Below are 114,322 nucleotides of genomic sequence, written 5' to 3' on the forward strand. Positions count from 1 at the left end.
ATGGCGTTGGCGCCGAGGCTTTCCTTGTTCTCGGTACCGTCGAGCTCGAGCATGGCGTTGTCCAGCGCACGTTGATCCAGCGCGTCGAGCCCCATCAATCGCTCACGGATAGCGCCGTTGACGGCCTCGACGGCCTTCAGTACGCCCTTGCCCAGATAGCGGGCCTTGTCGCCGTCGCGCAGTTCCAGTGCCTCGCGTGAACCGGTAGAGGCACCGCTCGGCGCGCAGGCCACGCCCTTGGCACCGTTTTCCAGCACCACCTCGGCCTGCACGGTGGGATTACCGCGGGAGTCCAGCACCTCGAGGGCGCGAATATCGACAATCTTGGTCATGATGTCTCGTCCTTATTATCGCTAAGCGTTGATCCAGTCGGCGTGCCTGGAGGGAGTCACGGCTCCGCTCGAAAACGGTCTATCGACCACCGTCTTGTCAAAAACAGACGTCTATCGGGAACTGCATGCAAGAACTGAGGGGCTGACCTCCAGGCCGCCCCGACCACCCTCGAGTGGCTTAGGCAATCGTCAGTGCCGGAAAGCCCTTGACCAGATCGTCCAGCGACTTGAGCTGGCGAAGGAACGGCTCCAACTGATCCAGCGGCAGGGCACAGGGACCGTCGCACTTGGCATTGTCCGGGTCAGGATGCGCCTCGAGAAAGAGCCCGGCCAGCCCCACCGCAACACCCGCGCGGGCCAGCTCAGCGACCTGGGCACGGCGGCCATCGGCGCTGTCAGCGCGACCGCCGGGGCGCTGCAGGGCATGGGTGACGTCGAAGAACAGCGGGTAGCCAGTGGCCTTCATATCACCGAAGCCGAGCATGTCGACCACCAGGTTGTTGTAGCCGAAGCTCGAGCCGCGCTCGCAGAGGATCAGGCGGTCGTTACCGGCTTCCTCGCACTTGCGCACAATGTGGCGCATCTCGTGAGGAGCGACAAACTGCGGCTTCTTGATATTGATCACCGCGCCGGTCTCGGCCATGGCCACCACCAGATCGGTCTGGCGCGCCAGGAAGGCCGGCAGCTGAATGATATCGGCGACCTCGGCCACGGGCTTGGCCTGCCAGGGCTCGTGGACATCGGTGATGACCGGCACATTGAAGCGCTCTTTGACCTCGGCGAGGATCTCGAGGCCTTTCTCAAGGCCGGGACCGCGATAGGAGTGGATCGAACTGCGATTGGCCTTGTCGAAGCTGGCCTTGAAGACGTAGGGGATGCCGAGCTTGCCGGTCACCTCGACGTAGCGCTCGGCGACTTCGAGGGCCATCTCGCGGGACTCGAGCACGTTCATGCCGCCGAAAAGGGCAAGCGGCAGGGCATTGCCGGCCTTGAGGCCGGCAAACTCGATAATCTTCTGGGACTCGCTCATCTGCTTTCCTTAGCCTTGCGGCTGAGCCTGGGCCTGCTGCCGTGCGCGCACCTGCTTCTGCTCGAGAGCCGCCTGGATAAAGCCACTGAACAGCGGGTGGCCGTCGCGGGGCGTGGAGGTGAACTCAGGGTGGAACTGGCAGGCCACGAACCAGGGATGGTCCGGCAGCTCGACCATCTCCACCAGCGACTCGTCGACGCTCTTGCCGGAGATCACCAGGCCGGCCTTCTCGAGCTCGCCAATGAACTGGTTATTAACCTCGAAGCGGTGACGGTGACGCTCGACGATCTCGTCGCTGCCATAGGCTTCGCGGGCCTTGGAGCCCGGCTTCAGGTGGCAGACCTGGCCACCCAGACGCATGGTGCCGCCGAGATCGGAGGCCGCATCGCGCAGCTCGATCTTGCCCTCGGCATTCAGCCACTCGGTGATCAGACCGACCACCGGGTGCTGGGTGTCGTGGGTGAACTCGGTGGAGTTGGCATCCGCCCAGCCGGCGACGTGGCGGGCGAACTCGATCACCGCGACCTGCATACCGAGACAGATACCCAGGTAGGGAATATTCTGCTCGCGGGCGAAGCGGGCGGTGGCAATCTTGCCTTCCACGCCGCGCTCACCGAAGCCGCCGGGCACCAGAATGGCGTCCTTGCCGGCCAGCCGCTCGGGGCCGTGACGTTCGATGTCTTCGGAATCGATGTAGTCGATGTTGACCTTGATGCGGTTCTGGATGCCGGCGTGGATCAGCGCCTCATTCAGCGACTTGTAGGCATCCAGAAGCTCCATGTACTTGCCGACCATGGCGATATTGACCGACTTCAGCGGGTTGAGCTTGGCGTCGAGCACCCGCACCCACTCGTCCAGTTCGGCTTCATCGGCTTCCAGGCGCAGCTTGTCGCAGACGATCTCGTCGAGGCCATGCTCGTGCAGCATCAGCGGAATGCGATAGATAGTATCGGCATCCTGCAGCGGCACCACCGCACGTTCTTCAACGTTGGTGAACAGGGCAATCTTGCGACGCTCGGTCTCCTCGAGCTCGACTTCGCTGCGACAGATCAGGATATCCGGCTGGATACCGATCGAGCGCAGCTCCTTGACGCTGTGCTGGGTCGGCTTGGTCTTGGTCTCGCCGGCGGTCTGGATGTAGGGCACCAGGGTCAGGTGCATGAAGATGGCGCGGTTGGCACCGAGCTCGCTTCTGATCTGACGGATCGACTCGAGGAACGGCAGCGACTCGATGTCGCCAACGGTGCCGCCGATCTCAACCAGTGCCACATCGAAGCCTTCACCGCCTTCATAGACGCGGCGCTTGATCTCATCGGTGATGTGCGGAATCACCTGCACGGTACCGCCCAGGTAGTCGCCGCGGCGCTCCTTGCGCAGCACGTGCTCGTAGACACGGCCGGTGGTGAAGTTGTTGCTCTGGGTCATCTTGGTACGAATGAAGCGCTCGTAGTGGCCCAGGTCCAGGTCGGTCTCAGCGCCATCCTCGGTGACGAATACTTCGCCATGCTGGAAGGGGCTCATGGTGCCCGGATCGACGTTGATGTACGGATCCAGCTTGAGCATGGTGACCTTGAGGCCACGCGCCTCGAGAATCGCCGCCAGCGAAGCGGACGCGATGCCCTTGCCAAGAGAGGACACAACGCCGCCGGTCACGAAGATATATCGTGTCATGGAGAACCTGTCGAAACGTGATCAGAAGGCGCGGCAGGAAACCGCACCAGGATGGGACGACAGAATAGCAGAGTCGCCTTTACGGCTCAATTTGCCATCCGCCCCTCCTTGGCTCGCCGCCTGACCGAGGCCCTGGCGGCGAGCCTGTCGCTCAGACCTCCAGGTAGTCGAGGATGCCCTCGCCGGCCTGGCGGCCTTCGTAGACGGCAGTGACCACCAGGTCGGAGCCGCGCACCATATCGCCGCCGGCAAAGACCTTGGCGTTGCTGGTCTGGAAGGGGTAACGGCCGTGCTCCGGCGCGGTGATGCGGCCGCGCTCGTCGGTGCCGATGTTGTTCGGTTCGAGCCAATCGATATCGGTGGGCTGGAAGCCGAAGGCGATGACCACCGCATCCGCCGGCAGCACCTCTTCGGAGCCCGGCACCACCTCGGGACGCCGACGGCCGTTCTCGTCGGCCTCGCCCATGCGGGTACGCACCACCTTGATGCCCTCGACCTTGTCTTCGCCGATCACCGCCACCGGCTGACGATTGAACAGGAAGTCCACGCCCTCCTCACGGGCATTGGCCACCTCACGCTTGGAGCCCGGCATATTCTCTTCATCGCGACGGTAGGCGCAGGACACGCTGGCCGCACCCTGGCGGATCGAGGTGCGATTGCAGTCCATGGCCGTGTCGCCGCCGCCCAGCACGACGACCCGCTGCCCCTCGAAGGACACGTAGTCGGCGGGATCCTTCTCGAAGCCCAGGCAGTGATTGACGTTGGCGATCAGGAAGTCCAGCGCCTTGTGCACACCCGGCAGGTCCTCGCCCGGGAAGCCGCCCTGCATGTACTTGTAGGTACCCATGCCGAGGAAGACAGCATCGTAGTCCTCCATCAGGTCATCGATGGTGACGTCACGGCCGATCTCGGTATTGAGGCGGAATTCCACGCCCATTTCCTCGAAGACCGCACGACGACGCTCCATCACGCTCTTCTCGAGCTTGAACTCCGGGATACCGAAGGTCAGCAGGCCACCGATCTCGGGGTACTTGTCGAACACCACCGGGGTGACGCCGTTGCGCACCAGAATATCGGCACAGCCAAGGCCCGCCGGGCCGGCACCGACGATCGCCACCCGCTTGTCGGTCCGGGTGACCTGAGACATGTCCGGGCGCCAGCCCATGGCGAAGGCGGTATCGGTGATGTACTTCTCTACCGAGCCAATGGTCACCGCCCCGAAGCCGTCATTGAGGGTGCAGTCGCCCTCGCAGAGACGATCCTGCGGGCACACCCGCCCGCACACCTCGGGCAGCGAGTTGGTCTCGTGGGAAAGCTCGGCGGCCTTGAGGATGTTGCCCTCGGCCACCAGCTTCAGCCAGTTGGGAATATAGTTGTGGACCGGGCACTTCCACTCGCAATAAGGATTGCCACAGCCCAGGCAGCGATCGGCCTGACTGGCGGCCTCACTTGGCTGGTAGGGCTCGTAGATCTCGGCAAACTCCCGCGAACGGGTGCGCGCCGCCTTCTTCTGCGGGTCCTGGCGACCCACGTCGATGAACTGAAAATCGTTGTGCTGAAGACGCTCTGCCATGATCGTCTCTCCTCGAAAACTGGAAGGTCAGGGCGGGGCCGATGGTGCAGCCCCGCCGGAACTCGGCTTATTCCGGTCGCCGCCGGGACTCGGCTTACTCGGGTCGCCGCCGGGACTCGGCGAGCAAACTGCCAAGACTCGCGGCCTTGGGCTTCACCAGCCAGAAGTGGCGGATGAAGTGGCCGAAGTCCTCGAGAATCGCCGCACCCCGCGCCGAGCCGGTGGTGGCGACATAGTCCTCGATGACCTCCCTCAGGTGGCGCCGGTACGCCTCCATGGCTTCGGTATTGATCCGGTGGATCTCCACCAGTTCATGGTTGTACTTGTCGACGAAGGTACGATCCTCGTCGATCACGTAGGCGAAACCGCCGGTCATGCCCGCGCCGAAGTTGACGCCGGTCTCGCCGAGCACCGTGACCAGGCCGCCTGTCATGTACTCGCAGCAGTGATCACCGGCGCCTTCGATGACGGCAGTGGCGCCTGAGTTGCGCACCCCGAAGCGCTCGCCGGCGGTACCGGCGGCGTACAGGGTGCCGCCGGTGGCGCCATACAGGCAGGTATTGCCGATGATCGCCGTCTGATGGCTCTCGAAGTGACTGCCCTGTGGCGGGACGATGGTGATCGCCCCCCCGTTCATGCCCTTGCCGACGTAGTCGTTGGCATCGCCCTCGAGATACAGATTGAGGCCGCGAGCGTTCCACACTCCGAAGCTCTGGCCGGCCACGCCCTTGAAGCGCGCGGTGATAGGCGCGTCCTCGAGGCCGGCCTCGCCATAGCGCTTGGCAATGGCCCCGGAGGTCATGGCCGCCACGCTGCGATCGCAGTTAGTGATGGTGAAGTCGAACTCTCCGCCGGACTTGTCGTCGATCGCCGAACGCAGCGCCTCGAGCACCTCGAGGTTCTTGGCACCCGGATCATGGGGCACGTTGCGACTCACACGGCAGAACTGCGGCGCATCGGCCGGCACGTGGTCGTTCTCAAGCAGCGGCGTCAGGTCGAGCTTGCGCTGAGCGCTGGTCTGCCCCTCGAGCACCTCGAGCAGGTCGGTACGCCCGATCAGGTCGGTGAGCTTGCGCACCCCGAGCAGCGCCATCAGCTCGCGCACTTCTTCGGCAATGAAGCGGAAATAGTGCTTGACCATGTCCACGGTGCCGCGGAAATGCTCGTCGCGCAGGAACTGATCCTGGGTAGCCACACCGGTCGCGCAGTTGTTGAGGTGGCAGATACGCAGGTACTTGCAGCCCAGCGCGACCATCGGCGCGGTGCCGAAGCCGAAGCTCTCGGCGCCGAGAATCGCCGCCTTGACCACGTCGAGGCCGGTCTTCAGACCACCGTCGGTCTGCAGGCGGATCTTGTCGCGCAGACCATTGATGCGCAGCGCCTGATGGACCTCAGGCAGGCCGAGCTCCCAGGGGCTCCCGGCATGCTTGATCGAGGTCAGCGGGCTCGCCGCGGTACCGCCGTCGTATCCGGACACCGTGATCAGGTCGGCATAGGCCTTGGCCACGCCCGTGGCGATGGTGCCGATGCCGGGCTCGGAGACCAGCTTCACCGAGACCTGGGCATCCGGGTTGACCTGCTTGAGATCGAAGATCAGTTGGGCCAGATCCTCGATCGAATAGATGTCGTGGTGCGGCGGTGGCGAGATCAGGGTCACACCGGGCACCGCATAGCGCAGCCGAGCGATCAGCTCGTTGACCTTGCCACCGGGCAGCTGGCCGCCCTCACCGGGCTTGGCGCCCTGGGCCACCTTGATCTGCAGCACTTCGGCATTGACCAGGTAGGCCGGAGTGACGCCGAAGCGTCCTGAGGCGATCTGCTTGATCTTCGATGAGCGGATGGTGCCGTAGCGCGCCGGATCCTCACCGCCCTCGCCGGAGTTGGAGCGCCCGCCGGCCTCGTTCATGGCCTGGGCCAGAGCCTCGTGGGCCTCCGGCGACAGGGCACCCAGCGACATCCCGGCGCTGTCGAAGCGCGGGATCAAATCCTCGATGGCCTCGACCTCCTCGAGCGGTACCGGCTCGGCGGCGGGCTTCAAGGTCAGCAGGTCGCGGATGGTGGCCACCGGGCGCTCGTTGACCAGTGCGGCAAACTTCTTCCACTTCTGGAAATCACCCTGCTGCACCGCCTGCTGCAGGGTGGTCACCACGTCGGGATTATAGGCGTGGTATTCCTTGCCGTGGACATACTTGACCAGACCGCCCTGGCCGATCCCCTTGCGTGGGGTCCAGGCCCGGCGTGCCAGCAGCTCCTGCTGCATCTGCAGCTCGCTGAAGCCGGCGCCCTGAATGCGTGACGCCATGTGGGTGAAGCACAGGTCCATGACCTCGCTGCCAAGGCCCACCGCCTCGAACAGCTGGGCACCGCGGTAGGACGCTAGGGTCGAGATCCCCATCTTGGAGAGAATCTTGTAAAGCCCCTTCTGCAGGCCCTTGCGATAATTCTCGCGGGCGTCCGCCGGGTTGCCGGTCAGCTCGCCGGTGCGATGCATGTCGGCCATCACCTGGTAGGCGAGATATGGATAAACCGCCGTGGCACCGACGCCGAACAGCACCGCCATCTGATGGGCGTCGCGGGCATAGCCGGTCTCGACGACCAGGTTGACCCGCGGGCGCAGCGCCTCGCGACCCAGGTGGTGATGCACGGCGCCCACGGCGAGCGCCGCCTGAATCGGTAGCTGGCCCCTCTCGAGGCCGGCGTCACTCAGTACCAGGATCACCTTGCCGCTGCGGGCGGCGTCCTCGGCCTGGCGGCAGAGCAACTGAATGGCCTGCTTGAGCCCGGTGGTCTCGGGGTCGTAGGCCAGGGACAGATGCTGGCTCGCGAAAGCCGGATCATCCTGGCTGACCAGCGCGGTGAACTTGCGCGGCGACAGCACCGGAGTCGTCAGGATCAGGCGATGTGCGTGCTCGGGCGTGGCCTCGAAGACGTTGAGCTCGGCGCCGCAGATGGTCTCCAGCGACATCACGATCGCTTCGCGCAGCGGATCGATGGGCGGGTTGGTGACCTGGGCGAACTTTTGGCGGAAGTGATCGGTGAGCAGGCGCTCATGGCGCGACAGCACCGCCATGGGGGTGTCATCGCCCATCGAGCCCACCGCCTCCTGGCCACTCTCGGCCAGGGGGCGCAGCAGTTGATCGCGCTCTTCGAAGGTGATCTGGAAGAGCTTCTGGTGAACGTTGAGCTCGTCGGTGTCCATGGGCTGGAAGCGGGCCAGCTCGGTCAGCGCCGATTCCAGATAGCTGGCCTCGTCCTTGAGCCAGCGACGATAGGGATAGGCCGACTTAAGGCGGTTGTCGATATCTTCGGTGTGCAGGATCTCACCGGTCTGGGTGTCGATACCGAGCACCTGACCGGGGCCGACACGGCCCTTGGCCACCACGTCTTCGGGCCGATAGTTGTAGGTGCCGATCTCGGAAGCCAGGGTGATATAACCGTTCTTGGTAATCACCCAGCGGGCCGGGCGCAGGCCGTTGCGATCCAGCATGCAAACGGCGTGACGACCGTCGGTCATCACCATGCCTGCGGGCCCATCCCAGGGCTCCATGTGCATGGAGTTGTACTCATAGAAGGCGCGCAGGTCGCCGTCCATGGTTTCCACGTTCTGCCAGGCCGGCGGCACCATCATGCGCACGGCGTTGTAGATGTCCATGCCCCCAGCCATCAACACCTCTAGCATGTTGTCCATGCTGGAGGAGTCAGAACCTGAGGTATTGACGATCTCGTCGAGTTCAGCGATTTCGGCGAGCCGGTCGTTGACGAAGTTTTCCTTGCGCGAGTTCGCCCAGCCACGGTTGGCCTCGATGGTGTTGATCTCACCGTTGTGTGCCAGCAGACGGAACGGCTGGGCCAGCGGCCAGCGCGGTGCGGTATTGGTCGAGAAACGCTGGTGAAAGACACAAATGGCGGTCTCGAGGCGTTCGTCCCCCAGGTCCTGATAGAAGGTGGGCAGATCCACCGGCATCATCAGGCCCTTGTAGGACACCACCTGGGAGGAAAGCGAGCAGACATAGAACTCTGGCTCGCCGGCGAGCTTCTCCTCGGCGCGGCGCCGCGCCATAAACAGGTCAACGCCCAGCTCAGCCTCGAGGCGATCGTCACCGGCAGTGATGAAGACCTGACGGATGCGCGGCAGGCAGTCCAGCGCCATGGGGCCACAGACGCTTGCGTCGGTAGGCACGTCGCGCCAGCCATGAACGGTCAGGCCACGGGTCTCGAGCTCGCCGCTGAGCACCTCACGGGCGGCCTGCTCGCGAGCGTCGTCATCCGGCAGAAAGATGCTGCCGACGGCAAAGCCCTCACCGAGTTCGACGCCCAGTGACTCCCGGGCGACAGCCCGCATGAAGTCGGTGGGCATTTTCAGCAGGAGGCCGCAGCCATCGCCGGTCTTGCCGTCGGCGGCGATGCCGCCACGGTGGGTCATGCAGGTCAGCGACTCGATGGCCGTCTTCAGCAGGTCATGGCTGGCCTGCCCTTCCATATGCGCAATCAGGCCGAAGCCGCAGTTGTCGCGAAATTCACCGGGCTGGTGGAGACCTTGTCTCATGGGCGCGCCTCATCAATATTCAGTAGTCTTGTGTCCAGACGGCATTAACGTTATGTTTATTGGTTTTTCGTTATTTCCATATCGTTGCCAAGTGCCGTTTTCTGGCGCCGAAAAAGGCTAACCAGCATAGCCAGCCCCCTCTTCCGGCGCAATTCCCCACCCGCCTCGACGTCTGAAAAACCGCCGAAAAACGGCACCTTAGCGTATCTTCTGGGCAAAAAACCCTGACAGGTCAACCACTTGGCCCGTGTCCGCACGACTAGCTCATCAACATAGACTTTGGTCGCAAAAAGCCGCACAAGGGCATGCCAATCATGCATAAGGCATGCGAGTTACTTTCTGCTTGTCGACAGCCTTTCATCGTTGGAGCGGTGCTCTAGGCCGCTCACTACCCAAGACTTGCCGATCATTTTTGTCGCCGATACAGCACAGGTCCAGCTACGAGCCCAGCCACAAAAAAGGCGCCCGTGAAACACGGACGCCTGATCATCAGCGTGGCGATAGACGCCCGCAGCCCCTGGCAGCGGCCCCCTAGCGACGGGGGAAGTCCGCCAGCAGCCTCTCGAGCATCTCGGCCGGGGTCGCATCGTGCAGGCAGGCATCACCGAGGCTTCGCAACAGCACCAGACGAAGCCGGGCGTCGATATTCTTCTTGTCCAGTCGCATCACGGTCAGGAAGTCCTCAACGCCCATGTCCTCGGGCGCCGCCAGCGGCAGGCCGGCAGCGGCAATGACCGCTGCCGCCCTCTCCACTTCGTCCTGGGTTAACCAGCCCAGACGCTGCGAGAGCTCGGCGGCCATCAACATGCCGGTACCCACCGCCTCGCCGTGCAGCCAGGCGCCATAGCCCTGGTGCGCCTCGATAGCATGGCCGAAGGTGTGCCCCAAATTGAGCAGCGCTCGGGCGCCCTGCTCGGTCTCATCGGCGGCCACCACCTCGGCCTTGATGGCGCAGCTTCTATAGATCGCCTCGCGCAGCGCGCCGCCGTCAAGGCCGCGCAGCACATCCATCCGCGCCTCGAGCCAGGCCAGGAACTCGAGATCGCGAATCAGGCCGTACTTGATCACCTCGGCGAGCCCCGCCGAGAGTTCCCGGGATGGCAGAGTAGCGAGAGTATCAGTATCGATCAGCACCGCCTTGGGCTGCCAGAAGGCGCCGATCATGTTCTTGCCTCGAGGGTGGTTCACCCCGGTCTTGCCCCCGACCGAGGAATCGACCTGAGAGAGCAGCGTCGTCGGGACCTGAATGAAGGCGACGCCGCGCTGATAGCAGGCCGCGGCATAGCCCGTCATGTCACCGATCACGCCGCCCCCCAGGGCAATCAGGGTGCAGCGACGGTTGAAGCCGGCGGCCAGCAGGGCATCCCAGATGCGGGCCACCGACTCCAGGGTCTTGGTGTGTTCACCGTCCGGTAGTATCACCTCATCGACCTCGAGATCCTCGGGCAGCCCCCGCTTAAAGGCCTCGAGATAGAGCGGAGCGACCGTCTCGTTGGTGACGATCATCACCTGGCGACCGGCGAGATAAGGGGTGAGGGCATCGGGGCGACCCAGCAGGCCGGGGCCGATATGGATTGGGTAACTGCGCTCGTCGAGCGCCACGCTGAGGGTGCGAATAGCGGCGGATTGGGGCATGGAAAAACTCGTTCAGAAGGGCTCGGTTAGGAGGTGCAGCAAGGGCCCCGTCAGGCCTTGCAGGACATCAGCGGGTCGAGCTGGCGACTCACGCGGCGCACGATTTCGCCAACCACCGCCTTGGGGCCGCGGCGATCGGTGCGCACCACCAGATCAGCGGTCGCCCGATACAGCGGGTCGCGGCGGGTGAACAGGGTGCGCAGCACCTCTTCGCGATCGTCTCGCTGCAACAGCGGCCGATTGCGGTCACGCGCGGTGCGCCTCAGCTGCTGCTCGACGGTCGTGTAGAGATAGATCACCGTGCCGCGCTCGCGCAGCGCGCGGCGATTGGCTTCCCGCATCACGGCGCCGCCTCCGGTGGCCATGACCACGCCGGGGTACTGTGTCAGCTCGCCGATCACCTGCTGCTCGCGCTCGCGAAAGCCGGCTTCACCTTCCACATCGAAGATCCAGGGGATATCGGCACCGCAGCGTGCCTGAATCTCGTGGTCGCTATCGAAGAACTCACGGCGCAGCTCGGCCGCCAGCAGGCGGCCGATGGTGCTTTTACCGGCCCCCATGGGGCCGATCAGAAAAAAGTTGGGGAGATCGTCCTGCATCAGCGAAGGGCCAGCCTGTCCTCGAGAATCCTGGGAGTAATGAATACCAGCAACTCTACCTTCTCGTTCTGCTCTTGGGTATAGCGGAACAGCTGGCCGAGCACCGGCAGATCACCCAGGAAAGGAGTCTTGGCCAGACTGCGCAGCTCTTCGGTGGTGAGGATGCCGCCCAGCACCACCGTTTCGCCGTTATCGACCAGCACCTGAGTCTCGATCTGGTTGGTGTCGATAGCCGGCGCACCGTCATAGCTCTGATCGGAGACGGTATCGTTGTTGATGGCGAGATCCATGATCACCCGATTATCCGGCGTGATCTGCGGCGTAACCTCAAGTGACAGCACTGCCTCCTTGAACTCGGTGTTGGTGGCCCCGCTGGAGGTCGCCTCCTGGTAGGGGATCTCCTGACCCTGCTTGATGATCGCGGTGCGCTGATTGGCGGTGATCACCCGTGGCTGGGAGATGGTCTGGCTCTTGTTCTCGGTTTCCAGCGCATTGAGCTCTAGATCGAGCAGCACGTCACCGGACAGGTAGCCAAAGGAGAAGCTGGTCGAGGCGGTATTGGTGCTGCCCATATCGACCGCCAGGCCACCGTTGCTGGCGACGCCGGTAGAGGCCCCGCTCAGGTTGGCTCTGCTGCCATTGCCCAACACGCCATTGATGCTATCGGTCGACGACATTCCCCAGTTGACGCCCAACTCCTGGGTGACGCCATCCCTCGCAATGACGATTCGCGCTTCGATCTGGACCTGGCGCACGGCGACGTCCAGCTTCTCGACGGTGCGCAGGATCTCGCGGATCTGTTCGGCGGTGTCTTGGATCAGCAGGGTATTGGTGCGCGCATCGACGCTGACGCGGCCACGCTCGGTGAGCAGGCCGAAGCCTTCGCCGCCACGTAGCAACTTGGCCAGATCGGCGGCCTTGGCGTACTTAACCTCCACGTATTCCGTGGTCAGCGGGGCGAGCACCTGCATCTGCTTTCGGGCCTCGATCTCCTGGCGCTCGATGTTGGCAAGCTCACTGGCGGGTGCCACCACGATCACATTGCCTTCGCGACGACTGGCGAGACCATGGCTCTTGAGCACCAGCTCAAGAGCCTGGTCCCAGGGCACGTCATCGAGATTGAGGGTGACTCGGCCACTGACGCTGTCGCTTGCCACCAGATTGAGACCGCTGACATCGGAGATGATGGCCAGCACGGCGCGCACTTCGATGTCCTGGAAGTTGAGGCTGATACGCTCGCCCTGATAGCTGGTACGCGCCTCCTCGCGATCCGCCTGTTCTTCTCGCGTGACGGGACGCGCTTCGACGATCAGCTGGTGGCCCTGGAGGGTCGAGAACATCGCATAGCTGCCCTGCGTGTCGATCGACAGGCGCACGCCATTGGCGACCCGGCTCGGCACGACACGCCTCATCGGCGTGCCGAAATCGGTGACGTCGAGCACCTGATCCTGAGCCTCAGGCAGCTCGACACCGGGAAGCTCGGCGATAATGCTATTACCCGACTCACGAACCCTAGAGGCAACCCCGGCGCGGTCGAAGTTGACCACCAGCCTTCCGGCACCTTCGACGCCGCGTTGGAAGTCGAAGCTGGAGATTTGCGGCTCACCACCGACGTCGTCAGTCGCAGAGGCCGATGAGGCTTGTTCATTCGCCGCGGCGGCCGCTCGCGAGACATCACCGCCGATCACCAACTCGAGACGATTCCCGACCTGTCGGGTGCGATAGGCCAGCGGCGCGTCGAGATCGAACACCAGCCGCGTACGCGAACCTGCCTCCAGCGTGATCAGCCGATCGACCCCGGCCAGGCCAATCTCACGACGGCGCTCGGCGAGGCCGTTGGCGGTCTCGACCAGATCAATGCTCAACCGGGGAGGCGAATCGAGCCGATAGCCGCGCACCTGGGGCACCTCGCCGTCGAAGCGCATGTCGACTTCCAGCTCACCGGCACTGCCCTGGCGAACCTCGAGCCCGGTCAGTGTCGACGCGGCCAGGGCCGTGGCCGGAAGCCCCCAGGCCAGCATGAATGCCAGCAATACGCGCATCATGATTTGCATCGTCGTGTCCCTTGTTTCCTGCGTGGCACGGCCGTGTCTTCAGCCGACCTATTTCGTTGTAGGGTCATCCAGCGTTAACTGACGCGTACGCTCGGTCCAGCCGCCGCGCCCATTGTTGACTACCTCGACAAGCTGCACGGAGCGCTCGGTGATACTGACGATGCGGCCATAATCGGCGCCCATGTGATCGCCGCTGGTCAGTCGATGCACTTCGCCACCGGGGGCCCGCACCAGCGCCGAGGGCCGATTACCCACACTCAAGGTACCCACCAGCATCAGCTTGTCGAGCGGATAGGCCTCCAGTGGATCCAATGGACGATCCGAATCAGGAGCCAGTTCGCTGGAACCTTCGGGTGCCGCCTCGGGCGCTGCTTGACGGGCGCGAAAAGGGCTACGACGACTCGACTGATCGTAGTCTACGGCGGCGTAATGAGGCAGCTCGGGCACCGGCGGCAGCTCGACGCCACTGGGGTCGTCTCGCAGGCCGCCCAGTTTATTATCCAGCGCGGCGAGGTCGGGTTCGCTACAGCCCGTCAACGACAAGCCAAGAGCCAGCGACAGCGCGAAAGCCCGGGGCGCGAAAGCCTGAAGAAAGCACTCCCGCGACACCAGGCTTGCCCTCGAACGCTCCTGCCACCGCTGCGATCGTTTCAGCACCGCCCACCCCTTTCGAAGGGAGGAACGGTGACAGAGGACGCGTAAGAAGGAGGCGGCATCCATATCCATCCGCTGATTCATGGTGCCGCCTCCTTGTCACTCGCGTTAGCGCTAGGTGCATAGCTGTAGGTACGGGCCAGCATCGATAGCTCCAGTTGCTCGCTATCGTCGACCGGCGACAGGCTTAAGTCATGCAGCGTGACGATACGCGGCAGTGCCGCCACCCCGGCCAGGAAAGCGCCGATGCGGTGATACTCCCCTCGCACGCGAATGTCGAAGGGTCGCTCGATGTAGTGCTCCTTGGGCACCGGCTCACGCAGGCGAATCGCCTCGATGGAGAGCTGGTTGTCCAGGGCGGTCTTGCTGATATCGTCGATCAGCGCAGGAATCTCGGCACCGCTGGGCAGCATTTCCAGCAGGCTATCGAGACGGGCATTGAGGGTGGCCACCTGCTCTTCCATGGCCGGTAGCCTCGCCGCCTGCGCGGCCTCTCGACCATAGGCAGTCAGCAGCTGCGTCTCTTCACGACGCGCTTGCTCAAGAGCCTCCACCTTGGGAGCCGCCAAGTACCAATCCATGGCAAAGCAGGTCAGCCCCAGCACCAGCAGGCAGCAGGCCAGCTGCAGTGACCAGGGCCAGCCACCCGCTTCCTTTATATCCAGCTCGCGCCAATCCAGCTCACGCAGGCGACGCCATTCGGCCGACAGGTTCATGGCGTCTCCTCGACCGCCGCGGGCAAGCGCTGATCCACGCTCAGCGAAAAGCGCCTGCTTCCCTGCTCATCGCCCTCGACCTGCGACAGCACCGGCACGCCCAGCACCGACGCGGCCTCCAGGGCGCGCAGCTGATCAGAAACCTGGTAGTTATCCTCGGCCACGCCATCTAGGCTAAGCCGCTGCCCGGCACGGGATAGTGTTGTGTAGTAGACACCTTCCTGGAGACTGGCGCTGAGAGCATTGAAGACACGCACGGTCTGCCCGCGTCCCTGTTGGAGCTGGCTGAAGACACCGATCTTGTCCCGTATGATGTCACGGCTCTCCTCGTCATTGTGCATATCCTGAATATCCTGCTTGAGCAGTACAGACTCGGAGCGGATATGCTCATTGCGCTGCTGCTGCACGGCCAGCTGATGATCGTAGTAGAACGTCATCACATAGCCGCCGCCCAGCCCAAGGGCCGCCATCAGCCCCAATGCCAGATTGAAACGCTTGCCGCGGCGTTCACGCTGCGCCTGGCGCCAGGGCAGCAGGTTGATTTCGATCCCCATCAGCGCCCCCTCATGGCAAGTCCACAGGCGGTCAGCATGGCCGGCGCATCATTGGCCAGCGTCTGGGCATTGATGCGTGGGTTGACCTGCATGCGCCGAATCGGGTTGGCATTCAGCACCTCCATGCCGGTTTCCTCGACTAGACGCTCCTTGAGTCCGGGAATCACGCTGGACCCACCGGCCAGCATCAAGCGATGCACTTTTTCCTTGCGCCCCGCGGTATAATAAAGCTGCAGAGAGCGCCCGACCTGCTGGACCAGCGTCTCGATGAAGGGCATCAAGACGCTCCCGGCGTAATCCTCGGGCAATCCGCCGCGCTTCTTGGCAAGCCCCGCTTCTTCTAGGGTAAGCTCGTAGCGGCTGGCAATCTCATCGGTCAGACGCCGGCCGCCGAAGACGGTGTCACGGCTATAGACGATGCGCCCGCCCTTGAGCACATGGAAGGCGTTCATGTTGGCCCCGATATCGACCAGCGCCACGCACTCCTCGTCGCTGCTCGCCACCATTTGCTGCTGGAGCTCGCTAAAGGCGCGCTCCATGGCGAAGGTCTCGACATCGACCGCTGCGGGGGTCAGGCCGGCTTGAAGCAGCGCCTCGGTCAACTGGTTGACGTCTCGGTTGCGACAGGCCACCAGCAGCACGTCCTGCTGATCGGTATAGCGCTCATTGATACCCAGGCGCTGAAAGTCGAAGGAGACCTCGCTGAACGGAAAGGGGATATGCTTGTCAGACTCGAGTTCGATGCGGGCCTCGATTTCCTCATCATTGAGGGAGGCAGGCAGGATCAGTGTCTTGGTGATGGCGGCGCTGGCAGGCACGGCGACGCAGGCGTCACGCGTGCCAGGCTGAGCCTGGACGACGGCGCGCTGCAGCGCTTCGGCGACGGCACCCATGTCACGAATGCGCCGTTCGACCACGGTGCCCTCACGCAACGGCCGCACCGCATAACTTTCCACCCGGCGCTGACCGCGGACGTGCTTGAGCTCAATCAGCTTTACGGTCGCCGAGGAAATATCCACCCCGATCAAACCTTTTCCGGACTTTTTGAGCCTTTTCAAGGCTTCACCCCCAACTTAAGCCTACGTTGTCATCGTACCCATGCATTAGTTGACTGCGCTGCACTTAGGTTAAAAAGCTCATACAGGCCAGCCTACATGATTCTGCGAATGCTAACACTTTAGGCGTCGTTCCAGGCCTTCAACGCTGGTGACCTGACGCCCGGGTTCCTATAATACTGCCCTCCATGGAAGTCTCGCTCTCAGCACCATCGCCCAGCCACCGTTCATCATGAGTACTACGTTTTCATGAAGCTATTCAAAACGCTTGCCGCATCGGCGATATGGATCACGCTATCCCTGAGCGTATCCGGCGTCCTGGCCTTGGTCGGCGCCGCCCTGTATTTCGCCCCTGGCCTTCCCGACGTGCGCCAATTGCAGGACTTCGAACTGCAGACCCCTCTGCGTATTTACACTCGCGACGACAAGCTGATCGGCGAATTCGGCGAGGAACGTCGTCTGCCAGTGAGCTATGACGAAATCCCCAAGGACATGATCGATGCCCTGCTCTCCGCAGAAGATGCCGGGTTCTTCGAGCATCCCGGCGTCGATCCCAAGGGGCTGCTGCGCGCCGCCACCGAGCTGGTCGCCAGCGGCGGCGACATTCAGTCCGGCGGTAGCACCATCACCATGCAGGTGGCCCGCAACTATCTGCTGACCCTTGATCGGACCTTTACCCGCAAGATTCGCGAGATCCTGCTGGCTCTGCAGATGGAACAGGTGCTGAGCAAGGAAGAGATTCTCACCCTCTACGTCAACAAGATCTTCCTCGGCCACCGCTCCTACGGCATCGGTGCCGCCGCCGAGACGTACTATGGCAAGCCGCTCTCCGAGCTGAGCCTGGCCCAGACCGCGATGATTGCCGGCCTGCCCAAGGCGCCCTCGAACTTCAACCCGTTGGCCAACCCCGAGCGCTCGCTGATCCGCCGCAACTGGATCCTCTATCGCATGCGCGAGCTTGGCCACATCGATGCCGAGCGCTACGAGACCGCCGTAAAGGCTCCGATCACCGCGCGTCGCTTCGCCACTCAGCTCGATGTCGACGCCGACTACGTGGCCGAAATGGCCCGCCAGTTCGTCGTCGATCACTATGACGACGCCTATACCGGCGGCTACAAGGTAACCACGACCCTCGACAGCCAACTGCAGCCGCTGGCCCGTCAGGCGCTGACCCAGGGACTGATCGAATACGATACCCGCCACGGCTGGCGAGGTGCCGAGGAAACCGACATCCCGGCAAGCCTGGTCGAAGCCCAGAATCGCACCCAGCGCAGCGGCCTCGAGGAAGAGCTATCTGAATCCGAGGTGCGCGAGACGGCTCGCCAAGCCGCCGAGCGCAGTCAGACTCAGGTCAGCGGTATCGACGGCGACGTCAGCAACTGGCTGCGAGTTCTCGAGCGCACGCCGGCCTATGGGCCTTTGGAACCGGCCATCGTGGTCAAGAGTGAGGACCGCGAGATGCGCGTGCTCAGCCGCGACGGCAAGGCCATCACCCTGCCCTGGAGTGGCCTCGAGTGGGCAGACCCCTACCTCAGCCCCTACAGCCGCGGGCGGCCGCCGAGCTCAGCAGGCGATATTGCCGATCGCGGCTCACTGGTCCGCATCCTCGAGCAGGACGATGGCAGCTGGCGTCTTTCTCAGCTTCCCGCCGCCGAGGGATCGATCATCGTTCAGGACCCTGACAGCGGTGCAGTACTAGCCCTGCAAGGCGGCTTCAGCTTTGCCTCCAGCAAGTTCAACCGAGCTACTCAGGCCAAGCGCCAGCCTGGCTCAACCTTCAAGCCGTTTATCTACCTGGCTGCCCTGCAGCAAGGCGGCATGACGCCGGCCACGGTGATCAACGACGCCCCGGTGGTCATGGAGTCCAATGACGGCCTGTGGCGGCCGGCCAACTCCGGCGGCGAGTTCCGCGGCCCCACCCGGCTACGCGAAGCGCTGGCGCAGTCACGCAACCTGGTGACCATCCGCATTCTGCGCACCATGGGGCTCGATAGCACCATCGATTTTCTGACCGGTTTCGGCTTCGCCAAGGACCAGTTGCCCAACGGGCTGTCACTAGCGCTGGGCAGCGCCAGCCTGACCCCCTTGACCATGACCAACGCCTATTCGACGCTAGCCAATGGTGGTTTTCAGGTCTCGCCCTGGTTCATCAAGGAAGTCACCCGCGATGGCAAGGTCATCGAGAAAGCCGAACCGGCGGTTGCATGCCGCGACTGTTCGCCAGACGCCGAGCACGTCGAGCGCGACGGCGAGAGCTATCCGCTGGCGCAGCGCGTCGCCGAGGAAAGCTCTGTCTATCTGCTGCGCAGCATGTTGCGTGACGTCATCGAGCACGGCACCGGCCGCCGCGCCCTGTCCCTCAACCGCGGCGATATCGTCGGCAAAACCGGCACCACCAACGACCGCCGCGATGCCTGGTTCGCCGGTTTCAATGAAGAGCTGGTGACCACCGTCTGGGTCGGCAAGGACAACTACGACACCATCGCCGAGTATGGCGGCCAGGCCGCCCTGCCCATCTGGATGGATTTCATGGGCCAGGCCCTGGATGGCCACGCCGAGAAGCAGCCCGAACGCCCGGATAACATCGTGACCGCGCGCATCGACCCGGCCACCGGCCAGCGACTGCGCGACGACCAGTCCGGCGGCATTCAGGAGATGTTCGTGGCCGGCAAGTTGCCGACGCTTGCGCCACGCAGCATCGACCAGGAGCTCGAATCACAGAGCGGCTCTCAGGGCACCGGCTCCTTTGACGCCATTTTCTGACCTCCAGCGACCCGGGGCGCCCCGCCCCGGGCATCGAGCATCATGATTCCGCACCTCCCCCACAGCGACCGACACTGCCCGGACGATCAAGCCCCGCGCCGCACAGGTCAGCCAGCGGGCGCAATACAGGAGCAGGCTGCGTCGCGGCCGTCCCGCCTACTGCAGCTCGTCCTGCTGACTGGCACCCTGGGAGCCGCTATCGCCAGCAGTCCTGTCATGGCTTATCCCTTTTACGCGCCGCCGAAAGCCAAGCCGGATGCACCGCCCCTCAGCGGCGATGCTGAACTGGGCTATACGCGCCTGAGCGGCAACACCAACAGCCAAACGCTGATCGCCAAGACACGGCTGGCCTGGCTCACCGGCGACTGGTTGCACACCCTTCGCCTGGAGGCCCGCACCGTCAGCGAAGACGAGGAAACCGAAGATGAGCACTACCTGGCCTCGTGGCGCGAACGCTACGACCTTAGCGGACCGCACTACCTGTTCGGCTTCACCCGCTGGGAGCGAGAGCGCGACAGCGGCTATGACCGTCAGCTGACCGCCATCGGCGGCTACGGGCGCCAGCTGCTCGATGACCCCGTTCATCAGCTGTCCCTGGAAGCCGGCCCCGGCTATCGCGATGACCGCGTCGAGGATCAGGCAAGCCAGCAGCTGCCGGTAGCCTATGGCGCCATGGACTATCGCTTCACCCTGTCCGACACCGGCTACTTTGAGCAGCAGATGTCGGTGGAAACCACCAGCGAGAACACCACCGTGCGCTCGCTGAGCGCCATCACCAGCAAGCTCACTTCACGTCTGGCACTGCGCCTGTCCCACGAGATCAAGCACAACTCTCAGCCTCCGGATAGCGCAGAAACACGCACCGACACCACCACCAGCGCCTCGCTGCAGCTGAGCTGGTAGTCGCTTTTTCCACGACCTCATCCCCCCAAACGCAACACGCCGGCCCAAGGGCCGGCGTGTGGTGAGCAGGGCGCGTCCTGTCAATCAGTCGCCGTAGACGCCTTCCACGCTGGTCAGCGGATAGTGCGCCGGGTAGGGCTTACGCGCCACGCCGGTATCCACCGCCGCCTGAGCGACCGCCGAAGACACCCGGTCCAGCAGACGAGAATCCATCGGCGTGGGGATGATGTAGCCGCGACCGAACTCAAGGTGATCGATGTCGTAAGCCTTGAGCACCTCCTCGGTGACCGGCTCCCGGGCCAGGTCCTTGAGAGCGTGAACCGCCGCGACCTTCATTTCCTCGTTGATCCCGGTGGCACGCACGTCGAGGGCGCCGCGGAAAATGAACGGGAAGCCCAGCACGTTGTTGACCTGGTTCGGGAAATCCGAGCGACCGGTGGCAATGATCACATCGTCGCGGGCGGCCTTGGCGTCTGCAGGGTGAATTTCCGGATCCGGGTTGGAACAGGCGAAGACCACCGGGTTCGGGGCCATGGTCTTGAGCAGTTCAGGCGACAGCAGGTTGGGGCCGGACAGGCCCACGAAGACATCGGCACCATCGATGGCATCACCCAGGGTGCGACGCTCGGTCTCGGTGGCGAACATCGCCTTGTACTGATTGAGGTCCTCGCGGCCGCTGTGAATTACGCCCTTGCGGTCGAGCATGAAGATGTTCTCGGCCCGCGCGCCGCAGGCGACCAACAGCTTCATGCAGGCGATAGCCGCCGCACCGGCGCCCAGGCAGACGATGCGGGCGCTGTCCAGTGACTTGCCGGCGATATCCAGCGCGTTGAGCATGCCCGCAGCCGTGACAATGGCCGTGCCGTGCTGATCGTCATGGAACACCGGGATGCTGCAGCGCTCGACCAACGCCCGCTCAATCTCAAAGCACTCCGGGGCCTTGATGTCCTCGAGGTTGATGCCCCCCCAGGTATTGGCGATACGCGCAACGGTATCGATAAAGGCCTGCGGACTTTCGGCATCGACCTCGATATCCACCGAATTGATGCCGGCGAACTTCTTGAACAGTACGCCCTTGCCTTCCATCACCGGCTTGCTGGCCAGCGGCCCCAGGTTACCCAGGCCGAGAATCGCCGAGCCATCGGAGACCACAGCTACCAGGTTGCCCTTACCGGTATAGAGATAGGCGTTTTCCGGGTCCTTGGCGATTTCACGACAGGGCTCCGCCACGCCCGGGCTGTAGGCCAGCGCCAAATGCTTCGCCGAGGTCGTCGGCTTGGTCAGCTCAACGGACAGCTTGCCGGGAATCGGATGGGAGTGGTAATCCAGTGCCGCTTGCTTCGGATCAGTCATGTCGCGTCCAGTGATGTCATATGAAGTGGCGCAAGAATATAGAAAAACGCCCGCCCCCACAACGCAAACCAAGTTGGCCTATTTTTCCAACTTTTATTGCGCGTTTGGTGCCAATCCCATCCATTTGCTGCAGTTTATACCTGACCTCTCACCCATAATGCACAGCTTATCTTTGACGACCCGCCATAAAAAAGCCCGCCGCGGGACATCCCGGGCGGGCTCTGGTCCGGTCGGCGACCCAAGGGTCGCCGGCCTGGCGGCGTAAGCGCTTAGCCGCGCTTGACAGCAGCACCGAAACGCTTGTTGAAGCGCTCGACGCGGCCACCGGTGGTCGCCTGCTTCTGCTTGCCGGTGTAGAACGGGTGGCACTGCGAGCAAACGTCCAGATAGAACTCATGGTTCGCGGTGGAACCTACTTCAAAGGTCGCGCCGCAGCTGCAAGTGGCGGAGACCTTCTTGTAATCGGGATGGATACCTTGTTTCATCTTGAAGCCTCATTGAGCGGTATGCCGCCACCTGATCCACTGCCAGGCACCGCATACGGGTTATGATCGCCCGCGGCCGAGTGGCCACGTCAACGAACCGGAATCCGCCGACTCTCTCACACGTTCTGGACCAACCCTCAACGGGTGACCGGGAAACGAGAGCGAGGCCGCGGAGGGCGGTGATTCTAGCAGACCCAATCTCGGAGGCCAATTGTCCGCCAGTGCTTCGTCGCTTCCCGACGCTCCCCGCGTGCTGGGGGTTGCCGTACCCACCCCGCTGCGCCGCCTGTTCGACTACCTGCCCGGCCCCGAGACGCCGACCGGCGGCTGGCGACCCGGCCTGCGCGTCCAGGTCGCCCTGGGGCGACGCTCGGTCGTCGGCATCGTCATCGAATGTCGCGCCACCAGCGAGGTGGCGCTTGACCGCCTCAAGCCCATAGAGGCCTGTCTGGATGAAAGCCCGCTGCCCGCTGACTGGCTGTGGCTGACGCGCTTCACCGCCCGCTACTATCAGCATCCGCTCGGCGATACCCTGCAGCAGGCGCTGCCGGTGCTGCTGCGCCAGGGGCGTCCGCTCGAGGCTCGCACCCTGGAGCGCTGGCGGCTAAGTGCACAGGGCCAGGCGACCCAGGCCGCCGACCTTGGCCGGGCGCGACGCCAGGCCGAGCTGCTGGAGCTCTTGCGCCAGCACCCCCGAGGCCTGCCCACCGCCGCCATCACCGCCCAGCAATTCAGCCGCGCCCAGCTCACGGCGCTGCGCGACAAGGGGCTTATCGACTGCCTCGAGGAGCCACGCCTGGCCAGCGAGCCGCCGCGCCCGACGACCCTGCTCGCCGAACCGGCGCTCAACCTCAACCGCGAGCAGGCGGCAGCCCTCTCGACCCTGCACGAGGGCCTCGACCGCTATCACCCCTGCCTGCTGCATGGCGTCACCGGCAGCGGTAAGACCGAGGTCTATCTACAGCTGATCGAGGCGGTCATCCAACGTGGCCGCCAGGCCCTGATCCTGGTACCCGAGATTGGCCTTACCCCCCAGACCCTCGAGCGCTTTCGTCGCCGCTTTCGGGTGCCGGTGGTGGCGCTGCATTCCGGCCTCACCGATCACGAACGCCTGGATGCCTGGCTGGCCGCCATGAGCGGCCGCGCGCCGATCGTCATCGGCACCCGCTCGGCGATCTTCACGCCCCTGGCGAGCCCCGGGGTGATCATCGTCGACGAGGAACACGACGGGTCGCTCAAGCAGCAGGAGGGGCTTCGCTACCACGCCCGGGACCTGGCCGTGGCCCGCGCCCACCACCACGGCATCCCGGTGGTGCTGGGCAGCGCCACCCCGGCGCTGGAGAGCCTGGCCCAGGCGCGAAGCGGGCGCTATGCCCACCTGCGCCTGACCCAGCGCGCCAGCCGCCACCCGCCGGCGAGGCTCGAGCTGATCGACCTGCGCGGCCGCCCCCGCCAGGGCGGGCTGATCCCCGCGACGATCGACGCCATCCGCCAGACCCTCGCCGCCGGCCACCAGGTGCTGGTGTTCATCAATCGACGCGGCTTCGCGCCGACGCTGGCCTGCCATGCCTGCGGCTGGCTCGCCGAATGTGACCACTGCGACGCCCGCATGACGCTGCATCGTCAGCCACCGCTGCTGGCTTGCCACCACTGCGAGCGCCAGCAGCCGCTACCGCCGGCCTGCCCGACGTGCAAAAGCGGCGACCTGCGCCCGCTGGGGGCCGGCACCGAGCGCGCCGAGGAAAGCTTGGCCGCGCTCTTCCCGGAGGTGCCGGTGCACCGCATCGACCGCGACAGCACGCGACGCAAGAATGCCTTCGGCGAGGTGCTCACCGAAATCAAGCGCGGCGAGCCGAGCCTCTTGGTCGGCACCCAGATGCTCGCCAAGGGTCATCACCTGCCCCACGTCACCCTGGTGGTGGTAGTCAACGCCGATGCCGGCCTCTATGCCAGCGACTTCCGGGCCCTCGAGCACTCGGCGCAACTACTAACTCAGGTGGCCGGTCGCGCCGGCCGCGCCGCCCACCCGGGCCGCGTGCTGGTGCAGACCCTGCACAGCGACGACCCGCACCTGCGCCTGCTCGCCGAGCGCGGCTACGATGCCCTAGCCGATGCCCTGCTCGAAGAGCGCCGCGGCGCGGCCCTGCCGCCCTTCCGCTTCCTGGCTCTGACGCGTTTCGAGAGCGCCCGGGAAGCCGAGGCCATGGGGCTCGCCAAGGAGGCAGGGGAGGCGTTACGCGAGTGGCTGGCGACGCGGGGCAACGCCGTGACCTGCCTGGGCCCCGTGCCGGCGCCCATGGAGCGTCGCCAGAACCGCTATCATGTACAGCTGCTGCTCTCCGGCGCACAGCGCAGTCAGCTGCACGAAGCCAGCGCCTGGCTCGTGGCCTGGCTGGAGGCCTGCCGCGACGCCCGGCGGGTGCGCTGGTCGCTGGACATCGATCCCCAGACCCTGGCCTAGGCATAGGCTCGGACTTGGTGCTGGGCCAGGGGCGCTGCGGGATTGCGCACCGTAGCGCAGCGCTTAATCTGTGAATTCAGGTTTAAAGCGCGGCGGCAATTGCCGATAATGCGCCATCACGCTGAGTTGAGCGACGCTAACTCGCCGGCCGGCGGCAAGCTCCTCGCCGTCATTCACGCCTGCCGGGCCAGGCAACAGGACATCAGGTTTTTCATGAAAGACACCATCATTGCACTGCTCGAAGAGGCCCTGAGCGCCCTTCAGCAGCAGGGCGAACTGCCCCAGGACATCGCCCCGACCATCAAGGTCGACCCCACTAAGGACAAGGCCCACGGTGACTTCGCCACCAACCTGGCACTGATGCTGGCCAAGCCGGCGGGCAAGAAGCCCCGTGAGCTGGCCGAGGCGCTGGTCGCGGCTCTGCCGGCCTCTCCCGCAGTGAGCAAGACCGAGATCGCCGGCCCGGGCTTCATCAACTTCTTCGCCGCCACCGACGCTCTCGCCCAGGTGGTGTCGACCATCCTCGATACCGGCGACGCCTATGGCCGCTGCCTCGACGGCAAGGGCGAAAAGGTGCAGGTCGAGTTCGTCTCCGCCAACCCGACAGGCCCGCTGCACGTCGGCCACGGCCGTGGCGCGGCGATCGGCGACAGCCTGTGCCGCCTGCTCGAAGCGACCGGCTACGACGTGACCCGCGAGTTCTACTACAACGATGCCGGCGCCCAGATCAGCAACCTGGCGCGCTCCGTACAGTCCCGCGCCAAGGGGCTGACCCCGGACGACCCGAGCTGGCCGGCCGACGGCTACCGCGGCGATTACATCCGCGATGTGGCAGAGAGCTACCTGGCCGGCGAGACCGTGCACGCCGATGACCGCCACGTCACCGGCGCCGCCGACCCCGACGATCTGGACGCCATCCGCGACTTCGCGGTGGCCTATCTGCGTCGCGAGCAGGACCTGGACCTCAAGGCCTTCGGCGTCGCCTTCGACGTCTACTTCCTCGAGTCCTCGCTCTACGAAGAGGCCAAGGTCGAATCCACCGTCAATACGCTGATCGAGGGCGGCCATACTTACGAGCAGGACGGCGCCCTTTGGCTGCGCACCACCGACTTCGGTGACGACAAGGACCGAGTGATGCGCAAGCAGGACGGCGGCTACACCTACTTCCTGCCCGACGTCGCCTACCACCTCGACAAGTGGCAGCGCGGCTTCACCCAGGTGATCAACGAGCAGGGCGCCGACCACCACTCCACGGTGACCCGGGTACGCGCCGGCCTGCAGGCCCTCGAAGCGGGCATCCCCAAGGGCTGGCCGGACTACGTGCTGCACCAGATGGTGCTGGTCACCCGCTCGGGCGTCGAGGTCAAACTCTCCAAGCGCGCCGGCAGCTACGTGACCCTGCGCGACCTGATTGACGAAGTCGGCCGTGACGCCACCCGCTACTTCCTGGCCGCGCGGCGTGCCGACTCTCAGTTGACCTTCGATATCGACCTGGCCCGCTCGCAGTCCAACGACAACCCGGTCTATTACATCCAGTATGCCCACGCCCGGGTATGCAGCGTGCTGCGCAAGGCCGCCGCCGAAGACCGCGACTTCCAGCACGACCTGGCGCTTGCGAACCTTTCCCTGCTCGAGACCGATCAGGAGAAGGCGCTGATGAACCGCCTGGCCCGCTACCCGGAGGTGGTGCGCATCGCCGCCGGCAATCGCGAGCCGCAGCAGGTTGCCCAATACCTGCAGGACCTGGCCGCCGATTTCCACACCTGCTACAACGCGGTGAAGGTGATGGTCGACGACGATGCCCAGCGCAACGCGCGCCTGGCACTGGGTATTGCGACCCGTCAGGTGATCCGCAACGGCCTCGACCTGCTGGGCGTCAGCGCCCCCGAGGAGATGTAAGCCATGGCCGCACGCCAAGCCGCCAAACCCGCCAGCCGCAAGGGGGCGACGACCCGCAAGCGCGCCACACAGGCCAAGCGCCAAGCGCCCCGCGTGCCCGGCTGGCTGTGGGGGCTGGGTGGTCTGGTGGCCGGCTTCTTCCTCTCCCAGTACCTGCAGGATTCAGCGCCGGCACCACTGGCCAAGGTATTCAGCCGTCCCGCGGCCGAGCAGGCCGCACCGTCGGCCGACTCGGCGAAGGGCGAAACGGGAGGACAGGCGACCGGGGCCAGCGAGCCGCGCATGCCGACCTTCGAGTTCTATACCCTGCTGCCGGAATCCGAGGTCATCGCCCCGGGCGGCGAGTCCCAGGGCAACGCCTCGGCGGCGGCCAAAGACCCCATCGCCGAGCAGATCTCGCGCCAGCAGGCGCAGAGTGCCGAGAACCGCCGGCCCACCGAGATTGCCGACGACGAGCGCTACATGCTGCAGGCCGCGTCGTTTCGTGACGCCTCGGATGCCCAGCGCCTGGCGGGAAAACTTAGCGACTTCGGGCTGATGGCCAGCATCAGCAAGGTCCAAACCGGGGACGGCGCCACCTGGCACCGAGTTCAGGTCGGCCCCTACGGCGACGCCCGCGAGCTCAACCGCGCCCAGGATCTGATGATCACCCAGGGCATTGAGCCGCTGACCATCCGCCTGCAGAACTGAGCCGATCCGCGCAGCCGCAACGCCGCGCGTGGCCGCGGCGGCAGGCATCCACCTGCCGCCGCCTGGCCAAGGTTGAATTCCCCCTCCCCCGCCCACACCTTTCCTTCACGTTACCAACGATAGCTTTCATGGCGTCCGTCCGACCGCTCACCGCATCCCGGACGCCCAAGTCACCGGGAGTGTCATCGCTCCCACTACGGAGTCCTTCTCCATGACCACGATCGTATCCGTACGCCGCGGCGACCAGGTCGCCCTGGCCGGTGATGGCCAGGTCTCACTGGGCAACACCGTCATGAAAGGCAACGCCAGCAAGGTGCGTCGCCTCTATCGCGGCCAGGTGCTGGCCGGTTTCGCCGGCGGCACTGCCGACGCCTTCACCCTGTTCGAGCGCTTCGAAGCACAGCTCGAGAAATACCAGGGCCACCTCACCAAGGCCGCTGTCGAACTCGCCAAGGAATGGCGCACCGACCGCGCCCTGCGCCGTCTCGAGGCGCTGCTGGCGGTGGCCGACAAGAACGCTTCGCTGATCATCACCGGCAACGGCGATGTCGTGGAACCCGAGCGCGGCATCATTGCCATCGGCTCGGGCGGCAACTATGCACTGTCCTCGGCCCGCGCCCTGCTCGAGAACACCGAGCTGTCGGCCCGTGACATTACCGAGAAGTCCCTGGAGATCGCCGGCGACATCTGCGTCTTCACCAACCACCACATCACGCTGGAAGAGCTCTGAGCCATGACCCAGATGACCCCCCGCGAGATCGTTCACGCCCTCGACCAGTTCATCATCGGCCAGCAGGACGCCAAGCGCGCCGTGGCCGTGGCGCTGCGCAACCGCTGGCGCCGCATGCAGCTCGATGAAGAGCTGCGCCAGGAAGTCACACCCAAGAATATCCTGATGATCGGGCCGACCGGCGTGGGCAAGACCGAAATCGCCCGTCGCCTGGCCAAACTGGCCCGTGCGCCCTTCCTCAAGGTCGAGGCCACCAAGTTCACCGAAGTGGGCTATGTGGGTCGTGACGTCGAGTCGATCATCCGTGATCTGACCGAGGCGGCGATCAAGATGGTTCGCGAGCAGGCCAAGGAAGAGGTCGGTCACAAGGCCGACGATGCCGCCGAGGAGCGCATCCTCGACGCCCTGCTGCCGCGGCCGAGGGGCAGCGAGTACGACAGTGCCCGGGACGACACCTCGACCCGCCAGGTCTTCCGCAAGAAGCTGCGCGAGGGTCAGCTCGATGACAAGGAAATCGACATCGAGATCACCCCGCAGAGCGGTGGCATGGACTTCAATACCCCGCCGGGCATGGAGGAGATGGCAAGCCAGCTGCAGAGCATGTTCTCCAACATGAACAAGCAGAAGACCGAGACCCAGCGGGTCGCGGTCAAGGATGCCTGGAAGCTCCTGCGCGACGAGGAAGCCGCCAAGCTGGTCAACGAGGACGACATCAAGCATCGCGCCATCGAGGCGGTGGAGCAGCACGGCATCGTCTTCCTCGACGAGATCGACAAGGTCGCCAAGGGCCAGCAGGGCAGCGGCGGCGAGGTATCCCGCGAGGGCGTGCAGCGCGACCTGCTGCCGCTGATCGAGGGCTCGACGGTCTCCACCAAGCACGGCATGGTCAAGACCGACCACATCCTGTTCATCGCCTCCGGCGCCTTCCATCTGGCCAAGCCTTCGGATCTGATTCCGGAGCTCCAGGGCCGGCTGCCGATCCGGGTCGAACTCAACGCCCTGTCGCCGGAGGACTTCCAGCGCATCCTCACCGAGCCGTCCGCCGCCCTGACCAAGCAGTACCAGGCGCTGATGGCCACCGAGGGCCTCGAGATCGCCTTTACCGACGATGGCATCAAGCGCATCGCCGAGATCGCCTGGCGGGTCAACGAAGGCACCGAGAACATCGGCGCCCGTCGCCTGCATACCGTCATGGAGCGCCTGCTCGAAGACGCGTCCTTCAAGGGTGGCGACATGGAAGGCCCGCTGACCATCGACGCCGCCTATGTCGACTCCCAGCTCGGCGAACTGGCCATGGACGAGGACCTGTCGCGCTACATCCTCTGACCTGGCACGCTGGCCGTGGCCACGCCCTCGCGGCGGGCCGCGGCCAGCCCGCTTTGTGGATTCCTACAGGAGGCCGCCATGAGCGTCCCGATTCCCTCACGCGTTCACTACCACAAGTCCGCCCGCGAGCTGGAGCTTGGCTACCCGAACGGCGACACCTACCGGTTGTCGATCGAGTATCTGCGCGTCTTCTCGCCCTCCGCCGAGGTGCGCGGCCACGGCCCCGACACCGCCGTGCTGCAGGTCGGCAAGAAGGATGTGGGCCTTGCCAACATTACCCCGGCCGGGCGCTATGCCCTGAAACTCTCCTTCGATGACGGCCACGACAGCGGCCTCTTCAGCTGGGACTACCTGTATGCTCTCGCCACCAACGCCGAGATCAACTGGGCGGACTACCTCAAGCGACTCGAGGCGGCCGGCGAGTCCCGCGAGCCGAAGAGCATCCAGTTCAAGGAGCTGTGAGGCAACCGCCGACCCGCAGCGCCGGTCGGCAGAACACCGTCGCCTATCGGGCGCCGCTCGAGTCCGTGACGGCAAAGACAAGGCCATAGCGGTGACGCTACAATGGCGTCACCGCCGGCCTCTTGCCGGCTCTCTTATTATTGTGCGTGCCGCACCACGGGCACGGACTGATGTACTGACTGATAGGGATGCCCATGGACAAGCGCACCACTCACTTCGGCTATCAGGAAGTCCCGGTCGACGAAAAAGCCTCGCGGGTCGCCGACGTCTTCCACTCGGTGGCGGCGCGCTATGACGTGATGAACGACCTGATGTCCTTCGGCATCCACCGGGTCTGGAAGCGCCTGACCCTGGAACGTGCCGGCGTGCGTCCCGGCCACCGGGTGCTCGACATCGCCGGCGGCACCGGTGATCTGACCCTGAAGTTCTCGCGCCAGGTCGGCCCTCGCGGCCAGGTGATCCTCGCCGACATCAACGCCTCCATGCTGCGGGTCGGCCGCGACAAGCTGCTCGACCATGGCGTCGGCGGCAACGTCGAGTACGTGCAGGCCAACGCCGAGTGCCTACCCTTTCCTGACAACAGCTTCGACTGCATCACCATCGCCTTCGGCCTGCGCAACGTCACCGACAAGGATGCCGCCCTGCGCTCGATGGCAAGGGTACTCAAGCCCGGCGGTCGCCTTTTGGTGCTGGAGTTCTCCAAGCCCGATAACCCGCTGCTGTCGAAGGCCTACGACGACTACTCCTTCCATCTGCTGCCGAAGATGGGCCAGTGGGTGGCCGGTGACGCCGACAGCTACCGCTACCTGGCCGAGTCAATTCGCATGCACCCGGACCAGGAGACCCTCAAGGGCATGATGGAAGCGGCCGGGCTCGAGCGCGTCGAGTACACCAACCTGACCGGCGGCATCGTCGCCCTGCACCGAGGCATCAAGCTCTGATGATGGTCCTCGCCGGTTTCGAACGCACCCTGAACGCCCTGCTCGCCCGGGACCCTGCAGCGGCCACGCGGTTGGCCTCGCTCGCCGGCTCGCGCCTGCTGGTGCGCCTGGAGCGCCCGGCCTATGCGCTGCTGGTGAGCTTCGAGGCACATGGCCTGTCGCTCTCCCGAGGCGAGGGTCTGAGCGATGAAGACGCCGATGTGATCGTCGAGGCCGACAGCGAGGCCCTGGGTGAGCTGATCGGCGGCGAATCCGCCGAGCGTCTGATGTTCCGAGGACGCCTGGCGGTGCGCGGACGCGCCCAGGTACTCGAACAGGCCCGGGACCTGCTGCTCGACCTGGACTTCGACTGGGAGGGCGAGCTCGCCCACTGGCTTGGCGATAGGCCGGCCCACAGCCTGGCCGAGGGCATGCGCCGCCTGGCCCGCTGGGGCCTGCGCACCCGCCAGGAGCTGACCGCCGACATCGGCGAGTACGTCTTCGAAGAGGCCAAGCTGCTGCCCGGCCGCCATCAGCTCGAGGTGATGCGCGACCAGCTTACCGCGCTCGAGATCGCAAGCGATCGCCTCGAGGCCCGGCTCGAGCGCCTCAGGCGACGCCTGGAAGCGCGCGGCCTGCCTGACGACAGGCGCGACGGATCGGCTGAGGAGCCCTGCCCATGAGCCTGCGCCTGGCAAGGATTGGCTGGGTCATCACCCGATATCGCCTCGACACCCTGATCCCACGGGAGCGACTGCCCTGGCCGCTGCGGGCGCTGCTCGCCCTCTCGCCGCTGCGGCTCTTCCCGGTGCGCGGCGAGCGCGCCGAGCGGCTGCGCCTGGCCCTCGAGGCGCTGGGCCCGATATTCGTCAAGTTCGGCCAGATGCTCTCGACCCGCCGCGATCTGCTACCCCCGGATATCGCCGACGAGCTGAGGCGCCTTCAGGATCAGGTGCCGCCCTTCCCCGGCGATCAGGCCGCGGCCCTGGTCGAGGAGGAGCTCGAGTGCCCGCTCGACGAGGCCTTCGCCCACTTCGATAAAACGCCGCTGGCGTCGGCCTCGATCGCTCAGGTACATGCCGCCCGGCTGCCCGATGGTCAGGAGGTAGTGGTCAAGATCATCCGCCCCGGCATCGAACGGGTCATGCGCCAGGACATGTCATTGCTCTACGCCGCGGCGCGCCTGCTGGCGAAGGTCCCTGAGGCCCGTCGCCTGCGGCCCCGCGAAGTGGTGGCCGACTACGAAGCCACCCTCTTCGACGAACTGAACCTGCATCGGGAAGCCGCCAACACCTCGCAGCTCAAGCGCAACTTCAAGGACTCGCCGCTTCTCTACGTGCCGGCAATCCACTGGCCGCTGACCCGGCGCCGGGTGATGGTCCAGGAGCGCATCCACGGCATTCCGGTGGCCGACATGGCCGCCCTCGAGGCCCAGGGCACCGATCTCAAGAAGCTCGCCGAACGCGGGGTGGAAATCTTCTTCACCCAGGTATTTCGCGACAACTTCTTCCATGCCGACATGCACCCGGGCAACATCTTCGTCGCCCACGGCAAGCCCCACGATCCTCAGTACATCGCCATCGACTGCGGCATCGTCGGCAGCCTGACCCGCGAGGACCAGGACTACCTGGCACGCAACCTGCTGGCCTTCTTCCATCAGGACTACTACGAGGTCGCGGCGCTGCATATCGAATCCGGCTGGGTCGGCGAGGGCACCCGCGCCAACGAGTTCGCCTCGGCGATCCGCTCGGTCTGCGAGCCCATTCTCGAGAAGCCGCTCAAGGACATCTCCTTCGGCCAGGTGCTGCTGGGGCTCTTCCAGACTGCGCGGCGCTTCAACATGGAGGTCCAGCCGCAGTTGGTGCTGCTGCAGAAGACCCTGCTCAACATCGAGGGCCTTGGGCGCCAGCTCTATCCGGACCTGGACCTGTGGCATACCGCCAAGCCGTATCTGGAGCGCTGGATGAAAGAGCGCGCCGGCCCCCGCGGGCTCTGGGAGTCGCTGCAGCGCCAGGCGCCGGAGCTGTCGCGCCAGCTGCCAGAACTGCCGGTGCTCGCCCACCAGGCACTTTCCCGGGTCGAGGCCGAACACAAGCAGCGCCACCGCCAGAGCGAGTCGCTCTCAGGCCTGCGCCGCCATGTGGCCGCCTCTGCCCGCGGCGCCCGGCGGCTGCGCCTAGGCGCGCTGCTGGTGGGCCTGGCCGTTGCCTGGCAGCCGCTGCTCGACTGGGCCGGCGAACAGCCCTGGCCGGTGCTGGTGGCGGCCGGCCTTGGCGTCCTGCTGCTCGCCTGGCAATAAGCCCCGCCGCGGACCAAAAGAGCATCACAGGCCACTGAATAATAAGATTTTTCGATCCACTGACCCAGGAATGTCATCGATGAGCGATATTCTCAACCAGCTCGCCGAGGTGCTCGACCAGCGCCGCCAGGCGGACCCCGGCACCAGCTATGTGGCCTCACTGCATCACAAGGGGCTCAACAAGATACTCGAGAAAGTTGGCGAGGAAGCCACCGAGACCCTGCTGGCAGCCAAGGATGCGGCTAATGGCTCAGAGAAGAACCGCGAGGCAGTAGTCGCTGAAACGGCCGACCTGTGGTTTCATAGCCTAGTGATGCTGTCGCATCTCGGGATTGACCATCAGGACGTGCTTGATGAACTGGCACGTCGCTTCGGAATATCAGGGCTGGACGAGAAAGCCGCCCGCCCGACGGACGCTTAGGCCCAAGGGCCCATTGAAGGGAGAGACTCCATGTTAGGTGGCATCAGTATCTGGCAACTCTTGATCGTGCTGGGCATCATCATCCTGGTCTTCGGCACCAAGAAGCTGCGCAACGTCGGCGGGGATCTTGGCGGCGCCGTGAAGGGCTTCAAGAAAGCCATGAACGACGGCGAGAAGGGCGAAGACGAGAAAAAGGAACAGGAAGACGCCACTCAACAGCGCGTCGCCCATGACGAGACCGGCAAGACCTATGACGTCGAAGCCGAGACCAAGACGCAGGAACCGGACGAGCGCAAGTAACCGCCCATGTTCGATATCGGTTTCCTCGAACTGCTGATCATCGGCGTAGTCGGTCTGCTGGTCCTCGGCCCCGAGCGTTTGCCCAGGGCAGCGCGCACCGCGGGCCTGTGGATCGGCAAGATCAAGCGCACGGTCTCTGGCATGCAGCGAGATATCTCCGCCCAGCTAGAGGCCGAGGAGCTGCGCCAGAAGCTCGACGACCAGCAGAAAAAGCTCGACGCCAGCCTCAACAAGGTCAAGCAGGATGTCGAGCGTTACGCCGAGCCTGACAGGGTCGACGCTGGCCGCGCCAGTCCTGACAATGCCACGAACAATGCCACGGACGACGCCACAGACAAGCCCAAAGGCCAGCAGACCGACGACCGGGCTCGCCTGGACGCCGCCCCGGCTCAACGCCGTGACGAGGCCACAGCGACCTCAGAGGCCCCCCGTGAGGCGTCCGCGGACAGCGACAAGGACCAAAGCACCCGATGAGCGCCACTCCCGACCCGCAGGACAGTCAGCCTCATGACAGCCAGAAGAGCGGCCAGGAAGCTAACCAGGCGCCCCTGATCGAGCATCTGATCGAGCTGCGTTCGCGATTGATGCACGCGGTGCTGGCGATCCTGGTGATTTTCCTGGCCCTGTACGCCTTTTCCAACGATATCTATACCTTCGTCGCCAAGCCGCTGATGGCGCTGCTGCCGGAAGGCTCGCAGATGATTGCCACCGAGGTCGCCTCGCCCTTCCTGGCGCCCTTCAAGCTGACGCTGGTCGTATCGGTGTTCATCGCCGTGCCCTTCGTGCTGCACCAGGCCTGGGCCTTCATCGCGCCCGGCCTCTACGACAACGAGAAGCGCCTCGCCGTGCCGTTGCTGGCCTCGAGCGTTGCGCTCTTCTACGGCGGTGCGGCCTTCGCCTATTACGTCGTCTTCCCACTGCTGTTCGAGTTCTTCACCCAGACCGGCCCGGCTGGGGTCACGGTGATGACCGACATCAACCAGTACCTGAACTTCGTACTCAAGCTGTTCTTCGCCTTCGGCGTTGCCTTCGAGATTCCGATCGCCACGTTCCTGCTGATCTTCTCCGGCGCCACCACGGTAGAGAGCCTGTCGAAGAAGCGTCCCTATGTCGTACTGGGCTGCTTCGTGGTCGGCATGCTGATGACGCCGCCGGACGTGATCTCCCAGAGCCTGCTCGCTGTGCCGATGTATCTGCTCTATGAGGTGGGCATTCTGTTCGGACGCCTGGTCAAGCGCCAGCCACGCCCCACGGACGACGGCGACGGCGACGTCTGAGACGTCCTTCCCGCCTACCGCTCTGATCAACCCCGCTGAGGCGGGGTTTTTCATGGGCGACGGCAAGCCACCACGCGCATCAATGCCGGTCAGGCCGGGTGCGACAAGTCAACGCTTCCGGCACTCGTGCACACTGAATATACTCGAAGGACATGCATGGGCACTCGCCCGAGCTGTAACCGGTTGTCATCTTGTCGTCATCATCGCCTGCCATTATCTGCGCCAAGGTAACCAGGCACCGATGGCGAGTCCTGATTGGAGACAGAGATTGAGTTTCACCATCCCTCGCCAGTATCCCGGTACCCGCATGCGTCGCATGCGCAAAGACGACTTCTCGCGTCGCCTGATGGCCGAAAACACCCTGACAGCAGCCGACCTGATCTGGCCGGTGTTTGTGCTTGAGGGCAGCAATCGCCGCGAAGCCGTGCCCTCGATGCCCGGCGTCGAGCGCCTGTCGATCGATCTATTGATCGAAGAAGCCCGCGAAGCACAGGCGCTGGGCATTCCAGCGCTGGCACTGTTTCCGGTGATCGACTCAGAGCTCAAGAACGAGCTGGCCGAAGAGGCCTATAACGCCAGCGGCCTGGTGCAACGCTGCGTGCGTGAGCTCAAGGCGGCGTGCCCGGCACTTGGCATCATCACCGATGTGGCGCTAGACCCTTACACCAGCCACGGCCAGGACGGCATTTTGGATGAGGCGGGTTACGTTCAAAATGACCGCACCGTCGAGGTCCTGATCAAGCAGGCGCTGTCACATGCCGAGGCCGGCGCCGACGTAGTGGCTCCCTCGGACATGATGGACGGGCGTATCGGCGAGATTCGCCAGATGCTTGAACAGGAACAGCTGCATAACACACGTATCATGGCCTACAGCGCCAAGTATGCCTCGCGCTATTACGGCCCCTTCCGCGATGCGGTGGGCTCGGCAGGCAACCTTGGCAAGGCGGACAAGAGCACCTACCAGATGGACCCGGCCAACAGCGACGAGGCCCTCCAGGAGGTGGCGATGGATCTTGCCGAAGGCGCCGATATGGTCATGATCAAACCCGGCATGCCTTATCTGGACGTGGTTCGGCGGGTCAAGGACGAGCTGCGTGTCCCGACCTACGCCTACCAGGTCAGCGGTGAGTATGCCATGCACATGGCGGCCTTCGAACGTGGTTGGCTCGAGGATGATAGGGTCATTCTAGAATCGCTGATGTGTTTCAAGCGCGCAGGTGCCGACGCCGTTCTGACCTACTTCGCCAAACGCGCGGCGCGACTGCTAGCAAAATAACAGGAAGGGCGAGAGTGCCCTTCCTTGGCTTCCCGGAGGCAAGATGGAAGACTCTCGCACCCCTGATACCGGCAGCACACTGCCCGAGGCGCCTTTCGACGAGAACAGCTCCGCCGAAGCGCCACCGCTGCGGGTCAACCGGACCCGCACCGGCATTCAGGCCAAGGTGGTGCCCGATCCCGAGGCCGACCTCAGCGATCCGCGTCTGTACTTCAACCGCGAGCTGTCGCATCTGCAGTTCAACATCCGAGTGCTCGAACAGGCCCTCGACCCTTCGCACCCGCTGCTCAACCGGGTGATGTTCCTGCTGATCTTCTCGTCCAATATGGACGAGTTCTTCGAGATTCGCGTCGCGGGCCTCAAGCATCAGCTGATGCTGGGCAACGACGATACCGGCGCTGACAGCCGCCTGCCCCGCTCGATCCTCGACGAGATTTCTCAGGTCGCCCATGCCCAGGTTGAGCGCCAGTACCAGATACTCAACGAACAGCTGATCCCGGCGCTGGAAGAAAAAGGCCTGCGTTTCCGTCGCCGAGGCGACTGGAGCGAAGCACAGGCCAACTGGGTCAAGGACTACTTCGAGGAAGAAATCGTGCCGGTGATCAGTCCGATTGGGCTGGACCCCTCTCACCCCTTCCCGCGACTGGTCAACAAGAGCCTCAACTTCATCGTCGAGCTGGAGGGCAAGGATGCCTTCGGTCGCGAGGGAGGGCTCGCCATCCTGCCGGCCCCGCGCTCGCTGCCCCGGGTGATCGCCCTGCCCGACGGGCTCTGTGCGGAAGGTTTTAACGAGTATGTATTCCTGTCCTCGATGATCCACGCCCATGCTCAGGAGGTTTTCCCGGGCATGCAGGTGCGGGGCTGCTATCAATTCCGCCTGACCCGCAACGCCGACCTGGCGGTCGATCCGGAGGAGGTCTCCGACCTGGCCACGGCGCTGCGCGGCGAGCTGCTGGCCCGTCGCTACGGCAGCGGCGTGCGCCTGGAGGTCGCCGACAACTGCCCTGATGACCTGGCCGGCTTCCTGCTCAAGCAATTCGAGCTGGAGGAAGCCGACCTGTACCGGGTCAACGGCCCGGTCAACCTGACCCGCATGATGGCGGTGCTGAGTGATATCGACCGCCCTGAGCTTGGCTATCGCCCCTTCACACCCGGCGTGCCCAAGCCCCTCAACAAGAGCGGTAGCCTGTTCGACGCCATTCGCGATCAGGACATCCTGCTCCACCACCCCTTCCAGTCCTTCAAGCCGATCGAAGACCTGCTCGCCGAGGCCGCCCGAGACCCGGCGGTACTGGCCATCAAGCAGACCCTGTACCGCACCGGCGCCGACTCACCGGTGGTCAGCGCTCTAGTCGAGGCGGCGCGCAACGGCAAAGAGGTCACGGTGGTCATCGAGCTGCGGGCCCGTTTCGACGAGGCCGATAACCTGACCCTGGCCTCAAGGCTGCAGGAGGCCGGCGCCATCGTCATCTACGGCGTGATGGCCTACAAGACCCACGCCAAGATGATTCACATCGTGCGCCGCGAGAAGGGCGATCTTCGCTACTACGCGCACCTGGGGACCGGCAACTATCACTCCAAGACCGCCAAGCTCTACACCGACTACAGCCTGCTGACCGCCAACCCGACGCTCTGCGAGGACGTGCACAAGGTCTTCCAGCAGCTCTCCGGCATGGGGCAAGCTCGAAAGATCGAGACGCTACTGCACGCGCCCTTCACCCTGCATCCCAAAATGGTGGAGATGATCGACCGGGAAGCCAAGAACGCCGAGAAAGGCAAGCGCGGCCACCTGATCATCAAGTGCAACTCGCTGACCGAGCCGCAGCTGATCCGCGCGCTCTACCGCGCCTCGCAAGCAGGCGTCGAGTGCGACCTGATCATCCGCGGCATGTGCTGCCTGCGCCCCGGCATTCCGGGTATTTCCGACAACATCCGGGTGCGCTCGGTGATCGGACGCTTCCTCGAGCACACCCGAGTGTTCTACTTCCACAACGGTGGTAAGCCAGAGGTATGGGGCTCGAGCGCAGACTTCATGGCCCGCAACATGTTCCACCGTGTCGAGACCTGCTTCCCCTTCCTCGACAAGAAGATTGCCGCCCGAGTGCGCAAGGATCTGGAGACCTACCTGGTCGACAACTGCCAGAGCTGGCTGTTGCAGTCAGACGGCAGCTACATCAAGCAGGAAGTCGGCGATAGCGCTCCGATCAGCGTCCAGGAGACCCTGCTCTACGCCTACGCGACCAAGGCCTGACGAGACGAGATCAAGGCACACGCTCCCCAGACACAACGACGCCGGGCCCTGGCCCGGCGTCGTGGTATCTGCCATCCTCTCACCGTGTTACGTCAACACGGTGAGGCGAACCAGGCGTCCCGCAGTCGCTCGGCGGCGGTCGCCAGCAGGTGTTCGGTGGTGTCCCAGCCCAGGCAGGCATCGGTGACCGAGACGCCATAGCGCAGCGCGCCAGGCTTCAACGGCTGCTTGCCCTCGTAAAGGTGGCTCTCGAGCATCACCCCGACCAGACCGGCATCCCCGGCCAGGCGCTGGCCCAGCACATCGAGCAGCACCTCGCCCTGACGCCGGTGATCCTTGCGCGAATTGGCATGACTGCAGTCGACCATGATCCGTGGCGCCAGCCCCGCCTCCTGAAGCGCCCGGCGACAGGCCGCCACTTCCGGCGCCCGGAAGTTGGGCTCGCCATGACCGCCGCGCAAAACCACGTGGGTGTGGGGGTTACCCGGCGTGCGGCGCATCACCGGCCGGCCGTCGGCGGCGATGGCCGGATGATGATGAGGGTGGGCACTGGCGCGTATGGCATCGATGGCCACCTGAACGCCGCCATCGGTGCCGTTCTTGAAGCCGACCACGGCGCCCAGGCCGCTGGCCAGTTCACGGTGGATCTGGGATTCGGTGGTGCGCGCGCCGATCGCTGTCCAGGCCAGCAGATCATCGAGGTAAGGCGCGACCATCGGCTGCAGTAGCTCAGTCGCGACCGGCAGGCCCAGTTCCACGATCTCGCGCATCAACGAGCGGGACAGGGTCAGGCCGGTGGCCATGTCATCGGCACCCTCGAGGCCAGGATCGTAGGCGAGCCCCTTCCAGCCCACCGTCGTGCGAGGCTTCTCGACATAGACCCGCATCACCAACAGCAGCCGGTCTTCGACCTGATGGGCCAACGCCGCGAGGCGCTCGGCGTAGTCACGGGCGGCCTTGGGATCATGGATCGAACAGGGGCCCACCACGACCAGCAGACGATCGTCGCGGCCATCGAGGATGGCGCGAATGGCCTCGCGCTGCCCCTCGACCCGCTCGGCCAAGGCCTGCGACAGCGGCAGCTCACGACGCAGCTCGTCGGGGGTCGGCAGGGCGCTCTCTTCGAGCGTCAGGGCCGTGGCGGTATCGCCTTGGGTAGCAGTGTCCTGGGCACTGTCAGAAGCACCCTCAGCGACACTTTGGCAACTAGCTTCAGCACGACGTTCGGCAACAGGGTCAAGGGCAGAAAGACTGGCATTCATGGGGTAAGGCTCCGGCTAGGCGATTGGCGTCGAGTCGTATGGCCACCAAGAGCATGCCGGCCGGAGGTGGCGAATTGTGCCGACCGGGCGTCGCTAAATCGCCAATAGCCATACGCGCTCGCGTAGCGGGGCGATAGGGTCATGGCAAAAGCTGCGTGGCGGTCGAACATCGCGTGTCTTCCTTGTGGGCCTGAGGCCCGATGTATGAGTGACAAAGCGTCCAGAAACGAAAACCCCCGGTCGGGTTGCCGACCGGGGGTTTCAAGACATCGGAGGCAACCCTGAGTGGGGCGTACCTCGCGGCGCGGGTCAGTAAGACCAGGCCGCCGGCACGCCGGCGCTAAACCAATAGCTCCAGAACCGTTGCCAACCGGCTGTTTCAATGCTTCCCTCGGTCTTGCACGCCAAGCACCGCACATCGCCTGAGAAGGCGAAGCGGGCAATGTTGGAAGCAAGCGAGAGATGGGTCATGGTTATTCGGCTGTCTGTTGAGAGTTCTGATCAACGTTTCTAATGACTGAGTTTCTAATGACTGAGCTTCAATGACTTGCTTCATCCTACACACCCTGACGGGCTTGGCAAGCCCGTCAGGGCGGGATACAGGCCTTGGACACTCGCCTTAGTTATTTGCCTTAGCCATTACGCTGTGCCGCTGGCCTGAGCCACTCGGCTAGCCAGCTGAGCCTGAATACCTGGCGTCAGTGCTTAGTCAAAATAGTGCTTAGCCAAGATAGTGCTTAGCCAGAATAGTACGTAGCTAAAATAGCGCTTAGCCAAAATACTGAACCCAGCCAATGGTCGCCGGCAGGCCGGCCATGCCGACCAGCACAACGACTCCGAGGAACAGGGTCAGAAACCCCGACTCGTCTTTGAAGTTAGGATCATGCTCAGCCATGAGTGACCTCACGGGATAGGGCGTCAGCCGATAGACAGAGTCTAGCGCAGGTGTCGCCCGCCATCGACCGGCAGGGTCACACCGGTCACAAAGCGGTTGTCGAGCAGGTAGCGCAGGCTCTCGTAGATCACCCCCGGCCCGGGGATCATCTGCATCGCCGACTTGGCTCGGGCCTTCTCGGCGTAGGCCTCATCGTCGCCCTCGTTGAGCATGATCATCGCCGGCGCGATACCGTTGACTTGGATGCGCGGCGCGTACATGGCGGCGAATGACAGCGTCAGGTTGTCGAGCCCGGCCTTGGTCGCCGCATAGGCGGCGTGCTTCTTCGAGCCCTTGACCGCCACATAGTCGGTCATGTGCACGATATCGGCGAGCGGCTCGTCGCCGGCCTCAAGCAGGGCCTGAGCATGCAGGTTGAGCAGGTAAGGCGCCTGCATGTGCACCCGGAACAGGCGCTCGAAGTTGGCACCGGCATCGTCGCCGCGGCTGTCCGGCGCCCAGTCGCTGGCGTTGTGGACGATCGCCCGCAGCGCAGGCGTCGTTGCCTTGAGCCGTGAGATGAAGTCGAGGATACCGGCTTCGCTCGAAAAGTCTGCCGCCAGTGTGACGATGCCCTTCTCGCGCAGGGCCTCGAGCTCGGGGCGCTCACGCCGATAGCTGATGATGACGGGGTGACCGTCATCGATCAGTCGCTCGGCACAGTGGCGCCCCAGCCGCTGGGCGCCACCGGTGATCAGGATCGGGGCCGCACTCATGTCTCGCCAGCCCTCACCAGGCTGCCCACGGTGGGCACCAGAGGATCACGCGGCGCATAGGCGAAGACATCAGAGAACACCCGCGAGGGCTCGAGCCCCAGCGAGGCCAGCACATCGACGCAGGCATAAACCATGCCCGGCGAGCCGGACAGGTAAACGTCGTGGCCTGAGACGTCGACATCGTCCAGCGCCTCACCCAGTGCGGCGTCGATGCGACCGACATGTCCCTGGATACGCGGGGCCGCAAAGTCGTCGCTCATGCCCTGCTCGCTGACCCCGTGGAAGGTCACGTTAGGGTGCCGGGTGACCCACTCCCGGGCCTGACTCTCAAGATAGAACTCGCGGCGCTCCTTGGCCGCCCACCACAGGTCGATCTCGCGCCCGGGATCGGCGTGCAGCGCCGCCTCGACGATTGCCTTCATCTGAGCGAAGCCGGTGCCGGCGGCAACCAGCAGCAAAGGACGGCTGCTGTCGGGATCAAGCACACAGTCACCACCCGGCAGGCGCAGAGTCAGTTGGGCGGCGTGCTGCATGAGCTCACGCAGGCGCGCCGAATTGGAGCGCTCGGGCCAGTGTTGGATATGCAGCTCGAGGGAGCCGTCATCGACATGGGCATTGGCGATCGAGAACGGCACCCAGGTGTCGTCGTCCAGCTCAAGCTCCAGGTACTGGCCCGGGGCATGTGCCATGGCCTCGGGGCGCCCTTCCAGGCGTACCCGGAAGACATCGGGATTGAGATCCTCCACCGCCGTTACTTGGCAGGTCAGGGTCCTTGCGGTCATAAGCGCCTCTCGTGGTCAGGAGCGTAAGTCAGGAGCTTGGAATAAGTCAGGAGCGTGGAGCGGGGCCCGCCGGCAGGGTGATCCCGAGCTCGGCCCAGCGATCATCGACCCGCGACTTGACGGCCTCGTCCATGACAATCGGCTCACCCCACTCGCGGTCGGTCTCGCCCGGCCACTTGTTGGTGGCATCCATGCCCATCTTGGAGCCAAGCCCGGCGGTGGGCGAGGCAAAGTCCAGGTAGTCGATGGGCGTGTTCTCGACCAGTACCGTATCACGGGCCGGGTCCATGCGAGTGGTGATGGCCCAGATCACGTCTTCCCAGTTGCGGGCATCGATGTCGTCATCGAGCACCACCACAAACTTGGTGTACATGAACTGGCGCAGGAAGCTCCACACGCCCATCATCACCCGCTTGGCATGGCCCGGGTACTGCTTCTTCATCGTCACCACCGCCATGCGGTAGGAGCAACCCTCGGGCGGCAGATAGAAGTCGACGATTTCCGGGAACTGCTTGCGCAGGATCGGCACGAAGACCTCGTTGAGGGCCAGGCCGAGGATCGCCGGCTCGTCGGGCGGCCGGCCAGTGTAGGTCGAGTGATAGATAGGGTCGCGGCGATGAGTAATGCGCTCGACGGTGAATACCGGGAAGTGCTCGACTTCGTTGTAATAGCCGGTGTGATCGCCGTAAGGACCCTCGGGCGCCATGTCGTCGGGGTAGATGAAGCCCTCGAGGATGATCTCACTGGAGGCCGGCACCTCGAGAGCGGCATGGCCACACTTAACGAGTTCGGTGCGCGAGCCCCGCAGCAGACCGGCAAAGGCATACTCGGAGAGGGTATCCGGGACCGGGGTCACCGCGCCCAGAATGGTGGCCGGATCGGCGCCCAGCGCCACCGCGACCGGGAAGGGTTCGCCGGGATGGGCGGCCTGCCACTCCTTGAAGTCCAGCGCCCCGCCGCGATGAGAGAGCCAGCGCATGATCAGGCGATTCTTGCCGAGCTTCTGCTGGCGATAGATGCCGAGATTCTGACGCTCCTTGTGAGGCCCCTTGGTGACCACCAGCGCCCAGGTGACCAGCGGCGCGGCATCGCCAGGCCAGCAGTGCTGGATGGGAATGCGATCGAGATCCACCGCCTCGCCTTCGAGCACCACCTCCTGCACCGGCGCCTTGCGGAGCACCTTGGGCCCCATGCTCATCACCTGCTTGAAGATCGGCAGCTTCTCCCAGGCATCACGAAAGCCCTTGGGCGGATCGGGTTCCTTGAGGAAGGCCAGCAGCTTGCCAACCTCGCGCAGGGCACTCACCGACTCCTGCCCCATGCCCAACGCCACGCGCCGCGGGGTGCCAAACAGATTGCCCAGCAGCGGCATGTCATGACCCTTGACGTTCTCGAACAGGAGCGCCGGGCCGCCGGCCTTGAGGGTGCGATCACAGATCTCGGTGATCTCGAGGTAGGGGTCCACCTCGGCAGTCACCCGCTGGAGTTCTCCCTGCGCCTCCAGGGCGGCGATAAACTCACGCAAGTCCTTATACTTCATGCGGTTGTTGCGCTCCCAAAACGACAAAAGGGGCAGCATAGCATGCCGCCCCTTGGACTGATTAACGGATCATGCCCGATTCACGTCGAGCGCAGCGGTCAGAATCAGCGCCGCTTCATCGCCTCGAAGAACTCGAGGTTAGTCTTGGTATCCTTCAGACGATCGATCAGGAACTCGGTGGCCGCCACATCATCCATCGGATTGAGCAGCTTGCGCAGGATCCACATGCGCTGCATTTCATCCTCGGAGGCGATCAGATCTTCGCGGCGGGTGCCCGAGCGACGAATGTTCATCGCCGGATAGACCCGCTTCTCGGCCAGCTTGCGGTCGAGATGGGCCTCCATGTTACCGGTACCCTTGAACTCCTCGAAGATCACCTCGTCCATCTTGGAGCCCGTGTCGACCAGCGCCGTGGCGAGAATGGTCAGGCTGCCGCCTTCCTCGATGTTGCGCGCCGCGCCGAAGAAGCGCTTGGGCTTCTCGAGAGCATGGGCATCGACACCACCGGTCAGCACCTTGCCGGAGGAAGGCACCACGGTGTTGTAGGCACGGGCCAGACGGGTGATGGAGTCGAGCAGGATCACCACGTCCTTCTTGTGCTCGACCAGGCGCTTGGCCTTCTCGATCACCATCTCGGCGACCTGTACGTGGCGGGCCGGCGGCTCGTCGAAGGTCGAGGCCACGACTTCGCCACGCACGGTGCGTGACATTTCGGTCACCTCTTCCGGACGCTCGTCGATCAGCAGCACGATCAGGTGACACTCGGGATTGTTGCGAGTGATCGAGGTCGCGATGTTCTGCAGCATCAGCGTCTTGCCCGCCTTGGGAGGCGAGACGATCAGGCCGCGCTGGCCCTTGCCGATGGGCGCCGTCAGGTCGATGATGCGCGACGTCAGATCCTCGGTCGAACCGTTGCCGATCTCCATCACCATGCGTTCCTGAGGGAACAGCGGGGTCAGGTTCTCGAACAGGATCTTGTGCTTGGCGTTTTCCGGCCGGTCGAAGTTGATCTCGTTGACCTTCAACAGGGCGAAATAACGCTCACCTTCCTTGGGTGGACGAATCTTGCCGGCAATCGAGTCGCCCTTGCGCAGGTTGAAGCGACGGATCTGGGACGGCGAGACGTAGATGTCATCGGGACCGGCGAGATAGGAAGAGTCGGCGCTGCGCAGAAAGCCGAAGCCATCCTGGAGAATCTCCAGTACACCATCGCCGTAGATGTCCTCGCCGCTCTTGGCGTGCTTCTTGAGGATGGCGAAAATGATGTCCTGCTTGCGCGAGCGGGCCAGATTATCGATGCCCATTTCTTGGGCGATATCCAGCAGTTCCGGCACGGTCTTTTGCTTGAGTTCGGTAAGATTCATCGGTTTGATCAGAAATAGCTCGTGTCAGCGTGGCAACGAAGCCGGAAAACGACAGGAGGCGGTGACGATGCGCCGCGTGGTGCGTTCAGAGCCCTGGGACATCCACTCTCGAGATATGATCAGCCGACCGCTGCTTGCGGGGAAGCCATGGACGATATCGAACTAAGAGGGAAGCGCTGTTCATGTAGCCGTATTCGTATCGCCTGAATAGCTAGTCATGATGGCGAAGCGTCATCGTAAGGAATCAGCGGGCTGACTGACGACTTGGAGTCTGACCGCGGCGTGAGATGCCGTTTAGCGGTCACCGTGAAGCAGTCGGGAAGTATTCGGAACAGGCGAACGACTCGATGGTAGTCAAGCGAATCGGCAAACGCAAGCCCCAGTAGCGCTTCGCCGCGATGGCGGCGATTGACAACCCCCAGGGCGGGCCGCAACCTTGGGGCCAAGTGACATCAGGGGACCTTTCATGATCAACCATCCGGGCTTCAGCGACACGCCTGACGACGCACCAGCGCCGCAGCGCCTGGCAGCCATCGATCTGGGCTCCAACAGCTTCCATCTCCTGGTCGCCAATAACGTCAGCGGCCAGCTGCAGGTCGTGGCCAAGCTCGGTGAGAAGGTCCAACTGGGCGCCGGCCTCGATGACGAAGGCGCCCTGACCGAAGACGCCATGCAGCGCGCGCTGGACTGCCTGGCCCGCTTCGCCCCTTTTCTCGAAGAAACGCCCAACGCTCAGCTCAGAGTGGTAGGCACTAACGCGCTTCGCGCGGCGACCAACAGCCAGGTGCTGATCGAGCGCGCCGAGGCACTGCTCGGCCATGAGATCGAGATCATCGCCGGACGCGAGGAAGCCCGCCTGATTTATCTGGGCGCGGCCCATGCCCTGGCCGAAGTTCACGGCAGGCGCCTGATCGTCGACATCGGCGGCGGCTCCACGGAGTTCATCATCGGTGAGAACTTCGAACCCCTGGCGCTCGAAAGCCTGGAAATGGGCTGCGTGACCTTCACCAAGCGCTTCTTCGCCGATGGCGATATCTCCGAAAAACGCTTTCGCAAGGCAGAACTCGCCGCCCTTTCGGAGCTGGCCAACATCCGCCGCCCCTTCGAGGAGCTCGGCTGGGCCGACCCGGTGGGCTCCAGCGGCACCATCAAGGCCGCTGCGTCGGTGCTGGCCGCCAGTGGCCAGGCGCCCGATGGCATCATCGACCGCAAGGGCCTGGCCACCCTGCGCAAGCGCCTGATCAAGATGAAGCGGCTCGACAAGGTCGCCATGGACGGCCTCAAGGAAGACCGCGCCAGCGTCTTCCCCGCCGGCATCGCGGTATTGTCGGCGGTCTTCGAGGCTTTCGGGCTCGAACAGATGCGCTATTCCGATGGCGCCCTGCGCGAAGGCGTGCTCTACGACATGATCGGACGCAACACCGCCGAGGACTCTCGCCTGCAAACCCTAGAAGGATTGCGTCGCCGCTACCAGATTGATCCGCGCCAGGCCGATCAGGTTGCCGCCAGCGCCCGGCAGTGCCTGACACAGGTGGGGGCTGCTTGGCAGCTGAGCGCTAGCAACGCCCAGTTCCTCGACTGGGCGGCCCAACTGCACGAGATCGGCCTTGTCATCTCGCACAGCCAGTTCCATCGCCACGGCGCCTACCTGCTGGCCAACTCCGACCTCGCCGGGCTGTCACGCCCCGAGCAGCAGGCCCTGGCCTTCCTGGTGCGCGCCCACCGGCGCAAGTTTCCGCTCAAGGAACTCGATGCTCTGCCCGCCGCGGTGCGACCGACGCTTGGGCGCCTGGCCCGACTGCTGCGGCTAGCGGTGATCCTCAACCACTCCCGCCCAGAGCACCCGCCGACGGCCTTCCGCCTCGACGCCGATGGCGAACAGCTGTCGCTGTCGCTGAGTGATGAACTCGCCGAGCAGGCGCTGCTGGTCAATGACCTAGAACAGGAACAGGAATATCAGCGCGCCGCCGGTTTTACGCTGGCGATCGAAACGCTGGACACCGCCACCGTTTCGGCGCGCTAGTCGATGCCGGCACCGTCTTCGGCACAAGAGCCCTCAGCGCCCTCTTCGGCATAAGGGCCCTCAGCGCCACACACGCGATCTTCGGCCCAGTAGCCCGCTGAACAGGCCAGCACGGCCTCCTCTAGCGGATCGAAGACCGCCGCCACCACCTCGCCGTCCCACACCACCAGCAGGGCCTGTCGCCGCCAGGGCGGCAGGCCCACTTCCTGCAAGAGCCGCTTGAGGTCCCGCCGGCCGCGTCCGGCCAGATGCAATACCTCGCCGCCCTGACGCGCACGCACCCGGTAGCCACCCCTCTTTCCAGAACGACCGCCCTCAAGGCGCCTCTCAAGCTGCATCGAACGCCACCCTAGCGGCGTTTCAAGTACCGCCCGGCCATCCCAGGCGACCTGCCAGTCTGCCGGCAGGTCGGCCAAGGGGCGCTGCAGATAGAGCCCCTCACGCCAGCACCGCGCCTCTGCGCCTGGCCAGGCTACCTGCACCTGGGCATCGCTTCGGGCATGGAGCTGCTCATCGAGGGCCGACAGGCGCGCTGTCGGGGGTGTAGGCAACCCAAGACACTGGCAGGCGTAGCGGATCAGCAGGCGCCGACGCGGTGCACTCAAGGCCTTGAGTGCCGGAAGCGCCAGCCGGCCGGGATCGCTGCCACAGGCAGTCAGATCGAGCGCCGCCAGCTCACCCAGGAGCCCGTCCGCCTCACCGGCAAGCGCCGCACTGCGGGCCAAGCTCGCCTCGGCGCGGGGCCAGCGAGACTCGAGCAGCGGCAGCACACGGTGACGCAGAAAGTTACGATCAAGCATCTCGTCGACGTTGCTTGGATCCTCGACCCAGCCAAGCCCAATCGCCTCGGCTTCACGATCAAGGCGCGCCCGGGGCAACTCCCGCAGGGGGCGGACGACACGACTGCCTGCCCAGTCACGCTCCCTCGGCATGCCAGCCAGCCCGCGCATCCCACTGCCGCGCAGGGCGGCCAGCAGCCAGGTCTCGGCCTGATCGCGACGATGCTGGGCAAGCCACAGGGTGTCACCCGCGCTCAGCCGGGCGGCGAAGGCGGCGTAGCGAGCCTCTCGGGCGGCGCCCTCGAGCCCGCGACCGGCCGTGACGTCGACACTCACCCGCTCGATGAACAGCGGCACGCCAAGACGGTCGCAGAGCCGGTGACAGTGGCGAATAAACTCGGCTGATGCCGCCTGCAGGCCGTGGTCGACGTGCAAGGCATACAGCGGGCGGGGATGACGATGAGCCGCCCGGGCGGCGAGCGTCAGCAGCAGGCTCGAGTCGAGCCCGCCGGAGAGCGCCACCCAAACGCGACGCCCCGGCGGGGTCTCCGCCAGGGCGTCGTCGATCAACCTTTGCACATCCTCGATCATAAGGATTCCACCGCGCTGACGGGGCCGCTTTGAATGCAGCGACCTCTGACCGATCAGACCGGGGCGCCGTAGCTCATCAGGCGCGCATAGCGGCGCTCGAGCAAGGCATCGGTATCCAGGCCCTGCAAGCGATCGAGGCTATCGAGCAGCGAGGTCTTGATACGCTCAGAGGTCACCGCCGGATGGCGATGGGCACCGCCCAGCGGCTCCTTGATCAGGGTATCGACGAAGCCGAGTTCCTGGAGACGCTCGGCGGTGATGCCCATGGCGTGGGCCGCTTCCGAGGCACGCTCGGCGCTCTTCCACAGGATAGAGGCGCAGCCTTCCGGCGAAATGACCGAGTAGGTCGAGTACTGCAGCATCTGCAGCTCGTCGCAGACGCCGATGGCGAGAGCGCCACCGGAGCCGCCCTCGCCCACCACGGTGGAGATGATCGGGGTCTTGAGCCTCGACATCACCGCGAGGTTGTAGGCGATGGCCTCGGACTGACCGCGCTCCTCGGCATCGATGCCCGGGTAAGCGCCGGGGGTGTCGATGAAGGTCAGCACCGGCATCTTGAAGCGCTCGGCCATCTCCATCAGGCGGCAGGCCTTGCGGTAGCCCTCGGGGCGCGGCATGCCGAAGTTGCGGCGCACCTTCTCCTTGACGTCGCGACCCTTCTGATGGCCGATGACCATCACCGGCTTGTCGTCGAGGCGCGCCACGCCGCCGACCAGTGCCGCATCATCGGCGAAATGACGATCGCCGTGGAGCTCGTCGAAGTCGGTAAAGACGTGCTCGAGATAGTCGAGGGTGTAGGGGCGCTGCGGATGACGCGAGAGCTGGGATACCTGCCAGGCGGTGAGATCCTTGAAGATCGACTCGGTGAGCTTCTTGCTCTTCTCCTGGAGCTTGGCCACCTCTTCGTTGATGTTGATCTTGCTGTCATTGCCGACCAGCCGCAGTTCCTCGATCTTCGCCTGCAACTCGGCAATGGGCTGTTCGAAATCCAGATAATTGGGGTTCATAGGCTTCAGCTTGTTAGCAATCGGGGCAGCCTGGAGGCCACGGCTGTCGCGGGGACGTTCAAAAGGAACTATTGAAATATAGCTGCTCATTATCGCAGCTTGTCAGTCCGGCGCAAGGCACCTCCTCGCCTTGCGCCGACGACGGCGCCTGTCAGGCGAGTCAGCGTCGGTACTTGAGGCGCACGCCGTCCTGGCCCTGCACGTCGCGCAGGGCGATCATCAGCTCGTCAGAGGGGGCCACCTTCCAGTCCTCGGCCAGCTCCAGCCAGCCGGAGGCCTCGGCATTGCGGTACTTGAGGCGCACCGGCAGACCGTTGGCATCCCGGTAAGGCATCAAGCTGTCTCGAAGGCTGTCGACCAGCCGCCCGTTGACCTGGGCGCCATCGACGGCGAGCTCAACGGCCTGCCCGAAGCGGGCGCGGGCCTCGACCATCGGCGTGACGTCCTTGCCGCGCAGGCGCAGGCCGCCGGAATAATCATCGCTCGAGACTTCGCCCTCGACGATCATCACCTGATCGGTCTCCAGTCGCCCCCGCAGGCGCTCGTAGAGCTCGCCAAACAGAGAGGCCTCGATGCGCCCGGTGCGGTCATCCAGGGTCACGAAAGCCATGGTGTCGCCGCGCTTGGACTTCATGGTGCGCATCGCCACCACCAGGCCGGCCACGCGCTGGGGTTCCCGGGACGGCCGGAGTTCGCTGATACGGGTCGAAACGAAGCGCGCAAGCTCCTGCTCGTACTCATCGATCGGGTGCCCGGTAAGGTAGAGCCCCAGCGTGTCCTTCTCGCCGGCCAACCGTTCCTTGTCGCTCCAGTCGCGCACGGCGCTGTAATCGGCATAGACGTCGCCCGCTTCCGGTTCGCTGAAGGCTTCGCCGAACATGTCCATCATGCCCTGGTTCTGGTTGGCCAGGTTCTGGGAGGCGGCCTTCAAGGCCGCTTCCATGGAAGCGGTGAGCACCGCGCGGGCCGCGCCCAGGTTATCGAGCGCCCCTGAGCGGATCAGCGCCTCGAGGGTACGCTTGTTCATGCGCTTGGGGTCGACCCGACGGCAGAAGTCGAACAGATCGCTGAAGGCGCCACCCTCGTTGCGGGCCTCGACGATGGCACCGATCGGGCCCTCGCCGACGCCGCGGATGGCGCCGAGGCCGTAGACGACTCGGCCTTCGGTATCGACGGTGAACTTGTAGCCGCCGACGTTGACGTCCGGCGGGGTCACGGTCAGCCCCTGGTGACGACACTCCTCGATCAGCGGCACGACCTTGTCGAGGTTGTCCATTTCGGTGGACATCACCGCGGCCATGAAGGGCCCGGGATAGTGGGCCTTGAGCCAGGCGGTCTGATAGGAGACCAGGGCGTAGGCCGCGGAGTGCGACTTGTTGAAGCCGTAACCGGCGAACTTCTCCACCAGGTCGAAGATGTTACCAGCGAGATCCTTGTCGATGCCGTTGTCCGCACAGCCTTCCATGAAGCCCGCGCGCTGCTTGGCCATCTCCTCAGGCTTCTTCTTGCCCATGGCACGGCGCAGCATGTCGGCCTGGCCCAGGGAGTAGCCGGCCATCACCTGGGCGATCTGCATCACCTGCTCCTGATAGAGGATGATGCCGTAGGTGGGCCCAAGCACCGGCTTGAGCAGCTCGTGCTGATAGTCCGGGTGCGGGTACGAGATCTCGGCCCGGCCATGCTTACGGTTGATGAAGTCATCCACCATGCCCGACTGCAGCGGGCCGGGGCGGAACAGCGCCACCAGGGCAATCATGTCCTCGAGGGAGTCCGGCAGCAGGCGCTTGATCAGTTCCTTCATGCCCCGGGATTCGAGCTGGAAGACCGCCGTGGTCTCGGCCTTCTTGAGCATGTCGAAGGTCGGCACGTCGTCCAGCGGAATGGTGTCGATGTTCAGCGGGCCCTGCCCTTCCACGGCTCGCACCTTGTCGACCATCTCCAACGCCCAGTCGATGATGGTCAGGGTACGCAGGCCCAGGAAGTCGAACTTGACCAGCCCGGCTTCCTCGATGTCGTTCTTGTCGAACTGCACCACCAGGCCGTTGCCATCCTCATCGCATAGCAGCGGCGAGAAGTCGGTGAGTTTGGTCGGGGCGATCACCACACCGCCGGCGTGCTTGCCGGTACCGCGGGTGATGCCTTCGAGCCGCTGGGCCATCTCCCAGATCTCGGCGGCCTCCTCGTCGGCCTCGAGGTACTCGCGCAGCGGCTCCTCCTGCTCATGCGCCTTCTCGAGGGTCATGCCGACCTCGAAGGGAATCAGCTTGGAGAGCTTGTCGCCCAGCGAGTAGGGCTTGCCCTGGGCGCGGGCCACGTCGCGCACCACCGCCTTGGCGGCCATGGTGCCGAAGGTGACGATCTGCGAAACGGCATCGCGGCCGTAGCGTTCGGCCACGTACTCGATCACCCGGTCGCGCTTCTCCATGCAGAAATCGACGTCAAAGTCGGGCATCGAGACACGCTCGGGGTTCAGGAAGCGCTCGAACAGCAGGTCGTACTGAATGGGATCGAGATCGGTGATCTTCTGGGCATAGGCCACCAGCGAGCCGGCACCGGAACCACGGCCTGGCCCCACCGGCACGTTGTTGTCCTTGGCCCACTGGATGAAGTCCATGACGATCAGGAAGTAGCCGGGGAAGCCCATCTGCAGAATGATGTTGAGCTCGAAATCGAGCCGCTCCCGGTAGCGCTGCTCGATGGGCGCCCAGTCGGCGCCATCGCGCGGATAGCGGTCCCGCGGATAGAGCGACTCCAGCCGTTCGGTAAGGCCATCATGGGAGACCTTGCGGAAGAACTCCTCCTGGGTCATGCCCTCGGAAATTTCGAACTCGGGCAGGAAGATCTCGCCCAGGCGCACATCGACATTGCAGCGCGCAGCGATCATCACGCTGTTCTCCAGCGCCTCGGGGATATCCGCGAACAGCTCGGCCATCTCCTTAGGCGTTTTCAGGTACTGCTCCTCGCTGTAGCGACGCTCGCGGCGCGGGTCATCCAGCGCCTTGCCCTCACCGATGGCAACCCGCGTCTCATGGGCCCAGAAGTCCTCGCGGGCCAGGAAGCGCACGTCGTTGGTGGCGACCACCGGGGTGTTGGTCTCGCCGGCCAGCGCAACCGAGAGGTGCAGGCACTCTTCCTCGAAGGGCCGCGAAGTGCGATTGAGCTCGAGGTAGAAGCGTCCCGGAAAGTGTTGATTCCACTCCTCGAGCAGCGAGCGGGCCGTATCGCCGTGTTCGCTGAGCAGATGGCGACCAATCTCGCCGTCGCGACCGCCGGAAAGCGCGATCAGCCCTTCGCTCTGCGCAAATATCCAGGCCTTGTCGAGAATCGCCTTACCCTGACGCTGACCTTCCATCCACCCTTTCGAGATCAATTCCGTGAGGTTGCGATAGCCGTCGCTGTCCATGGCCAGCAGGGTCAGTCGGTAGGGGTGCGCCTCGTCATGAGGATTATGAAGCCATAGGTCGGCGCCGATGATCGGCTTGAGCCCGGCGCCCTGAGCCGCCCGATAGCCCTTCACCAGGCCGAACAGGTTGGCCTCGTCGGTCATCGCCAGGGCTGGCATGCCCGCCTGAGACGTCTGCTTGACCAGCGGCTTGAGGCGCACCAGGCCGTCGACGAGGGAATACTCGGTATGCACGCGAAGGTGAACGAAAGAAGGGGTCATGGCGAACTCATGGCTTGGCTAGTTCAAGGGCGGTGTCGAGGACGGTATCAAGAGCGGTGTCGAGGACAGCGTCGACGGGCAATATAGGGACGCCGGACCGACGCGCAATGGCTGAAACAGCAGCGGCCGTCGGCTAGAGAAGGTCGAGCTGCTTCTTGACCGGCGCGAAGGAGCGGCGGTGCTCGGGCAACGGCCCCAGGCGTTCCAGTGCCGCCAGGTGTTCCTTGGTCGGGTAGCCCTTATGGCGGGCGAAGCCGTAACCAGGATGCCGGGCATCCAGGTTCACCATCTGGGCATCCCGAGCCACCTTGGCCAGTATCGAGGCCGCGGCGATGGCCGGATGGCGGGCATCGCCCTTGACCACGGGCTGGCCGGGAAGATGATGCCCCGGCAGACGGTTGCCGTCTACCAGCAGGTATTCGGCTTCTGGCGCCAGGCCATCGATGGCACGGCGCATCGCCAGATGGGTGGCATGGTAGATGTTGAGTCGATCGACTTCCAGCGGCGAGGCTTCGGCCACGCAGAAGGCCAGGGCCCTGTCGCGAATCTCGGTGTCCAGGGCCTCTCGACGCCGCGCGGTCAGCGTCTTGGAATCGTTCAGGCCCTCGATAGGTCGGGCCGGGTCGAGGATCACCGCCGCCGCGACGACCGCGCCGACCAGCGGACCGCGACCGACCTCATCGACGCCAGCCAGACGCTCGCCCTGATAGTCGATATGCAGCGGGGGCAGGGATTTGGCACTCATGACGTCTTTCCCGAACCGGTGCCCGAATCGACTCCCGAACCAGTGTCCGAACCGGATGACGCATCATCCTGATCCTGGCCCTGCTCCAGGTGAATGACGGCCGCCTCGGGTGCCACACTCGCCGGTAGCGCCCGCCCCGCGATCAATGCCTCGACGGCTGCGGCAGCCCGTTCGCTGGCGCCGCGCTGCAATCCCGCGTGCATCGCCGCGAAGCGAGTCTCCAGCGCCTCACGCATGGAAGCGTCGTCCAGCATGTCCGTCAGCTGTTCGGCTATCGCCTCAGGGCTGGCGGCCTCCTGGATCAACTCCGGCACCAGCGCCTCGCGGGCGATCAGGTTGGGAAGCGAGATCCACTCGGTCTTGACCAGGCGTTTGGCGAGCCAGTGGGTGGCCGGCGCCATCTTGTAGGCCACCAGCATCGGGCGATGGCAGAGCATGGCTTCAAGCGCCGCGGTGCCCGAGGCCAGCAGCACGACATCTGCCGCAACCATCGCCTCCCGGGCCTGGCCGTCGAGCAGCGTGACGCGCCCCGCCAGGGTCGGGTAGCCGGCCAACAGCGCTTCGAGCTCTTCCCGCCGGGCCGGGGTCGCCGCGGGAATCACCACCTGAAGATCGGGGCGCGCCTGACACATCCGCTCCGCGGCCATGATAAAGGTCGCGCCCAGAAAACGGATCTCGTTGGCCCGGGAGCCGGGCAGCAGGGCCAACACCTCGGCGTCGTTGGCCAGCCCCAGGGACTGCCGAGTGCCGGCGCGGTCGTTGTGAAGCGGCAGCTCGTCGGCCAGCGGATGGCCAACGAAGGCCACCGGCACTCCGTGGCGCTCGTAGAAGGCGGCCTCGAAGGGCAGGAAGGTGAGAATGGCATCCACCGACTTGGCGATCCCCTTCACCCGCCCCTGGCGCCAGGCCCACACGGAAGGGCTGACATAGTGGGCGGTGGTCAGACCTGACTCACGGAGCTGACGCTCGAGGCCCAGGGTGAAGTCAGGGGCATCGATGCCGATCATGATGTCCGGGGCCCAGGCCAGGGCGTCGCGCTTCAGCGCCCGGCGCACCTTGATCAGCTCGGGCAGATGCTTCACCACCTCGACCAGCCCCATCACCGACAGGGTTTCCAGCGGGTAGCGGCTGTCGATGCCCTGAGCAAGCATACGCGGACCGCCGATTCCACGGAACTCGACCTCGCCCAGGCGGGCGCGCAGCGCCTGCATCAGGCCCGAGCCGAGTATGTCGCCTGACAGCTCACCGGCGACCAGATAGACCCGCACCGGGCGCTGCTCCTGAGGGGCGTCTGACATGATCTAGCGCAGGATGCCGCGAGTGGAAATGCGGATAGAATCGGCGAAGACCTTGGTTTCGGGCAGCGCGTATTCGGCATCGATTTCGGCGAGCGCCTGCTCGACGGTCAGCCCCTTGCGATAGACCATCTTGTAGGACTCGGTAAGCGCCCTGATCGCCTCCCGGGAGACGCCGCGACGCTTGAGACCCACCAGGTTGAGACCATGCGGCTGAGCCGGGTTGCCGTTGATCATCACATAGGCCGGCGTGTCCTTAGTGATGATCGAGCCGCCGCCTGCCATGGCTTGAGTGCCGAAATGGCAGAACTGGTGAATCGCCGACAGCCCGCCGATGATCGCGGAATCGCCCAGCGTGACGTGACCGGCCAGGGTCACCTGATTGGCCAGGATGCAGTCGTTGCCGACCACGCAGTCGTGGCCGACATGCACATAGGCCATGAACAGGTTACGGCTGCCGATGGTGGTCTCGCCGCGGTCCTGAACGGTACCGCGATGCAGGGTCACGCCCTCGCGAATGACGTTGTCGTCACCCATTACCAGGCGCGTGGGCTCGCCGGCGTACTTCTTGTCCTGGCAGTCCTCGCCGACCGATGCGAACTGGAAGATCCGCGTACGCTCACCGAGCACCGTCGGCCCTTTGACCACCACGTGCGGGCCAATCACGCTGCCGGCGCCGATGTCGACGTCGGGGCCAATCACGCTGAACGGGCCCACTTCGACGTCCTCGGCGAGGCGCGCCTTTGGATCAACGATAGCAGTGGGATGTATCAAGCGACCTTCCTCTCGGCACAGATGATCTCGGCCTCGCAGGCCACCTCGCCGTCAACGCTGGCGGTACATTGAAACTTCCAGATACCGCGCTTCGTGCGAATCACGTTGGCTTCGAGGCGCAGCTGGTCGCCGGGCATGACCGGGCGCTTGAAGCGCACGTTATCGCTGCCCACCAGATAGTAGACATAGCCGTCGGCGGGCAGCTTGTTGACGGTCTTGAAACCCAGGATCCCGCAGGCCTGAGCCAGCGCCTCGATGACCAGCACGCCCGGCATGATCGGGTGATGGGGGAAGTGACCATTGAAGAACGGCTCGTTGATGCTGACGTTCTTGTTGGCCACGATGCGCGCACCGTGCTCGAGCTCCATGACCCGGTCGACCAGCAGGAAGGGGTAGCGGTGGGGGAGATACTCACGGATCTCGTTGATGTCCATTACCATCGATGCGACCTCTGAAATGACAAAATGCTCGACCGGAGGCGAGCATGCTGGGGCGGCAGGGCCGCCGCCATGATTAGGGTGGGCGGAGTATAGCGCTCGCCGAGGGCGACTCAACGCCTGGTTACTGCTTTTCCAGGCGGGTCACCCGCTTGGCGAGCTCATCCAGCTGCTTGAAGCGCACCGCATTCTTGCGCCACTGGGCGTTGCGCATCGAACCGGTACCGGAAGAGTAGACCCCGGGCTCTTGAATCGAATTGGTGACAAGGCTCATGCCGGTGACCTGCACCCCATCACAGAGGGTCAGGTGACCGGAAAGCCCGACGCCGCCACCGAGCATGCAGTGGCGGCCCACCTTGGTGGAACCGGCGATGCCCACGCAGCCGGCCAGGGCGCTATGATCGCCGATCTGCACATTATGAGCGATCTGCACCTGACTATCGATCTTGACGTCGTTGCCGATCACAGTGTCGCCGAGCGCGCCACGATCGATGCTGGAACAGCTGCCGACCTCGACATCGTCGCCCAGCACCACGCCGCCCAACTGGGCGATCTTGTGCCAGCGGCTGCCGTCGTGGGCGAAGCCGAAGCCATCACCACCGATCACGCAGTGACTATTGAGCACCACCCGCTCGCCGATCACCACGCCATGACAGACGCTGACATGCGCATGCAGACGCGAGCCGGCACCAATCACGCTGTCGGCCCCCACCACGCTGCCCGGGCCGATGACTACGTCATCGCCGATCACCGCGCCGTCCTCGATCACCACCTGGGGGCCGACCTCGACGTTGGCACCAAGCTTGGCGCTCTCGGCGACGACCGCCGAGGCGTGCACTCCCGGCCGATATCGCGCGGCCAGCGGATCGAACAGCCGTGATAGCTCGGCATACCCCAGATAGGGGTTCTCCAGGGCGAGGCAGGCCGTGGGGCTCTCCTCAGCATGGTCGGGGTGCAGAAGCACCGCCGCCGCCCTCGTCTCGGGCAGATACTTCAGATAGGCCCGGTTGGCGAGGAAGGTCAGCTCGTGAGGACCGGCATCGCTCAGCGTCGCCAACCCGCTCACGGTGCGCTGGCCATCGCCGATCACACGAGCGTTGAGGCGCTCAGCGAGCTCATCGAGGGTATAAGTGGGGTATTGGGCGATTGTCATGGACGCGGGTCATCGCGGACGGCACGCCAAGGCGCGCCGCCGGCCTCAGTTGGACGAATTGAGAATCTCGGTGACCTCGTCGGTCACGTCGAGGAGGTCGCCTTTGGCCTGAATGACCCCGTTGCGGTCCACCAGCACCTCGATGTCATGACGATCGATGATCTGGTCCACGGCACGCTCGAGCCTGGGCTGAGCCTGCTGCATGAACTGCTGTTCGGACTGCTTGCGCGCCTGAACCACCTGACGACGCAGCTGCTGGAAGCGGCCACCCTTTTCCTGAAGCTCCTGCACGGCCGCTTGGCGCTGCGACTCGGACATCGTCGCCCCATCGCGCTGCAGGCGCTGCTGAAGCTGCTGGACTTCCTGGCCCAGTGCCTCGGCTTCTTGCTGCTGGCTGCCGATCTGATTTTGCAGCTCGCTCATCGACTGCTGGGCGTCATCGCTTTCCAGCAGGGCCTGACGCCAATCCAGCACGGCGATATCGGCGGCCAGGGCAGGTGTACTCATGGCCGCGAACAGGCCGAGGCACAGGGCTCCGGTCAACTTGCGCATCTTGTTAAACTCCTCGAGATCGGTGGTCTGGCATCCGTCCGCGAACCTAGAACGTCTGGCCCAGCGAGAACTGGAAGAACTGGGTATCGTCGCCTTGCTCGTCATTGAGCGGCTCGGCCACGCTGAAGGTCAGCGGCCCTACCGGCGTCAACCAGGAAAGGCCCAGGCCCACACTGTAACGTAGATCGGCCAGATCGACACCCGAGCTGCAGTTCGAAGGCCTGTCAGCGGGCAGTACGGCATAGCACTCGCTGAGGAAGGTGTTACCGCCATCGAGGAACAGCGACGACTGCACGCTGCGCTGATCCTCGACGAAGGGAACCGGAAACAGCAGTTCTGCTGAACCGCTGACCAGCACGTTACCGCCCAGGGTCTGGTCGTCGCCATTGCCACGAGGCGTGGTGGCCGGCCCAAGCGTGCTGGCAGTAAAGCCTCGCACCGAGCCCAGACCGCCGGTCAGAAAGTTCTCGTAGAACGGATAGGGATCGTTACCCGGGGTGTCGGCGTAGCCCAGGTTGGTACCGAACTTCAATGACCAGGCATCGTTGAGGGCAAACAGCTGCTGGCCCTTGTAGCGCACCTTGTAGTAGATGGCATCGCTGCCCGGTGCCGCTGTCTCGAGCGACACCCGCTGGTAGTTGCCCGCCGTGGGCATGATGCCGCGGTTGAGCTTGTTGCGGGTCCAGCTTGCCGTCAGCTTGAAGCTCTGAGCGCTATCGCCCTCGTCATCGACGTACTGGACGATCTCCGACGGTGTGTCGGTATAGGTCTGCACTTGCAGCTCTTCGATACCGACCCCGAAGTTGAGGCGCGTGACCTCATCGATCGGGTAGCCGAAGTTGATGCTGCCGCCTACCGAGTCGGTGGAGTAGGTCGAGATATCGGAGTCTTCGTAGTCCGTCTCGCGGTAAAAGAGATTATACCCACGCGAGATGCCGTCCAGGGTCCAGTAGGGATCGGTAAAGCCAAAGTTGAGGCTGGTATAGGTATCGCCCTTCTGGGCACCGATATTGACCCGATTGCCGGTACCCAGGAAGTTGTTCTGGGACAGCGAGGCACCGTAGATGACGCCATCGCTCTGGGAGAAACCGATGCTCGCCGAAATCGAGCCGGAGGGCTGCTCCTCGACGTTGTAGGTCACATCCAGCTGGTCGGGCTCGCCGGCTACCGGGCGGGTCTCGACGTCGACCTGCTTGAAAAAGCCCAGGCGCTCGAGGCGCTGACGCGACTGGCTGATCTGCTCGGTGGAGGCCGGCGCGCCCTCCATCTGGATCATCTCGCGCCGCAGCACCTCATCCATGGTGGTGGTGTTGCCGACGAAATCGACGCGGCGCACATAGGCGCGGCGACCGGGATCGACCTGGAAGGTGACATCGACCCGTTCACCGTCGGCGGTGACCTCAGGCACACCTTCGACGCTGGCAAAAGCGTAGCCTTCAGCGCCGAGACGCGAACGCAGCGCCTCGGAGGAAGCGGTGATATCGCTGCGCGAGAAAATCTCGCCGGGCGTGGCCTCGACCAGGTTGCGAGCCTCGGAGGGAGGAATCTTCAGGTCGCCGGCGAAGCTGATGTCGCCCAGACGATACTGCTTGCCTTCCTCGACGTTGACGGTGACGAAGATGCGTGACTTGTCGGGGCTGATCGACACCTGGGTCGAGGTGATCGCGAAGTTGACGTAACCGCGGTCCAGGTACCAGGAGCGCAGCCGCTCCAGATCACCGGAGAGCTGTTGGCGGGAATACTCATCGCTCGAGAACCAGCCGAAGAACCAGCTCGGGCGGTCCTCGAGTTCGAAGACGTCGCGCAGGGTGTCATCATCGAAGGCCTGATTACCGACCACGTTGATCTGGCGAATCTTGGCCACCGCGCCCTCGTCGATATCGACCTTGACGCGGACCCGACTCGAGTCGATCTCCTCGACCTCGGCATCGATACGGGCGCTATAGCGGCCCTGGCCGTGATAGAGCTGCTCGAGCTCGCGCTGCATCTCGTCGAGCGTCGAGCGCTGCAGGGCCTGCCCCTCAGCCAGACCCGCATCGCGCAGGCCCTGGCGAAGCTCCTCTTCGGAGATCTGGGAGTTGCCGGTAATCTCGAGGTCGGTGATGAAGGGCCGCTCGTCGACCTGCACCACCAGTACGTCGCCCTCGCGAGCCAGGCGCACGTCCTCGAAGAGGCCGGTAGCAAACAGTGTCTTGGCTGCCTCGGCCAGTTCGCGCTCGTCGACGGCGTCGCGGGCACTGACCGGGAAGGCATTGAAGACGGACGCCGCGGAGACCCGCTTGAGGCCCTCCACACGGATGTCGGAAACGGTAAACGCATCGGCCAGCGCCACCGGGGCGCCAGACAGCAACAGCGCCGCAACGCCTAGAATCTTGAGTTTCATGCAGTCGGTTCGCTCGCGTTGGTCTGCCCGCTTGTCAAACGAGCACCTTATACATTTGTTCGGTCCACTGGCAAGGCCAGGCCCCGGCCTGCGTGGACCGCTCCCGGGCGGCTACCAGAGCCGCATCAGGTCGAAGTACATCGCCATCATCATCATGCTGCCCACTAGCGCCAGGCCGATCTTGAAGCCCACCGCCTGAACCTGCTCGGAAACGGGGCGTCCACGCACCGCCTCGATGAAGTAATAGACCAGGTGCCCGCCGTCGAGCACCGGGATCGGCAGCAGGTTGAGAATGCCCAGGCTGATCGACAGATAGGCAAGGAAACCTATGAAGCTCTCGACGCCGGTACGCGCCGTTTCACCGGCGATGCGGGCGATGGTGATCGGCCCCGAGAGATTCGATGGCGAAATCAGCCCCACCAGCATCTTGCGCATCGCGTCCAGGGTCAACACTGACATCTCGGCGGTCTTGTTGAGCGACTGCCCGACCGCATCCAGAGGGCCGTAATGAATCTCACGCTGGTATTTGGCCGGCCATTCGGCACTGGCCACGCCGGCACCGATATAGCCGATGGACTGGCCACCCTCGGGGGTGCTCGGACGCGGTGTCAGCGCCAGGGTCTGGCGTTCGCCGGCCCGTTCGATTTCAAGCGTCAGCGGCTCGCCAGGGCTCGCGCGGACCCGGTCGACGAAGGCCATCCAATCATCGATCGGCGTGCCATCGACGCGGAGGATGCGATCGCCCGCCTGCAGGCCAGCGCTGGCCGCAGCCTCGCCATCCAGCACCTGGCCCAGCACCGCGGGCAGCGCTGGCCGCCAGGGCGTTAGGCCGAGGGTTGCCAGCGGCCGGGGCGGATCCTGGCCGACCAGCCAATTCTCGACGGGCAGACGATGTTCGCGCGCCGCCGTGGCGCCTTCGGGGCGCGAGGTCATGCTGATCGCGCCGGTCTCACCGATCGCCGCGACCAGCTTCAGGTTGATGTCGTCCCAGGAACGCACCGGCTCGCCCTGCACGGCGACGATTTCCTGCCCGGTAGACAGCCCGCCGCGGGCGGCCGCCGAGTCCGGCGCCACGTCGCCGACCACCGGTGCGACCGTGGTGATGCCGATCACGAACAGCAGCCAGTAGGCGATGATCGCCAGCAAGAAGTTGGCCAGCGGGCCGGCGGCAACGATCGCGATACGCGACCACACTCCCTGGCGGTTGAAGGCCAGGTGCGCCTCATCAGGATCGACCGGCGCCTCGCGCTCGTCGAGCATCTTGACGTAGCCGCCCAATGGAATAGCCGCCACGGCGAACTCGGTACCGTGGCGATCGACCCGCGACCATAGCGGTTTGCCGAAGCCCACCGAGAAGCGCAGCACCTTGACGCCGCAACGCCTGGCCACCCAGAAGTGGCCAAACTCATGAAAGGTGACCAGCAGTCCGAGAACCACGATCACCGCCAGCACGTCCTGTATCACGCTCATCGCAGTTTACTCCCGCCCATAGCGTTCCAGGTGATGACGGGCCGCCCGACGGCCCCGGTCATCCTCGGCGAGGATGCCTTCGAGTTCGTCGGCCGCCGACGGCGAACAGGCCGACAGCACAGCCTCGTTGAGCTCGGCAATGCCCGGGAAGGATAGCCGGCCTTCGAGAAAGGCGTCCACGGCCACCTCGTTGGCGGCATTGAGCAGCGCAGGCGCGCTCCCGCCGGCGGCCATCGCCTCACGGGCCAGCCGCAGGCAGGGAAAGGCCGCCTCATCGGGTGCCTCGAAGTCGAGCCTGGCGACCTGAAACAGGTCGAGCGGCGCGACGCCTGCCTCGATGCGCTCCGGCCAGGACAGGCCATAGGCGATCGGCGTGCGCATATCCGGATTGCCGAGCTGAGCGAGCACCGAGCCGTCCCGATAGGCTGCCATCGAATGGATCACGCTCTGTGGATGCACGACCACCTGAATCTGCTCGGGGCCGGCATCGAAGAGCCAGCAGGCCTCGATTAGCTCAAGCCCTTTGTTCATCAGGGTCGCACTGTCCACCGAAATCTTGCGCCCCATCGACCAGTTGGGATGGGCACAGGCCTGGTCGGGGGTGACCCGGGTCAGGGCATCCGCCGACCAGCCGAGGAAGGGTCCGCCCGAAGCCGTCAGCAGCAGCTGGCTGACGCCGATGCGATCAAGGCCGCCACGATGCTCGGGAGGTAGACACTGATAAATAGCATTATGTTCGGAATCGATCGGCAACAACACGGCGCCATGCCTGGCCACGGCATCCATGAACAGGCCACCGCTCATCACCAGGGCTTCCTTGTTGGCAAGTAACACCCGCTTGCCAGCGCGCACGGCGGCAAGCGTCGGCACAAGCCCTGCAGCACCGACGATGGCCGCCATCACCACATCGGCCTCAGAAGCCTTAGCGACCTCAACCAGCGCTTCTTCACCGGCGCGTACTTCCGTAGGCAGCTGGGCCTCCGCCAGCCGCTCGCGCAGCCAGGCGGCATCGGCCTCGCTGCCAATCACTGCCTGGGCAGGGCGATGCGTCTGACACAGCGCCAGCAGGGCTTCCTTCGAGCGCTGAGCGGTCAGCGCATGCACCTGATAGCGTTCCGGATGGCGCGCGACCACATCAAGCGTGCTGGTGCCGATGGAGCCGGTGGCACCCAGCACGGTGACGCGCTGAGGGCGAGTGGTGTTGGATACAGAAAGACTCATAGCCACACCCGCAGCAGGGCAAAGATGGGAATCGCCGCGGTCAGGCTATCGATGCGATCCAGCACGCCACCGTGACCGGGCAGCAGCACCCCGGAATCCTTGATGCCCCGGGTGCGCTTCAACATGCTCTCGAATAGATCCCCAAGCACTGAGACCAGGGTCACCAGCACGGTGGCAAGCATCAGACCCAGGGTCTCGCCAAGGCCAAGCGACAGCCAGACGGCATAGCCAAGGGCCAACGCCAAGGTGGCGACCACACCGCCCACCACGCCTTCCCAGGTCTTGCCGGGACTGACGGCAGGCGCCAGCTTGTGACGCCCGAAGGCTCGGCCGGCGAAATAGGCCCCGGTGTCGGCCAGCCACACCAACAGCAGCACGAAGAGCAGCCACTCGACGCCGCTGGCACGCAGGCTGTTGAAGCCTACCCAGCAGGGCAGCAATACCACCAGGCCCATGACCAGGCGCCGACCGGGCGTCGCCCATTGAGCCCGACGCTCGGGGTAGTGAGTGATCCAGTAGAGGTTGGCAAGCCAGGCAGCCGCGCCGAGCCACAGCAGGCCGTTGGCCTGACCACTGCCGCCCGCCCAAAGCAGCAACATGGCAAGCCCCAGGCCTGCAGTGGCCGCGAGGCGGGAAGTCAGGCGCGACAGGCCGGCGAGATTGGTCCACTCCCAGGCGGCAAGCACCACCACCAGGCCCGTGAAGAGAGCGAAGGCGCCACCCTCGAACAGGAAGAGTCCGACCAGTGCCAGCGGCACCAGGATGACGGCAGTCAGAATTCGTTGCTTAAGCACCCTGGGCCTCAACTTGCTCGTGCGTCATGCCGAAGCGACGCTGGCGACGCGCGAAGTCGGCGAAGGCCTCATCGAGCGCCTCGGCGCCGAAATCCGGCCACAGCAGGGGAGAAAAATGCAGCTCGGCATAGGCCAGCTGCCATAGCAGGAAGTTGGACAGGCGCTGCTCACCGCTGGTACGGATGCAAAGATCCACCTCCGGCGCATCGGCCAGGCAGACCTCGCGGCCCAGCGACTGTTCATCGACCTGCGCGGCCTCGAGATCGCCTGCCGCCACACGGGCGGCGAGGCGCTGCGCGGCCTGGGCGATGTCCCAACGGCCGCCGTAGTTGGCGGCGATCACCAGGTGCATGCCGCGGTTGTCGGCGGTCAGTGTCTCGGCACGGGCGATGTGCTTCTGGATAGACGCCGAGAAACCCTCGCGCTCACCGATGATGGTCAGCCGAATATCATGTTCGTGCAGCTTCTTGACCTCCCGCTTGAGGGCGATCAGGAACAGCTCCATCAAGGCGTTGACCTCGGCCGGCGGACGCTTCCAGTTCTCGCTGGAGAAGGCGAACAGGGTCAGCACCTCGACCCCGCGCTCCGCGGCGCGGCGGATCACCGCCCGCACCGACTCGACGCCCGCACGATGACCGCGCACCCCGGACAGGCCATGGGCCTTGGCCCAGCGGTTGTTGCCATCCATGATGATCGCCAGATGACGCGGGGTCGCCCGGCGATGCGATTCAGGGGACTGCGGTGATGTCATGGGGGCTCGCATAGCAGTAGAACGATAGGCGGGCGATGCGATGTCGCCCGCCAGGCCTCAGACCGTCATCAGGTCCTTTTCCTTGGCTTCCAACAGCTTGTCGATCTCAGCAATGTGCTTGTCGGTCAGCTTCTGGATGGCGTCCGTGCCGCCGTGCTCTTCATCTTCGGAGATTTCTTTCTCCTTGAGCAGCGCCTTGATGTCACCGTTGGCATCGCGACGCACGTTGCGCACCGCCACACGGGCGTTCTCGGCCTCGGAGCGGGCCTGCTTGATGTAGCCCTTGCGGGTTTCCTCGGTCAGCATCGGCATCGGCACGCGAATCACGCTGCCCGCCGTTGCCGGGTTGAGGCCCAGGTCCGCGGTCATGATGGCTTTCTCGACCTTGGGCACCATGGACTTTTCCCAGGGCACGACCGCCAGGGTACGCGCGTCCTCGACGTTGACGCTAGCGACCTGGTTAAGCGGCATCTGGGCGCCGTAATAATCCACGGTCACCGCATCAAGGATGCTGGGATGGGCACGGCCGGTGCGGATCTTGTTGAAGTTCGCATGCAGTGACTCGATGGTCTTGTCCATGCGGGCTTCAGCGTCTTTCTGGATATCGTTGATCACGGTTTCAACCTCTGTCTATCAGCGTGCCTTCCTTGCCGCCCATCACCAGATTGAGCAGGGCACCGGGCTTGTTCATGTTGAATACGCGGACCGGCATGTCATGGTCACGCACCAGGCAGATGGCGGTCAAATCCATCACCCCGAGCTTCTGATCCAGGCATTCATCGTAGGTCAGGCGCTCGTACTTCTGGGCGTCGGCATGCTTGACCGGGTCACGGTCGTAGACGCCGTCGACCTTGGTGGCCTTGATCACCACGTCGGCATCGATCTCGATGCCGCGCAGGCACGCCGCGGAATCGGTGGTGAAGAAGGGGTTACCGGTACCGGCGGAAAACAATACCACATCGCCCGACGTCAGGTAGCGGATGCCGGTGCGGCGATCGTAGTGCTCGACCACGCCGCTCATCGGAATCGCTGACATCACCCGCGAACGGATATTGGAGCGCTCCAGGGCATCCCGCATGGCCAGGGCATTCATCACCGTTGCCAGCATGCCCATGTGATCGCCGGTCACTCGCTCCATGCCCGCCTCGTGCAGCGCGGCCCCGCGGAAAAGGTTACCGCCGCCGACCACGATGCCGACCTGAACGCCGATGCCGACCAGCTGACCGATCTCCAGCGCCATGCGATCGAGCACCTGGGGATCGATGCCGAACTCGGCATCACCGGTCAGGGCCTCGCCGGACAGCTTAAGCAGAATACGCTTGTACTTGCTTTTCGCCGCGCGCTCAGGCTTGGCAGGGCGTTCGGGCGTAGCGGTGGAATCGGACATGAGGCGTCTCCTGATGACAGCGACAGGGGGAGGAAATCTTGGCGGCATTTCTATCCGCCGGATACGCGAAGGCGTGCGCTTGCGCGCACGCCATCACGAACTCACAGTACCAAGCCTTAGCTGCGGCCGGCCTGCTCCATTACTTCCTTGGCGAAGTCGACTTCTTCTTTCTCGATGCCTTCACCCACTTCGAAGCGAGTGAAGCTGACCACTTCACCACCGGCTGCCTTGACGAACTCGGCCACGGTCTGGTCCGGGTTCTTGACGAAGGCTTGCTCGGTCAGGCTGTTCTCAGCCAGGTACTTCTTCAGACGGCCCTGGACCATCTTCTCGGCGATGTTTTCCGGCTTACCGGCCATATCCGGCTGTGCCAGGATGATCGCCTTTTCCTTGTCCAGCTGCTCCTGCGGCATGTTCTCCGGCAGGGCCACGACCGGGTTGATGGCCGCGACGTGCATGGACACATCCTTGGCGGCCTCGGCAGTGCCGCCGGTCAGCACGGTCAGCGCGGCGATGCGACCGCCGTGGACGTAGCCACCCACGGTGCCGCCAGCCGGCGCTTCGACCAGCTCGGCACGACGCACGCTGATGTTCTCGCCGATCTTCTGGACCAACTGCTCGCGAGCGTTTTCCAGCTCACCTTCCATCAGGGCCGCGATGTCGGTGGTCTTGTTGGCGAACGCCTGCTCGGCGACCTTGTCGGCGAAGGCGATGAAGTTGTCGTCACGAGCCACGAAATCGGTCTCGGAGTTGACTTCAAGCATCAGGCCGTAGCTGGCGTCATCGGCCAGCTTGATCACGATGGCGCCTTCGGCAGCGGTACGGCCTGCCTTCTTGGCGGCCTTGAGACCGGAGTTCTTGCGCAGGTTCTCGATGGCGGTTTCGATGTCGCCACCGGCTTCGGTGAGCGCCTTCTTGCACTCCATCATGCCGAGCCCGGTGCGCTCGCGCAGTTCTTTTACCTGAGACGCGCTGATAGCTGCCATGGTAATAACCTCTGAAATGATTCGACGTCGATAATCAAAGCGTTTCCGTCACCCGGGCAGGGGACGGAAAGAAGGGGGCGAAGCCCCCTCCTCTGCCTACCCTTGTGTCCGGCGAGCCAGGCCCACCGCCCGGGCCGACATCAGTCTGACAGCCCCGGATGACAGCTTAGGGTAGACCAGCATCATCACTCGGCGACCTGTTCGCCTTCAGTGACTTCAACGAACTCGTCGGGACGACCTTCCTTCGCCTTGGCGCAGGCGTTGGCGATGGCCTGGACGTAGATCTGGATGGCGCGGATGGAGTCATCGTTGCCCGGGATCACGTAGTCGACGCCGTCCGGATTGGAGTTGGTATCGACCACCCCGATGACCGGAATGCCAAGCTTGTTGGCTTCGTTGATGGCGATGCGCTCATGATCGACATCAACCACGAACAGCGCGTCCGGCAGGCCGCCCATTTCCTTGATACCGCCCACGCTGCGCTCGAGCTTGTCTTGCTCGCGGGTGGCCATCAGGACTTCTTTCTTGGTCAGCTTTTCGAAAGTGCCGTCTTCGTGCATCGATTCGAGTTCGCGCAGACGCTTGATGGACACGCGAATGGTCTTGTAGTTGGTCAGCATGCCGCCCAACCAACGATGATTGACGAAGGGCATACCAACACGGTTGGCCTCTTCCTTGATCACCTTGGCCGCCGCACGCTTGGTACCAACAAACAGGATCTTGTTGTTGGTCTCCGCCATCTTCTCGACCACGCTGATCGCTTCATTCAGCGCCGGCAGGGTGTGCTCGAGGTTGATGATGTGGATCTTGTTGCGAGCACCGAAGATGAACTTGGACATCTTCGGGTTCCAGTACTTGGTCTGGTGACCGAAGTGAGCGCCTGCCTTGAGCAGGTCACGCATATTGACTTGTGTCATGGATGACTCCTGGACTATCGGGTTGGGCCTCCACGCACCCCATGGATCCGACCCTCGGACTGGCCGACGGCACCCGGGACCATGTGTCGGTGCATGTGTGTTTTTCAGGCTATTTAGCGCCTTACCGCTGGCCATGCGAATAACGCAACGTCACCATCGCGGGACAGGCTGTGTCGCCGGACGTATAGAGGACGCGATGCACTCGGCACAACGCATTGCAGGAAAGCGCGCAGCTTTATACCATAGATCAATATCAAGATGAAGTCGCAAGCGCCTTGCCCGCCTCTATGTCCAGTTTATTACGCGGCCGCTCGCGAGCGCCCTCCCCCTTACGACCCGAGATTCCATGAACGTATCCATCAAGACCGCCGACGAAATCGTCAAGATGCGCGAAGCCGGTAAACAGGCTGCCCGCGTGCTGGAAATGATCACCCCCCACGTCCAGGCCGGCGTCAGCACCGGTGAACTCGACCGCCTCTGCCATGACTTCATCGTCAACGAACTGGGCTCCGTGCCGGCACCGCTGAACTACCACGGTTTCCCCAAGTCGATCTGCACCTCGATCAACCACGTGGTCTGCCACGGCATCCCCGACGACGCCAAGAAGCTCAAGAAGGGTGATGTGATGAACATCGACATCACCGTCAAGACAGCCGACGGCTACCACGGCGACACCAGCAAGATGTTTATCGTCGGCGAAAGCATCCAGGGCGAGCGGCTGGCCCGCATCACCCAGGAATGCCTCTATCGCAGCATCGCCGAGGTCAAGCCCGGCGTCCGCCTGTCGCACCTGGCGCGCGTCATCCAGCAACACGCCGAAGCCAACGGCTACAGCGTAGTACGTGACTTCTGCGGCCACGGCATCGGCTCGGTCTTCCACGAGGAGCCCCAGGTACTGCACTACGATGGCTATGCCCCTGAGGCCGACATCGCCCTCGAAGAAGGCATGTGCTTCACCATAGAACCGATGATCAACGTCGGCGATCACCGCACCAAGGTGCTGCGCGACAACTGGACCGCCGTGACCAAGGACAAGGGCCTGTCTGCCCAGTGGGAACATACCCTGCTGGTGACCGCCACTGGCGTCGAGGTGCTAACCGTACGCGGCGAGGAAGACTTGAGCTTCCTTTCGAGCTGACATGCTGCTGCATCATTACCGCTTCCAGCCCGACGAGAGCCTCTTCGATGTCGCAGCCTTCTGCACTGAGCTAGAGGGCGAGCGGTCGCCGATTGCGCCCTTCAAGCAGGCGCTGCGCGAGATCCAGGAACGTCTGGACGAGCGCTTTCGCGCCGGCGCCGATATCCGCGACCTGGTGCATGGCCGCGCCTGGTGCCTCGACCGCCTGCTCGAGATCGCCTGGTCGCGCCATGCCTGGCCGGACAACGGCGTCGCCCTGCTGGCCGTCGGCGGCTACGGTCGCGGCGAGCTGCACCCCTATTCGGATGTCGACCTGCTGCTGCTGCTCGAAGAGGACGACGACGCCCCCTACCGGGAGCCGCTGACCGACTTCATCACCTTCCTGTGGGACATCGGGCTCGAAATCGGTCATAGCGTGCGCTCGCTCAATGACTGCGAGCGCGAGGCCCGCGCCGACGTCACGGTGATCACCAACCTGCTCGAGACCCGCACCCTGGCAGGCGGCGGCCATCTGCGCGACGCGATGCGCGAGCGGCTCAGGACCGACCGGCTGTGGCCGGCAGACGCCTTCTTCGAGGCCAAGTGGCAGGAGCAGATCGCCCGCCACTACCGCTACAACAACTCCGAGTATCACCTCGAGCCGAACATCAAGAGCTCCCCCGGCGGGCTGCGGGATATCCAGATGATCGGCTGGGTCGCCAAGCGCCAGTTCGGCGAGCTACGCTACGAGGAGGTGGTCGACAACGGCTTCATGAACGATGCCGAGCTGCGCATCCTGAGCCAGGGCCAGGCCTTCCTGTGGCAGGTCCGCTATGCCCTGCACATGCTTACCGGGCGCGCCGAGGATCGTCTGCTGTTCGATCACCAGCGCACCATCGCCACCCTGTTCGGCTACCGCGACATCCCCGGCCGACTCGCCGTCGAGCAGTTCATGAAGCGCTACTATCGCCACGTCACCGCCCTGGCGGGCCTCAACGACATGCTGCTGCAGCACTTCGACGAGGTCATCCTGCGCGCCGACGAGGTGCTCGAGACCCGCCCCCTCAATGATCGATTCGAGGTCAAGGGCGGCTACATCCAGGCCCGCGACGAGCGGATCTTCCGCTATCGCCCCGCGGCCATGCTCGAGCTGTTCCTGCTGATGGCTCAGCACCCGGAGATCGAGGGCGTGCGCGCCTCGACCATCCGCCTGATTCGCGATCACCGCCACCTGATGGACGACCTGTACCGTGACGACGTGCGCCATCAGAGCCTGTTCATGGAACTGTTGCGCTCCAGCGGCAACGTCGCCCGCCAGCTAAGGCGCATGAACCGCTACGGAGTGCTCGGCAAGTACCTGCCGGAATTCGGCCAGGCCGTGGGCCTGATGCAGCACGACCTGTTCCACAGCTACACGGTCGACGCCCACACCCTGGGCCTGCTGAAGTTCGTGCAGCGCTTCCGCGAGCCGCGCTGCCGCGAGGAGTTCCCGGTCGCCGCTGCATTGGTGCACCAGCTGCCCAAGCTCGAGCTTTTGTGGATCGCCGGGCTCTATCACGACATCGGCAAGGGACGCGGCGGCGATCACTCCCTGCTCGGCGCCCGTGATGCCGAAGAATTCTGCGAGCGCCACGGCCTCTCGCCCCGGGATACCCGGCTGGTCAGCTGGCTGGTCAAGCACCACCTGCTGATGTCGAAGACGTCTCAGAAGCGCGACATCACCGATCCTGACGTGATCCGCGATTTCGCCACCCAGATGCGCGACGAGGTCCATCTCGACTACCTGTACGTGCTGACCGTGGCCGACATCAACGCCACCAACCCGACCCTGTGGAACGGCTGGCGAGCCTCGCTGCTGCGTCAGCTGCACGCCGAGACCAAGCGCGCCCTGCGTCGCGGTCTTGAAAACCCGCTGGACCGTGACGACTGGGTGCGCGAGACCCGCGAGGAAGCGCGCAGCCTGCTGGCCACCGTTGGCATCGACCCCACGCGTTTCGAGCGCCTGTGGGAGTCGCTTGGCGAGGACTACTTCGTCCAGTACGCCCCCAGCGAGATCGTCTGGCAGACCCAGGGCATTCTCGACCATGACGGCTCGGACCTGCCGCTGATTCTTATCAGCGCCCCCACCGAGGACATGACCGAGGGCGGCACCAAGGTATTCATCCACACCCGCTCGGTGGATGATCTATTCGCCGCCACCGCCGCCGCCATGGAGCAGCTCGGGCTGTCGATCCACGATGCCCGCATCGCCACCTCGAGCAGCGACTGGACCCTCAACACCTTCATCGTGCTCGACGAGGATGGCCAGCCGATCCGCGATCGCGAACGGCTCGAGACCATGCGCCGTCATCTGGTCGAGGAGCTCGACGACCCGGACGACTACCCGCAGATCGTCACCCGCCATACTCCGCGCCAGCTCAAGCACTTCAAGGTGCCGACCCGGGTGGTGATCGAGCAGGACCCGGCCAACGAGCGCACCATGCTCGAACTTACGGCCCCTGACCGCCCCGGCCTGCTGGCCCGGGTCGGGCGCATCTTCATGGAGCAGGGCATCGCCCTCTCGGCAGCCAAGATCGCCACACTCGGCGAGAAGGTCGAAGACGTCTTCTTCATCACTGACCGCAACGGCGCGCCGATCACCGACGTCGAACGCCAGCAGCGCCTGCGCGAGCGGCTGGTCGAGGTGCTCGACGTTTAGGGGCCGCGCTCAAATCCCTTCCACAGGAAAGCCACCGACAGGCGCCAAGATTGAGGCGCCTCGCCGGCTTCCCTATAATCGCTGACCTGACTCGCTGGGCCCTGTCGACTCAACGCACTCTACTCCACGTCCTCGACGCGCATCGATCAACGCGCAGCGATCAATCAGGGCCCATCCCGTCATCCCGACCACGACCACGCCCCGCGAGGCGGCCAGGACAGCCATGAATCCCGATCTCGATGCGCTCAAGCCCTACCCCTTCGAGAAGCTTGCCGCCCTCAAGGCCAATGTCACGCCCCCCACGGCGCTGTCGCATATTCCGCTAACCATCGGCGAGCCCCAGCATCCGCCCTTCGCCGCCGCGCTGGACACCCTGAGCGCGCACCGCGACGAGATGGCCCGCTACCCGGCCACTGCCGGCACGGCCGAACTGCGCCAGACGATCGCTAACTGGGCGACCCAGCGCTTCGACCTCAACGCCATCGGCGGTCTCGACCCGGACAGTCAGGTACTGCCGGTCAACGGCACCCGAGAGGCGATATTTGCCTTCGTGCAGGCAGCCATCGATCGCAGCCGCCCGGCAAAGGTCGCCGTGCCCAACCCCTTCTACCAGATCTACGAGGGCGCCACCCTGCTGGCCGGCGGCAACCCGCTGTACCTGGACTGCCAGGCAAAATACGGCTTCCGCCCGGATTTTGATGCGGTGCCGGCAGAGACCTGGCGCGACGTCCAGCTGGTGTTCCTGTGCTCGCCGGGCAATCCCACCGGGGCAGTGACGCCGCTAGAGGACTTCACGCGCCTGATCGAGCTTGCCGACGAGCATGACTTCATCATCGCCTCGGACGAGTGCTACTCCGAGCTCTATCTCGATGAAGCCACGCCACCGCCAGGGCTGCTGGAGGCCTGCGCTCGACTGGGCCGCCACGACTACCGTCGCTGCCTGGTCTTCCACTCGCTGTCCAAGCGCTCCAACCTGCCGGGGCTGCGCTCGGGCTTCGTCGCCGGTGACGCCGGCCTGATCACGCCCTTCAAGCGCTATCGCACCTATCACGGCTGCGCCATGTCACTGCCGCTGCAGCACGCCTCGATCACCGCCTGGACCGATGAGGCCCACGTGCAGGCCAACCGCGCCGCCTATCGCGAAAAATTCGCCGCCGTCACCGAGATTCTCGCCCCGGTGCTGAGCTTTCCGACGCCCGAGGCCAGCTTCTACCTGTGGCCGGCGGTACCGGGCGGCGACGATGAGGCCTTCACCCGAGCGCTCTTCGCCGAGGAGAACGTCAGCGTACTGCCGGGCAGCTATATGGGCCGCACCAACACCGGTGACGGCGAGACCAGCGAGAGCGGCGTGAACCCCGGCGCCGGGCGCATCCGCCTGGCGCTGGTCGCCGACGTCGATTCCACCGTCGAGGCTGCCCGCCGCCTGCGCCGCTTTACCGAACGCTGGCTGGCCGACGCCTCCACGAATTCTTCCAATACGAACGCTTCCACCGACACCACGAGGCCCCAGGCATGATCACGCTCTATGGCATCAAGGCCTGCGACACCTGCCGCAAGGCGCGCAAGGCCCTGGAAGCGCAGGGCCTGCCCTTCAAGGTGCATGACCTGCGCGACGACGGCCTGTCCGCGGCGCTGCTCGATCACCTGCTCGAGCGGGTGCCGTTGATGACGCTGCTCAACAAGCGCAGCACCACCTGGCGCCAGCTGAGCGATGCCGACAAGGACGGCCTGGACGCCACCTCGGCCCGCGCCCTGATGATGGAGCACCCGACCCTGCTCAAGCGCCCGCTGCTGGATACCGGTGAGCGCATCCGGGTCGGCTACCGAGATGGCGACTACGACAAACTGACCGCGATAAACTGACCGGCTGAACGGCAGCGACGTCAGTCACGATTTCTTCTTGCCCGAGGCCCCAGGGCCTCGCTCACCTTCGATCAAAAGGACCCTCACCATGCTGAGCTTCGCACTCGGAATCGGTAACCAGAACACCCAAGGCGACTGGCTGGACGTCTACTACCCGGCGCCGCTGTTTGAGCCCGAGGCCAGTCTGGTCGAGGCTGCCCGCCAGGTCCTCGGCGCCCCCGCCGGCAACGTCGCGGTAAGCTTCCTGCCCGAGCACTGCGCCGATCTCGCCGAGGCGCTCAAGACCGCCGGTCACGCCGAGCAGGCCGAACTGGCGGCGAGCCTCGCCGCAAGCCAGCGCCCACTGGTCGCGACCTTCCTCGAGACCGACCAGGCCCCGGAAAATGCCCCGGAGGTCTATCTCAAGCTGCACCTGCTCTCCCACCGCCTGGTCAAACCGCACGGTCTGGACCTGAGCGGCATGTTCGGCCTGCTGCGCAACGTCGCCTGGACCAACGAAGGCCCGATCGACATCGAGGAATTGCCGGCTCGTCGACTCAAGGCGCGCCTCGAGGGCCGCGCCCTGTCCGTCGACTGCGTCGACAAGTTCCCCAAGATGGCCGACTACGTGGTGCCGAGCGGCGTGCGCATCGGCGACACCGCCCGCGTGCGTCTGGGGGCCCACCTCGGCGAAGGCACGACCGTGATGCACGAAGGCTTCGTCAACTTCAATGCCGGCACTGAAGGGCCGGGCATGGTCGAAGGCCGCATCTCCGCCGGAGTGATGGTCGGCAAGGGCTCGGACCTGGGCGGTGGCTGCTCGACCATGGGCACCCTGTCCGGCGGCGGCAACATCATCATCAAGGTCGGCGAAGGCTGCCTGATCGGTGCCAATGCCGGCATTGGCATCCCGCTGGGCGATCGATGCACCGTCGAGGCAGGCCTCTACCTCACCGCCGGCGCCAAGGTCGCGGTGCTGGATGACCAGGGCCAGGTAGCCGAGACCGTCGCCGCCCGAGCGCTGGCCGGTCAGAGCGACCTGCTGCTGCGCCGCAATTCGCAGACCGGGCGCATCGAGTGTCTGACCAACAAGAGTGCCGTCGCGCTCAACGAGGCGCTTCACGCCCACAACTGAGCCCTTTGCTGCGCCCGCCGCCGGCGGGCGCTCTGCCCCTTCGCTTACCAGGATGACGCATGCCCGATACCGCCACGCCTTCCGCGACACTCGACCTGGCCATCGACCTGATGGGCCGCGCCTCGGTGACTCCCTCTGACGTCGGCTGCCAGGCACTGATGATCGAGCGCCTTGAGCGCCTCGGCTTTCACATCGAGCGGCTGCCATTCGGCGACGTCGAGAACTTCTGGGCGGTACGCGGCCACCAAGGCCCGGTGATGGCCTTCGCCGGCCACACCGACGTGGTGCCCAGCGGCCCCGAGAGCCAGTGGGACCACCCGCCCTTCGCTCCCTTCATCGACGACGACGGCATGCTCTTTGGCCGCGGCGCCGCCGACATGAAGGGCAGCCTGGCCGCCATGATCACCGCCGTGGAGCGCTTCGTCGCCGCGTACCCTGACCACGACGGCAAGATCGCCTTCCTGATCACCTCAGACGAAGAAGGCCCAGCCGTGGACGGCACCAAGGCGGTGGTCGAGCACCTGCGCGAGACCCACGAGCGCCTGGATTACTGCATCGTCGGCGAGCCGTCCTCCACCGAACGGGTCGGCGACGTGATCAAGAACGGTCGCCGCGGCTCGCTGGGCGCCGTGCTGCGCGTCAAGGGCGTGCAGGGCCATGTCGCTTACCCGCACATGGCGCGCAACCCCATCCACGAGGCCGCCCCGGCGCTGGACGCCCTGGCCCGGGAGCACTGGGACGCGGGCAACGACTTCTTCCCGGCGACCAGCTTCCAGATCTCCAACATCCGGTCTGGCACTGGCGCCACTAACGTGATCCCGGGTGAGCTCGAGGTGGTGTTCAACTTCCGCTATTCCACCGAGCTGACCCATGAGGAACTGCGCCGTCGCACCGAGGCGATTCTCGACGCCCACGGCCTCGACTACCGCCTCGACTGGACGCTCAACGGAGAGCCCTTCCTGACCGCCGAAGGTCAGCTGGTCGAGGCTGCCGTGGCCGGTGTCGAGGGCGTTACCGGTGAGCGACCGACGCTCTCCACCGCCGGCGGCACCTCGGATGGACGCTTCATCGCCACCCTGGGTAGCCAGGTGGTCGAACTGGGACCGCGCAACGACACCATCCACAAGGTCAACGAGCGAGTGCGGGCCGCCGACCTGGACACCCTCAGCGACATCTACGAGGCCATCCTCACGCGGCTGTTCGCTCACGCCGACTGAGCCTGCCGCCCGCTACCGAGAGTCAAGCATGCAACGCTACCCGGATATCGAGATTTACCTGGCCAAGGCCCCCATCGAGGTCCTGGATGCCTGGCTGGCCGACAGCCTGGACGCGCCGCCGCTGTCTCGTGCCGGCAAGCGCCAATGGCGCACCACCGGTCTGTTGGACGGTAAGAAAGTACCGGTGCTGCTGGTCGAGCAGGCCGCCGACGGCTTCTCAAGCCTGTGGTTCGACAGCGACTCCACCCCCTGGCCGCGAGATGCCGACTGCGCCCGGTCGGCCGCCACCGCCCTGGGCGTCGAAGTGCGCTGTTCGCTGGGAGGCTGGCAGCCTGGCGACGACCCGGACCGCTTCTGGCGAGTGCAGCCCGACGGCCAGGAAGACGCCATCACTTGGCCTGATTCTGGCAAATGAGGCTGGTAAATAAGGCGGGCCAGTAGCCGAAACGACAACGTCCCGCCTGGCAACCAGGGCGGGACGTTGAGTGTGGCGGTAAAGCTGGAAAAACATGCCGAGCAATGATCAGGCTAGGCGAAAGGGCGCCGAAGTAGCGGCGTTTACGTTAGTCAATGCGCACCTGACGTGTCCTTTCACCTGACGTGTCCTTTCAACCACGCATGATCGAGCGCAGGCCGTTTCCTCACGTAATGACGGTCAGGTGATGACGGTCACGTCATCGGCCTGATAGCCGCGCTCGTTCTCGATCACGTGGTAGCGCACCTTCTGGCCCTCGGCCAGGGTCCGATGCCCCTTGCCGCGGATAGCGCGAAAGTGCACGAACACATCATCCCCGCCATCGCGGGTGATGAAGCCGTACCCCTTGTTGACGTTGAACCACTTGACCTCGCCGATCTCCCGGTCGTCGTCCTCGACGTCGGCCAGATTGGCAAGAGTGGGCGTAAGCACATGGACCGCTACGGTCGCGATCAGGGTGACCAGAAAGACGGCGACGGCCGTGGCCAGATAGACGAGGGCGACGCCGCCCACTTCCAGGCTGGCGAACAGCTCGCGGGACAGATCCCCGCCGGTCAGATAGATGAACAGGGCGATCAGCAAAGGCGCAGGCGCAGCCAACAGCACGCTGATCAGACTACAACGAAGTAAGACCTTTTGATTCATGGACCTCGGTTTCTCTTGTGATGGCAATGGATGAAGGGGTCATGACAAAACCCCACCGGCGATAACGCTGGCGGGCACAGGCTGACAAGATGAGGCGGTCGCGATGAACGGCAACACGCCACAAGAGGATACTACCATGCAAGAACACGACTGGCTCGCCCGCCTGGAAGGCATCGAGAGCCGCATCGCCTACCAGGAACACTGGCTGGACACCCTGGACCAGGCGGTCGCCGCCCAGGAGACACGGCTTTCGGCGCTGGAGCGCATGAGCGAGCTGATGCAGGCCAAACTGCGCCAGCAACAGCATGCCCTTAGCGATGCATCCGGCGAGCAGGCAAGCCTCGAAGACGAGCGCCCGCCACACTATTGATGCGCATGACTGATCGCTCAGCTGAGCGCTCAGTGCGGCCTGCAGGACAAAGATCCTGACCGCTTAAACGGGAAGGAGCAACAAGGGCAGGTAGCCCAGCCAATCGATAAGGCCGCGGCGGGAGAGAAGCAGGGCGCAAAAGATGATCGGAACGACCCACTTCTGCGCCCACGGTGCTTAGTCTTCCAGACCGTCCAGGTAGCGCTCGGCATCCAGCGCTGCCATGCAACCGCTACCCGCAGAGGTGATGGCCTGGCGATAGACGTGATCCATCACGTCACCCGAGGCGAACACGCCCGGGATGCTGGTGGCGGTGGCGTTGCCCTCGAGCCCCGACTGCACCTTGATGTAGCCGCCAGCCATCTCCAGCTGGCCCTCGAAGATGCCGGTATTGGGGGTATGGCCGATGGCAATGAACACACCCGGCGCCGCCAGTTCCTTGGTGCTGCCATCCAGCGTGGACTTGAGACGCGCGCCGGTCACCCCGGTGTTGTCGCCCAGCACCTCATCCAAGGTGTGGTTCCATACGACGGCCATGTTGCCGTTCTCGACCTTATCGAACAGCTTGTCCTGCAGGATCTTCTCGGCGCGCAGGCTGTCGCGGCGGTGCACCAGGGTCACCTTGGCAGCGATGTTAGAAAGATACAGCGCCTCTTCCACGGCGGTGTTGCCACCGCCGATCACTACCACTTCCTGATTGCGATAGAAGAAGCCGTCGCAGGTCGCGCAGGCCGACACGCCCTGGCCCATGAACTTCTGCTCGGATTCGAGGCCGAGATAGCGGGCGCTGGCACCGGTGGAGATAATCAGCGCATCGCAGGTGTAGGTCCCGCTGTCGCCCTTGAGGGTGTAGGGCTTCTCACGCAGCTCGACCTCGTTGATGTGATCGAACAGCACCTCGGTGTCAAAGCGCTCGGCATGGGCGCGCATGCGCTCCATCAGTTCAGGGCCCTGAACGCCCTCCGCATCCCCGGGCCAGTTGTCGACGTCGGTGGTCGTGGTCAGCTGGCCGCCGGCCTGCATGCCGGTAATCAGCAGCGGCTTCAGGTTGGCACGGGCCGCATAGACAGCGGCGGTGTAACCGGCAGGGCCGGAGCCCAGGATGATCAGGCGTTCGTGGCGCACTTCGCTCATGTCGGGTCCTCACAAAATGACGGCCGGTATCCGGCCGGAAACGCTCTCTGGCCTGGGTTCAATGAGGGTTCAACGAGGGGTCATTGAGCACACATGGAATCCAGGCCACAGCACGCTTGATGATCGGGTTAACTCGCACGGGAGTGTAGCATCCCGAGGCCAGTAGCCAGAGCCTCTCAAGGGGGTAGACAAGAGCCTCTGCGGGCGTCTCTACCACTGACGCATGGACAAAGGCATCAGCATGAAAAGACACCGGCTCAAAGCTCGGATACAAAAGAGGCGGCCCGCAGGCCGCCTCTTCATACACCTAAACGCTTACAGCGCTTCGGCGTGCGCGCCCAGGTACTTGGCCACGCCTTCGGCAGTGTCTTTCATGCCTTCTTCGCCTTCATCCCAGCCGGCCGGGCAGACTTCGCCGTGCTCGTTGTGATGCTTGAGCGCCTTGACCATGCGCAGCATCTCATCAACGTTGCGGCCCAGCGGCAGGTTGTTGACGACCTGGTGCTGAACGATGCCGTGTTCGTCGATCAGGAAGGAGGCACGCATGGCGACCCCAGCGTCCGGGTGCTCGATGCCGTAAGCCTGAGTAACTTCATGCTTGACGTCAGCAACGATCGGGAAGCCGACTTCGCCGATGCCGCCGGCATCCGGAGAGGTCTTCCGCCATGCATGGTGGGTGAACTGGGAATCGATGGAGACACCGATCACTTCAACGCCCAGATCCTTGAACGCCTGCAGACGGTTGTCGTGGGCGATGATCTCGGACGGGCAGACGAAAGTGAAGTCGAGCGGCCAGAAGAACAGCACGCGCAGCTTGCCGTTGCTGTCGGACAGCTTGAAGTTGTCGACGATTTCACCGTTGCCCAGGACTGCGGCGGTTTCGAAGTCAGGGGCCTGACGACCTACCAGTACGCTCATGCAATTCTCCTTGCTGATGGAATAATCAATGATGATGAATCGAGATCCAGCCTAAGGCCGACCTCATGAATCTGCCAAGTTGATAAGGCCAATGGCCAATATAGCGTTTGTCTATACGATTTCGCTGTCGCGATAGCCAGGGCACACACGATACCGTCATCGCCACCATGCCCCGGCTCATTGACCGTTCAGGGTATTACGCCTGAAACGTGAGGAACAGATGATGCCTAGACGACATCATCGTCACGGCCAAGGGTCACGCCCTCGACCTCACCGCTGAAGGCTGACACAGCCACCTGCACCTGAATCGGCGCGCAGCAGCGCGGACAATCTTCCCAGGTGGCGTGGCTGCCCTGACTGGGATCGACAAGCAAGTCGAAGCCCGTATCGCAGTAAGGGCAGTTCACTGCATGTGAATTCAACATTTCTTCATGCATGCTTCTCTCCCAACGGTGACCGCCACGCTCATACTCTCTATATGGGGCCAATGGTGCGCGGTTTCAAGAAAGCATGCGACCATGATCTCCCTAAGACATCATGCTGCTTGCCTGTCACCTTTGCGTCGGTTCCCATAGGCTAGGCTTGAAAGCAGCCATCGTCGTAGCCATGTCCTGAACATGTCCCATGGATGGTCACATGCTGATGCCTGCATCATGACCTTTCGCTCGACACGAGGAGAAGACCATGAGCACCACCCCTGACTCGCTGGATACCCTCACGGTAGGCAACCAACGCTACCATTACTATAGCTTGCCCAAGGCCGCTTCTACCCTGGGCGATATCTCGCGTCTGCCCAAGACCCTCAAGGTATTGCTCGAAAACCAGCTGCGCTTCGCCGATGACGAGAGCGTCTCCAACGACGACTTCCAGGCGCTGGTCGACTGGCAGCAAAAGGCCCGCTCCTCGCGCGAGATCGGCTATCGCCCGGCCCGCGTGCTGATGCAGGACTTCACCGGCGTCCCGGGGGTGGTCGATCTGGCCTCGATGCGTGCCGCCGTGGCCAAGCTCGGCGAAGACCCCGAGCGCATCAACCCGTTGTCGCCGGTCGACCTGGTCATCGACCACTCGGTGATGGTCGACAAGTTCGGCAACCCAAGCGCCTTCAAAGACAACGTGGCCATCGAGATGGACCGCAACCGGGAGCGCTACGAGTTCCTGCGCTGGGGCCAGCAAGCCTTCGATAACTTCCGCGTGGTGCCGCCGGGTACCGGCATCTGCCACCAGGTCAACCTGGAGTACCTGGGCAAGACGGTGTGGACCAAGGAAGAGGACGGCAAGACCTTCGCCTATCCGGACACCCTGGTGGGCACCGACTCCCACACCACCATGATCAACGGCCTGGGCATACTGGGTTGGGGCGTCGGCGGCATCGAGGCCGAAGCGGCGATGCTCGGCCAGCCGGTGTCGATGCTGATTCCCGAGGTGGTCGGCTTCAAGCTGACCGGCAAGCTCAAGGAAGGCATCACCGCCACCGATCTGGTGCTGACGGTCACCCAGATGCTGCGTGAGCGCGGCGTGGTCGGCAAGTTCGTCGAATTCTACGGCGACGGCCTGGACGACCTGCCGCTGGCCGACCGAGCCACCATCGCCAACATGGCACCGGAATATGGCGCCACTTGCGGCTTCTTCCCGGTCGACGACGAGACCCTCAACTACCTGCGCCTGACCGGCCGCGAGGATGAACAGGTGGCGCTGGTCGAGGCCTACAGCAAGGCACAGGGACTGTGGCGCGAGACCGGCGACGAGCCGATCTTCACCGACACCCTGGCGCTGGACATGGGCGAGGTCGAGGCCAGCCTGGCCGGGCCCAAGCGCCCCCAGGACCGTGTCGCCCTGAAGGACATGAAGACCACCTTCGAGACGCTGCTGGCCGCCAACGGCGACAAGGCCTCGGAGGAAGAACAGGGCAAGTGGCAGTCCGAGGGCGGTCAAACCGCCGTCGGCATCGAGGACAGCTACGAACACCCCACCAGCCAGGACGTCGACCTCGACGGCCAGAGCTTCAAACTCAATCCGGGCGCCGTGGTGATCGCCGCCATTACTTCCTGCACCAACACCTCGAATCCCAGCGTGATGATGGCCGCCGGCCTGCTGGCACGTAACGCTCTGGCCAAGGGGCTCAAGACCCAGCCCTGGGTCAAGACCTCGCTGGCCCCGGGTTCCAAGGTGGTCACCGACTACCTGGCCGCCGGCGGCGTCGATGATGACCTTGACGCGCTCGGCTTCAACCTGGTCGGCTATGGCTGCACCACCTGCATCGGCAACTCGGGTCCGCTGGCCGACCCCATCGAGAAGGCCATCAACGACGGCGACATGACCGTCGCCTCGGTGCTGTCGGGCAACCGCAACTTCGAGGGCCGCGTGCATCCGCTGGTCAAGACCAACTGGCTCGCTTCACCGCCCCTGGTAGTGGCCTATGCCCTGGCCGGTAACGTGCGCACGGATCTGTCCACGGAGCCGCTGGGCACCGGCAGCGACGGCCAGCCGGTCTATCTTTCCGACATCTGGCCCTCCCAGGCCGAGATCGCCGAGGCGGTCGAGAAGGTCAAGACCGAGATGTATCGCAAGGAGTACGCCGAGGTCTTCGACGGCGACGAGGTCTGGAAAGCCATCGACGTGCCCCAGAGCGAGGTCTACGAGTGGTCCGATGCGTCCACCTACATCCAGCACCCGCCCTTTTTCGAAGGCATGGGCCGCACCCCTGACGCCATCGAGGACGTCAAGGACGCCCGCGTGCTGGCCATGCTCGGCGACTCGGTGACCACCGACCACATCTCGCCGGCCGGCGCCATCAAGCCCGCCAGCCCCGCCGGGCGCTACCTGCAGGAGCACGGCGTCAAGCCCGCCGACTTCAACTCCTATGGCTCGCGGCGCGGCAACCATGAAGTGATGATGCGTGGCACCTTCGCCAACGTGCGCATCCAGAACGAGATGCTCGATGGCGTGGTCGGCGGCGAGACCCGTCACGTGCCCTCCGGCGAACAGATGGCGATCTATGACGCCGCCATGCAGTATCAGCAGGAAGGCACGCCGCTGGTGGTGATAGCCGGCAAGGAGTATGGCACCGGCTCCTCCCGCGACTGGGCCGCCAAGGGCACCCGCCTGCTGGGCGTGCGCGCCGTGCTGGCCGAGTCCTACGAGCGCATCCACCGCTCCAACCTGATCGGCATGGGCGTGGTGCCGCTACAGTTCCCCGAAGGCGAGACCCGCAAGTCGCTTGGCATGACCGGCGACGAGACGGTCTCCATCGAGGGGCTCGACAGCCTGAGCCCGGGCGGCCAGGTGCGGGTCACCATCAAGAGCGACAAGGGCGAGAAGCATATCGACGCCCTGTGCCGCATCGACACCGCCAACGAGCTCGAGTACTACCGCCACGGCGGCATCCTGCACTACGTGCTGCGCAAGATGATCGGTTCGGCCTGATTGGCCTAGCCTGATCAGCCACAGCCGGCGTTGATACCCACTCGACGCCACAAATAAGGCCCCGCCGGCAATATGCCGGCGGGGCCTTTTCCGCTTGAGGCACCGGATAACGCCGGTCGACTACCGATGGGCGCCACCGCTCCCAACAGAAACGCCGCCGCCTCGCCCCAGAAACGACGACGCCGCGCCCTGTGATGGGGCGCGGCGTCGCGGTGCCGAAGCAGCAGGCGTCATCTTAATGCAGGCGCCTGCCGCCTGGTCATTCTCGCCTCAGAAAGCCCGGCGGCGATACTCACGGTAGCGCGGGTACCAGAAGTTGCGCTCGATCGCCGCCCACAGTACGTCGTCGTCGCACTCGAGTGCCTTGCCCTCGTGCTGCGCCATCTTCGCCACGTCAAAGGCGATGGACTGGCTGATCTCACGAATGTCCGACAGGGCCGGCAGCAGTGCGCCTTCGCCGTGCTGCACCATCGGCGCGTGCTTGGCCAGGGCGTTGGAGGCCGCCATCAGCATCGCATCGGTGATGCGGCTCGCGCCGGAGGCGATGACCCCAAGGCCAATGCCCGGGAAGATATAGGCGTTGTTGCACTGGGCGATGGGATAGGTCTCGCCATCGAGCTCAACCGGCTTGAAGGGACTGCCGGTGGCGACCAGCGCCTGACCATGGGTCCAGGCGAGGACCTCATCGGGAGTCGCCTCGACCTTCGAGGTGGGGTTGGACAGCGGCATCACCAGCGGCGCCTTACAGCCGGCGTGCAGTGCCTCGATCAGTTCCTGGTTGAACAGGCCACGCTGGCCGGACACACCGATCAGCACGGTGGGCTTGGCCTGCTTGACTACCCCGAGCAGGCTGGTGTCGGCAAAGTCCGCCGCATCATGGGCAAGCCGGCTCTGGAAGTCGTAGAGGCCGTCCATATCGCTGGTCAGGAGGCCATGACGGTCGATCATCAGGATCCGCGACCGGGCCTCGGCTTCGGAGAGGCCGTCGGCACACATCGCCACCACCACCTGCTCGGCGATGCCGCACCCGGCGGAACCGGCACCGACGAAGGCCACCCGCTGCTCGGCCACGCTCTCTTTTTTGGCCTTGCAGGCGGCAAGCAGGGTGCCTACGCAAACCGCCGCGGTGCCCTGGATGTCGTCATTGAAGCAGCACAGCTCGTCGCGATAGCGTTCGAGCAGCGGCATGGCGTTGGTCTGCGCGAAGTCCTCGAACTGCAGCAGCACTTTGGGCCAGCGGCGCTTCACGGCGGCAATGAAGTCGGCCATGAAGGCGTTGTACTCGTCCTGGGAGACGCGCTTGTGGCGCCAGCCCATGTACATGGGGTCATCGAGCAGGGTCTGGTTGTTGGTGCCCACATCCAGGGTGATCGGCAGGGTATAGGCCGGGCTGATGCCGCCACAGGCGGTATACAGCGACAGCTTGCCGATGGGGATGCCCATGCCGCCGATGCCTTGGTCGCCAAGCCCCAGGATACGCTCGCCGTCGGTGGCCACGATCACCTTGACGTTGTCCTTGGTCGCGGAGCGCAGGATGTCGTCCATGTACTCCCGATCGGGATAGGAAATGAACAGGCCGCGATGGTTGCGATAGATGTTGGAGAACTCTTCGCAGGCCTCACCCACGGTCGGGGTGTAGATGATCGGCAGCATTTCCTCGAGATGTTCCTCGAGCAGGCGGAAGAACAGCGTCTCGTTATCGTCCTGTATGGCACGCAGGTAGATATGACGATCCAGGTCGGTCTGACATTGGCAGTACTGGCGGTAGGCCCGCGAGGCCTGCTCTTCGATGGACTCGACGTTCTGCGGCAGCAGGCCGATCAGGTTGAAGGCAATCCGCTCTTGCAGAGTGAAAGCGCTGCCCTTGTTGAGCAGCGGCATCTCGAGCAGCGACGGCCCGGCATAGGGCACGTAGAGAGGGCGCTTGGGAAATGTGGTCATCGTCTCATCCTTTGACTGGCAGTGGGCGAGCATCGCCGCCCGATGGTTGGGAGCTTGGCACGGGCCACCACAACGACTGGCCCCGGCCTTCCACCGGGGCAGGATGACGGAGGCCGCCAATGGCTTGCGCTCAGACGAAGCGGCCGAGGCCTGCCGCCTCACGCAGGCGATCCATGAAGGGCGCGGCCTCGGAGCGCGCCCGCTCGGCACCCTTGGCCAACACCTGTTCAATGTGCCCCGGATCCTCCATCAGCGCCTGATAGCGCTCACGGGGTTCACGCAGATGGGCATTCAGGTATTCGAAGACCCGATCCTTGGCCACGCCCCAGCCGATGCCGTTCTCGTACTCGCGGCGCAGGTCGGCGGTTTCCTCGGCGCTAGCGAAGGCCGAATAGATCTGGAACAGGGTGCAGGTATCCGGATCCTTGGGTTCGCCGGGCTCCAGGGAATTGGTCTTGATCTTGCGCACCAGCTTCTGGAGTTTCTTCTCGGACACGAACAGCGGAATGGTGTTGTTGTAGCTCTTGGACATCTTGCGCCCGTCGAGACCGTTCAACACTTCCACCTTATCGTCGACCACCGCCTCGGGCTGGGTAAAGAACTGGCCCTTGTAGAGGTGATTGAAGCGACCGCCGATATCGCGGGCCATCTCGATATGCTGAATCTGATCGCGACCGACCGGCACCTTGTGGGCGTTGAACATCAGGATGTCGGCGGCCATCAGCACCGGATAGCCGAACAGCCCCATGGTGATACCCTTGTCCGGATCAGGGGAGCCAGCAGACTCGTTGTCGGCCACCGCGGCCTTGTAGGCGTGTGCCCGGTTCATCAGCCCCTTGGCGCAAACACAGGACAGCATCCAGGTCAGCTCGGGAATCTCGGGGATATCCGACTGGCGATAAAAGATGGCGTTATCGGTATCAAGCCCCAGCGCCAGCCAGGTGGCCGCGATTTCCAGCCGCGACTGCTCCACACGCTTGGGGTCCTGACACTTGATCAGGGCATGCAGGTCGGCGAGGAAGTAGAAGGACTGGACGTTGGGGTCCTGGCTTGCAGTGATGGCCGGCTTGATCGCCCCGACGTAGTTGCCGAGATGCGGCGTGCCGGTGGTCGTGATACCGGTGAGAACGCGTGTCTTGTTCATGAATTCGGACGGGTCCACTGAGTAAATGGCAAGTGTCCCCCAGTCTACCGCGCCGCCCCGATCAAGGCGAACAGGACGGCCCGTTGGGGACGGCCCCAACGGGCCGTCCTTCGCTAGTGTCGCACAGCCGCTCATGCGCCTCGCGCGGTGGATGCGCCTTAGCTCACCAGCGTCACCGCATCGATGCTTTCAAGGCCAAAGGCCTTGGCCACCGCCGGATAGGTCACCTGGCCTGCGTGGACATTGAGCCCAGCCAGGAAGTGCGGATCATCGGCCAGCGCCCGCTGCCAGCCCTTGTCGGCCAGCGCCATCACAAACGGCAGGGTGGCGTTGGTCAGCGCCTGGGTCGAGGTGCGGGCCACGGCGCCGGGCATGTTGGCCACGCAATAGTGCACCACGCCGTCGACCGCATAGGTCGGCGCGGCATGGGTGGTGGCATGGCTGGTCTCGAAGCAGCCGCCCTGATCGATCGCCACGTCGACCAGCACGCTGCCGGGCTTCATCTCGGCAAGCTGGGCACGCGAGATCAACTTGGGCGCGGCGGCACCGGGCACCAGCACGGCACCGATGATCAGGTCGGACTCGCGCACTGCCTCGTCCAGGGTGTCGGCGGTCGAATAGACGGCCTTGATGCGGCCCTGATAGCGGTGATCGAGCACCTCGAGACGCGCAAGGGACTTGTCGAGGATGGTCACCTCGGCGCCCAGACCCAGCGCCATGCGCGCCGCATTCTCACCGACCACGCCACCGCCGATCACCGTCACCTTGGCCGGGGCAACGCCTGGCACACCCGGCAGCAGAATGCCGGCACCGCCCTGGGCCTTCTCCAGGCTGTGGGCCCCCGCCTGCACCGCCATGCGACCGGCCACCGCGCTCATCGGTGCCAGCAGCGGCAGGCCACCGCCGGTCCCGGTGATGGTCTCGTAGGCAATGCAGGTGGCACCGCTCTGAATCAGCCCCTGCGTCAGCGTCTCCTCGGCGGCCAGGTGCAGATAGGTGAAGAGGATCTGGTCGGACGACAGCCGCTCGACCTCTTCCGGCTGAGGCTCCTTGACCTTGATGATCAGCTCGGCGTCCTGCCAAAGCGTCGCCACGTTGGCCTCGAGCGTCGCGCCGGCGGCTTCGTAATCGGCATCCGGGAAGCCAGCACCTTCCCCGGCACCCGCCTGCACCACCACCTGATGGCCGCGGCCGGTCAGCTCGCGCACACCCGAAGGCGTCAGCGCCACGCGGTATTCATGATTCTTGATTTCCTTCGGCACAGCGATCTTCATGGCACCTCCTTGAGGATAACGGGCACGCCTGGGCGCAAGACGGGTCACCACAGACCCAGCACATGACAGCAGTACAGCACAGCGGCACAAGAGCACCCAAGGCCCGGGGAAAGTTTAGAAAAATCCCAAAGAAAAACGCCCGGCTGGCAACGAAAACCGTTGTCAGCCGGGCGCTAAAAAGCACATATTCCTGAACTATTCTTTGCGAACTATCCTTCCCGAATTATCCTTTCCGAATTACAGCCGCGATGCCGGATCAGTCGCGCCGATGCGTACCGCAGGCCCAGCAGGTCTCGAAGGCGCCCTCGAGGCGCTCGCCGCAGCCCGGACAGGTCCAGGCAGGGCGAACCTCGACAGGCCCCTCGAGGGCCTCGCGCACCAGCATTTTGGCGCGGGCGGCATTATGCGGCGCTACCCACACCTCGGGCTCGCACTCGCCAAGGGGCAGGTCCCCCGCTCCGCCGCCAAGGGTCAGGTTTCTGAGCTCGCTCGGTACCCCGGCGCTTTCCAGCACGTTGTGCACATGGCTGACCAGCAACGCGTTGGGGTAGGCGAAGACCCGCACCCAGGCACTCATCAGTCGCGGAACACTCGCACGCCGAGCGCCTTGAGATAGTCCGTCTCGGGAATCGACGGATGCACCGGATGATCGCTGCCCTGATGGCCCTGATAGATCACCTGGCCATGACGGTCCTGGTGACGCACCGCCCCGCGCACGCACTCGACGAGGCGCTCCGGCGCCAGGTGCATCGAGCAGGAGGCGCTCATCAGCAAGCCGTCACGACCCAGCAGGCGCATGGCCTCACGGTTGAGGCGCGAGTAAGCCCGCTCACCGCTGGGAATATCCTTGCGCTTCTTGATGAAGGCGGGCGGGTCGAGGATAACCACGTCGAATTGCTCGTCATCGGCCTTGAGCGCGGCCATGGCCTCGAAGGCATCCCCCTCGCCGACGGCTACCTGGTCGGTGAGGCCATTGAGCGCGGCGTTGGCGGCCACGTGCTCGAGCGCATCGCTTGAGGCATCCACGCACAGCACTTCGCTGGCACCGTGAGCCGCCGCCTGCACGCCCCAACCGCCGACATAGCTGAAGACGTCCAGCACGCGCTTGCCGGCCACCAGCTTGTTGAGCCAGGCGCGGTTGTCGCGGTGGTCATAGAACCAGCCGGTCTTCTGGCCGTCGAGCACCCGGGCAACGAAGCGCACGCCGTTTTCTTCGAGCAACACTTCCTCGGGCAGCTCGCCCTTGACCACTTCAACCTGGCGGTCGAGCTGCTCCTGACGACGCCCGGAGGAGTCGTTCTTGAAGACGATGGCCCGCGGCGACAGCACCTTGTCGAGGGCATCGATCACCTGCTCGGCCATGCGCTCCATACCCAGGGTATTGAGCTGCACCACCAGCACGTCGTCGAAGCGGTCGACGATCAGCCCGGGCAGCAGGTCACCCTCGCCGTGTACCAGCCGGTAGAAAGGCTTGGCAAAGAGCCGCTGGCGCAGACCCAGGGCCTGCTTGAAGCGATGCACCAGCAGCGAGCGGTCGAGGCGCATTTCCGGGTCCCGGGACACCACCCGGGCACAGATCAAAGAGTGCGGATTGACGTAAGCGACCGCCATGGCGCGGCCATTATGGGCCTCGATCACCGCCTGGGCGCCCGGCTCAAAGGTCTTGAGTGGGGTCGCGTCGGTGTCGATCTCATTGGAGTACAGCCACAAATGGCCAGCCTTCAGGCGGCGGTCGGCGTTCTTCTTCAAGCGCAGGCGTTCGGTCACGGAGGTCTCCGTCAAACAGACAACAGGAAAGTAAGGACAGTCTACCCTGCCAAGCCCGGCAACGCGCGGGCCCAGCGGGTAGATCGAATCAGGTCTGGCAACTGGGGCAAAAGACACTGGCGCGCTGGCCAAGGGTGACCAGGCGAAGCTCCCTGCCACAGCGCCGGCACGGCTCGCCGTCACGGCCGTAGACGTTGAGGCGCTGGGCAAAATAGCCCGGCTCCCCGGTGCCGCTGACGAAGTCGCGCAGGGTCGTGCCGCCCTGGGTGATAGCCGCCGACAGCACCTCGCGGATTGCCGCGGTAAGGCGCACATAGCGCTCGCGGGATATCTGGCCGGCGGCTCGGCGCGGATCGATGCCGGCAAGGAACAGTGCCTCGGCGGCGTAGATGTTGCCCACCCCCACCACCACGGCGTTATCCATCAGGAAGGGCTTCACGGCCAGGCGCCGCTTGCGCGAGCGCTCAAACAGTCGCTCATCATCGAAGGCCGGCGACAGCGGCTCCGGGCCCAGCCGAACGAGGCGTCGATCGCTTGTGACGTCACCCTCGAGCCAGTCGAGGAAGCCGAAGCGGCGCGGATCGTGATAGCGCAGGATGGCGCCACCCTCCATCACCAGATCGACATGATCATGCTTTTTCGGCGCGTCGCCGAGGCGCGCGATGCGCAGGCTGCCGGACATGCCCAGATGCCAGAGCAGTGCCCGTCGTGTCTCGCCCTCGGCACGCGACGCTTCTCCAGCCGGCGCGCCATCGGTCGCCGCGCCATCGGTCGGCGACTCGATGGGCAGGATCAGGTACTTGGCACGGCGCGAAAGCGGCCCGATCCGCGAGCCCACCAGCGCGTTTTCGAGCCCCTCCGGCACCGGCAGGCGCAGGCGACGGTTGCGCACGATCACCTCGCGGATCTCGCGTCCCTCCAAATAGGGAGCGATGCCGCGACGCGTGGTCTCGACTTCGGGAAGTTCGGGCATGGCACAACGGTTCCGTGGAGCGGTGGACGTGGGGCGAATAGTGAGCGTCCAGAGACGCAAAAACCCGGCGTTAACCGGGTTTAGGCGACAGGCTTACGCCTGCGGCAGGAGCCATCAAGACTTACTTGATTTTGGCTTCCTTGTACATCACGTGCTTGCGGATCGTCGGGTCAAACTTTTTCATTTCCAGTTTGTCCGGGGTGTTCCGCTTGTTCTTGTCGGTGGTGTAGAAATGGCCGGTACCGGCGCTGGACACCATACGAATCTTATCGCGCATGACTCAGTTCTCCCTAGAAGGCTGCTTAGACGCGTTCGCCGCGCTTGCGGATATCGGACAGCACCGCTTCGATGCCTTTCTTGTCGATGATGCGCATACCCTTGGAGGAGAGGCGCAGCTTGATGAAGCGCTTCTCTGACTCCACCCAGAAACGGTGGGAATGCAGGTTCGGCAAGAAACGACGACGGGTCTTGCGCTGGGAGTGAGATACGTTGTTACCTGTTACCGGACGCTTGCCGGTAACCTGACATACATTGGACATGGGAGCCTCCAACCGCTTGGCGAGTTGTTCAAAACCTGTCGGGCAAACCGGGTAGGGCGAACGGCTGGCCACCGCCTCGATGCCCCCTTATTTAACCCAGGGAATTCTAAAGGGTGCATGTTATACCAGAGGCCGGCACGCGCGGCAAGCATCAATGGCACAACAACCTACCCCTGCACCCCCATGAGCGCTGGCGTGGACGTCAAGACGGGCTTCTTTGTTGGCACGACACCTACACGACAGACAGGTGCTGTGTGACCGGACGCGACGGCGACCACTCGGGCCCGCCACGCTCGGCGACGTACTTTACCGCACCTTTTCCCGTAGCGAAACGGCCCAGGGACGAAACCGGTACGCACTACAGCCAGCCCCGCTCGGCGAAGGACACCACTTCGCCGTCACCGACCACGAAATGGTCGAGCACCCGAATCTCGAAGAGCTCCAGCGCCGCCTTGAGTCGCTGCGTGATGCGTCTATCGGCATCGCTGGGCTCGGCCACCCCGGAAGGGTGATTGTGCGCAAGGATGGTGGCCCCAGCCCCCAGCGCCAAGGCGCGCCGGGCCACTTCCCGGGGGTAGACCGAGGCACTGTCGAGCGTGCCGCGAAACATTGATTCGAAGTGAATCACACGATGCTGGCTGTCGAGGAACATCACCGCGAACTCTTCATGTCCCAGGTGGCGCAGCTTGGAGGCCAGAAAAGCCCGCACCAGCGAAGGTGAGGTCAGGGCATCGCCCCGGGTGAGCTGGCTTGCCAAGTGGCGACGCGACATCTCAAGCACCGCCTGTAGCTGCACGAAGCTTGCATCGCCCAGCCCATGTTCGGCACAGAAACGTGCCCGGTCGGCCTCGAGCAGCGGTCGCAGCCCGCCGAAATTCAATAGTAGATCCCGCGCCAGATCCACCGCCGAGCGCCCCTTGACGCCCACCCGAAGAAAGATCGCCAGCAGCTCTGCATCGGACAGGGCCGCAGGCCCCAGCGTCAGCAACTTCTCCCGCGGGCGCTCACCCTCGGGCCAATCTCGAATCGCCATATGACGCCTCCCTGCGTCCAGTTTACGATATCGCCATTCTCTTCTGCTGCTCTGGCGGCGACGAGCCGCCTCCCATCTAGACAGACCCACCTAGAAAGACCCACCTAGACAGACCCACCTAGACAGAAGCTCCACGTAGATAGAAGACCCAGCTAAGTAAAAAGTATTAACAGAGGTACCCCAGCCCTGCCAGCCACCTTGCAAGCGCTCGCTTAACGCAGTGCGACAGTCGGCCCCGGGGCCAGGACGGGAAGACAGGGGAAAAGACGGGGAGCCGAGGTTAGGGCAAGCTCGGGGAAAAGGCCGGGCGCTACGCAAGAAATGCTGCGAGTGGTAAGGTAAGAGCTTCGCTCACTGCTCGGATACTGAGATGGCAACACCCTCCGGCAAGCGCATTCTGCTGGGCATCAGCGCCGGCATCGCCGCCTACAAGAGCGCCCACCTGGCCCGCCTGTTGAAGAAGGCGGGGCATGAGGTACGCGTGGTCATGACGGATGGCGCACAGGCCTTCATCACCCCGCTGACGCTGCAGGCCCTCACCGGCGAACCGGTGCGCACCTCACTGCTCGACCCCGAGGCCGAGGCCGGCATGGGGCACATCGAGCTGGCCCGCTGGGCAGAATTGATCCTGATCGCCCCGGCCACCGCCGATCTGATGGCGCGCCTCGTCCATGGTCATGCCGACGACCTGCTGACGACCCTGTGTCTTGCCAGCGATGCCGACAAGGCCATGGCCCCTGCCATGAACCAGGCCATGTGGCGCCACCCGGCCACGGCCCGCAACACCCGCCAGCTAGAGGCCGACGGCTGGCGGCTGCTGGGCCCGGATGCCGGCGACCAGGCCTGCGGCGATGTCGGGCCCGGGCGCATGCTTGAGCCCGAGGCCATCGTCGATGCGCTCTTTAGGGCGCCCGGCGCCCCTACCAAGACGCCCGATGCCGCGCCTGCCGGGGGACGCCCGGCACAGGGCCTGACGGTGACCATCACGGCAGGTCCGACGCGGGAGCCGCTGGACCCGGTGCGCTATCTGTCCAATCACAGCTCCGGAAAGATGGGCTATGCGCTGGCCGAGGCGGCGGCCGCGCTGGGTGCCGCCGTGAACCTGATAAGCGGTCCGGTGACCCTCGCGACCCCCAAGGGCGTTAACCGCATCGACGTGACCTCGGCCAACGAGATGGCCGAGGAAGCCCATCGCCTGGCGCCACAAAGTGACGTCTTCATCGGCTGCGCGGCGGTGGCCGACTACCGCGCCGCCAGCGTCAGCGAGCACAAGATCAAGAAGACCGCGGAGAGTGACGAGCTGACGCTCACGCTGGTCAAGAATCCCGACATCATTGCCGAAGTGGCCAAGCACCGCGCTGGTGCACCCCGCCCCTTTATGGTGGGTTTCGCCGCCGAGACCCGCGATGTCGAGGCCTACGCCCAGGACAAACTGACCCGCAAGGGCCTCGACATGATCGTCGCCAACGACGTCTCCCTGGCCGGGCTCGGCTTCGGCGCCGACCACAACGCCGCACTGCTGCTGTGGCCGAGCACCGTTGACGCCAGCACCCCCCTCGGCCGCCGCGCACTGCCCGCCCAGAGCAAGGCCACGCTGGCCACAGCGATCCTCGACTGTCTGCTCGAACGCCTCGAACAAAGCGCCTTGGCCACACCTCCTATCGCTGCCACCCCGTCTTCACCACAGGACCCCCAATGACCGCGACTTCTCCCGCCCCGCGCCTGGCCGTCAAGATTCTCGACGAGCGCGTCCGCGATCACCTGCCCCACTATGCCACCGCCGGCAGCGCCGGCATGGACCTGCGCGCCCTGCTCGATGCCCCGCTGACCCTGGAACCGGGTGATTGCGAGCTAGTGCGTACCGGGCTCGCCGTGCATATCGCCGACCCCGCGCTCGCCGGCATGATCCTCCCCCGCTCGGGCCTCGGCCACAAGCACGGCATCGTGCTTGGCAACCTGGTGGGGCTGATCGACTCCGACTACCAGGGCGAGCTGATGATCTCGGTGTGGAATCGCGGCCAGACACGCTTCGTGCTCGAGCCCTTCGAGCGCCTGGCACAGTACGTGCTAGTACCCGTGGTACAGGCAGAACTCGAGGTCGTCGATGACTTCGACGCCGGCCTGTCCAACGCGCGTCAGGATGGCTCTGGTCAGCGTGACTCTAGTCAACGGGGCACCGGCCAGCGTGGCACCGGCGGTTTCGGTAGCTCCGGGCGCCACTGAATGCATTCGGGGCCCGGATGCCCCTCCTACACAAGCCTCTAGCGAAGGAATGGCCTCATGACACAGGTACCCGCTTCGATCTTCCGCGCGTATGACATTCGCGGCATCGTCGATGACACCCTTACCGAAGCCGGCGTCGAGCAGATCGGGCGCGCCATCGGCAGCGAGGCCGCCGCACGCGGCGAATCCACCGTAGTGGTGGCCCGCGACGGTCGCCTCTCCGGCCCGCGCCTGGCGGCCGCCCTGATGCGCGGTCTGGCCGCCGCCGGCCAGGACGTCATCGACATCGGCATGGTGCCGACCCCGGTGCTCTACTACGCCACCCACGTGCTCGACGGCACCGCCTCCGGCGTGATGGTCACCGGCAGCCACAACCCGCCCGACTACAACGGCCTGAAGATCGTGCTCGCCGGCGAGACCTTGTCCGGCGAGGCCATCACCGCCCTGCACACGCGTATCGTCGAGGGTGACCTGATAAGCGGCCAGGGCAGCATCCGCGAGGCCGACGTCCGCGAGCAATACCTCGCGCGCATCCTTGGCGACATTACCCCGGCACGGCGGCTCAAGGCGGTGGTCGACTGCGGCAACGGCGTGGCCGGCGAGCTCGGGCCCCAGCTCATTGAGCGCCTCGGCATCGAGACCATCCCGCTGTTCGCCGAGATCGACGGCACCTTCCCCAATCACCACCCGGACCCGGGCAAGCCCGAGAACCTCACCGACCTGATTCGCACCGTCAAGGAAACCGGCGCCGACATCGGGCTGGCCTTCGACGGCGACGGCGACCGCCTAGGCGTAATCACCCCCGCAGGCGAGCTGATCTATCCGGACCGGCTGATGATGGCCTTCGCCGAGGACATGCTCGAGCGCAACCCAGGCGCCCGGGTGATCTTCGACGTCAAGTGCACCGGCAACCTGGCTCAGGTGATCGAAGCCGCCGGTGGCACCCCGGAAATGTGGCGCACCGGCCACTCGCTGATCAAGGCGCGCATGAAGGAGACCGGCGCCTTGCTGGCCGGTGAAATGAGCGGCCACATCTTCTTCCAAGAAAGGTGGTACGGCTTCGACGACGGCCTCTACGGCGCCGCCCGCCTGCTCGAGATCCTGGCCAAGCAGGATCAGAACGCCGACGACTTCTTCGCCCGCTTCCCACAGGACCTGGGCACGCCGGAGCTCAACATCACCGTCACCGACGAGACCAAGTTCGCCCTGGTCGAGCGTCTGGCTCGGGAGGCGGATTTCGGCGAGGACGGCGTCAAGACGACCCTCGACGGCATCCGCGTCGACTATCCTGATGGCTGGGGCCTGTGCCGCGCCTCCAACACCACACCGGTGCTGGTGCTGCGCTTCGAGGGCAAGAGCGAAGCGGCGCTTGAGCGTATCCAGGCACGCTTCGGCGATGCCCTCAAGCAAATCGATCCGAGCATCGCGCTGCCGTTCTGATCGCGGCGGGTCGATGGCTTTTGAAAACGACCTTTTAGGGTTAATGCCCAACCCTATCTTCTCGAGAGCGGCGCCACGCCACCGTCGCCGCTCGAACACGCCCCCGGCCATGATGGGGGCGACGCAACCAGAGACATGTCATGAGTGAACATACACGCGACCCCCGCCAGGTCGTCGAGGTCCTCTCCGAGGCCCTGCCCTACATCCAGCGTTTCTCCGGCAAGACCGTGGTGGTCAAGTACGGCGGCAACGCCATGACCGAGGACACCCTGATCGACTCCTTCGCCCGCGACATGGTGTTGATGAAGGAAGTCGGCATCAATCCGGTGGTGGTTCACGGCGGCGGCCCACAGATCGGCGAGCTGCTCGACAAGCTCAAGATCAAGTCGCGCTTCGTCAACGGCATGCGCGTCACCGACGCCGAGACCATGGACGTGGTCGAGATGGTGCTGGGCGGGCTGGTCAACAAGGGCATCGTCAACCTGATCAACCAGTGCGGCGGCAAGGCCATCGGCATGACCGGCAAGGACGGCGCCCAAATCCGCGCCCGCCAGCTCAAGGTCGAACAGAAGAGCCCGGAGATGACGGCGTCAGAGATCATCGACATCGGCCATGTCGGCGAGGTCGAGCACGTCTCCACCGAACTGATCGAGATGCTCACCGCCCGCGACTTCATTCCGGTGATCGCACCGATCGGCGTCGACGCGAACGGCCGCAGCTACAACATCAACGCCGACCTGGTGGCCGGCAAGGTCGCCGAGGCGCTGTCCGCCGAGAAGTTGATGCTGCTGACCAATGTGGCGGGACTGATGAACGCCGAGGGTGAAGTGCTCACCGGGCTCTCGACCCAGGACGTGGACGACCTGATCGCCGACGGCACCATCCATGGCGGCATGCTGCCGAAGATCCGCTGCGCCCTCGAGGCCGTCAAGGGCGGCGTGGCCAGCGCGCACATCATCGACGGTCGCGTCCCCCACGCCACCCTGCTGGAAATCTTCACCAAGGCCGGGGTCGGCACCCAAATTCTTGAAAGCGAGCACTGATCACGAGTCTCTCTTAACGGTTTGCCCCGCTTGCGGAGGCTCAGTAGGATGAGTTCAAGATCCCAAAATATTATTAGAAGAAGCTCATGACGCAGGAAACCAACAAACCCAACCGCCGCGAGCAGATCCTCCAGGCGCTGGCGCTGATGCTCGAGGAAGACAGCGGCAAGCGCATCACCATCGCCGCCCTGGCCCGCCAGGTCGGTGTCTCGGAGGCTGCGCTGTATCGCCACTTCCCGAGCAAGGCGCGCATGTTCGAGGGGCTGATCGAATTCATCGAGGAGAGCCTGTTCGAGCGCATCCGGCGCATCCTCGACGAGACCCCGGAAACCCTGCCGCGCTGCCAGCAGATTATCACCCTGCTGCTCGGTTTCGCCGAGAAGAACCCGGGCCTGTCCCGGCTGCTCGGCGGCGACGCCCTGACCGGCGAGACCGCGCGTCTGCGCCTGCGCATCCACCAGCTCTTCGAGCGCCTGGAAACTCAGCTCAAGCAGGTGCTGCGCGAGGCCGAGCTTAACGAGCGTTGCCGGCCGCGGGTCTCTGCCTCGGCCAGTGCCAACCTGCTGATGGTGCACGTGGAGGGCCAGATCTCCCAGTACGTCAGGAGCGACTTCAAGCGCCGCCCCACCGAGTTCTGGGACGACCAGTGGACGCTGCTTGCCGAGCGCCTGCTCGTCGACGTCCCGGATCTCGCCCGCGCCTGACAGCGGCCAATGTCACTGACGCGAAGAATGCTTACTCAGTGACCATGACCCAGAGGCAATGGCCCAGAAACACAAAACCCCCGATGCCAAGGCACCGGGGGTTTTCATGTCAGCGCATGTCGCCGACCGCACTCAGTCGGCGAGGCTTAAGCTTCGGATGACTAGGCCACCAAGGCGTCGCCGATCTGCTGCTTGATCTTCTTCATGGCATTCTTCTCGAGCTGACGGATACGCTCGGCGGAAACGCCATAGACATCTGCCAGATCGTGCAGGGTCGCCTTGGGCTCGTTTAGCCAACGACGCGTCAGGATGTCCTGAGAGCGCTCGTCGAGCTCGCCCAGCGCTTCGCGCAGGCGACGGGTGGAGTCTTGCTCCCAATCGCTGTCCTCGAGCTGAGTCGCCGGATCGTAGCGGCCGTCATCGAGGAAGTTTGCCGGCGCCTGGTAAGACGAGGACTCATCGTCATCGCTCGGCGACGCATCGAAGCCGGCGTCGTAGGACGACAGCCGCCCTTCCATGTCGCGCACCACATGCGGCTTGACGTCGAGGTCCTTAGCGATGGCATCGACCTCGTCATTGTTCAGCCAGGCCAGGCGCTTCTTGGCGCTGCGCAGGTTGAAGAACAGCTTGCGCTGAGCCTTGGTGGTGGCGATCTTGACGATGCGCCAGTTGCGCAGCACGAACTCATGGATCTCGGCCTTGATCCAGTGCACCGCGAAGGACACCAGACGCACGCCCTGATGCGGGTCGAAGCGCTTGACGGCTTTCATCAGTCCCACGTTGCCCTCCTGGATAAGGTCTGCCTGGGGCAGGCCGTAGCCGGAATAGCTGCGGGCAATATGTACCACGAAGCGCAGGTGCGACATGACCAGCCGACGGGCCGCCTCGAGATCGTTCTCATCATGAAGGCGGAAGGCCAGCTCGCGCTCTTCGTCGGCGGTCAACACGGCAATACCGTTGACCGCCTGAATGTACCCGTTCAGGTCATGGCCCGGGGAAAGATGGCCAGCAGGCAGAAGACTGGTGCTCATGCAGGATGTCTCCAAGTTTGCCCTCAGTATCGTGCGCACAAGAACATAAAGATGAATCGCTTGTGCGCGGGAGCGGACGTCATGATCAAGGCTAGGGGATAGAACCCAGATCATTAGATGACTAACGTTTCGCAAGTTTGACGTCCACCAGACCATAAAGTTCCGGTGAATGCCAGTCTATCGCCATGCGATATCCGCATCGCCACGCAGTGTAGCTTACCGGGGACGAATGTCAGCCAGATGGCGCGAAACCGCGATCCAGGCCCCCAGCAAACCAAGTAGTGTACTCGAAATCAATAGCGTTGCCGAACCTGCACCATCCAGCCCAGGCATTGTGAAGCTTGCCCCGTAACTCTCGGCCAGCGCCGTGGCCGGGGCACTCAGCCACTGCCTGCCAAGCGCCAGCAGCGCCCAGGCCAGCAGCCCGCCCCCCAGGCCATACCAGGCGCCGCTGTAGAGGAAGGGGCGGCGCACGAAACCGTGGGTGGCGCCGATCAGGGTCACCACTTCGATTTCCTGGCGGCGGCTCTCCACGGCCAGACGAATGGTGTTGCCCACTACCAGCAGCACGCCCAGGCCAAACAGCACGCCGAGCGCCAGCGTCACCCGCCGACCAAGCTCTGCGAGGCGCTTGAGGCGCTCGAGCCAGGCCAGGTCCACGCGCACCTCGTCGACGCCGCTGACCGCCTCCAGTTGGGTCGCCAGCGCGCGCATCGCCTCGGGCGACGCATCCTTGGGCGAGACCACCACGCTTGCCGGGAGCGGGTTGGTCTCCAGTCGCTCCAGGGCATCCTCGAGCCCCAGCGCCTGCTGGAATTCGGCCATGCCTTCGGCGGCGGTGATCAGCCGTACCGCCTCGACCGCCGGGGAGGCACCCAGCGCTTCAGCCACCCGCATCGCTTCGCGCTCATCGACGTCGCTTGCCAGATAGGCCGTCAGGGTCGCGCTCTCATCGAGCTCGGCATCCAGCAGCCTGGCGCCGTCCAGGGACAGCCACAGGGCGGTCGGCAGTATCAGGGCAATGGCGATCGCCAGCATGGTCAGCAGGCTGGCGACAGGAGTGCGAATCAGCCGGCCGGCACTGTCCAGGCACATGGCCCGATGGTGGCGAGCCCAGGCGCCGAGCCGGCTGCGCATCACGGGACGCTGGCTGCGGGCGCCGCGCTGCGAGGACGAACGAGCCGCTTTACCGCTCTCGCGTTCGCTCATGTGGCCTCCTGGTCGCCGATCAGACGTCCGTCCCGCAGGCGCAGCACACGATGGCGCAGCCGGGCGATGAGCGCCAGATCGTGGCTCGCAATCAGCACCGTGGTGCCAATGCGATTGAAATCTTCGAACAGCGTCATGATATCGGCGGAGAGCTGGGGGTCGAGGTTGCCGGTTGGCTCGTCGGCCAGCAGCAGCGCCGGCTTGTTGACCACCGCCCGGGCGATACCCACCCGCTGCTGCTCGCCGCCGGAAAGCTCGATGGGCAGCGCCTTCTCCCGATGCAGAAGCCCCACCTTATCCAGCGCCGCCCGGGTTCGACGTGCTATCTCACGGGGCTCGGCGCCCTGGATCTCAAGCGGCAGCGCCACGTTGGCGAAGACATCCCGGTCGAAGAGCAGCTGATGGTCCTGAAAGACCACGCCGATCTGGCGCCGGTAGAAAGGCACCTGGCTTGCGTGCAGGCCAGCGATGTCATGGCCGGCCACCCGCACCTTGCCACGGGACGGGCGCTCCAGGCGCATGATCAGGCGCAGCAGCGAGCTCTTGCCGGCCCCGGAGTGACCGGTCAGAAAGACCATCTCGCTGCGCTGGACCCGGAAGTCGATATTGGCCAGGGCTTCGAAGCGCCCACCGTAGCGCTTGCCGACATGTTCGAAGGCGATCATCGATTAGCGTCTCACTCGCTGCGCGACGCATTGAAGAGAGCATCGACGAAGTCACGGCCGGCAAAGGGCCGCAGGTCGTCGACCGTCTCGCCGACGCCGATATAGCGGATCGGCGTGCCGAGCTGCTTGGCCAGAGCGAAGATGATGCCGCCCTTGGCGGTGCCGTCGAGCTTGGTCAGGGTGATACCGGTGACCGGCACCGCCTCGTTGAAGGTGGCCGCCTGGGACAGCGCGTTCTGACCGGTGCCGGCGTCGAGCACCAGCATCACCTCATGGGGTGCGGCGGCGTCGAGCTTGCCCATCACCCGCTGCACCTTCTTGAGCTCCTCCATCAGATGGCCCTTGTTGTGCAGGCGCCCGGCAGTATCGGCGATCAGCACGTCGATGCCCCGGGCCTTGGCCGCGGAGAGCGCATCGTAGATCACCGAGGCACTGTCGGCGCCGGTGTGCTGGGCAATCACCGGCACGCTGTTGCGATCGCCCCACACCTTGAGCTGCTCGACGGCGGCGGCACGGAAGGTATCGCCGGCGGCCAGCATCACGCTGCGCCCCTGGCCCTGGAAGCGCTTGGCCAGCTTGCCGATGGTGGTGGTCTTGCCAACGCCGTTGACCCCGACCATCAGGATGACGAAGGGCCCCTGCCCCTTCTCGGGCAGCACCAGGTCCTTGGCCACCGGTTCGAGCAGCGCGGCCAGCTCATCCTGCAGGGCGTCATAAAGCGCCTGGGGCTCCTTGAGCTCCTTGCGCGAGACCCGAGCAGTCAGGCGATCGATGATCTCAGTGGTCGCCTCGATGCCCACATCCGCCATCAGCAGCTGGGTCTCGAGGTCCTCCATCAGCTCGTCGTCGATCTGCTTCTTGCCGAGGAACAGATCGGCGACGCCATCGCTCAGGTTGGCGCGAGTCTTGCCCAGGCCTTCCTTGATACGGGCGAACCAGCCTTTCTTCTTGCCCTTCTCTGACGAGTCCTTCTCTGACGAGTCCTTCTCTGGCGAGTCCGCCTCCGGCTGACGGCCCTCCTGCGGCAGGGCAGACTGGTCGTCGCGGCCGTCGGCGCTCGGCTCAGGTGCAGCGTCAGGCTCAGGCGACGCCTCGGGTACCGGCGTCGCGGCCTCCGGCTCGGGCGTCAGTTCCACCTCCGCGGCGGCGACCGGACGCTCGTCACTCTCGAGCTCTTCTGTATCAGGCACTTTTTTATCAGGGCCTACTGAATCAGACTTTGTCGTACCAGACTCGGGGCTGACGTCCGGCGCCTGCTCAGCGTCCTGGCGCGGCGCAGCCGGCGCGTCGTCAGCAGCCTTATCGGCGGCATCCTCAGGCTCGGCCGGTGTCTCTGGCGGCGCCTCGCCAGACTGGGCCTGGGAGGGGGCTGCATCGGCGGGCCGCTCTTCGGTATCGGCGTTCGTCGCGGAAGCGTCATCGTCGACGTCTTCCGACGCGCCGGGGGTGACCTCCTGGTCCGGCGACGGCTCTTGCTGTGCCGGGTCCTGCTTCTTCTTGCGCTTGAAAAATCCGAACATGGGCGTGATCTGGTCTCGAGTGCGGAGAATTAGCTCATCGTACCATCGCCGACCATGACTGTGGACAAGCCCCCGGGTACAATTAGCCGACCATGAAACAACGTCGATCCCCCTCATCACGCTCCCGCCGCCAGGGAAAGGCCCAGAGCAACCGCTCAAACGCCGGCCGCCGGGACGCCGGCCGCCTGAGAATCATCGGCGGCGACTATCGCCGCCGAACGCTTCCGGTGCTCGACCACCCTGGACTGCGCCCGACGCCGGGCCGGGTCCGCGAAACCCTGTTCAACTGGCTGGCCAACGCCACCGCTGGCGCACGGGTGCTAGACCTCTTCGCCGGCACCGGCGCGCTGGGCCTCGAAGCCCTCTCGCGCGGCGCGCGGGAGGCGCTGTTCATCGAGCAGAGCGCCCCGGTCGCGCGGGCGCTTGAGTCAAACATCGCCACCCTGGGAGCTAATGGCCGCGTCATCACCGCCGATGCCAAGGCCGTTCTCGGCGACGCGCTCGGCGGCGATGCCGACCCCTTCGACCTGGTCTTCCTGGACCCGCCCTTCCGCCAGGACCTGGCCGAAGAGAGCTGTCGCCGACTGGTCGACGGCGGCTTGTTGGCCACTGGCGCCTGGGTCTATCTGGAAGTCGAGGCCGAGCTGACGCCCAGCGTGCCGGAGGGCTGGATGCTGCATCGGGAAGTGCGTGCCGGCGACAGCAGCGGACGGCTCTACCGTCTGCCCTAGACGACGCTTGCCGCGCCGCGCCACCCGTCGTACGCTGCGCCCTGACCACCACCCGTCTGCCAGTGAAGGCAGACTGTCACCAGGAGATACAGGATGAGCATCGAACTCTTCAATCAGCTCGAGCAGCAAGTCAGCAATGCCGTCGAAGCGATCGAAATGCTGAAGATGGAAGCCGAGGAGCTGCGCGAGGAGAACACCCGACTCAAGCAGGAACACGACGAGTGGGAGCAGCGGCTGAGCGGCCTGCTAGCCAAGTTCCAGGCACTCGACACGGGCGACAGCAGCGACACCAACGCCTCCTGATCGCTTGGCGTGATGACGATGCTTGATAGCACAAGGCGCCGCCACTCAGGCGGCGCCTTGGTGTGTGGGCCGTCAGTCGCACGCCCGACCGGGCCGCACCACGACAGCTGAGGCCCAGCGCCTAGAGCCCACGCCCCATCAGCAGCGCATCCTCGCGCAGCGATGACGCCTCTGCGGCGGGATAATAACCGCGACGCCGCCCCTCCTCGATGAAGCCAAGTCCCCGATAGAGCCCCAGCGCCTGCGCATTGCTCGCCCGCACCTCAAGCAACAACCGTTCACTGCCCCAGTCTGTCGCCGTGGCGATCAGCCGTTCGAGCAGCGCTTTTGCCACGCCCTGGCGACGTGCCGCGGGTGCCACGGTGATCGCTTGAAGTTCGGCTTCAAAGGGCAAGCAGGCCAGCACGGCGAAACCCAGAAGCTCATCGCCGTTGCCCCTGCTGCCCACCACACCGACGACCTGATGATCCTTGGCAGCAAGCGCCTCGGCGAGCTGACGCGCCGACCAGGGGTGAGGCTGACCGGCCTGCTCCACGGCCACCACGGCCTCATGCCAGTCGGGGGTCAGGACCATTACCTGTGGCTCGGCACTCACGGCGCGCCTGCCTCCTCGTCACCGGACTTTTGATTTTGATCACGCATATCGCCCTGACCGACCTGATTCTGCACGGTTTCTTCTTGCTCGGATCCTTGCTGCAAGGTAGCCGTATGCCAGGCCTCCCCCCACTGGCGCAGCAACGGCCACAGGGCGCGCTTGGCCTCGGCGCCGGTGGCCAGGGCCTCAAGCGATGGCCCCTGCCAGGCGGGCAGCTCGAGCAGGGTGCAGTCACCACCCTCGAGGGCCAGCACCCGGGAAAGGGTTGCGTCTTCGCCGAACACCAGCAGCCGCTCGGGCCGCCAGCCTTGGCGACGGCGGCCATCGAGGAAGGCTCGCAGGCCGTCGCGGGCTTCCTCGAGGGGAGCCGAGACCGGCAGCTCGTCCATCATCGGCCAGCGAAAATGCTGGAAGGCCGGCATCTCGGCCGGACGAATCCCGGCGGCACGCAGAAGATTGGCCAACAGACGCCTTTGCATCTCGCCCGGCGGCGCCTCGGCGGGTAGCACCAGCAGCCAGCGCCCCTCGAGGGCGGCGATCTGCAACGAGAAACGCAGCGCCTCTGCGGGTGCCGAGGTGGACGTTTCATCCGCAGAGGCAGCCGCAGCGTCGGCCTTGGTCTGATGAGAGCGGCCCTGTTGAGAAGGGCTCTGTTGAGAAGGGCTATGCTGAGAGACGCCCTGCTGGGACGGGGCCGCTTGAGACAAGTGATCGTGAGACGAGCGCTTGTCGCCCGCGCTTTCCTGATCAGAAGGCGAGGCCTTGGCGGGAGCCGACTGCGCAGTGGGTGTCTCTCCCGTCAGCAGCGCCCTAGCCCGCCCGACGCCCTTGCTGGCGGGCGCTTCATCGCCACGCTCAGCGCCCTTGCCATCACGTTGGCCGGGATGAGGCTCGGCAGGCCGCTGATCGGCCCGCGTGCTCGCCCCGGTACCGGGTGCCGATGCAGGTCGCGCGGGAGCGGCGACATCATCGATCAGGGCCTGTAGCCGCGCGGCCGGGGCCTTGGCCGCAGGCGCCGCAGGCTCTTCCCAGGCGCAGACCTCGGTAGGGGCGGCATTGGGCAGGCGATAGCGCCCGACCCAAGCGGTCAGGCCCATTGCCTCGAGGTACTGCAGGCGCTGCGGTTCGTTCACGAGCGACCGCCACCCCGGCAGTTGGGTGAGTCGGGGCGTGCTTCGCCGCGGTTCTGCCACTCTTCGTCGGTGTAGAGATGCAGTGCCAGCGCATGCACCGGGCCTGCCAGCTCGTCGGCCAGCAGCGCATAGATCATCTGGTGACGCTTGACCGGCATCAGCCCAGCGAAGCGCTCGGACACCAGGGTGACCTTGAAGTGAGTCTCGGAGTTGGCTGGCACATTGTGCATGTGACTCTCGTTCTCGACCGTCATATGGGCCGGTTCGAGGGTCTTAAGCGTGTCTTCGATGCGCGCCTGAACGCTCATGGTATTTCCTCCCGGGTCGCAAGCCTTGCATTGTAACGTCTTCGCCGCGCGCTGAATAAGGCTCGCTCAGGCCGCGCGGCCACATCTCGCCAGCGGCATCCGCCACAGACTGAGCATCAGGGCTACCACGACGCAGGCGCAGCACACCCACAACGCCAGAGACAGCGAGCCGGCCGACAGCGCCAGCATCATACCCACCATCGCCGTGCCCAGCGCCTGGCCGAACGTGCGCACCGAGGCCAGCACGCCGGAGGCATTGGCGCTGTACTTGAGCGCCACGCTACCGATCATTTCGCGGTTGTTGGGCGCCTGGAAGATGCCATAACCGATCCCGCACAGGGCCACGCGCCAGACGATGTCCGTGGAGACCACCGCATCGCCGAGCATCGCCAGCGACAGCATGCCAAGCAGAAAGATCGCCAACCCCAGCGACGAAATCAGCGTCGGGTTGAAGCGATCCGCCAGGCGGCCAGCGAACGGGCCGGTGAGCATCAACGCCAGCGGCCAGGGCGTGAACAGTAGCGCCGCGGCGATCGGGCTCATGCCCATCCCACTCTGGAACAGGAAGGGCAGGCCGACAAATGAGGCTCCCTGGGCGATGAACGCCAACATCGAGATCATCGCCGCCACGCTGAAGCGCGGCTCGCGAAAGATCACCAGCGGCACCAGCGGGCTCACCGCCCGACGCTGTCGCCAGACGAACAACACCAGACATCCCAGGCTCACCGCGAGCGGCAAGAGCACAGCGGTACTGGCATTGCCGTGGCCGACCCGGTCGAGAGCGAACACGAAGCCGCTGACCATGACCATGGACAGCAGCGCACCGGGCCAATCGAAGCGCCCCGCTTCGCGCGCCTCGCGGGGGAGTGCGCGCTGCGCCAGCGCCAGCGCGGCGATACCGATCGGCACGTTGATGGCGAAGAGCCAAGGCCAGCTCGCCAAGTAGAGAATGCCACCGCCCAACGACGGTCCGAAGGCAATGCCGAAAGCCACCACCAGCGCCCCCAGACCGATCGCCGACCCCAGCAGGCGCGTCGGAAAGATCACCCGATACATCGACGGGCCGATACTCAGCATGGCCGCCGCGCCGAGGCCCTGCACCATCCGCGAGCCCAGCAACCATTCAAAGCTATTCGACAGCGCACAGGCCAATGACGCCAGCGTGAACACGCCTAGCCCGCCGATATATAGACGATGGCGGCCGATCAGCCGGCTCAGTGCCGCGAACGCCAGCAGCGTCGACGCACTCACCAACTGGTAGATATTAGTGATCCACACCGCGCGGGATTCGCTGACGTCGAGCTCACGCGCCAGGGTCGGCAGCGCGATGTTGACAATACCCCCGTCGAGCACCGCCATCAGGGTGCCCAGCACCAGGACCAGCATCGCCAGACGGCGCTGCGGGCCGGGCAGACCATCGTCCACGGGCCGAGTCTCGAACAGTCGATTCATGGGCCATCTGCCATGCAAGCGAGGTGGGTTGGCGCTCCGCCATACGGCGCCAGAACGAAAAAACCGGCCTCAGCCGGTCTTCTTCGAGACGAGGGGCGAGGCGCTAGGCCCCGCCTGACATGCCAGCTAATGCAGTCGGACCACCGCCGGCTAGTCCTGCTCGTGCTCAAGCAGCAACTCGTCATCGATTTCGGCGACTTCCAGCGGTGCCTCATCATCCAGGTCAACCGCCAGGTAGCTGTGCTCGACGCGCACGAAGCGCTGAAACAGCGCCCAGTCGAGGGTCTCGGGCCACTGACGGCGGTCTTCCTCCCAGGCCTGCAGCTCGGACTCCAGGATTTCCAGATAGCGCTCGCGTACGAAGCCCTCGAGGGCCTCCGGCGAGTCCATCTCGGGAATCAGGTAAACGGTGTTTTCGCGATCGACGTCCTCAAGGGTCAGGTCATCGTCGCCCACCGTCGGTTCCAGCGAGTTGATCCAGTCCACGAACAGCTGGGTCGGCTTGACGCTCAGAGCGGAGCGGTTGAGCAGTTTCATTGGACTCTCCTCGACTTGCATGCCACGACGGCGAAACGCAGCCCATTATGGGTGCTGTATCCGCACCTTACCAACACTTCCCCGCCAAGCGGCGGAATAATCCTGCGGTCGCCCTTCTCATAGCCATTCCTTTCAACTGCCATACCTGCTGGCTGCCGAAGAGGCTAGCGGCGAAAGATGACGAAAATTAGGGCAACGCAGGGCGAGCAAGTGGCCGGCTCGCCCCACGCACAATGCCAACGCCTCAGTCGACTTCGGGGCGCATCGCCGGGAACAGCAGCACGTCGCGAATCGAGGCGCTGTCGGTAAACAGCATCACCAGCCGGTCGATGCCGATGCCTTCGCCGGCGGTCGGCGGCAGGCCGTACTCGAGAGCGCGCACATAGTCGGCGTCATAGTACATGGCTTCCAGATCCCCGGCGTCCTTCTCGGCGACCTGGGCCTTGAAGCGCTCGGCCTGGTCCTCGGCGTCGTTGAGCTCCGAGAAACCGTTGGCGATCTCACGGCCGCCGATGAAGAACTCGAAGCGGTCGGTGACGAAGGGATCTTCGTCGTTACGACGCGCCAGCGGGCTGACCTCGGCCGGGTAAGCGGTGATAAAGGTCGGCTGCTCGAGCTTCTCCTCGGCGACTTCCTCGAAGATCTCGGTGTGCAGCTTGCCAAGCCCCCAGCCTTCATTGACCTCGATACCGAGCCGCTTGGCCAAGGCACTGGCGGCCTCGAGGCTGTCGAGGTCGGCATCCTGAATGCCCTCGCCGTGCTCGAGGATGGCCTGACGCATGGTCAGGCGCTTGAAGGGCTTGGAAAGCTCGAAGGTGGTGCCCTGGTACTCGAGCGTGGTGGTGCCAAGCACTTCATTCGCGGCGTTGCGAATCATCTCCTCGGTCAGGTCGAGCAGGTCGAGATAGTCCGCATAGGCCCAGTAGAACTCGAGCATGGTGAACTCGGGATTATGCCGGGTAGACAGCCCCTCGTTACGGAAGTTGCGGTTGATCTCGAAGACCCGCTCGAAGCCGCCGACCACCAGACGCTTCAAGTACAGCTCCGGCGCCACGCGCAGGAACATGTCGATATCCAGCGCATTGTGGTGGGTCATGAAGGGCCGCGCGGTGGCGCCACCGGGGATCGACTGCAGCATCGGCGTCTCGACTTCCATGAAGCCGCGAGTCTCGAAGAAGCGACGGATCGAGGCGATCACGCCGGCCCGCACCTCGAAGGTGCGCCGCGAGTCCTGGTTCATGATCAGGTCGACGTAGCGCTGACGGTAGCGGGCTTCCTGGTCGGTGAGGCCGTGGAACTTGTCGGGCAGCGGGCGCAGGCTCTTGGTCAGGAGCTTGGCCTCGCGCATCATCACGTACAGATCGCCCTTGCCGGACTTATGCACCGGGCCACGACCGGCAACGATGTCGCCGATATCCCAGCCCTTGATGTCCTCGAGCACCTCGGCGGGCAGGCCCTTCTTGTCGACATAGAGCTGGATCTGAGCGGAGGAATCCTGGATGACGATGAAGGGGCCGCGCTTGCGCATGATGCGCCCGGCCACGGCCGCCTGACGGTCCAGCGCCTCGAGTTCGGCCTTCTCCTTGTCGCCAAGCTCGGCATCGAGCGTGGCGGCCAGGCTGTCGCGGCGGAAGTCGTTGGGGAAGGCGCTCGCGCCGGTGCGCTGCGCATGCTCGCGGCGCTCGGCCAGCTTGGCGCGGCGCTCGGCGATCAGGTGATTCTCATCGGGCGAAGTGGGATCTTGATGGGCCATTACGCTACCTGAAATGTGATGGGCGACGGGAGTGACGCACGGGCAGCGTGGCGCTGCCCGTGTCGATCACAGCCCCTGCTTGAGACTGGCTTCGATGAACTGATCCAGATCCCCGTCGAGGACCTTCTCGCAGTTGCTGGACTGCACGCCGGTGCGCAGGTCCTTGATCCGCTGGTCGTCTAGCACGTAGGAACGGATCTGGCTGCCCCAGCCGATATCGGCCTTGGCTTCCTCGGCCTGCTGCTTGGCGGCGTTGCGCTCCTGCATCTCACGCTCGTAGAGCCGGGCCTTGAGCATTTTCATGGCCTGGTCACGGTTGGCGTGCTGGCTGCGCTGGTTCTGGCAGGCCACCACGATACCAGTCGGCTCGTGGGTGATACGCACCGCCGAGTCAGTGGTGTTGACGTGCTGACCGCCGGCGCCGCTGGAGCGATAGGTGTCGGTGCGCAGGTCCGAGGGATTGATATCGACCTCGAAGCTGTCATCGATCTCCGGGGACACGAACACCGAGGCAAAAGAGGTATGGCGACGGCCGCCGGAGTCGAACGGGCTCTTGCGCACCAGGCGATGCACGCCGGTCTCGGTGCGCAGCCAGCCGAAGGCGTGATCGCCCTGAACGTGGATCGTCGCCGACTTGATGCCCGCCACGTCCCCCGCGGAGACTTCGATGATATCGGCCTTGAAACCGTGGTGCTCGGCCCAGCGCAGATACATGCGCAGCAGGATGTTACCCCAGTCCTGGGCCTCGGTGCCGCCGGAGCCGGCCTGGATATCGAGATAGGCGTTGTTCTCGTCCATCTCGCCAGAAAACATGCGACGGAACTCGAGCTTGGCAAGGCTCTCCTGCAGTCCGGCCAGCTCACGGCTGACCTCATCGACGGTATCCTGGTCTTCTTCCATCTCGGCGAGTTCGAGCAGGTCGCCGTTATCGGCCAGGCCCTGCTCGAGCGTTTCGATGGTCTCGACGACGGCTTCCAGCGAGGCCCGCTCCTTGCCGAGCTTCTGGGCATAGTCCGGATCGCTCCAGACGTTGGGGTCCTCGAGCTCGCGGGTCACTTCTTCTAGCCGATCTTTCTTCTCGGCATAGTCAAAGATACCCCCTCAGGACGTCTGTCCGTTCGGACAGGTCCTTGATCTGAGTATGAATCGGGTTGGTCTCTAGCATGGATACGCTGCCTGAGTTCTCTAGCAAGTAAAGATCCCGGGACGTCAACGCGTGCCGGGCGAAAAAGCGCTCTATTGTAGCGAACCCCGCGGCACCCGGCCATCCCAACGACGGGTAGCCAAACGCAGCGACCCCGGCCATGGGCCGGGGTCGCTTGCGTTGCTAGTCGCGGGCCGTAAGGACGCGATCAGAAGCGGTAGTCCATCGACAGGGCGAACACGTCCGCCGACACGTCATACTGGCCGGACAGGCTGCCCTTGTTCTCGTTCTCGGCCTTGCTGCCGTCCTGGTCGATGTTGCCCCCCTCCCCGAAGACACGCATATAGCCCGCGGTAACACCGAAGTTCTGGGTTGCCTGATAGGTAGCACCCAGCGCTGCCCAGGTGCGATCGGCATCCGGCACTCGCGGGGTGCGGTATTCGGCGCTCGGCACCGGCGTCTCGTCGTAGCCGACACCGGTGCGCAGCAGCCACTTGTCGGTCAGCGCATAGTTGGCGCCCACCGAGTAGGCCCAGGCATCTTCCCAGTTCTCAGTAGTGGAGCTTTCGCCACCGCCGTCAAACTTCACGGTCAGCTCCTTGAAGGAGCTCCAGTCAGTCCAGCTGGCGTTGGCCATCAGGGCAAGCCTGGGCGTCAGCTGGTGGTAAATACCGATATTGGCGTTGGCCGGCGTCGAGATGTCGGCGGTGCCTCCGCCGTCTTGAAGCCGCCCTTGAGCATTGGCACCGGCCAGTATCTGCTTTCCAACGGGATCGTCGCTGCTGTAATCGACATCGCCATCGAGGGTCAGGTCGATCTGGGAGCGGTAGCTGAGGCCCAGCCGGGTCTTGTCGGTGACCTGGAAAAGCGTGCCCAGGGTGAAGCCATAGCCCCAGTCATCCCCGGTGACCTCCGCCTTGCCATCATTGGCACCAGCGCTTGCTCCGGGCACATTATTAAGCTGCCCTTGCCCACCCAAATCGATGGCATTGGAGATGGTGGCATCGCCATATTCGGCGATCAGGCCCGCCGCCACCGACCAGCGATCGGTGACGCGGAAGTTGACGGTGGGCTGGATATCGATGGTGGCGAGTTCGGTCTCGATGGCGTGATAGCGGCCGATCCAGTCCTCATCGTACTTGGTGGCAAGCCCGTAGGGCGAGAAGATCGCCAGGCCCAGGTCGATGCGCTCGCTGGCCCGGGTCTTGATGGCGAAGCTTGGCACCACGGCGTTCTCGCCGCCCTGGCGGGAGCCGCCCTGGTCATAACTGACGGATGGCGCACTGGCAGGGCTGGCCTCGGCATCCTGCAGTTCGAAGTCCGCATTGATGGCGGCAACCCCAATGGATACCTCGTTGCCGTCGATATTGCCAAGGGCGGCCGGGTTGTAGGCCATGAAGCTGACATCTTCGGCACCGGCGGCGGCGTTAGAGAGGGCGTTGCCCAGGGTCTTGGCACTCTGTTCGCGCACCTGGAAACCGGCGGCGAAGGCCTGGCTGGCGACCAGGCTGGCAGAGGCAATGGTAACGGCGATGGCGAGCTTGTTGGTCTTGTAATGCATCGTGTGACGTCCTTTTCAGGAAAGGCTGGCGTGGCTGGTGTTCCTCACCCGCATTAGGCGAGTGGATGCCTTACTTGTGGCGTAAAGTGTCGCCGGGATCAAGGACAAACGATCGTTTTAATACCATATTTACTAATACTTTAGCATCAATAAACGCATTCTCTTTGAACTTTCATAGGCTTATGTAATTTGCCCCATCGCCCTGGCGAGGGTCCCGCGCTTCGCTTGACCTTTGTGTAACCCAAAGGTTTTACACTGATGACATTAACCGCTCGTCAGTGCCAGGAGAGGTACATGAAAGTCAGCGATCTGGCCAAGGCCGCCGGCGTGACCGCCGAAACGGTACGGCACTACACCCGTGAGAGCCTGCTGGCCCCGACCCGGGACCCCAGCAACGGCTACCACTGCTTCGATGCACAGGATCTTGAGCGGCTGGCCTTTATCCAGCGCGCCCGCACTCTCGGGTTCAGCATCAAGGAAGTCCGCGACATCCTGGCCCATGCCGACCACGGCGACTCGCCCTGCCCGCTGGTGCGCGACCTGCTGGCCCACCGCTTGCCGGAAATTCGCGGGCGCATCCGTGAACTCGAGGCCCTGGCCACGCGCATGGAGCAGGCACTGGATGCCTGGGCCGACATGCCCGATGGCACCCCCGACGGCCATAGCCTGTGCCGGCTGATCGAAAGCCTGCCCGCCCCATCCACCGACAAGGCGGGCTCCGCCACCGCCAAGGAGGAGGCATGACCCAGCACAACGAGCCGACAACAACGGCACATATGCTTGAGCGCCAGGTCTCCGGCATGAACTGCCAGGGCTGCGTCTCGACCATGCGCAAGGCCATCCAAGCCGAAGACCCGGACGCCGACGTCACCGGCACACCTGCCGATAAGCGCCTTGAGATCACGACACGCCTCGAGGGCGAACGAGTGGATGCGCTGCTCGAGGAAGCCGGCTACCCCGCCGATGAGGCGCCGAAAGCCAACGCTTATGAGCGCCAGATCACCGGCATGAACTGCCAGGGCTGCGTCTCGACCATGCGCAAGGCCATCCAGGCCGAAGACCCGGACGCCGAAATCACCGGCACACCTGCCGAGAAGCGCCTCGAGATCACGACACGGCTCGACGGCAGACGGGTGGATGCGCTGCTCGAGGAAGCCGGCTACCCCGCCAATGAGCATCCCGACACAGCCAGTCCGGCGGACGACGCCAACGCGGAAACGCCGCAGTCAGATACCACGCCAGAGACGGAAGCGTCGGCGTCAAGTGACCACCCCACGTCCGACCAAACCAGCAGCGTACGGCTGTCGCTCTCCGGCATGACCTGCGCCAGCTGCGTGAAGAGCGTGCAGCAGGCGCTTGACCGTACTCCAGGCGTCACCGCCGCCGAGGTCAACTTCGCCAGCCACACCGCCCAGGTGCGCGGCAGCGCCAGCGCCCAGTCCCTCGTCGAGGCCGTAGAGAGCGCGGGCTATGGCGCCTCGCCCATCGAGGATCTGCGCCAGGCCGAGGCGCGGCGCGCCGAGAACGATCAGCAGGCGTACCGCCAGCGCCGACGCGGCAGCCTGCTGGCGCTGGCGCTGGCGGTGCCACTGATGATCGCCATGTTCTTCCATCACCCGGTTCTCAGCGGTGCGGAGCGAGGCGTATGGGCGCTGATCGGGCTGGCGACGCTGGGCGTGCTGGCAGGCCCCGGGCGGCATTTCTTCGTCAGCGCCGCCAAGGCGCTGCGCCACCACGAGGCCAACATGGACACCCTGGTGGCCATGGGCACCGGCACCGCCTGGCTGTACTCGATGACGGTGGTTGCCTTCGCGCCCTGGCTGCCCGAGGCGGCCCACAACCTCTACTTCGAGGCCTCGATCATGATTGTCGGGCTGATCCTTGCCGGCAACGCCCTGGAGCTGAGGGCCCGGGGCCAAACCAGCGAGGCCCTGGGCCGGCTGCTCGATCTGCAGTCCAGCACCGCCCGGGTGATCCGCGATGGCGAAGAACAAGATATCGATATCGATGCCGTGCGCATGGGCGATCGCATCCGCGTGCGCCCCGGCGAGCGCCTGCCGGTGGATGGCGAGGTCGAGGATGGCGAGAGCCACGTCGATGAATCCATGCTCACCGGCGAGCCGCAGGAAGTCGCCAAGGCAGTGGGCGACGAGGTCAGCGCCGGCACCGTCAACGGTCGGGGCAGCCTGATCTATCGCGCCACTCGGGTCGGCGCCGACACCCGCCTTGGCCGCATCACCGATCAGGTGGCCCGCGCTCAAGGCTCGCGCCCGCCGATCGGCGCTCTGGCCGACCGGGTCGCCGGCGTCTTCGTGCCCACGGTGATGATCATCGCCGTCGCCACGGCGCTGGCCTGGTTCAATCTGGGTCCCGAGCCCCGGGTGCTGCATATGCTGATCACCGCCACCGCGGTGCTGATCATCGCCTGCCCCTGCGCACTGGGACTCGCCACGCCGCTCTCGACCATGATCGGGGTCGGCAAGGCCGCCGAGCACGGCGTACTGATCAGAAACGGCGAGGCGCTGCAGCTGGCGAGTCGCCTGACCACCGTGGTGGTGGACAAGACCGGCACCCTCACCGAGGGCAAACCGCGGGTCACCGAAGCCAAGTTCCTCGATGCGCATGGCGACGAGGCCAAGGCGCTTGGCTTTGTCGCGGGTCTCGAGCAGGGCTCCGAGCATCCGCTGGCCGCCGCCCTGCTGGCGCACGCCGAGCAGGCCGGCGCCAGCCCGAGCTCGGTCAAGGACTTCACCAGCGTGACCGGCGGAGGCCTCAAGGCCACCACCGAGCAGGGCCAGGCGCTGCTACTGGGTAATGCCCGCCTGCTCGAGGAGGAAGGAATCGACCTGGCGCCGGGCCAGGCGACCGTCGAGCGGCTCGAAGGACAGGCCCGCACCGTGGTGCAGCTGGCCGTCGATGGCCGACTCATCGCGGTATTCGGCATCAGCGACCCGCTGCGCGAGGATAGCCGTGCGGCCGTTCAGCGCCTGCAGGCCGATGGGCTCAAGGTGGTGATGCTGACCGGCGATAACGCCCACACCGCCGCCGCCATAGGCCGCGAGGTGGGCATCGATGAGGTGCGCGCCGGGCTACTGCCCGAGGACAAGCATCGGGAGATCGAACGTCGGCAGGCCGCCGGCGAGGTGGTCGGGATGGTCGGTGATGGCATCAACGACGCGCCGGCGCTGGCCCAGGCGAACGTCGGCTTCGCGATCGGCCAGGGCACCGACGTGGCGATCGAGAGCGCCGGCATCACCCTGATGAGAAGCTCGCTGCACGGCGTGGCCGATGCCATCGAGATCAGCCGCGCGACCCTTGCCAACATCAAGCAGAACCTGTGGGGGGCCTTTGGCTACAACAGCCTGTGCATCCCGATCGCCGCGGGTGTGCTCTACCCCGCGACCGGCTGGCTGCTGTCGCCGATGATTGCCGCAGCGGCGATGTCGCTGTCCTCGGTCACGGTGGTCACCAACGCCAACCGCTTGCGCCGCTTCCGGCCATCCTTCGAGGCGACGCCTGCCGCATCAGCACCTTCAAGCCCCTCACCCGACACCAACACGCAG

Annotated in this window: 99 protein-coding genes (2 of these 99 only partly in view); 36 read left to right on the forward strand and 63 right to left on the reverse strand. The window is 64.6% G+C overall.

Going from position 1 to position 114,322, the window contains the following annotated elements; genetic code table 11:
* The 12 genes from eno to pilM all read right to left on the reverse strand — a co-directional run.
* A protein-coding gene (gene eno, locus Q2K57_RS05540; RefSeq protein WP_304526297.1) for a phosphopyruvate hydratase crosses the window boundary here: on the reverse strand, positions 1 to 332 show its start. The gene continues 964 nt to the left of window position 1, outside the view; 332 of the gene's 1,296 nt are visible here — the first part of the coding sequence; it begins with the start codon at positions 330 to 332; its stop codon lies off the left edge, out of view.
* Between the two features lie 178 nt (positions 333 to 510).
* On the reverse strand, positions 511 to 1,362 hold the full coding sequence (gene kdsA, locus Q2K57_RS05545) for a 3-deoxy-8-phosphooctulonate synthase (protein WP_304526298.1): 852 nt from the start codon (positions 1,360 to 1,362) through the stop codon (positions 511 to 513).
* Positions 1,363 to 1,371: 9 nt separating this feature from the next.
* Positions 1,372 to 3,033, reverse strand: a complete 1,662-nt coding sequence (locus Q2K57_RS05550) for a CTP synthase (RefSeq protein ID WP_304526299.1) — start codon at positions 3,031 to 3,033, stop codon at positions 1,372 to 1,374.
* Between the two features lie 151 nt (positions 3,034 to 3,184).
* Positions 3,185 to 4,606 (reverse strand): FAD-dependent oxidoreductase, encoded by a 1,422-nt coding sequence (locus Q2K57_RS05555; RefSeq protein WP_304526300.1) that lies wholly within the window; start codon positions 4,604 to 4,606, stop codon positions 3,185 to 3,187.
* 94 nt (positions 4,607 to 4,700) lie between these two features.
* The gene (gltB, locus tag Q2K57_RS05560; RefSeq protein WP_304526301.1) at positions 4,701 to 9,152 is read right to left on the reverse strand and encodes a glutamate synthase large subunit; all 4,452 of its coding nucleotides are present in this window, start codon (positions 9,150 to 9,152) and stop codon (positions 4,701 to 4,703) included.
* Between the two features lie 531 nt (positions 9,153 to 9,683).
* Complete coding sequence (gene aroB / locus Q2K57_RS05565; protein ID WP_304526302.1) at positions 9,684 to 10,787, reverse strand: 3-dehydroquinate synthase; 1,104 nt, start codon at positions 10,785 to 10,787, stop codon at positions 9,684 to 9,686.
* Between the two features lie 50 nt (positions 10,788 to 10,837).
* A complete protein-coding gene (gene aroK, locus Q2K57_RS05570; protein ID WP_304526303.1) occupies positions 10,838 to 11,386 on the reverse strand; it encodes a shikimate kinase AroK in 549 nt (182 codons plus the stop codon).
* Positions 11,386 to 13,440: a type IV pilus secretin PilQ family protein gene (gene pilQ, locus Q2K57_RS05575; protein WP_304526304.1), complete on the reverse strand. Its 2,055-nt coding sequence runs from the start codon at positions 13,438 to 13,440 to the stop codon at positions 11,386 to 11,388. Before pilQ ends, aroK begins: the two co-directional genes overlap by 1 nt.
* A gap of 48 nt (positions 13,441 to 13,488) precedes the next feature.
* The gene (locus Q2K57_RS05580; protein WP_304526305.1) at positions 13,489 to 14,097 is read right to left on the reverse strand and encodes a pilus assembly protein PilP; all 609 of its coding nucleotides are present in this window, start codon (positions 14,095 to 14,097) and stop codon (positions 13,489 to 13,491) included.
* A gap of 77 nt (positions 14,098 to 14,174) precedes the next feature.
* On the reverse strand, positions 14,175 to 14,810 hold the full coding sequence (locus tag Q2K57_RS05585; protein ID WP_304526306.1) for a type 4a pilus biogenesis protein PilO: 636 nt from the start codon (positions 14,808 to 14,810) through the stop codon (positions 14,175 to 14,177).
* Positions 14,807 to 15,364, reverse strand: a complete 558-nt coding sequence (locus Q2K57_RS05590) for a PilN domain-containing protein (protein ID WP_304526307.1) — start codon at positions 15,362 to 15,364, stop codon at positions 14,807 to 14,809. Before Q2K57_RS05590 ends, Q2K57_RS05585 begins: the two co-directional genes overlap by 4 nt.
* Positions 15,364 to 16,422: a type IV pilus assembly protein PilM gene (gene pilM / locus Q2K57_RS05595; RefSeq protein ID WP_304526308.1), complete on the reverse strand. Its 1,059-nt coding sequence runs from the start codon at positions 16,420 to 16,422 to the stop codon at positions 15,364 to 15,366. The genes Q2K57_RS05590 and pilM overlap by 1 nt, the downstream gene beginning before the upstream one ends.
* Positions 16,423 to 16,668: 246 nt before the next feature.
* Between pilM and Q2K57_RS05600 the strand changes: the two genes are divergently transcribed.
* The gene (locus Q2K57_RS05600; protein ID WP_304526309.1) at positions 16,669 to 19,182 is read left to right on the forward strand and encodes a penicillin-binding protein 1A; all 2,514 of its coding nucleotides are present in this window, start codon (positions 16,669 to 16,671) and stop codon (positions 19,180 to 19,182) included.
* A gap of 216 nt (positions 19,183 to 19,398) precedes the next feature.
* The gene (locus Q2K57_RS05605) at positions 19,399 to 20,085 is read left to right on the forward strand and encodes a YdiY family protein (protein ID WP_304526310.1); all 687 of its coding nucleotides are present in this window, start codon (positions 19,399 to 19,401) and stop codon (positions 20,083 to 20,085) included.
* An 84-nt stretch (positions 20,086 to 20,169) separates the two neighbouring features.
* Here Q2K57_RS05605 and Q2K57_RS05610 read toward each other — a convergent pair whose 3' ends face one another.
* Positions 20,170 to 21,438, reverse strand: coding sequence for a malic enzyme-like NAD(P)-binding protein (locus Q2K57_RS05610; RefSeq protein WP_112053877.1), 1,269 nt, complete (start codon positions 21,436 to 21,438; stop codon positions 20,170 to 20,172).
* A 269-nt stretch (positions 21,439 to 21,707) separates the two neighbouring features.
* Entirely contained in the window at positions 21,708 to 21,923 is a 216-nt protein-coding gene (rpmE, locus tag Q2K57_RS05615; RefSeq protein ID WP_175069311.1) for a 50S ribosomal protein L31, read from the reverse strand.
* Positions 21,924 to 22,134: 211 nt separating this feature from the next.
* Here rpmE and Q2K57_RS05620 point away from each other — a divergent pair, with 211 nt between their 5' ends.
* The 15 genes from Q2K57_RS05620 (at position 22,135) to ppk1 (ending at position 38,235) form a co-directional block, all read left to right on the forward strand.
* Entirely contained in the window at positions 22,135 to 24,384 is a 2,250-nt protein-coding gene (locus tag Q2K57_RS05620; protein ID WP_304526311.1) for a primosomal protein N', read from the forward strand.
* Positions 24,385 to 24,597: 213 nt separating this feature from the next.
* Positions 24,598 to 26,283, forward strand: coding sequence for an arginine--tRNA ligase (argS, locus tag Q2K57_RS05625; protein WP_304526312.1), 1,686 nt, complete (start codon positions 24,598 to 24,600; stop codon positions 26,281 to 26,283).
* 3 nt (positions 26,284 to 26,286) lie between these two features.
* Positions 26,287 to 26,973 (forward strand): SPOR domain-containing protein, encoded by a 687-nt coding sequence (locus tag Q2K57_RS05630; protein WP_304526313.1) that lies wholly within the window; start codon positions 26,287 to 26,289, stop codon positions 26,971 to 26,973.
* A gap of 211 nt (positions 26,974 to 27,184) precedes the next feature.
* On the forward strand, positions 27,185 to 27,703 hold the full coding sequence (gene hslV / locus Q2K57_RS05635) for an ATP-dependent protease subunit HslV (protein WP_112053882.1): 519 nt from the start codon (positions 27,185 to 27,187) through the stop codon (positions 27,701 to 27,703).
* Positions 27,704 to 27,706: 3 nt separating this feature from the next.
* The gene (gene hslU / locus Q2K57_RS05640) at positions 27,707 to 29,029 is read left to right on the forward strand and encodes an ATP-dependent protease ATPase subunit HslU (RefSeq protein WP_304526314.1); all 1,323 of its coding nucleotides are present in this window, start codon (positions 27,707 to 27,709) and stop codon (positions 29,027 to 29,029) included.
* A 78-nt stretch (positions 29,030 to 29,107) separates the two neighbouring features.
* Entirely contained in the window at positions 29,108 to 29,491 is a 384-nt protein-coding gene (locus tag Q2K57_RS05645; protein WP_304526315.1) for a DUF971 domain-containing protein, read from the forward strand.
* A gap of 194 nt (positions 29,492 to 29,685) precedes the next feature.
* Complete coding sequence (ubiE, locus tag Q2K57_RS05650; RefSeq protein ID WP_181463026.1) at positions 29,686 to 30,432, forward strand: bifunctional demethylmenaquinone methyltransferase/2-methoxy-6-polyprenyl-1,4-benzoquinol methylase UbiE; 747 nt, start codon at positions 29,686 to 29,688, stop codon at positions 30,430 to 30,432.
* Complete coding sequence (locus Q2K57_RS05655) at positions 30,432 to 31,094, forward strand: SCP2 domain-containing protein (RefSeq protein WP_304526316.1); 663 nt, start codon at positions 30,432 to 30,434, stop codon at positions 31,092 to 31,094. The genes ubiE and Q2K57_RS05655 overlap by 1 nt, the downstream gene beginning before the upstream one ends.
* A complete protein-coding gene (gene ubiB, locus Q2K57_RS05660) occupies positions 31,091 to 32,710 on the forward strand; it encodes a ubiquinone biosynthesis regulatory protein kinase UbiB (protein WP_112053887.1) in 1,620 nt (539 codons plus the stop codon). The genes Q2K57_RS05655 and ubiB overlap by 4 nt, the downstream gene beginning before the upstream one ends.
* A 79-nt stretch (positions 32,711 to 32,789) precedes the next feature.
* On the forward strand, positions 32,790 to 33,131 hold the full coding sequence (locus tag Q2K57_RS05665) for a phosphoribosyl-ATP diphosphatase (protein ID WP_112053888.1): 342 nt from the start codon (positions 32,790 to 32,792) through the stop codon (positions 33,129 to 33,131).
* Between the two features lie 30 nt (positions 33,132 to 33,161).
* Positions 33,162 to 33,431 carry a Sec-independent protein translocase subunit TatA gene (gene tatA / locus Q2K57_RS05670; protein WP_112053889.1) on the forward strand — a complete coding sequence of 90 codons (270 nt, stop codon included), beginning with the start codon at positions 33,162 to 33,164 and terminating at the stop codon, positions 33,429 to 33,431.
* A 6-nt stretch (positions 33,432 to 33,437) separates the two neighbouring features.
* Positions 33,438 to 33,905 carry a Sec-independent protein translocase protein TatB gene (gene tatB / locus Q2K57_RS05675; protein ID WP_112053890.1) on the forward strand — a complete coding sequence of 156 codons (468 nt, stop codon included), beginning with the start codon at positions 33,438 to 33,440 and terminating at the stop codon, positions 33,903 to 33,905.
* Entirely contained in the window at positions 33,902 to 34,708 is an 807-nt protein-coding gene (tatC, locus tag Q2K57_RS05680) for a twin-arginine translocase subunit TatC (protein ID WP_304526317.1), read from the forward strand. The genes tatB and tatC overlap by 4 nt, the downstream gene beginning before the upstream one ends.
* A gap of 307 nt (positions 34,709 to 35,015) precedes the next feature.
* Positions 35,016 to 35,984, forward strand: a complete 969-nt coding sequence (gene hemB, locus Q2K57_RS05685) for a porphobilinogen synthase (RefSeq protein ID WP_181463028.1) — start codon at positions 35,016 to 35,018, stop codon at positions 35,982 to 35,984.
* Positions 35,985 to 36,027: 43 nt separating this feature from the next.
* Entirely contained in the window at positions 36,028 to 38,235 is a 2,208-nt protein-coding gene (gene ppk1 / locus Q2K57_RS05690) for a polyphosphate kinase 1 (RefSeq protein ID WP_304526318.1), read from the forward strand.
* A gap of 92 nt (positions 38,236 to 38,327) precedes the next feature.
* Here ppk1 and Q2K57_RS05695 read toward each other — a convergent pair whose 3' ends face one another.
* From Q2K57_RS05695 to rho, 6 genes are all read right to left on the reverse strand, one after another.
* Positions 38,328 to 39,497 carry a 3-deoxy-7-phosphoheptulonate synthase gene (locus Q2K57_RS05695; RefSeq protein WP_304526319.1) on the reverse strand — a complete coding sequence of 390 codons (1,170 nt, stop codon included), beginning with the start codon at positions 39,495 to 39,497 and terminating at the stop codon, positions 38,328 to 38,330.
* 769 nt (positions 39,498 to 40,266) lie between these two features.
* On the reverse strand, positions 40,267 to 40,392 hold the full coding sequence (locus tag Q2K57_RS05700; RefSeq protein WP_258395967.1) for a hypothetical protein: 126 nt from the start codon (positions 40,390 to 40,392) through the stop codon (positions 40,267 to 40,269).
* 41 nt (positions 40,393 to 40,433) lie between these two features.
* Complete coding sequence (gene folM, locus Q2K57_RS05705; protein WP_112053895.1) at positions 40,434 to 41,147, reverse strand: dihydromonapterin reductase; 714 nt, start codon at positions 41,145 to 41,147, stop codon at positions 40,434 to 40,436.
* On the reverse strand, positions 41,144 to 41,929 hold the full coding sequence (locus tag Q2K57_RS05710) for an NAD(P)H-flavin reductase (protein ID WP_112053896.1): 786 nt from the start codon (positions 41,927 to 41,929) through the stop codon (positions 41,144 to 41,146). The genes folM and Q2K57_RS05710 overlap by 4 nt, the downstream gene beginning before the upstream one ends.
* A 46-nt stretch (positions 41,930 to 41,975) precedes the next feature.
* Positions 41,976 to 43,469: a 4-hydroxy-3-polyprenylbenzoate decarboxylase gene (gene ubiD, locus Q2K57_RS05715; RefSeq protein ID WP_304526320.1), complete on the reverse strand. Its 1,494-nt coding sequence runs from the start codon at positions 43,467 to 43,469 to the stop codon at positions 41,976 to 41,978.
* A gap of 104 nt (positions 43,470 to 43,573) precedes the next feature.
* Entirely contained in the window at positions 43,574 to 44,833 is a 1,260-nt protein-coding gene (gene rho, locus Q2K57_RS05720) for a transcription termination factor Rho (RefSeq protein WP_092522964.1), read from the reverse strand.
* Positions 44,834 to 45,299: 466 nt separating this feature from the next.
* Here rho and ppx point away from each other — a divergent pair, with 466 nt between their 5' ends.
* A complete protein-coding gene (gene ppx / locus Q2K57_RS05725) occupies positions 45,300 to 46,856 on the forward strand; it encodes an exopolyphosphatase (protein ID WP_304526321.1) in 1,557 nt (518 codons plus the stop codon).
* Here ppx and tilS read toward each other — a convergent pair.
* From tilS to rpsB, 18 genes are all read right to left on the reverse strand, one after another.
* Positions 46,853 to 48,226, reverse strand: a complete 1,374-nt coding sequence (tilS, locus tag Q2K57_RS05730; RefSeq protein WP_304526322.1) for a tRNA lysidine(34) synthetase TilS — start codon at positions 48,224 to 48,226, stop codon at positions 46,853 to 46,855. The two genes, ppx and tilS, sit on opposite strands and share 4 nt — an antisense overlap.
* A gap of 53 nt (positions 48,227 to 48,279) precedes the next feature.
* On the reverse strand, positions 48,280 to 49,233 hold the full coding sequence (gene accA, locus Q2K57_RS05735; protein WP_304526323.1) for an acetyl-CoA carboxylase carboxyl transferase subunit alpha: 954 nt from the start codon (positions 49,231 to 49,233) through the stop codon (positions 48,280 to 48,282).
* A 160-nt stretch (positions 49,234 to 49,393) separates the two neighbouring features.
* Positions 49,394 to 52,897 (reverse strand): DNA polymerase III subunit alpha, encoded by a 3,504-nt coding sequence (gene dnaE, locus Q2K57_RS05740; RefSeq protein ID WP_304526324.1) that lies wholly within the window; start codon positions 52,895 to 52,897, stop codon positions 49,394 to 49,396.
* Between the two features lie 133 nt (positions 52,898 to 53,030).
* Positions 53,031 to 53,642, reverse strand: coding sequence for a ribonuclease HII (gene rnhB, locus Q2K57_RS05745; RefSeq protein WP_304526325.1), 612 nt, complete (start codon positions 53,640 to 53,642; stop codon positions 53,031 to 53,033).
* Positions 53,639 to 54,940: a lipid-A-disaccharide synthase gene (gene lpxB, locus Q2K57_RS05750; protein ID WP_304526326.1), complete on the reverse strand. Its 1,302-nt coding sequence runs from the start codon at positions 54,938 to 54,940 to the stop codon at positions 53,639 to 53,641. The genes rnhB and lpxB overlap by 4 nt, the downstream gene beginning before the upstream one ends.
* Positions 54,941 to 54,943: 3 nt before the next feature.
* Complete coding sequence (gene lpxA / locus Q2K57_RS05755; protein ID WP_112053902.1) at positions 54,944 to 55,711, reverse strand: acyl-ACP--UDP-N-acetylglucosamine O-acyltransferase; 768 nt, start codon at positions 55,709 to 55,711, stop codon at positions 54,944 to 54,946.
* On the reverse strand, positions 55,708 to 56,151 hold the full coding sequence (fabZ, locus tag Q2K57_RS05760; RefSeq protein WP_112053903.1) for a 3-hydroxyacyl-ACP dehydratase FabZ: 444 nt from the start codon (positions 56,149 to 56,151) through the stop codon (positions 55,708 to 55,710). Before fabZ ends, lpxA begins: the two co-directional genes overlap by 4 nt.
* Before the next feature lie 121 nt (positions 56,152 to 56,272).
* A complete protein-coding gene (gene lpxD / locus Q2K57_RS05765) occupies positions 56,273 to 57,301 on the reverse strand; it encodes a UDP-3-O-(3-hydroxymyristoyl)glucosamine N-acyltransferase (RefSeq protein WP_304526327.1) in 1,029 nt (342 codons plus the stop codon).
* Positions 57,302 to 57,346: 45 nt separating this feature from the next.
* Positions 57,347 to 57,853, reverse strand: a complete 507-nt coding sequence (locus Q2K57_RS05770; RefSeq protein WP_304526328.1) for an OmpH family outer membrane protein — start codon at positions 57,851 to 57,853, stop codon at positions 57,347 to 57,349.
* Between the two features lie 46 nt (positions 57,854 to 57,899).
* Positions 57,900 to 60,236, reverse strand: a complete 2,337-nt coding sequence (bamA, locus tag Q2K57_RS05775; RefSeq protein ID WP_304526329.1) for an outer membrane protein assembly factor BamA — start codon at positions 60,234 to 60,236, stop codon at positions 57,900 to 57,902.
* Between the two features lie 111 nt (positions 60,237 to 60,347).
* Positions 60,348 to 61,706, reverse strand: a complete 1,359-nt coding sequence (gene rseP / locus Q2K57_RS05780; protein WP_304526330.1) for a sigma E protease regulator RseP — start codon at positions 61,704 to 61,706, stop codon at positions 60,348 to 60,350.
* A gap of 6 nt (positions 61,707 to 61,712) precedes the next feature.
* Positions 61,713 to 62,927, reverse strand: coding sequence for a 1-deoxy-D-xylulose-5-phosphate reductoisomerase (gene ispC / locus Q2K57_RS05785; RefSeq protein WP_304526331.1), 1,215 nt, complete (start codon positions 62,925 to 62,927; stop codon positions 61,713 to 61,715).
* Positions 62,924 to 63,721 (reverse strand): phosphatidate cytidylyltransferase, encoded by a 798-nt coding sequence (locus tag Q2K57_RS05790; RefSeq protein WP_304526332.1) that lies wholly within the window; start codon positions 63,719 to 63,721, stop codon positions 62,924 to 62,926. The genes ispC and Q2K57_RS05790 overlap by 4 nt, the downstream gene beginning before the upstream one ends.
* A complete protein-coding gene (gene uppS / locus Q2K57_RS05795) occupies positions 63,714 to 64,472 on the reverse strand; it encodes a polyprenyl diphosphate synthase (protein ID WP_304526333.1) in 759 nt (252 codons plus the stop codon). Before uppS ends, Q2K57_RS05790 begins: the two co-directional genes overlap by 8 nt.
* A 57-nt stretch (positions 64,473 to 64,529) precedes the next feature.
* Entirely contained in the window at positions 64,530 to 65,087 is a 558-nt protein-coding gene (gene frr / locus Q2K57_RS05800) for a ribosome recycling factor (RefSeq protein WP_112053911.1), read from the reverse strand.
* Positions 65,088 to 65,091: 4 nt separating this feature from the next.
* On the reverse strand, positions 65,092 to 65,859 hold the full coding sequence (pyrH, locus tag Q2K57_RS05805; RefSeq protein ID WP_112053912.1) for a UMP kinase: 768 nt from the start codon (positions 65,857 to 65,859) through the stop codon (positions 65,092 to 65,094).
* A gap of 116 nt (positions 65,860 to 65,975) precedes the next feature.
* Positions 65,976 to 66,845: a translation elongation factor Ts gene (gene tsf, locus Q2K57_RS05810; protein ID WP_304526334.1), complete on the reverse strand. Its 870-nt coding sequence runs from the start codon at positions 66,843 to 66,845 to the stop codon at positions 65,976 to 65,978.
* A gap of 185 nt (positions 66,846 to 67,030) precedes the next feature.
* Positions 67,031 to 67,762 (reverse strand): 30S ribosomal protein S2, encoded by a 732-nt coding sequence (gene rpsB, locus Q2K57_RS05815; RefSeq protein WP_092522926.1) that lies wholly within the window; start codon positions 67,760 to 67,762, stop codon positions 67,031 to 67,033.
* Positions 67,763 to 68,108: 346 nt separating this feature from the next.
* Here rpsB and map point away from each other — a divergent pair, with 346 nt between their 5' ends.
* The 7 genes from map (at position 68,109) to Q2K57_RS05850 (ending at position 76,186) form a co-directional block, all read left to right on the forward strand.
* Positions 68,109 to 68,900, forward strand: coding sequence for a type I methionyl aminopeptidase (gene map, locus Q2K57_RS05820; RefSeq protein WP_304526335.1), 792 nt, complete (start codon positions 68,109 to 68,111; stop codon positions 68,898 to 68,900).
* A 1-nt stretch (position 68,901) separates the two neighbouring features.
* A complete protein-coding gene (locus tag Q2K57_RS05825; RefSeq protein WP_304526336.1) occupies positions 68,902 to 71,577 on the forward strand; it encodes a [protein-PII] uridylyltransferase in 2,676 nt (891 codons plus the stop codon).
* Positions 71,578 to 71,800: 223 nt separating this feature from the next.
* A complete protein-coding gene (gene dapC, locus Q2K57_RS05830; protein ID WP_304526337.1) occupies positions 71,801 to 73,093 on the forward strand; it encodes a succinyldiaminopimelate transaminase in 1,293 nt (430 codons plus the stop codon).
* The gene (locus Q2K57_RS05835; protein ID WP_304526338.1) at positions 73,090 to 73,440 is read left to right on the forward strand and encodes an arsenate reductase; all 351 of its coding nucleotides are present in this window, start codon (positions 73,090 to 73,092) and stop codon (positions 73,438 to 73,440) included. The genes dapC and Q2K57_RS05835 overlap by 4 nt, the downstream gene beginning before the upstream one ends.
* Before the next feature lie 88 nt (positions 73,441 to 73,528).
* On the forward strand, positions 73,529 to 74,554 hold the full coding sequence (dapD, locus tag Q2K57_RS05840) for a 2,3,4,5-tetrahydropyridine-2,6-dicarboxylate N-succinyltransferase (RefSeq protein ID WP_304526339.1): 1,026 nt from the start codon (positions 73,529 to 73,531) through the stop codon (positions 74,552 to 74,554).
* A gap of 59 nt (positions 74,555 to 74,613) precedes the next feature.
* A complete protein-coding gene (gene dapE / locus Q2K57_RS05845; RefSeq protein WP_304526340.1) occupies positions 74,614 to 75,771 on the forward strand; it encodes a succinyl-diaminopimelate desuccinylase in 1,158 nt (385 codons plus the stop codon).
* A 28-nt stretch (positions 75,772 to 75,799) separates the two neighbouring features.
* Positions 75,800 to 76,186, forward strand: coding sequence for a hypothetical protein (locus Q2K57_RS05850; protein ID WP_304526341.1), 387 nt, complete (start codon positions 75,800 to 75,802; stop codon positions 76,184 to 76,186).
* 240 nt (positions 76,187 to 76,426) lie between these two features.
* On the opposite strand, the gene Q2K57_RS05855 is transcribed toward Q2K57_RS05850, so the two are convergent.
* Positions 76,427 to 76,891, reverse strand: coding sequence for a cold-shock protein (locus tag Q2K57_RS05855; protein ID WP_112053921.1), 465 nt, complete (start codon positions 76,889 to 76,891; stop codon positions 76,427 to 76,429).
* A 136-nt stretch (positions 76,892 to 77,027) separates the two neighbouring features.
* Here Q2K57_RS05855 and Q2K57_RS05860 point away from each other — a divergent pair, with 136 nt between their 5' ends.
* Positions 77,028 to 77,261, forward strand: a complete 234-nt coding sequence (locus Q2K57_RS05860) for a SlyX family protein (protein WP_369700299.1) — start codon at positions 77,028 to 77,030, stop codon at positions 77,259 to 77,261.
* A 177-nt stretch (positions 77,262 to 77,438) separates the two neighbouring features.
* Here Q2K57_RS05860 and trxB read toward each other — a convergent pair whose 3' ends face one another.
* The 3 genes from trxB to Q2K57_RS05875 all read right to left on the reverse strand — a co-directional run bounded on the left by trxB (position 77,439) and on the right by Q2K57_RS05875 (position 79,750).
* Positions 77,439 to 78,395: a thioredoxin-disulfide reductase gene (gene trxB / locus Q2K57_RS05865; protein WP_304526343.1), complete on the reverse strand. Its 957-nt coding sequence runs from the start codon at positions 78,393 to 78,395 to the stop codon at positions 77,439 to 77,441.
* Positions 78,396 to 78,710: 315 nt separating this feature from the next.
* Entirely contained in the window at positions 78,711 to 79,313 is a 603-nt protein-coding gene (locus tag Q2K57_RS05870; RefSeq protein ID WP_112053924.1) for a peroxiredoxin, read from the reverse strand.
* Between the two features lie 227 nt (positions 79,314 to 79,540).
* Positions 79,541 to 79,750, reverse strand: coding sequence for a CPXCG motif-containing cysteine-rich protein (locus tag Q2K57_RS05875; RefSeq protein WP_304526344.1), 210 nt, complete (start codon positions 79,748 to 79,750; stop codon positions 79,541 to 79,543).
* A gap of 247 nt (positions 79,751 to 79,997) precedes the next feature.
* On the opposite strand from Q2K57_RS05875, the gene acnA reads away from it, so the two are divergent.
* Positions 79,998 to 82,736, forward strand: a complete 2,739-nt coding sequence (acnA, locus tag Q2K57_RS05880; protein WP_304526345.1) for an aconitate hydratase AcnA — start codon at positions 79,998 to 80,000, stop codon at positions 82,734 to 82,736.
* 270 nt (positions 82,737 to 83,006) lie between these two features.
* Here the strand turns inward: acnA and Q2K57_RS05885 are convergent, their stop codons facing one another.
* The 9 genes from Q2K57_RS05885 to radC all read right to left on the reverse strand — a co-directional run bounded on the left by Q2K57_RS05885 (position 83,007) and on the right by radC (position 91,407).
* Complete coding sequence (locus Q2K57_RS05885) at positions 83,007 to 84,677, reverse strand: NAD-dependent malic enzyme (protein ID WP_112053927.1); 1,671 nt, start codon at positions 84,675 to 84,677, stop codon at positions 83,007 to 83,009.
* A 130-nt stretch (positions 84,678 to 84,807) separates the two neighbouring features.
* Positions 84,808 to 85,821 carry a tryptophan--tRNA ligase gene (trpS, locus tag Q2K57_RS05890; protein WP_112053928.1) on the reverse strand — a complete coding sequence of 338 codons (1,014 nt, stop codon included), beginning with the start codon at positions 85,819 to 85,821 and terminating at the stop codon, positions 84,808 to 84,810.
* 158 nt (positions 85,822 to 85,979) lie between these two features.
* Positions 85,980 to 87,095 carry an alanine dehydrogenase gene (gene ald / locus Q2K57_RS05895; protein ID WP_112053929.1) on the reverse strand — a complete coding sequence of 372 codons (1,116 nt, stop codon included), beginning with the start codon at positions 87,093 to 87,095 and terminating at the stop codon, positions 85,980 to 85,982.
* A 256-nt stretch (positions 87,096 to 87,351) separates the two neighbouring features.
* A complete protein-coding gene (locus Q2K57_RS05900; protein ID WP_304526346.1) occupies positions 87,352 to 87,672 on the reverse strand; it encodes a DUF2007 domain-containing protein in 321 nt (106 codons plus the stop codon).
* Positions 87,672 to 88,862, reverse strand: a complete 1,191-nt coding sequence (locus Q2K57_RS05905) for a class I SAM-dependent rRNA methyltransferase (RefSeq protein ID WP_304526347.1) — start codon at positions 88,860 to 88,862, stop codon at positions 87,672 to 87,674. The genes Q2K57_RS05900 and Q2K57_RS05905 overlap by 1 nt, the downstream gene beginning before the upstream one ends.
* Before the next feature lie 88 nt (positions 88,863 to 88,950).
* Positions 88,951 to 89,835 carry a bifunctional DNA-formamidopyrimidine glycosylase/DNA-(apurinic or apyrimidinic site) lyase gene (gene mutM / locus Q2K57_RS05910; RefSeq protein ID WP_304526348.1) on the reverse strand — a complete coding sequence of 295 codons (885 nt, stop codon included), beginning with the start codon at positions 89,833 to 89,835 and terminating at the stop codon, positions 88,951 to 88,953.
* 121 nt (positions 89,836 to 89,956) lie between these two features.
* Entirely contained in the window at positions 89,957 to 90,112 is a 156-nt protein-coding gene (gene rpmG, locus Q2K57_RS05915) for a 50S ribosomal protein L33 (protein WP_092522892.1), read from the reverse strand.
* Between the two features lie 25 nt (positions 90,113 to 90,137).
* Positions 90,138 to 90,374 (reverse strand): 50S ribosomal protein L28, encoded by a 237-nt coding sequence (gene rpmB / locus Q2K57_RS05920; RefSeq protein ID WP_092522890.1) that lies wholly within the window; start codon positions 90,372 to 90,374, stop codon positions 90,138 to 90,140.
* 358 nt (positions 90,375 to 90,732) lie between these two features.
* The gene (gene radC / locus Q2K57_RS05925; protein ID WP_304526349.1) at positions 90,733 to 91,407 is read right to left on the reverse strand and encodes a DNA repair protein RadC; all 675 of its coding nucleotides are present in this window, start codon (positions 91,405 to 91,407) and stop codon (positions 90,733 to 90,735) included.
* A gap of 370 nt (positions 91,408 to 91,777) precedes the next feature.
* Here radC and coaBC point away from each other — a divergent pair, with 370 nt between their 5' ends.
* The 5 genes from coaBC (at position 91,778) to slmA (ending at position 96,817) form a co-directional block, all read left to right on the forward strand.
* The gene (coaBC, locus tag Q2K57_RS05930; RefSeq protein WP_304526350.1) at positions 91,778 to 93,106 is read left to right on the forward strand and encodes a bifunctional phosphopantothenoylcysteine decarboxylase/phosphopantothenate--cysteine ligase CoaBC; all 1,329 of its coding nucleotides are present in this window, start codon (positions 91,778 to 91,780) and stop codon (positions 93,104 to 93,106) included.
* Positions 93,103 to 93,630 (forward strand): dUTP diphosphatase, encoded by a 528-nt coding sequence (dut, locus tag Q2K57_RS05935; protein ID WP_304526351.1) that lies wholly within the window; start codon positions 93,103 to 93,105, stop codon positions 93,628 to 93,630. The genes coaBC and dut overlap by 4 nt, the downstream gene beginning before the upstream one ends.
* Before the next feature lie 57 nt (positions 93,631 to 93,687).
* Positions 93,688 to 95,070, forward strand: a complete 1,383-nt coding sequence (locus Q2K57_RS05940) for a phosphomannomutase/phosphoglucomutase (protein WP_304526352.1) — start codon at positions 93,688 to 93,690, stop codon at positions 95,068 to 95,070.
* Between the two features lie 140 nt (positions 95,071 to 95,210).
* The gene (gene argB / locus Q2K57_RS05945; RefSeq protein ID WP_112053937.1) at positions 95,211 to 96,113 is read left to right on the forward strand and encodes an acetylglutamate kinase; all 903 of its coding nucleotides are present in this window, start codon (positions 95,211 to 95,213) and stop codon (positions 96,111 to 96,113) included.
* 86 nt (positions 96,114 to 96,199) lie between these two features.
* A complete protein-coding gene (gene slmA / locus Q2K57_RS05950; RefSeq protein WP_112053938.1) occupies positions 96,200 to 96,817 on the forward strand; it encodes a nucleoid occlusion factor SlmA in 618 nt (205 codons plus the stop codon).
* A 161-nt stretch (positions 96,818 to 96,978) separates the two neighbouring features.
* Here the strand turns inward: slmA and rpoH are convergent, their stop codons facing one another.
* The 4 genes from rpoH to ftsY form a co-directional block, all read right to left on the reverse strand.
* On the reverse strand, positions 96,979 to 97,848 hold the full coding sequence (gene rpoH, locus Q2K57_RS05955; RefSeq protein WP_112053939.1) for an RNA polymerase sigma factor RpoH: 870 nt from the start codon (positions 97,846 to 97,848) through the stop codon (positions 96,979 to 96,981).
* A gap of 216 nt (positions 97,849 to 98,064) precedes the next feature.
* Positions 98,065 to 99,057, reverse strand: coding sequence for a permease-like cell division protein FtsX (gene ftsX / locus Q2K57_RS05960; RefSeq protein ID WP_112053940.1), 993 nt, complete (start codon positions 99,055 to 99,057; stop codon positions 98,065 to 98,067).
* Positions 99,054 to 99,722 carry a cell division ATP-binding protein FtsE gene (gene ftsE / locus Q2K57_RS05965; protein WP_304526353.1) on the reverse strand — a complete coding sequence of 223 codons (669 nt, stop codon included), beginning with the start codon at positions 99,720 to 99,722 and terminating at the stop codon, positions 99,054 to 99,056. The genes ftsX and ftsE overlap by 4 nt, the downstream gene beginning before the upstream one ends.
* A gap of 11 nt (positions 99,723 to 99,733) precedes the next feature.
* Complete coding sequence (ftsY, locus tag Q2K57_RS05970) at positions 99,734 to 101,242, reverse strand: signal recognition particle-docking protein FtsY (RefSeq protein WP_304526354.1); 1,509 nt, start codon at positions 101,240 to 101,242, stop codon at positions 99,734 to 99,736.
* Positions 101,243 to 101,334: 92 nt separating this feature from the next.
* Between ftsY and rsmD the strand changes: the two genes are divergently transcribed.
* Both rsmD and Q2K57_RS05980 read left to right on the forward strand, forming a co-directional pair.
* On the forward strand, positions 101,335 to 101,973 hold the full coding sequence (gene rsmD / locus Q2K57_RS05975) for a 16S rRNA (guanine(966)-N(2))-methyltransferase RsmD (RefSeq protein WP_304526355.1): 639 nt from the start codon (positions 101,335 to 101,337) through the stop codon (positions 101,971 to 101,973).
* Between the two features lie 93 nt (positions 101,974 to 102,066).
* Positions 102,067 to 102,276 carry a cell division protein ZapB gene (locus Q2K57_RS05980; protein ID WP_304526356.1) on the forward strand — a complete coding sequence of 70 codons (210 nt, stop codon included), beginning with the start codon at positions 102,067 to 102,069 and terminating at the stop codon, positions 102,274 to 102,276.
* A gap of 121 nt (positions 102,277 to 102,397) precedes the next feature.
* Here Q2K57_RS05980 and rimI read toward each other — a convergent pair whose 3' ends face one another.
* The 8 genes from rimI to Q2K57_RS06020 form a co-directional block, all read right to left on the reverse strand.
* Positions 102,398 to 102,871, reverse strand: a complete 474-nt coding sequence (gene rimI, locus Q2K57_RS05985; protein WP_258395972.1) for a ribosomal protein S18-alanine N-acetyltransferase — start codon at positions 102,869 to 102,871, stop codon at positions 102,398 to 102,400.
* Positions 102,868 to 104,004, reverse strand: a complete 1,137-nt coding sequence (locus Q2K57_RS05990) for a hypothetical protein (protein ID WP_304526357.1) — start codon at positions 104,002 to 104,004, stop codon at positions 102,868 to 102,870. The genes rimI and Q2K57_RS05990 overlap by 4 nt, the downstream gene beginning before the upstream one ends.
* Complete coding sequence (locus Q2K57_RS05995) at positions 104,001 to 104,312, reverse strand: BolA family transcriptional regulator (protein ID WP_112053947.1); 312 nt, start codon at positions 104,310 to 104,312, stop codon at positions 104,001 to 104,003. The genes Q2K57_RS05990 and Q2K57_RS05995 overlap by 4 nt, the downstream gene beginning before the upstream one ends.
* Before the next feature lie 66 nt (positions 104,313 to 104,378).
* Positions 104,379 to 105,764: an MFS transporter gene (locus Q2K57_RS06000; RefSeq protein WP_304526358.1), complete on the reverse strand. Its 1,386-nt coding sequence runs from the start codon at positions 105,762 to 105,764 to the stop codon at positions 104,379 to 104,381.
* Between the two features lie 150 nt (positions 105,765 to 105,914).
* Positions 105,915 to 106,301, reverse strand: coding sequence for a hypothetical protein (locus Q2K57_RS06005; RefSeq protein WP_112053949.1), 387 nt, complete (start codon positions 106,299 to 106,301; stop codon positions 105,915 to 105,917).
* Positions 106,302 to 106,545: 244 nt separating this feature from the next.
* A complete protein-coding gene (gene lysS, locus Q2K57_RS06010) occupies positions 106,546 to 108,054 on the reverse strand; it encodes a lysine--tRNA ligase (RefSeq protein ID WP_112053950.1) in 1,509 nt (502 codons plus the stop codon).
* Positions 108,055 to 108,120: 66 nt separating this feature from the next.
* Positions 108,121 to 109,219 (reverse strand): peptide chain release factor 2 gene (gene prfB, locus Q2K57_RS06015; protein WP_112053951.1). Its coding sequence is split into 2 segments (ribosomal slippage): positions 108,121 to 109,143 and positions 109,145 to 109,219, totalling 1,098 coding nucleotides; the frame shifts between segments, so codons are not numbered across the junction.
* Between the two features lie 187 nt (positions 109,220 to 109,406).
* Positions 109,407 to 110,759, reverse strand: a complete 1,353-nt coding sequence (locus tag Q2K57_RS06020) for an OmpP1/FadL family transporter (RefSeq protein ID WP_304526359.1) — start codon at positions 110,757 to 110,759, stop codon at positions 109,407 to 109,409.
* Between the two features lie 294 nt (positions 110,760 to 111,053).
* Between Q2K57_RS06020 and Q2K57_RS06025 the strand changes: the two genes are divergently transcribed.
* On the forward strand, positions 111,054 to 111,503 hold the full coding sequence (locus Q2K57_RS06025; RefSeq protein WP_112053953.1) for a MerR family transcriptional regulator: 450 nt from the start codon (positions 111,054 to 111,056) through the stop codon (positions 111,501 to 111,503).
* On the forward strand, positions 111,500 to 114,322 hold the 5' portion of the coding sequence (locus tag Q2K57_RS06030; RefSeq protein ID WP_369700300.1) for a heavy metal translocating P-type ATPase. The gene runs 15 nt beyond the window's last position; the window shows 2,823 of its 2,838 coding nt (coding positions 1-2,823); it begins with the start codon at positions 111,500 to 111,502; its stop codon lies off the right edge, out of view. The genes Q2K57_RS06025 and Q2K57_RS06030 overlap by 4 nt, the downstream gene beginning before the upstream one ends.

This window comes from Halomonas sp. I5-271120, from assembly GCF_030553075.1.
Lineage (GTDB): Bacteria > Pseudomonadota > Gammaproteobacteria > Pseudomonadales > Halomonadaceae > Onishia > Onishia taeanensis_A.

What these genes read in the sequence shown, in the direction of transcription:
- Q2K57_RS05770 (WP_304526328.1), bottom strand. Translation starts at nt 57,853, where the DNA reads ATGCGCAAGTTGACCGGAGCCCTGTGCCTCGGCCTGTTCGCGGCCATG.
- Q2K57_RS05630 (WP_304526313.1), top strand. Translation starts at nt 26,287, where the DNA reads ATGGCCGCACGCCAAGCCGCCAAACCCGCCAGCCGCAAGGGGGCGACG.
- Q2K57_RS05825 (WP_304526336.1), top strand. Translation starts at nt 68,902, where the DNA reads ATGCTGCTGCATCATTACCGCTTCCAGCCCGACGAGAGCCTCTTCGAT.
- ftsE (WP_304526353.1), bottom strand. Translation starts at nt 99,722, where the DNA reads ATGATCGCCTTCGAACATGTCGGCAAGCGCTACGGTGGGCGCTTCGAA.
- Q2K57_RS05590 (WP_304526307.1), bottom strand. Translation starts at nt 15,364, where the DNA reads ATGGGGATCGAAATCAACCTGCTGCCCTGGCGCCAGGCGCAGCGTGAA.
- argB (WP_112053937.1), top strand. Translation starts at nt 95,211, where the DNA reads ATGAGTGAACATACACGCGACCCCCGCCAGGTCGTCGAGGTCCTCTCC.
- ubiB (WP_112053887.1), top strand. Translation starts at nt 31,091, where the DNA reads ATGAGCCTGCGCCTGGCAAGGATTGGCTGGGTCATCACCCGATATCGC.
- Q2K57_RS05995 (WP_112053947.1), bottom strand. Translation starts at nt 104,312, where the DNA reads ATGAGCGTTCAGGCGCGCATCGAAGACACGCTTAAGACCCTCGAACCG.
- rpmG (WP_092522892.1), bottom strand. Translation starts at nt 90,112, where the DNA reads ATGCGCGATAAGATTCGTATGGTGTCCAGCGCCGGTACCGGCCATTTC.
- accA (WP_304526323.1), bottom strand. Translation starts at nt 49,233, where the DNA reads ATGAACCCCAATTATCTGGATTTCGAACAGCCCATTGCCGAGTTGCAG.
- trxB (WP_304526343.1), bottom strand. Translation starts at nt 78,395, where the DNA reads ATGAGCGAAGTGCGCCACGAACGCCTGATCATCCTGGGCTCCGGCCCT.
- ispC (WP_304526331.1), bottom strand. Translation starts at nt 62,927, where the DNA reads ATGAGTCTTTCTGTATCCAACACCACTCGCCCTCAGCGCGTCACCGTG.
- Q2K57_RS05550 (WP_304526299.1), bottom strand. Translation starts at nt 3,033, where the DNA reads ATGACACGATATATCTTCGTGACCGGCGGCGTTGTGTCCTCTCTTGGC.
- ftsY (WP_304526354.1), bottom strand. Translation starts at nt 101,242, where the DNA reads ATGTTCGGATTTTTCAAGCGCAAGAAGAAGCAGGACCCGGCACAGCAA.
- Q2K57_RS05700 (WP_258395967.1), bottom strand. Translation starts at nt 40,392, where the DNA reads ATGGCTGAGCATGATCCTAACTTCAAAGACGAGTCGGGGTTTCTGACC.
- Q2K57_RS05940 (WP_304526352.1), top strand. Translation starts at nt 93,688, where the DNA reads ATGACACAGGTACCCGCTTCGATCTTCCGCGCGTATGACATTCGCGGC.
- slmA (WP_112053938.1), top strand. Translation starts at nt 96,200, where the DNA reads ATGACGCAGGAAACCAACAAACCCAACCGCCGCGAGCAGATCCTCCAG.
- Q2K57_RS05695 (WP_304526319.1), bottom strand. Translation starts at nt 39,497, where the DNA reads ATGAATGCCAGTCTTTCTGCCCTTGACCCTGTTGCCGAACGTCGTGCT.
- Q2K57_RS06025 (WP_112053953.1), top strand. Translation starts at nt 111,054, where the DNA reads ATGAAAGTCAGCGATCTGGCCAAGGCCGCCGGCGTGACCGCCGAAACG.
- lysS (WP_112053950.1), bottom strand. Translation starts at nt 108,054, where the DNA reads ATGGCCCATCAAGATCCCACTTCGCCCGATGAGAATCACCTGATCGCC.
- tsf (WP_304526334.1), bottom strand. Translation starts at nt 66,845, where the DNA reads ATGGCAGCTATCAGCGCGTCTCAGGTAAAAGAACTGCGCGAGCGCACC.
- aroK (WP_304526303.1), bottom strand. Translation starts at nt 11,386, where the DNA reads ATGCAGGACGATCTCCCCAACTTTTTTCTGATCGGCCCCATGGGGGCC.
- rnhB (WP_304526325.1), bottom strand. Translation starts at nt 53,642, where the DNA reads ATGAGTGCCAAATCCCTGCCCCCGCTGCATATCGACTATCAGGGCGAG.
- ppk1 (WP_304526318.1), top strand. Translation starts at nt 36,028, where the DNA reads ATGGAAGACTCTCGCACCCCTGATACCGGCAGCACACTGCCCGAGGCG.
- rpmB (WP_092522890.1), bottom strand. Translation starts at nt 90,374, where the DNA reads ATGTCCAATGTATGTCAGGTTACCGGCAAGCGTCCGGTAACAGGTAAC.
- Q2K57_RS06020 (WP_304526359.1), bottom strand. Translation starts at nt 110,759, where the DNA reads ATGCATTACAAGACCAACAAGCTCGCCATCGCCGTTACCATTGCCTCT.
- dapC (WP_304526337.1), top strand. Translation starts at nt 71,801, where the DNA reads ATGAATCCCGATCTCGATGCGCTCAAGCCCTACCCCTTCGAGAAGCTT.
- Q2K57_RS05665 (WP_112053888.1), top strand. Translation starts at nt 32,790, where the DNA reads ATGAGCGATATTCTCAACCAGCTCGCCGAGGTGCTCGACCAGCGCCGC.
- dapE (WP_304526340.1), top strand. Translation starts at nt 74,614, where the DNA reads ATGCCCGATACCGCCACGCCTTCCGCGACACTCGACCTGGCCATCGAC.
- ald (WP_112053929.1), bottom strand. Translation starts at nt 87,095, where the DNA reads ATGAAGATCGCTGTGCCGAAGGAAATCAAGAATCATGAATACCGCGTG.
- tatA (WP_112053889.1), top strand. Translation starts at nt 33,162, where the DNA reads ATGTTAGGTGGCATCAGTATCTGGCAACTCTTGATCGTGCTGGGCATC.
- ppx (WP_304526321.1), top strand. Translation starts at nt 45,300, where the DNA reads ATGATCAACCATCCGGGCTTCAGCGACACGCCTGACGACGCACCAGCG.
- pyrH (WP_112053912.1), bottom strand. Translation starts at nt 65,859, where the DNA reads ATGTCCGATTCCACCGCTACGCCCGAACGCCCTGCCAAGCCTGAGCGC.
- ftsX (WP_112053940.1), bottom strand. Translation starts at nt 99,057, where the DNA reads ATGAGCGAACGCGAGAGCGGTAAAGCGGCTCGTTCGTCCTCGCAGCGC.
- Q2K57_RS05585 (WP_304526306.1), bottom strand. Translation starts at nt 14,810, where the DNA reads ATGAACCTGTCGGCCGAATGGCGTCGCCTGCGTGAGCTGGATTGGCGC.
- ubiD (WP_304526320.1), bottom strand. Translation starts at nt 43,469, where the DNA reads ATGAAGTATAAGGACTTGCGTGAGTTTATCGCCGCCCTGGAGGCGCAG.
- dut (WP_304526351.1), top strand. Translation starts at nt 93,103, where the DNA reads ATGACCGCGACTTCTCCCGCCCCGCGCCTGGCCGTCAAGATTCTCGAC.
- Q2K57_RS05870 (WP_112053924.1), bottom strand. Translation starts at nt 79,313, where the DNA reads ATGAGCGTACTGGTAGGTCGTCAGGCCCCTGACTTCGAAACCGCCGCA.
- lpxB (WP_304526326.1), bottom strand. Translation starts at nt 54,940, where the DNA reads ATGTCAGACGCCCCTCAGGAGCAGCGCCCGGTGCGGGTCTATCTGGTC.
- mutM (WP_304526348.1), bottom strand. Translation starts at nt 89,835, where the DNA reads ATGCCCGAACTTCCCGAAGTCGAGACCACGCGTCGCGGCATCGCTCCC.
- rpoH (WP_112053939.1), bottom strand. Translation starts at nt 97,848, where the DNA reads ATGAGCACCAGTCTTCTGCCTGCTGGCCATCTTTCCCCGGGCCATGAC.
- Q2K57_RS05655 (WP_304526316.1), top strand. Translation starts at nt 30,432, where the DNA reads ATGATGGTCCTCGCCGGTTTCGAACGCACCCTGAACGCCCTGCTCGCC.
- map (WP_304526335.1), top strand. Translation starts at nt 68,109, where the DNA reads ATGAACGTATCCATCAAGACCGCCGACGAAATCGTCAAGATGCGCGAA.
- hslU (WP_304526314.1), top strand. Translation starts at nt 27,707, where the DNA reads ATGACCCAGATGACCCCCCGCGAGATCGTTCACGCCCTCGACCAGTTC.
- acnA (WP_304526345.1), top strand. Translation starts at nt 79,998, where the DNA reads ATGAGCACCACCCCTGACTCGCTGGATACCCTCACGGTAGGCAACCAA.
- Q2K57_RS05875 (WP_304526344.1), bottom strand. Translation starts at nt 79,750, where the DNA reads ATGCATGAAGAAATGTTGAATTCACATGCAGTGAACTGCCCTTACTGC.
- rpmE (WP_175069311.1), bottom strand. Translation starts at nt 21,923, where the DNA reads ATGAAACAAGGTATCCATCCCGATTACAAGAAGGTCTCCGCCACTTGC.
- tilS (WP_304526322.1), bottom strand. Translation starts at nt 48,226, where the DNA reads ATGATCGAGGATGTGCAAAGGTTGATCGACGACGCCCTGGCGGAGACC.
- Q2K57_RS05555 (WP_304526300.1), bottom strand. Translation starts at nt 4,606, where the DNA reads ATGGCAGAGCGTCTTCAGCACAACGATTTTCAGTTCATCGACGTGGGT.
- tatB (WP_112053890.1), top strand. Translation starts at nt 33,438, where the DNA reads ATGTTCGATATCGGTTTCCTCGAACTGCTGATCATCGGCGTAGTCGGT.
- Q2K57_RS05600 (WP_304526309.1), top strand. Translation starts at nt 16,669, where the DNA reads ATGAAGCTATTCAAAACGCTTGCCGCATCGGCGATATGGATCACGCTA.
- aroB (WP_304526302.1), bottom strand. Translation starts at nt 10,787, where the DNA reads ATGCCCCAATCCGCCGCTATTCGCACCCTCAGCGTGGCGCTCGACGAG.
- Q2K57_RS05645 (WP_304526315.1), top strand. Translation starts at nt 29,108, where the DNA reads ATGAGCGTCCCGATTCCCTCACGCGTTCACTACCACAAGTCCGCCCGC.
- rpsB (WP_092522926.1), bottom strand. Translation starts at nt 67,762, where the DNA reads ATGACACAAGTCAATATGCGTGACCTGCTCAAGGCAGGCGCTCACTTC.
- Q2K57_RS05855 (WP_112053921.1), bottom strand. Translation starts at nt 76,891, where the DNA reads ATGAATCAAAAGGTCTTACTTCGTTGTAGTCTGATCAGCGTGCTGTTG.
- fabZ (WP_112053903.1), bottom strand. Translation starts at nt 56,151, where the DNA reads ATGGTAATGGACATCAACGAGATCCGTGAGTATCTCCCCCACCGCTAC.
- uppS (WP_304526333.1), bottom strand. Translation starts at nt 64,472, where the DNA reads ATGACATCACCGCAGTCCCCTGAATCGCATCGCCGGGCGACCCCGCGT.
- rsmD (WP_304526355.1), top strand. Translation starts at nt 101,335, where the DNA reads ATGAAACAACGTCGATCCCCCTCATCACGCTCCCGCCGCCAGGGAAAG.
- argS (WP_304526312.1), top strand. Translation starts at nt 24,598, where the DNA reads ATGAAAGACACCATCATTGCACTGCTCGAAGAGGCCCTGAGCGCCCTT.
- lpxD (WP_304526327.1), bottom strand. Translation starts at nt 57,301, where the DNA reads ATGACAATCGCCCAATACCCCACTTATACCCTCGATGAGCTCGCTGAG.
- Q2K57_RS05710 (WP_112053896.1), bottom strand. Translation starts at nt 41,929, where the DNA reads ATGACCGCAAGGACCCTGACCTGCCAAGTAACGGCGGTGGAGGATCTC.
- Q2K57_RS05900 (WP_304526346.1), bottom strand. Translation starts at nt 87,672, where the DNA reads ATGAGTGCCTGGGTGCGGGTCTTCGCCTACCCCAACGCGTTGCTGGTC.
- hemB (WP_181463028.1), top strand. Translation starts at nt 35,016, where the DNA reads ATGCGTCGCATGCGCAAAGACGACTTCTCGCGTCGCCTGATGGCCGAA.
- dapD (WP_304526339.1), top strand. Translation starts at nt 73,529, where the DNA reads ATGCTGAGCTTCGCACTCGGAATCGGTAACCAGAACACCCAAGGCGAC.
- Q2K57_RS06005 (WP_112053949.1), bottom strand. Translation starts at nt 106,301, where the DNA reads ATGAAACTGCTCAACCGCTCCGCTCTGAGCGTCAAGCCGACCCAGCTG.
- bamA (WP_304526329.1), bottom strand. Translation starts at nt 60,236, where the DNA reads ATGAAACTCAAGATTCTAGGCGTTGCGGCGCTGTTGCTGTCTGGCGCC.
- hslV (WP_112053882.1), top strand. Translation starts at nt 27,185, where the DNA reads ATGACCACGATCGTATCCGTACGCCGCGGCGACCAGGTCGCCCTGGCC.
- kdsA (WP_304526298.1), bottom strand. Translation starts at nt 1,362, where the DNA reads ATGAGCGAGTCCCAGAAGATTATCGAGTTTGCCGGCCTCAAGGCCGGC.
- ubiE (WP_181463026.1), top strand. Translation starts at nt 29,686, where the DNA reads ATGGACAAGCGCACCACTCACTTCGGCTATCAGGAAGTCCCGGTCGAC.
- Q2K57_RS05850 (WP_304526341.1), top strand. Translation starts at nt 75,800, where the DNA reads ATGCAACGCTACCCGGATATCGAGATTTACCTGGCCAAGGCCCCCATC.
- tatC (WP_304526317.1), top strand. Translation starts at nt 33,902, where the DNA reads ATGAGCGCCACTCCCGACCCGCAGGACAGTCAGCCTCATGACAGCCAG.
- Q2K57_RS05610 (WP_112053877.1), bottom strand. Translation starts at nt 21,438, where the DNA reads ATGACTGATCCGAAGCAAGCGGCACTGGATTACCACTCCCATCCGATT.
- pilQ (WP_304526304.1), bottom strand. Translation starts at nt 13,440, where the DNA reads ATGCAAATCATGATGCGCGTATTGCTGGCATTCATGCTGGCCTGGGGG.
- trpS (WP_112053928.1), bottom strand. Translation starts at nt 85,821, where the DNA reads ATGAACAAGACACGCGTTCTCACCGGTATCACGACCACCGGCACGCCG.
- Q2K57_RS06000 (WP_304526358.1), bottom strand. Translation starts at nt 105,764, where the DNA reads ATGAATCGACTGTTCGAGACTCGGCCCGTGGACGATGGTCTGCCCGGC.
- gltB (WP_304526301.1), bottom strand. Translation starts at nt 9,152, where the DNA reads ATGAGACAAGGTCTCCACCAGCCCGGTGAATTTCGCGACAACTGCGGC.
- Q2K57_RS05980 (WP_304526356.1), top strand. Translation starts at nt 102,067, where the DNA reads ATGAGCATCGAACTCTTCAATCAGCTCGAGCAGCAAGTCAGCAATGCC.
- Q2K57_RS05605 (WP_304526310.1), top strand. Translation starts at nt 19,399, where the DNA reads ATGGCTTATCCCTTTTACGCGCCGCCGAAAGCCAAGCCGGATGCACCG.
- coaBC (WP_304526350.1), top strand. Translation starts at nt 91,778, where the DNA reads ATGGCAACACCCTCCGGCAAGCGCATTCTGCTGGGCATCAGCGCCGGC.
- Q2K57_RS05835 (WP_304526338.1), top strand. Translation starts at nt 73,090, where the DNA reads ATGATCACGCTCTATGGCATCAAGGCCTGCGACACCTGCCGCAAGGCG.
- radC (WP_304526349.1), bottom strand. Translation starts at nt 91,407, where the DNA reads ATGGCGATTCGAGATTGGCCCGAGGGTGAGCGCCCGCGGGAGAAGTTG.
- Q2K57_RS05885 (WP_112053927.1), bottom strand. Translation starts at nt 84,677, where the DNA reads ATGACCACATTTCCCAAGCGCCCTCTCTACGTGCCCTATGCCGGGCCG.
- folM (WP_112053895.1), bottom strand. Translation starts at nt 41,147, where the DNA reads ATGAGTGCGGCCCCGATCCTGATCACCGGTGGCGCCCAGCGGCTGGGG.
- Q2K57_RS05860 (WP_369700299.1), top strand. Translation starts at nt 77,028, where the DNA reads ATGCAAGAACACGACTGGCTCGCCCGCCTGGAAGGCATCGAGAGCCGC.
- dnaE (WP_304526324.1), bottom strand. Translation starts at nt 52,897, where the DNA reads ATGACCCCTTCTTTCGTTCACCTTCGCGTGCATACCGAGTATTCCCTC.
- rho (WP_092522964.1), bottom strand. Translation starts at nt 44,833, where the DNA reads ATGAATCTTACCGAACTCAAGCAAAAGACCGTGCCGGAACTGCTGGAT.
- rseP (WP_304526330.1), bottom strand. Translation starts at nt 61,706, where the DNA reads ATGAGCGTGATACAGGACGTGCTGGCGGTGATCGTGGTTCTCGGACTG.